Annotated in this window: 105 protein-coding genes, 2 tRNA genes and 2 pseudogenes (2 of these 109 running past the window's edge); 56 read left to right on the top strand and 53 right to left on the bottom strand. The window is 60.4% G+C overall.

The window, feature by feature from the left end; all coding sequences use genetic code 11:
- Positions 1-1,014: the 3' portion of an ATP-binding protein gene (locus MJP36_RS16295; RefSeq protein WP_244383453.1), read on the top strand. Its footprint begins 669 nt before the window's first position; the window shows 1,014 of its 1,683 coding nt (coding positions 670-1,683); the start codon falls outside the window, past its left edge; the stop codon is at positions 1,012-1,014.
- 12 nt (positions 1,015-1,026) lie between these two features.
- Here the strand turns inward: MJP36_RS16295 and MJP36_RS16290 are convergent, their stop codons facing one another.
- From MJP36_RS16290 to MJP36_RS16265, 6 genes are all read right to left on the bottom strand, one after another.
- Positions 1,027-4,983 (bottom strand): hypothetical protein, encoded by a 3,957-nt coding sequence (locus MJP36_RS16290; RefSeq protein WP_244383452.1) that lies wholly within the window; start codon positions 4,981-4,983, stop codon positions 1,027-1,029.
- A gap of 263 nt (positions 4,984-5,246) precedes the next feature.
- Complete coding sequence (locus tag MJP36_RS16285) at positions 5,247-5,624, bottom strand: response regulator (protein ID WP_060752999.1); 378 nt, start codon at positions 5,622-5,624, stop codon at positions 5,247-5,249.
- Positions 5,625-5,702: 78 nt separating this feature from the next.
- Positions 5,703-6,896: a hybrid sensor histidine kinase/response regulator gene (locus MJP36_RS16280; RefSeq protein ID WP_161548026.1), complete on the bottom strand. Its 1,194-nt coding sequence runs from the start codon at positions 6,894-6,896 to the stop codon at positions 5,703-5,705.
- On the bottom strand, positions 6,890-7,489 hold the full coding sequence (locus tag MJP36_RS16275) for a chemotaxis protein CheB (RefSeq protein WP_244383451.1): 600 nt from the start codon (positions 7,487-7,489) through the stop codon (positions 6,890-6,892). The genes MJP36_RS16280 and MJP36_RS16275 overlap by 7 nt, the downstream gene beginning before the upstream one ends.
- The gene (locus MJP36_RS16270) at positions 7,486-8,322 is read right to left on the bottom strand and encodes a CheR family methyltransferase (RefSeq protein WP_090371002.1); all 837 of its coding nucleotides are present in this window, start codon (positions 8,320-8,322) and stop codon (positions 7,486-7,488) included. Before MJP36_RS16270 ends, MJP36_RS16275 begins: the two co-directional genes overlap by 4 nt.
- On the bottom strand, positions 8,323-11,820 hold the full coding sequence (locus MJP36_RS16265) for a response regulator (protein WP_244383450.1): 3,498 nt from the start codon (positions 11,818-11,820) through the stop codon (positions 8,323-8,325).
- A 278-nt stretch (positions 11,821-12,098) separates the two neighbouring features.
- Here MJP36_RS16265 and MJP36_RS16260 point away from each other — a divergent pair, with 278 nt between their 5' ends.
- The 3 genes from MJP36_RS16260 (at position 12,099) to MJP36_RS16250 (ending at position 17,705) form a co-directional block, all read left to right on the top strand.
- Positions 12,099-15,599: a hypothetical protein gene (locus MJP36_RS16260; RefSeq protein ID WP_244383449.1), complete on the top strand. Its 3,501-nt coding sequence runs from the start codon at positions 12,099-12,101 to the stop codon at positions 15,597-15,599.
- Between the two features lie 144 nt (positions 15,600-15,743).
- On the top strand, positions 15,744-16,106 hold the full coding sequence (locus MJP36_RS16255; protein ID WP_060752993.1) for a response regulator: 363 nt from the start codon (positions 15,744-15,746) through the stop codon (positions 16,104-16,106).
- A 198-nt stretch (positions 16,107-16,304) separates the two neighbouring features.
- The gene (locus MJP36_RS16250) at positions 16,305-17,705 is read left to right on the top strand and encodes a DUF1254 domain-containing protein (protein ID WP_198761271.1); all 1,401 of its coding nucleotides are present in this window, start codon (positions 16,305-16,307) and stop codon (positions 17,703-17,705) included.
- 47 nt (positions 17,706-17,752) lie between these two features.
- Here the strand turns inward: MJP36_RS16250 and MJP36_RS16245 are convergent, their stop codons facing one another.
- On the bottom strand, positions 17,753-18,421 hold the full coding sequence (locus MJP36_RS16245; RefSeq protein WP_104993842.1) for a DUF3313 domain-containing protein: 669 nt from the start codon (positions 18,419-18,421) through the stop codon (positions 17,753-17,755).
- Positions 18,422-18,640: 219 nt separating this feature from the next.
- On the opposite strand from MJP36_RS16245, the gene MJP36_RS16240 reads away from it, so the two are divergent.
- The gene (locus tag MJP36_RS16240) at positions 18,641-19,333 is read left to right on the top strand and encodes an aspartate/glutamate racemase family protein (RefSeq protein ID WP_244383448.1); all 693 of its coding nucleotides are present in this window, start codon (positions 18,641-18,643) and stop codon (positions 19,331-19,333) included.
- A 191-nt stretch (positions 19,334-19,524) separates the two neighbouring features.
- Here the strand turns inward: MJP36_RS16240 and MJP36_RS16235 are convergent, their stop codons facing one another.
- The 4 genes from MJP36_RS16235 to MJP36_RS16220 all read right to left on the bottom strand — a co-directional run bounded on the left by MJP36_RS16235 (position 19,525) and on the right by MJP36_RS16220 (position 23,569).
- Positions 19,525-20,046, bottom strand: a complete 522-nt coding sequence (locus tag MJP36_RS16235) for a GNAT family N-acetyltransferase (RefSeq protein WP_060752989.1) — start codon at positions 20,044-20,046, stop codon at positions 19,525-19,527.
- A gap of 61 nt (positions 20,047-20,107) precedes the next feature.
- Positions 20,108-21,178 carry a DUF1176 domain-containing protein gene (locus MJP36_RS16230; protein ID WP_104993844.1) on the bottom strand — a complete coding sequence of 357 codons (1,071 nt, stop codon included), beginning with the start codon at positions 21,176-21,178 and terminating at the stop codon, positions 20,108-20,110.
- Positions 21,179-21,231: 53 nt separating this feature from the next.
- Positions 21,232-22,371: a glycerate kinase gene (locus MJP36_RS16225; protein ID WP_244383447.1), complete on the bottom strand. Its 1,140-nt coding sequence runs from the start codon at positions 22,369-22,371 to the stop codon at positions 21,232-21,234.
- A 91-nt stretch (positions 22,372-22,462) separates the two neighbouring features.
- The gene (locus MJP36_RS16220; protein ID WP_161548021.1) at positions 22,463-23,569 is read right to left on the bottom strand and encodes a sugar diacid recognition domain-containing protein; all 1,107 of its coding nucleotides are present in this window, start codon (positions 23,567-23,569) and stop codon (positions 22,463-22,465) included.
- 158 nt (positions 23,570-23,727) lie between these two features.
- Here MJP36_RS16220 and MJP36_RS16215 point away from each other — a divergent pair, with 158 nt between their 5' ends.
- Positions 23,728-25,038 (top strand): MFS transporter, encoded by a 1,311-nt coding sequence (locus tag MJP36_RS16215; RefSeq protein WP_244383446.1) that lies wholly within the window; start codon positions 23,728-23,730, stop codon positions 25,036-25,038.
- A gap of 44 nt (positions 25,039-25,082) precedes the next feature.
- On the opposite strand, the gene MJP36_RS16210 is transcribed toward MJP36_RS16215, so the two are convergent.
- Positions 25,083-25,256 carry a hypothetical protein gene (locus MJP36_RS16210; protein ID WP_244383445.1) on the bottom strand — a complete coding sequence of 58 codons (174 nt, stop codon included), beginning with the start codon at positions 25,254-25,256 and terminating at the stop codon, positions 25,083-25,085.
- A 101-nt stretch (positions 25,257-25,357) separates the two neighbouring features.
- The gene (locus MJP36_RS16205; RefSeq protein WP_161548019.1) at positions 25,358-26,062 is read right to left on the bottom strand and encodes an SDR family oxidoreductase; all 705 of its coding nucleotides are present in this window, start codon (positions 26,060-26,062) and stop codon (positions 25,358-25,360) included.
- A gap of 101 nt (positions 26,063-26,163) precedes the next feature.
- Here MJP36_RS16205 and MJP36_RS16200 point away from each other — a divergent pair, with 101 nt between their 5' ends.
- The 3 genes from MJP36_RS16200 to rarD all read left to right on the top strand — a co-directional run bounded on the left by MJP36_RS16200 (position 26,164) and on the right by rarD (position 29,201).
- The gene (locus MJP36_RS16200) at positions 26,164-27,066 is read left to right on the top strand and encodes a LysR family transcriptional regulator (RefSeq protein WP_244383444.1); all 903 of its coding nucleotides are present in this window, start codon (positions 26,164-26,166) and stop codon (positions 27,064-27,066) included.
- Positions 27,067-27,147: 81 nt separating this feature from the next.
- Entirely contained in the window at positions 27,148-28,158 is a 1,011-nt protein-coding gene (locus MJP36_RS16195; protein ID WP_244383443.1) for an aldo/keto reductase, read from the top strand.
- A gap of 161 nt (positions 28,159-28,319) precedes the next feature.
- A complete protein-coding gene (gene rarD, locus MJP36_RS16190; protein ID WP_205343891.1) occupies positions 28,320-29,201 on the top strand; it encodes an EamA family transporter RarD in 882 nt (293 codons plus the stop codon).
- A 29-nt stretch (positions 29,202-29,230) separates the two neighbouring features.
- Here the strand turns inward: rarD and MJP36_RS16185 are convergent, their stop codons facing one another.
- The 3 genes from MJP36_RS16185 to MJP36_RS16175 all read right to left on the bottom strand — a co-directional run bounded on the left by MJP36_RS16185 (position 29,231) and on the right by MJP36_RS16175 (position 32,856).
- Positions 29,231-30,430 (bottom strand): dermonecrotic toxin domain-containing protein, encoded by a 1,200-nt coding sequence (locus MJP36_RS16185; protein ID WP_244383442.1) that lies wholly within the window; start codon positions 30,428-30,430, stop codon positions 29,231-29,233.
- Between the two features lie 197 nt (positions 30,431-30,627).
- Complete coding sequence (gene hppD, locus MJP36_RS16180) at positions 30,628-31,704, bottom strand: 4-hydroxyphenylpyruvate dioxygenase (RefSeq protein ID WP_060752980.1); 1,077 nt, start codon at positions 31,702-31,704, stop codon at positions 30,628-30,630.
- 255 nt (positions 31,705-31,959) lie between these two features.
- Positions 31,960-32,856 (bottom strand): DMT family transporter, encoded by an 897-nt coding sequence (locus tag MJP36_RS16175; protein WP_244383441.1) that lies wholly within the window; start codon positions 32,854-32,856, stop codon positions 31,960-31,962.
- 79 nt (positions 32,857-32,935) lie between these two features.
- On the opposite strand from MJP36_RS16175, the gene MJP36_RS16170 reads away from it, so the two are divergent.
- The 3 genes from MJP36_RS16170 (at position 32,936) to MJP36_RS16160 (ending at position 36,000) form a co-directional block, all read left to right on the top strand.
- Positions 32,936-33,802 (top strand): LysR family transcriptional regulator, encoded by an 867-nt coding sequence (locus MJP36_RS16170; protein ID WP_244383440.1) that lies wholly within the window; start codon positions 32,936-32,938, stop codon positions 33,800-33,802.
- Between the two features lie 96 nt (positions 33,803-33,898).
- Positions 33,899-35,440 (top strand): EAL domain-containing protein, encoded by a 1,542-nt coding sequence (locus MJP36_RS16165; protein WP_244383439.1) that lies wholly within the window; start codon positions 33,899-33,901, stop codon positions 35,438-35,440.
- 194 nt (positions 35,441-35,634) lie between these two features.
- On the top strand, positions 35,635-36,000 hold the full coding sequence (locus tag MJP36_RS16160) for a histone-like nucleoid-structuring protein, MvaT/MvaU family (RefSeq protein WP_104993851.1): 366 nt from the start codon (positions 35,635-35,637) through the stop codon (positions 35,998-36,000).
- Between the two features lie 111 nt (positions 36,001-36,111).
- Here MJP36_RS16160 and MJP36_RS16155 read toward each other — a convergent pair whose 3' ends face one another.
- Positions 36,112-36,648, bottom strand: a complete 537-nt coding sequence (locus MJP36_RS16155) for a DUF4946 domain-containing protein (protein ID WP_198761381.1) — start codon at positions 36,646-36,648, stop codon at positions 36,112-36,114.
- Positions 36,649-36,857: 209 nt separating this feature from the next.
- Here MJP36_RS16155 and gloA point away from each other — a divergent pair, with 209 nt between their 5' ends.
- The gene (gene gloA / locus MJP36_RS16150; protein WP_161548012.1) at positions 36,858-37,379 is read left to right on the top strand and encodes a lactoylglutathione lyase; all 522 of its coding nucleotides are present in this window, start codon (positions 36,858-36,860) and stop codon (positions 37,377-37,379) included.
- Positions 37,380-37,440: 61 nt separating this feature from the next.
- Here gloA and ahpF read toward each other — a convergent pair whose 3' ends face one another.
- From ahpF to MJP36_RS16135, 3 genes are all read right to left on the bottom strand, one after another.
- Positions 37,441-39,006, bottom strand: a complete 1,566-nt coding sequence (gene ahpF, locus MJP36_RS16145) for an alkyl hydroperoxide reductase subunit F (RefSeq protein ID WP_060752974.1) — start codon at positions 39,004-39,006, stop codon at positions 37,441-37,443.
- Between the two features lie 131 nt (positions 39,007-39,137).
- On the bottom strand, positions 39,138-39,701 hold the full coding sequence (gene ahpC / locus MJP36_RS16140; RefSeq protein ID WP_003191303.1) for an alkyl hydroperoxide reductase subunit C: 564 nt from the start codon (positions 39,699-39,701) through the stop codon (positions 39,138-39,140).
- Positions 39,702-39,834: 133 nt separating this feature from the next.
- A complete protein-coding gene (locus MJP36_RS16135; RefSeq protein WP_244383438.1) occupies positions 39,835-40,767 on the bottom strand; it encodes a site-specific integrase in 933 nt (310 codons plus the stop codon).
- A gap of 181 nt (positions 40,768-40,948) precedes the next feature.
- On the opposite strand from MJP36_RS16135, the gene MJP36_RS16130 reads away from it, so the two are divergent.
- Entirely contained in the window at positions 40,949-41,956 is a 1,008-nt protein-coding gene (locus tag MJP36_RS16130; RefSeq protein ID WP_244383437.1) for a DNA-binding protein, read from the top strand.
- On the opposite strand, the gene gorA is transcribed toward MJP36_RS16130, so the two are convergent.
- Together gorA and galU are read right to left on the bottom strand one after the other, a co-directional pair.
- Entirely contained in the window at positions 41,957-43,315 is a 1,359-nt protein-coding gene (gene gorA / locus MJP36_RS16125) for a glutathione-disulfide reductase (protein ID WP_244383436.1), read from the bottom strand.
- 105 nt (positions 43,316-43,420) lie between these two features.
- Positions 43,421-44,260, bottom strand: a complete 840-nt coding sequence (gene galU / locus MJP36_RS16120; protein WP_060752970.1) for a UTP--glucose-1-phosphate uridylyltransferase GalU — start codon at positions 44,258-44,260, stop codon at positions 43,421-43,423.
- A 306-nt stretch (positions 44,261-44,566) separates the two neighbouring features.
- On the opposite strand from galU, the gene MJP36_RS16115 reads away from it, so the two are divergent.
- Together MJP36_RS16115 and MJP36_RS16110 are read left to right on the top strand one after the other, a co-directional pair.
- Positions 44,567-44,752 carry a hypothetical protein gene (locus MJP36_RS16115; protein ID WP_060752969.1) on the top strand — a complete coding sequence of 62 codons (186 nt, stop codon included), beginning with the start codon at positions 44,567-44,569 and terminating at the stop codon, positions 44,750-44,752.
- 144 nt (positions 44,753-44,896) lie between these two features.
- On the top strand, positions 44,897-45,178 hold the full coding sequence (locus tag MJP36_RS16110; RefSeq protein ID WP_060752968.1) for a hypothetical protein: 282 nt from the start codon (positions 44,897-44,899) through the stop codon (positions 45,176-45,178).
- Positions 45,179-45,187: 9 nt separating this feature from the next.
- Here the strand turns inward: MJP36_RS16110 and MJP36_RS16105 are convergent, their stop codons facing one another.
- The 4 genes from MJP36_RS16105 to MJP36_RS16090 form a co-directional block, all read right to left on the bottom strand.
- Complete coding sequence (locus MJP36_RS16105) at positions 45,188-45,418, bottom strand: hypothetical protein (protein WP_060752967.1); 231 nt, start codon at positions 45,416-45,418, stop codon at positions 45,188-45,190.
- 140 nt (positions 45,419-45,558) lie between these two features.
- Entirely contained in the window at positions 45,559-46,965 is a 1,407-nt protein-coding gene (locus tag MJP36_RS16100; protein WP_244383435.1) for an alginate export family protein, read from the bottom strand.
- Positions 46,966-46,968: 3 nt separating this feature from the next.
- Entirely contained in the window at positions 46,969-47,859 is an 891-nt protein-coding gene (locus tag MJP36_RS16095; protein WP_060752965.1) for a hypothetical protein, read from the bottom strand.
- Positions 47,860-48,041: 182 nt separating this feature from the next.
- Positions 48,042-48,392, bottom strand: coding sequence for a hypothetical protein (locus tag MJP36_RS16090; RefSeq protein WP_060752964.1), 351 nt, complete (start codon positions 48,390-48,392; stop codon positions 48,042-48,044).
- A 212-nt stretch (positions 48,393-48,604) separates the two neighbouring features.
- Between MJP36_RS16090 and MJP36_RS16085 the strand changes: the two genes are divergently transcribed.
- The 11 genes from MJP36_RS16085 (at position 48,605) to MJP36_RS16035 (ending at position 58,359) form a co-directional block, all read left to right on the top strand.
- The gene (locus MJP36_RS16085; protein ID WP_003191319.1) at positions 48,605-48,907 is read left to right on the top strand and encodes a DUF1883 domain-containing protein; all 303 of its coding nucleotides are present in this window, start codon (positions 48,605-48,607) and stop codon (positions 48,905-48,907) included.
- 25 nt (positions 48,908-48,932) lie between these two features.
- Positions 48,933-49,100, top strand: coding sequence for a hypothetical protein (locus MJP36_RS16080; RefSeq protein ID WP_199777914.1), 168 nt, complete (start codon positions 48,933-48,935; stop codon positions 49,098-49,100).
- A 3-nt stretch (positions 49,101-49,103) separates the two neighbouring features.
- On the top strand, positions 49,104-49,760 hold the full coding sequence (gene alkB, locus MJP36_RS16075) for a DNA oxidative demethylase AlkB (RefSeq protein ID WP_244383434.1): 657 nt from the start codon (positions 49,104-49,106) through the stop codon (positions 49,758-49,760).
- A gap of 75 nt (positions 49,761-49,835) precedes the next feature.
- A complete protein-coding gene (ada, locus tag MJP36_RS16070) occupies positions 49,836-50,918 on the top strand; it encodes a bifunctional DNA-binding transcriptional regulator/O6-methylguanine-DNA methyltransferase Ada (protein ID WP_244383433.1) in 1,083 nt (360 codons plus the stop codon).
- A gap of 71 nt (positions 50,919-50,989) precedes the next feature.
- On the top strand, positions 50,990-52,054 hold the full coding sequence (locus MJP36_RS16065) for an NAD(P)H-dependent flavin oxidoreductase (protein WP_244383432.1): 1,065 nt from the start codon (positions 50,990-50,992) through the stop codon (positions 52,052-52,054).
- Between the two features lie 111 nt (positions 52,055-52,165).
- The gene (gene modA / locus MJP36_RS16060) at positions 52,166-52,918 is read left to right on the top strand and encodes a molybdate ABC transporter substrate-binding protein (RefSeq protein ID WP_060752960.1); all 753 of its coding nucleotides are present in this window, start codon (positions 52,166-52,168) and stop codon (positions 52,916-52,918) included.
- Positions 52,919-52,922: 4 nt separating this feature from the next.
- Entirely contained in the window at positions 52,923-53,603 is a 681-nt protein-coding gene (gene modB / locus MJP36_RS16055) for a molybdate ABC transporter permease subunit (RefSeq protein WP_244383431.1), read from the top strand.
- Between the two features lie 5 nt (positions 53,604-53,608).
- Complete coding sequence (gene modC / locus MJP36_RS16050; protein ID WP_244383430.1) at positions 53,609-54,688, top strand: molybdenum ABC transporter ATP-binding protein; 1,080 nt, start codon at positions 53,609-53,611, stop codon at positions 54,686-54,688.
- A gap of 89 nt (positions 54,689-54,777) precedes the next feature.
- A complete protein-coding gene (locus tag MJP36_RS16045; protein ID WP_060752957.1) occupies positions 54,778-55,827 on the top strand; it encodes a DNA topoisomerase IB in 1,050 nt (349 codons plus the stop codon).
- Positions 55,828-55,951: 124 nt separating this feature from the next.
- Complete coding sequence (locus tag MJP36_RS16040; RefSeq protein ID WP_244383429.1) at positions 55,952-57,586, top strand: ABC-F family ATP-binding cassette domain-containing protein; 1,635 nt, start codon at positions 55,952-55,954, stop codon at positions 57,584-57,586.
- Positions 57,587-57,654: 68 nt separating this feature from the next.
- Positions 57,655-58,359: a YoaK family protein gene (locus tag MJP36_RS16035; protein ID WP_090370944.1), complete on the top strand. Its 705-nt coding sequence runs from the start codon at positions 57,655-57,657 to the stop codon at positions 58,357-58,359.
- A gap of 143 nt (positions 58,360-58,502) precedes the next feature.
- Here the strand turns inward: MJP36_RS16035 and MJP36_RS16030 are convergent, their stop codons facing one another.
- From MJP36_RS16030 to MJP36_RS16015, 4 genes are all read right to left on the bottom strand, one after another.
- The gene (locus tag MJP36_RS16030) at positions 58,503-58,856 is read right to left on the bottom strand and encodes a hypothetical protein (RefSeq protein ID WP_090370941.1); all 354 of its coding nucleotides are present in this window, start codon (positions 58,854-58,856) and stop codon (positions 58,503-58,505) included.
- A 172-nt stretch (positions 58,857-59,028) separates the two neighbouring features.
- Positions 59,029-59,340, bottom strand: a complete 312-nt coding sequence (locus MJP36_RS16025; RefSeq protein WP_060752953.1) for an AzlD domain-containing protein — start codon at positions 59,338-59,340, stop codon at positions 59,029-59,031.
- Entirely contained in the window at positions 59,337-60,032 is a 696-nt protein-coding gene (locus MJP36_RS16020; protein WP_060752952.1) for an AzlC family ABC transporter permease, read from the bottom strand. Before MJP36_RS16020 ends, MJP36_RS16025 begins: the two co-directional genes overlap by 4 nt.
- Before the next feature lie 71 nt (positions 60,033-60,103).
- Positions 60,104-60,319 carry a hypothetical protein gene (locus tag MJP36_RS16015; protein ID WP_060752951.1) on the bottom strand — a complete coding sequence of 72 codons (216 nt, stop codon included), beginning with the start codon at positions 60,317-60,319 and terminating at the stop codon, positions 60,104-60,106.
- A 309-nt stretch (positions 60,320-60,628) separates the two neighbouring features.
- Here MJP36_RS16015 and MJP36_RS16010 point away from each other — a divergent pair, with 309 nt between their 5' ends.
- The 6 genes from MJP36_RS16010 (at position 60,629) to MJP36_RS15985 (ending at position 67,504) form a co-directional block, all read left to right on the top strand.
- The gene (locus MJP36_RS16010) at positions 60,629-61,912 is read left to right on the top strand and encodes an arsenic transporter (RefSeq protein ID WP_161547999.1); all 1,284 of its coding nucleotides are present in this window, start codon (positions 60,629-60,631) and stop codon (positions 61,910-61,912) included.
- Positions 61,913-62,077: 165 nt separating this feature from the next.
- Positions 62,078-62,689, top strand: a complete 612-nt coding sequence (locus MJP36_RS16005; RefSeq protein ID WP_060752949.1) for a LysE family transporter — start codon at positions 62,078-62,080, stop codon at positions 62,687-62,689.
- 319 nt (positions 62,690-63,008) lie between these two features.
- Positions 63,009-63,302, top strand: coding sequence for a hypothetical protein (locus tag MJP36_RS16000; protein ID WP_244383428.1), 294 nt, complete (start codon positions 63,009-63,011; stop codon positions 63,300-63,302).
- Between the two features lie 235 nt (positions 63,303-63,537).
- Positions 63,538-66,252, top strand: coding sequence for a magnesium-translocating P-type ATPase (gene mgtA / locus MJP36_RS15995; protein WP_244383427.1), 2,715 nt, complete (start codon positions 63,538-63,540; stop codon positions 66,250-66,252).
- A gap of 64 nt (positions 66,253-66,316) precedes the next feature.
- Positions 66,317-66,664, top strand: a complete 348-nt coding sequence (locus tag MJP36_RS15990; RefSeq protein ID WP_060752947.1) for a DUF2493 domain-containing protein — start codon at positions 66,317-66,319, stop codon at positions 66,662-66,664.
- Between the two features lie 18 nt (positions 66,665-66,682).
- Positions 66,683-67,504, top strand: coding sequence for a hypothetical protein (locus MJP36_RS15985; RefSeq protein ID WP_205343909.1), 822 nt, complete (start codon positions 66,683-66,685; stop codon positions 67,502-67,504).
- On the opposite strand, the gene MJP36_RS15980 is transcribed toward MJP36_RS15985, so the two are convergent.
- Positions 67,501-68,199 carry a tellurite resistance TerB family protein gene (locus tag MJP36_RS15980; protein ID WP_244383426.1) on the bottom strand — a complete coding sequence of 233 codons (699 nt, stop codon included), beginning with the start codon at positions 68,197-68,199 and terminating at the stop codon, positions 67,501-67,503. The two genes, MJP36_RS15985 and MJP36_RS15980, sit on opposite strands and share 4 nt — an antisense overlap.
- Before the next feature lie 125 nt (positions 68,200-68,324).
- On the opposite strand from MJP36_RS15980, the gene MJP36_RS15975 reads away from it, so the two are divergent.
- On the top strand, positions 68,325-68,852 hold the full coding sequence (locus tag MJP36_RS15975; protein WP_090370922.1) for a DinB family protein: 528 nt from the start codon (positions 68,325-68,327) through the stop codon (positions 68,850-68,852).
- Here the strand turns inward: MJP36_RS15975 and MJP36_RS15970 are convergent.
- Together MJP36_RS15970 and MJP36_RS15965 are read right to left on the bottom strand one after the other, a co-directional pair.
- Positions 68,832-69,302 carry a GFA family protein gene (locus tag MJP36_RS15970; RefSeq protein ID WP_104993870.1) on the bottom strand — a complete coding sequence of 157 codons (471 nt, stop codon included), beginning with the start codon at positions 69,300-69,302 and terminating at the stop codon, positions 68,832-68,834. The genes MJP36_RS15975 and MJP36_RS15970 overlap by 21 nt on opposite strands.
- Positions 69,303-69,431: 129 nt before the next feature.
- Positions 69,432-70,004, bottom strand: coding sequence for a hypothetical protein (locus MJP36_RS15965; protein WP_244385633.1), 573 nt, complete (start codon positions 70,002-70,004; stop codon positions 69,432-69,434).
- Between the two features lie 211 nt (positions 70,005-70,215).
- On the opposite strand from MJP36_RS15965, the gene MJP36_RS15960 reads away from it, so the two are divergent.
- Both MJP36_RS15960 and MJP36_RS15955 read left to right on the top strand, forming a co-directional pair.
- Positions 70,216-70,302: transfer RNA gene (locus MJP36_RS15960), tRNA-Leu, on the top strand.
- Positions 70,303-70,533: 231 nt separating this feature from the next.
- Positions 70,534-70,911, top strand: coding sequence for a hypothetical protein (locus tag MJP36_RS15955; protein ID WP_244383425.1), 378 nt, complete (start codon positions 70,534-70,536; stop codon positions 70,909-70,911).
- Between the two features lie 343 nt (positions 70,912-71,254).
- Here MJP36_RS15955 and MJP36_RS15950 read toward each other — a convergent pair whose 3' ends face one another.
- Both MJP36_RS15950 and MJP36_RS15945 read right to left on the bottom strand, forming a co-directional pair.
- Positions 71,255-72,850: a histidine kinase famiy protein gene (locus tag MJP36_RS15950; RefSeq protein WP_104993873.1), complete on the bottom strand. Its 1,596-nt coding sequence runs from the start codon at positions 72,848-72,850 to the stop codon at positions 71,255-71,257.
- Between the two features lie 116 nt (positions 72,851-72,966).
- On the bottom strand, positions 72,967-74,685 hold the full coding sequence (locus MJP36_RS15945) for a hydrogenase maturation protein (protein WP_244383424.1): 1,719 nt from the start codon (positions 74,683-74,685) through the stop codon (positions 72,967-72,969).
- 266 nt (positions 74,686-74,951) lie between these two features.
- Between MJP36_RS15945 and MJP36_RS15940 the strand changes: the two genes are divergently transcribed.
- Positions 74,952-75,863 carry a LysR family transcriptional regulator gene (locus tag MJP36_RS15940; protein ID WP_244383423.1) on the top strand — a complete coding sequence of 304 codons (912 nt, stop codon included), beginning with the start codon at positions 74,952-74,954 and terminating at the stop codon, positions 75,861-75,863.
- Positions 75,864-75,865: 2 nt separating this feature from the next.
- On the opposite strand, the gene MJP36_RS15935 is transcribed toward MJP36_RS15940, so the two are convergent.
- A complete protein-coding gene (locus MJP36_RS15935; protein ID WP_244383422.1) occupies positions 75,866-76,516 on the bottom strand; it encodes a GNAT family N-acetyltransferase in 651 nt (216 codons plus the stop codon).
- Positions 76,517-76,584: 68 nt separating this feature from the next.
- Between MJP36_RS15935 and MJP36_RS15930 the strand changes: the two genes are divergently transcribed.
- The 3 genes from MJP36_RS15930 to MJP36_RS15920 are packed head-to-tail and all read left to right on the top strand — an operon-like array spanning position 76,585 to position 78,173.
- The gene (locus tag MJP36_RS15930; protein WP_244383421.1) at positions 76,585-77,181 is read left to right on the top strand and encodes a 2OG-Fe(II) oxygenase; all 597 of its coding nucleotides are present in this window, start codon (positions 76,585-76,587) and stop codon (positions 77,179-77,181) included.
- Entirely contained in the window at positions 77,174-77,446 is a 273-nt protein-coding gene (locus MJP36_RS15925; protein WP_198761228.1) for an Ada metal-binding domain-containing protein, read from the top strand. Before MJP36_RS15930 ends, MJP36_RS15925 begins: the two co-directional genes overlap by 8 nt.
- Entirely contained in the window at positions 77,430-78,173 is a 744-nt protein-coding gene (locus MJP36_RS15920; RefSeq protein ID WP_244383420.1) for a 2OG-Fe(II) oxygenase, read from the top strand. Before MJP36_RS15925 ends, MJP36_RS15920 begins: the two co-directional genes overlap by 17 nt.
- A 6-nt stretch (positions 78,174-78,179) precedes the next feature.
- Here the strand turns inward: MJP36_RS15920 and MJP36_RS15915 are convergent, their stop codons facing one another.
- Entirely contained in the window at positions 78,180-79,049 is an 870-nt protein-coding gene (locus tag MJP36_RS15915; protein WP_060752750.1) for an alpha/beta hydrolase family protein, read from the bottom strand.
- A 141-nt stretch (positions 79,050-79,190) separates the two neighbouring features.
- Here MJP36_RS15915 and MJP36_RS15910 point away from each other — a divergent pair, with 141 nt between their 5' ends.
- Positions 79,191-79,805, top strand: a complete 615-nt coding sequence (locus MJP36_RS15910; protein WP_060752749.1) for a cysteine hydrolase family protein — start codon at positions 79,191-79,193, stop codon at positions 79,803-79,805.
- Here the strand turns inward: MJP36_RS15910 and treS are convergent.
- A complete protein-coding gene (treS, locus tag MJP36_RS15905) occupies positions 79,783-81,849 on the bottom strand; it encodes a maltose alpha-D-glucosyltransferase (protein WP_244383419.1) in 2,067 nt (688 codons plus the stop codon). The genes MJP36_RS15910 and treS overlap by 23 nt on opposite strands.
- A gap of 84 nt (positions 81,850-81,933) precedes the next feature.
- Entirely contained in the window at positions 81,934-82,692 is a 759-nt protein-coding gene (locus MJP36_RS15900; protein ID WP_244383418.1) for a helix-turn-helix transcriptional regulator, read from the bottom strand.
- A gap of 187 nt (positions 82,693-82,879) precedes the next feature.
- Between MJP36_RS15900 and MJP36_RS15895 the strand changes: the two genes are divergently transcribed.
- Genes MJP36_RS15895 through MJP36_RS15875 form a run of 5 tightly spaced genes read left to right on the top strand, consistent with a single transcriptional unit; the run spans position 82,880 to position 89,318 of the window.
- Positions 82,880-84,505 (top strand): APC family permease, encoded by a 1,626-nt coding sequence (locus tag MJP36_RS15895; protein ID WP_060752746.1) that lies wholly within the window; start codon positions 82,880-82,882, stop codon positions 84,503-84,505.
- Positions 84,506-84,516: 11 nt separating this feature from the next.
- Positions 84,517-85,443, top strand: coding sequence for a 4-hydroxyproline epimerase (locus tag MJP36_RS15890; protein ID WP_161547910.1), 927 nt, complete (start codon positions 84,517-84,519; stop codon positions 85,441-85,443).
- Between the two features lie 35 nt (positions 85,444-85,478).
- A complete protein-coding gene (locus MJP36_RS15885) occupies positions 85,479-86,426 on the top strand; it encodes a dihydrodipicolinate synthase family protein (protein ID WP_244383417.1) in 948 nt (315 codons plus the stop codon).
- A gap of 58 nt (positions 86,427-86,484) precedes the next feature.
- On the top strand, positions 86,485-88,056 hold the full coding sequence (locus tag MJP36_RS15880; RefSeq protein ID WP_161547909.1) for an aldehyde dehydrogenase (NADP(+)): 1,572 nt from the start codon (positions 86,485-86,487) through the stop codon (positions 88,054-88,056).
- 2 nt (positions 88,057-88,058) lie between these two features.
- Positions 88,059-89,318, top strand: a complete 1,260-nt coding sequence (locus tag MJP36_RS15875; RefSeq protein WP_161547908.1) for an NAD(P)/FAD-dependent oxidoreductase — start codon at positions 88,059-88,061, stop codon at positions 89,316-89,318.
- Between the two features lie 122 nt (positions 89,319-89,440).
- On the opposite strand, the gene MJP36_RS15870 is transcribed toward MJP36_RS15875, so the two are convergent.
- From MJP36_RS15870 to MJP36_RS15860, 3 genes and pseudogenes are all read right to left on the bottom strand, one after another.
- Complete coding sequence (locus tag MJP36_RS15870) at positions 89,441-90,424, bottom strand: GlxA family transcriptional regulator (RefSeq protein WP_060752741.1); 984 nt, start codon at positions 90,422-90,424, stop codon at positions 89,441-89,443.
- A 395-nt stretch (positions 90,425-90,819) separates the two neighbouring features.
- Positions 90,820-91,417, bottom strand: a pseudogene (locus MJP36_RS15865) (LysE family translocator).
- A gap of 164 nt (positions 91,418-91,581) precedes the next feature.
- A complete protein-coding gene (locus MJP36_RS15860) occupies positions 91,582-92,301 on the bottom strand; it encodes a CerR family C-terminal domain-containing protein (RefSeq protein WP_244383416.1) in 720 nt (239 codons plus the stop codon).
- A gap of 99 nt (positions 92,302-92,400) precedes the next feature.
- Between MJP36_RS15860 and MJP36_RS15855 the strand changes: the two genes are divergently transcribed.
- From MJP36_RS15855 to MJP36_RS15840, 4 genes are read left to right on the top strand one after another with little or no spacing between them, the layout of a single operon-like run.
- Positions 92,401-93,510 (top strand): HlyD family secretion protein, encoded by a 1,110-nt coding sequence (locus MJP36_RS15855; RefSeq protein WP_244383415.1) that lies wholly within the window; start codon positions 92,401-92,403, stop codon positions 93,508-93,510.
- Positions 93,503-95,071 carry a DHA2 family efflux MFS transporter permease subunit gene (locus tag MJP36_RS15850; RefSeq protein WP_244383414.1) on the top strand — a complete coding sequence of 523 codons (1,569 nt, stop codon included), beginning with the start codon at positions 93,503-93,505 and terminating at the stop codon, positions 95,069-95,071. The genes MJP36_RS15855 and MJP36_RS15850 overlap by 8 nt, the downstream gene beginning before the upstream one ends.
- Positions 95,068-96,489, top strand: a complete 1,422-nt coding sequence (locus tag MJP36_RS15845; protein WP_244383413.1) for an efflux transporter outer membrane subunit — start codon at positions 95,068-95,070, stop codon at positions 96,487-96,489. The genes MJP36_RS15850 and MJP36_RS15845 overlap by 4 nt, the downstream gene beginning before the upstream one ends.
- Positions 96,477-96,719 carry a hypothetical protein gene (locus tag MJP36_RS15840; protein ID WP_244385673.1) on the top strand — a complete coding sequence of 81 codons (243 nt, stop codon included), beginning with the start codon at positions 96,477-96,479 and terminating at the stop codon, positions 96,717-96,719. Before MJP36_RS15845 ends, MJP36_RS15840 begins: the two co-directional genes overlap by 13 nt.
- 1 nt (position 96,720) lies before the next feature.
- On the opposite strand, the gene MJP36_RS15835 is transcribed toward MJP36_RS15840, so the two are convergent.
- A complete protein-coding gene (locus MJP36_RS15835; protein ID WP_060752735.1) occupies positions 96,721-97,179 on the bottom strand; it encodes an Hsp20 family protein in 459 nt (152 codons plus the stop codon).
- Between the two features lie 407 nt (positions 97,180-97,586).
- Between MJP36_RS15835 and MJP36_RS15830 the strand changes: the two genes are divergently transcribed.
- Entirely contained in the window at positions 97,587-98,606 is a 1,020-nt protein-coding gene (locus MJP36_RS15830) for an acyltransferase family protein (RefSeq protein ID WP_161547905.1), read from the top strand.
- Positions 98,607-98,872: 266 nt separating this feature from the next.
- Here MJP36_RS15830 and MJP36_RS15825 read toward each other — a convergent pair whose 3' ends face one another.
- The 3 genes from MJP36_RS15825 to pvdQ all read right to left on the bottom strand — a co-directional run bounded on the left by MJP36_RS15825 (position 98,873) and on the right by pvdQ (position 101,836).
- Positions 98,873-99,034 (bottom strand): hypothetical protein, encoded by a 162-nt coding sequence (locus tag MJP36_RS15825; protein WP_162843529.1) that lies wholly within the window; start codon positions 99,032-99,034, stop codon positions 98,873-98,875.
- A 236-nt stretch (positions 99,035-99,270) separates the two neighbouring features.
- Positions 99,271-99,344: transfer RNA gene (locus MJP36_RS15820), tRNA-Cys, on the bottom strand.
- A gap of 212 nt (positions 99,345-99,556) precedes the next feature.
- Positions 99,557-101,836: a bifunctional acylase PvdQ gene (gene pvdQ, locus MJP36_RS15815; RefSeq protein WP_244383412.1), complete on the bottom strand. Its 2,280-nt coding sequence runs from the start codon at positions 101,834-101,836 to the stop codon at positions 99,557-99,559.
- A gap of 234 nt (positions 101,837-102,070) precedes the next feature.
- Between pvdQ and MJP36_RS15810 the strand changes: the two genes are divergently transcribed.
- Positions 102,071-102,451, top strand: a complete 381-nt coding sequence (locus MJP36_RS15810) for a fe2+ zn2+ uptake regulation protein (RefSeq protein WP_161547903.1) — start codon at positions 102,071-102,073, stop codon at positions 102,449-102,451.
- 14 nt (positions 102,452-102,465) lie between these two features.
- Here the strand turns inward: MJP36_RS15810 and MJP36_RS15805 are convergent, their stop codons facing one another.
- Entirely contained in the window at positions 102,466-102,660 is a 195-nt protein-coding gene (locus MJP36_RS15805; RefSeq protein ID WP_161547902.1) for a hypothetical protein, read from the bottom strand.
- Positions 102,661-103,034: 374 nt separating this feature from the next.
- Between MJP36_RS15805 and MJP36_RS15800 the strand changes: the two genes are divergently transcribed.
- The gene (locus tag MJP36_RS15800) at positions 103,035-106,076 is read left to right on the top strand and encodes a membrane-targeted effector domain-containing toxin (protein WP_244383411.1); all 3,042 of its coding nucleotides are present in this window, start codon (positions 103,035-103,037) and stop codon (positions 106,074-106,076) included.
- 147 nt (positions 106,077-106,223) lie between these two features.
- Here the strand turns inward: MJP36_RS15800 and MJP36_RS15795 are convergent, their stop codons facing one another.
- From MJP36_RS15795 to MJP36_RS15775, 5 genes are read right to left on the bottom strand one after another with little or no spacing between them, the layout of a single operon-like run.
- Positions 106,224-106,946: an ABC transporter permease gene (locus MJP36_RS15795; protein WP_244385632.1), complete on the bottom strand. Its 723-nt coding sequence runs from the start codon at positions 106,944-106,946 to the stop codon at positions 106,224-106,226.
- A gap of 35 nt (positions 106,947-106,981) precedes the next feature.
- On the bottom strand, positions 106,982-108,181 hold the full coding sequence (locus MJP36_RS15790; protein WP_060752728.1) for an ABC transporter substrate-binding protein: 1,200 nt from the start codon (positions 108,179-108,181) through the stop codon (positions 106,982-106,984).
- Entirely contained in the window at positions 108,168-108,971 is an 804-nt protein-coding gene (locus tag MJP36_RS15785) for an ABC transporter ATP-binding protein (protein WP_244383410.1), read from the bottom strand. Before MJP36_RS15785 ends, MJP36_RS15790 begins: the two co-directional genes overlap by 14 nt.
- Complete coding sequence (locus MJP36_RS15780) at positions 108,968-110,029, bottom strand: acyl-CoA dehydrogenase family protein (protein ID WP_090370831.1); 1,062 nt, start codon at positions 110,027-110,029, stop codon at positions 108,968-108,970. The genes MJP36_RS15785 and MJP36_RS15780 overlap by 4 nt, the downstream gene beginning before the upstream one ends.
- A 40-nt stretch (positions 110,030-110,069) precedes the next feature.
- Complete coding sequence (locus MJP36_RS15775; protein ID WP_244383409.1) at positions 110,070-110,630, bottom strand: carboxymuconolactone decarboxylase family protein; 561 nt, start codon at positions 110,628-110,630, stop codon at positions 110,070-110,072.
- Positions 110,631-110,732: 102 nt separating this feature from the next.
- On the opposite strand from MJP36_RS15775, the gene MJP36_RS15770 reads away from it, so the two are divergent.
- On the top strand, positions 110,733-111,638 hold the full coding sequence (locus MJP36_RS15770; protein WP_244383408.1) for an AraC family transcriptional regulator: 906 nt from the start codon (positions 110,733-110,735) through the stop codon (positions 111,636-111,638).
- On the opposite strand, the gene MJP36_RS15765 is transcribed toward MJP36_RS15770, so the two are convergent.
- Complete coding sequence (locus MJP36_RS15765) at positions 111,635-112,546, bottom strand: LysR family transcriptional regulator (protein ID WP_090370825.1); 912 nt, start codon at positions 112,544-112,546, stop codon at positions 111,635-111,637. The genes MJP36_RS15770 and MJP36_RS15765 overlap by 4 nt on opposite strands.
- Before the next feature lie 117 nt (positions 112,547-112,663).
- Between MJP36_RS15765 and MJP36_RS15760 the strand changes: the two genes are divergently transcribed.
- Positions 112,664-113,659, top strand: a complete 996-nt coding sequence (locus tag MJP36_RS15760) for an aldo/keto reductase (RefSeq protein WP_244383407.1) — start codon at positions 112,664-112,666, stop codon at positions 113,657-113,659.
- A 142-nt stretch (positions 113,660-113,801) separates the two neighbouring features.
- Positions 113,802-113,992, top strand: a pseudogene (locus MJP36_RS28125) (cache domain-containing protein) (its annotated part continues 895 nt past the right edge of the window); the annotation flags it as partial.

Raw genomic sequence — 113,992 nt, 5'->3', positions numbered from 1 at the left:
GACAGCCTGATCGACCTGGGCGTCACCTCGGCCAACCGCGCAGCCAGCCTTACGCACCGCTTGCTGGCGTTTTCCCGTCGCCAGTCCCTGGACGCCAAACCGGTGCAAATCAATCAATTGGTGAGTTCCATGGGGGAGTTACTCAAGCGCAGCGTTAACGAAAGCATCTCCCTGGACATGCACCTGGCCGATGATTTGTGGACCGCCGAAGCTGACCCCAACCAATTGGAAAGTGCCCTGCTCAACCTGGTGATCAATGCGCGGGATGCCATGCCGGGGGGCGGCAGGCTGGTGGTGGAAACCAGCAATCGGCATCTCGACAGCGTGTTCACCGCCGCCTATGGCACGTTGGAGCCAGGCGACTATGTGGAGTTGAGCGTCAGCGACACGGGGTGTGGTATTCCAGAAGGTCTGATGAGCCGGGTGTTTGACCCGTTTTTCACGACCAAGCCCATCGGCCAGGGCACCGGCCTTGGGTTGTCGATGATTTACGGGTTTGCGCGTCAATCCCACGGCCATGTGACGATTCACAGTGAGGTCGATAAAGGCACGACCGTCAGCTTGTTCCTGCCACGCTTCCACGGTGAAATCACTCAGGTCGAGGCCTCCGACCCCGCACTGCTGCCGTTCGCCGGTGCCGAAGAGACCGTGTTGATTGTCGAAGATGACCCGGCGGTCCGCGTGTTGGTCAGTACGGTGCTCAAGGAACTGGGCTACGCCTATGTCGAAGCCGGGGACGCCCCTTCGGCGTTGCCGATCATTGAGTCGGAGCAACGCATCGACTTGATGATCAGCGATGTCGGCTTGCCAGGCATGAACGGCCGGCAGTTGGCCGAGATCGGGCGGCAGATAAGGCCCGAGCTCAAGGTACTGTTCATTACCGGGTATGCCGAGCATGCGGCGGTGCGCGGTGGGTTTCTTGACCCCGGGATGCAGTTGATCACCAAGCCGTTCACCTTCGATATGCTGACGGCGAAGGTACGCGAGATGATCAACGCGCGTTCCCAGGGGTAAGCCGCGCCGGGTCTAGAGTGGGGTCATAAACAGACTGGCTACGGTGTCGGAGTCGACACCTACTTTGCTCAGCGCGTCGCTGCGGTATTCACTGACATTGAGGTGCAGCACTTTGGACGTGGGGTCGGTGTTGGCATAGGGACGGGGAAATTTTTTGTTGGTGAATACGTCATTCATTGCTTTGCGCAAGCTGCCCAGCGTCGGAAAATCAGCCAAACCGTAATTGGGCTCGAAGAAGAAGTAAGTACGCTGCCCCCCTTCAACCTTGACCCCCACGACCATGGCGTGGCCTTTATCACTGACCAGGATGTATTTGGTCTGGGGAGCCGTGACCAGCTCATCAGCTATCACGTTGAAGGGTTTAGAGGGCACATTGGATATGCCATGGAATGCAGTCGGCTGGGCGAACCGGCTTTGCATGCCCGTGACCGTCTGGATAAAGCGCTTGGAAGCGGCGCTGTTCGGATTGGCCGCCGCTTTAAAGAGGTTGTCGATGAACTGCTGCCCCCTGTTCCGCTTCATCGCTTCGATCATCACATGGGACATCGCCGCACACTGGCCTTGGGATAACGGCTGTACCTGACTCAGATAGAACAATTGCGTCATCGGCGTGACCCGGCCACCCGCGCTGCGCACGGTATTATTGAACACATCTACGCCTTTCAAACCGCTCTGAACCGCTACCCGTTCCTGCTGCCGCGCCAATATTCCGAGGTTTTTGGGCGTGTGTTTTTGGCTCACAGCCAGCTTCTTGATTTGGGCCGACTTCATGCCCGCTGAATAACCGGGCACATCGGCCGGGTTGCCATTCAAGTAGCCTTCGCGAAACGCGGCGGCGTGGGCGCCGTTTTCCGCCTTGCGGGTGACGTTCTGCCATTGGGTGTCCAGGTGGGTGGTTGTCGTGGGCTTGAAATCCGCCAAGGGCCTGCCAAAGGACTTGTTGGTGGCCGGGTTGTAAGCAAACCACCTGCCGGAGCCTGCATCGAACTTGGCAATGGTCGGGTAATACCCTCCAGCGCCGGCGGCTTTAGCCGTGCCCTCGAACAGATCACTACGCTGGGACACCACATTGGCCTGCTGCGGGGTCAGGCGTACGCCTGAGTGCGTGGTTTTGCCGGAAAAACCTGTGCGTACACGCCGAACGGCGTCAGTGAGCAATTTTGAGCCCACCTTGGCGCCCGTTTTCGCACCATCGGCGAACCCCATCAGCAATGATTGCCCGAACAACTTGCGTACAGGCGTGATGGAGCTTTTGGCGGCTGCCTGGACTGTATCCTTGGCGACGCCTTTGAGGGCCCCACCTCCCGCGCGGCCAATGCCCGCAGTGGTGGCTGTCATTACGACATCGAAGATGATATCCCCTGCCGCCGCAACGTAATCACCGTTCACCAAGTTCCTGATCATCGAAACGCCAGGAAAAAACCCGATGATGCGTTGGAAGTCGGCATGCGCCTGCGCCTTTTCTTCGTCGAATGTCGTCACCGCCAGGGTGCTCTCCCGGACGTCATCAAGGTGATAGCCCTCAATGATCTCGTCCGCCAACTTCTTGCCGAGGTACTGGCTGCGGCTGCTGGAAAAAGCGTTGGCAGACGTTTTGCCGTCAGGCCGGGCTTGTTGCTGACGGGCCTCCTCTTCAGACTCGGGCACAACTCGTGTGATTTCGCGCGCGTCCTCCGTCTTCTCGTCAAATGCCTCGCCAACCACTGTGTAGGGCTCTTGCAGCCCTTCCTTGAAGGTCTCTTGCCAGTCGTCGTGGCGTTGCACCCGATTATGGCGCGGGTCGAACTCGTAATAAGTCGCCTTGCCCTCATGCTCGGTTTTTATAATCAGCTTGCCCCGCTCTTCGAGTGGCTCGGGCTGGTAGTGCCTCCATTCCTTTGTTCTCTCTCGCTCCACGATGCGCCTCGAGACACCGGGTCGATAAATCGTCAACGTCCCGCTTTCGATATTCTTCCGATCTTGCGGAGCGAGATTGGCAATCATCGTGCGGGTCACGGTACTCCAGGCTTTACTCAGCCTGGCCCGATATTCATCGAACGCGGCTTTGTGTTCCTGGCCCGGGTCGGGCAGCTCGCGCAGGCGCTTGAACACATCCGCGTCGATCCTCGGATTAGTCGAAACCCAGCCATAACTCCTGTTTTTTTTAGCCAGGTAGAAATCCAGTAGCGAGTAGCTCCCTTTGGGCTCCACGCTCAGTGCCGGCGACAGCGTATGCGCCCCCGAGGCCACACTGCTGCTGCGGATAGTCTTCTCTTCGTAGTCGATGCCCTCGCCAAATTCCTGCTTGAGGCGGGCCAGTGCGACTGAACGCTGGGTCGGGGCCGGCGTGGCCAGGACCTCGATCGCCTCGACCAGCTCATTCTGCTGGTCGCTGATAGCCTGGCGGGTCGCGCTGATCTGCTGCTCGGTGTAGGGTCCTTGGGGGCCGAGCAGGCCATGCCCCCTGCCCCATTGGATAATCGCCGGTAGCTGGGTCTGGTCCTGAATCAGTTGATCCTCTTCGCGAACCGGGTCGATCGCGTCAAACTCGACCACCTCGGTGAAGGTCATCTGCGCGCTGGCGCCCGGGCTGGTGGCTTCAATACGCGCCACGGCAGACTTGAGGCTGAGCGAGGCGAACGAGTTGAAGGTCACATACGGTGGAACACCCTTGACCTGCAGTTCCGGGGCTTTGCGGCTGAGCAGCAACATCGCGGCAATCGGTGCCGCCTCGGGCGTGGTTTTATTGGTATCCACCAGATGTTTGATCAGCTGCTGCTTGATCACCGAAACCGGCTGGCGGTAGAACTGCGGGGCCGCCAAGTCGAATCCCGCCACATATTGCTCTGCGGGCTCCTTGGGGTCTGACAGGCTGGCAGCGTCGAGCGTTACGCCCAGGGCCGTCAGCAAGACTTCTTCGGGGCTCATGTTCGCGGCCACTTCGCCCAGGCGTGCTTTAAGCTGCGCGCCTAACTGCCTGCCGACACTCGAGTTCAGGATCCACTGCATCACGGCATGGGGGTCGCCGGTATTGAGCACACTGCGCGGCACGTTTTTTACCAGGGCGCCCAGCACATCGGTGGTGCCCAATGCCGAATCCGGGTCCAGCCCCGGCAACGGCGGCTTGTTCTCGGCAATGATCCGGAAGAGCTCAGCCTGGTCTTCAATGGACAGCGGCTGTGGCCATGCCAACGCCCCGCCATAGTTACCGTAGGGGGGAGCGGGCAATGCCGGGGCGGCCAGGGCGCGGATCAGGTTGTACATCTGCTGCGGATTTTGCGGAACCTGCCAGCCGCCGGCAGCCAGCACGTCCGCCAGGGTCGCTTCCGGCTGGTCGGAAGACTGCCCATACGTTGAATCGGGATGAATCGGCATAAAGCCGTTCAACAGATAGTTGACGTTCTCGCCCCGGTAGCGCTGCAAGTGTTTGAGCAAATTGAACTGATTAATGCTGTCGCCCAGGTCGTTCTTCTGCTGTTGCAGCAACTGCGGGGATTGATATTCAAGCCTCACATATGTCTCGCCGGGCTTGAGGGTATCGAACGCCTGGTTGTGCTCGAGCTGCGTGGCCCGATCGAGTGTCTGGACACTGTAGTGAGGCAGCAGCACCTCGCCATGAAAGCGCGCAACGATAATCAGCGGCGCCGATGTGGGGCTGGTCGGAAGGTCCACGGCCGAGGGGTAGAAGGCTTTCATCGCCGCCATCACCGGCGCCAGCGCAGCCTGCCACTGCGGTGCCTGATCCTTGAGTTGAAGCCGTGTACTTTCGCCGTTGATGACCACGGTCAGGGTCTCGCCATCAACGGTGATCGGCTGAGCGGTATCAATGTTGAGCGCCTTGGCCCAGGCGAGGAACATCGGGCTGTGGGAGGCGTTGTACAACGCCTCCCACCACCCGCCGAACGCCGTCTCCTGGGGAATATCGTGAAGCATTCCGGCGCTGGACTTTTTTTCAACGGCCTGCCGGACGCCGCTGATGTACAGCTGCAACAGACGCGGTTCACCGGCCGCTACGGGCGCCGGTTCAGGCAACGATGTCGGTTCGCCCGTGGCCGCTACGGAAGTCACAGGCGTCGGAATGGCAAAGCGCTGATTCGACGAAACGGAAGACGCAAACATGGGGAGCCCTCTGACAGAAAATAAGCATCGCCCGTGACGAAGTAACGCTCATCAAGGGCATCGCTTATTGGGCACTGGCTGTCAGACGGTTCCTGTTTGGGGATCAGAAGGATGTAACGGGACGTGCCCTTTTATCAGGCCAGCAAGTGCTGGATGTGCTCCTGCAGGGTATCGAGGTCAAACGGCTTGGCCAGGATCGGTGCATTCCGCGTGATCGGGCTGTTGCAGTCGAGGATTTCCTGCGGGTAACCACTGATGAAGATCACTTTCAGTTCAGGCCGCAGCTTGATGGCGGGCTCGGCGATCTGTACCCCGGAAATCCCGCCCGGCAGGCGGTAATCGGTCACCATCAGATCCAGGTGCGGCTTGGTCGCGAGGATCTCGAAAGCCTGCTCGCCATCGCTCGCCTTCAAGACCCGATAGCCCAGGCCCGCCAGGTATTCACCCAGCACGAACATAATGGATTCGTCGTCCTCGACGATCAGAACGACATCTTGCGCATCTTCACTCATGGGAAGCCTTTGTCCGGTCAATTGCTGCTGTTACGACCATGGGGTCACGCAGAGGTTGCGTCGAAGTGACGATTGATTTCATGCCGACGCCGCCAGGGGCAGGCAGACGCGAAACAAGGCGCCCTCGCCTATCCGGCTTTCCACTTCGATAGTACCGCCGTGGGCCGTAACGATCTGCTCGGAAATAAACAGCCCCAGGCCAAGACCGGCGGCTACCTGGCTGGCCGAGACGCGTTCGAACTGCTGGAAAATACGTTTCTGGTTTTCTTCGCTGATACCAATGCCATGGTCGCGCACCTCTACCCGCGCCTCGCCATGCTCGGTGTACACGCGCACCTCAACGGGGCTCTTGGCCCCGTAGCGCAGGGCGTTGGTCAGTAGATTGGTGATCACCTGCTCGATGCGGAACTCATCCCAGTGGCCCTCGACGGGCCCTTCGCTCTCCCATCGCAGCGTCGAACCGGCGGCCGCCACTTGCGGCGCGAAGTTTTCCACCAGGTTGCCGACCAGTCGGGCCAGGTCGAAACGCGCCGGGCGGATCGAGAGCTTGCCGGTGCGGATACGCGACACGTCGAGCATGTCTTCGATCAGGCGGATCAGGCTGCGGATCTGCCGCTCGTCGCGGTCGACCATGGCGTGCATCTTGTCCAGGGTGAACGCCTCGGCATTGTCGCGAGCCAGGTGCATCTTGCGCAGCTGGGTTTCCAGGATCAGCCCATTGAGGGGCGTACGGACTTCGTGGGCGACGATCGACATGAAGTCATCGCGCATGCGCACCGCCTGCTCCAACTCCGCCTGGGTCGCTTGCAGACGCGCCAGCAGCAGCTCCTGTTCGCGTCGGCTGCGCTCCAGCTCTTCGACTTGCAGCTTCATCGCCTTGCTCTGGCGGTACAGGTCGACAAACACATTGACCTTGCTCTTCACCGCGTGGATATCCAGCGGCTTGTGCAGGAAGTCGACGGCGCCGCTTTCATAACCCGTGAAGGCGTAGTTGAGCTCACGGCCGGCGGCACTGACGAACACAATCGGGATGTTCTTGGTCTTTTCGGTGCCGCGCATCAATTCAGCCAGCTCGAAACCGTTCATACCGGGCATCTGTACGTCGAGAATCGCCATGGCGAACTCATGTTCCAGCAACAGGGACAAGGCTTCGTCGGCGCTCAAGGCCTTGAAGACCTGACGGTCCTCGCGCTTGATCAATGCTTCAAGGGCCAGCAGGTTCTCCGGCAGATCGTCAACGATCAGCAGTTTGGCCTGGATAGTACTTAACATGAGGAATTTTCCAGGGTAGCCAGCAATGAGCTTATTTGGCTCAAGGTCAGAATATGGTCAGGTGTATGCAGTGCCAGGGCCGCCAGGGGCATCACGGCAATCCGCGCGTCCCTGGGGTCCTGGACCACGGTGGTGCCGCCCGATTGCTTGACGTAGGCCAGCCCGCTTGCGCCGTCCTGGTTGGCGCCGGTCAACAAAATCGCCAGTAGCCCTTTGCCATAGGCATCGGCGGCCGAAGAAAACAGAAAGTCGATCGAAGGTCGGGAGTAGAACACGCGGTCTTCCTGGCTCAGCGACAGGCTGCGGTCCTGCTCCACCGACAGGTGATAGCCGGGACCTGCGAAATACAAAGTGCCCGCCTGCAGCGTTTCTTTGTCCCGCCCTTCGCGCACCGGGATGCGCAGGCGCCGTGCGAACACTTCGGCCAACTGGCTGCGCCGCTCATCCGGCAGGTGCAATACCGCAATGATCGGCAGGCTGAAATCCTGGGGCAACGGCTCAAAAATATGCAGCAACGCCTCCACACCGCCGGCGGAGGCGCCGACGACGATGGCTTCAATCCCGTGAGCCGGGTTTGCGGCAGCGTCGTTCATGATTTTCGGTAGATCCGCTCTTGCTTGACCAACGGCTCGAATTGTTTGCTGTAGGCGGAAAAATCCAGGGTTTCCTTGCTGCCCAGCACCAGGAAGCCGCGATGACACAGCGACTCATGGAACAACCCAAACGCCCGATCCTGTAGTTTTTTATTGAAGTAAATCAGTACGTTGCGACATGAAATTAATTGTGTTTCTGAGAATACACTATCAGTCGCCAAACTGTGATCTGCAAAGGTCACATTCTCGCGCAGGGTTTTGTCGAAGATCGCGTAATCGTAGGCCGCGGTGTAGTAGTCGGCAAATGACCGCTGCCCACCGGCCTGCTGGTAGTTCGCCGTATAGGCGCGCACGTTCTCCAGGGAGAAAATGCCCTGCTTGGCTTTATCCAGCGAGGCGGGGTTGATATCGGTGGCATAAATGATCGTGCGCTCCAGCAGCCCCTCCTCACGCAGCAGGATCGCCATGGAGTACACCTCTTCGCCCGTGCTGCACCCAGCGATCCAGATCTTGATCGAAGGGTAGGTCTTGAGCAGCGGCACCACTTCCTGGCGGATGGCCAGGAAGTGCGACGGGTCGCGAAACATCTCGCTCACCGGAATCGTCAGGAACTGCAGCAATTGCATGAACGCCGCAGGGTCGTGCAGCACCCGCTCCTGCAATGCCGAAATGGTCGCGCAGTCGAGCTGGTGCAAAGCGTGGGCTACGCGCCGTTTGATCGATGCCCCCGAGTAATCGCGAAAGTCGTAGCTGTACTTGAGGTAAATCGCCTCGATCAGCAGGCGCAGCTCAATATCGCTATCGCTGCTTTTGTCCAAAAAACATTGCTCCACTTAAATGCGTTCCATCTTCGGTAGCCACACGCGAATCAAGGAAAACAGGCGATCCAGGTCAATCGGCTTGGCCAGGTAATCGTTGGACCCGGCTGCGAGACAGCGTTCCTGGTCGTCCTTCATCGCCTTGGCCGTGACGGCAATGATCGGCAGTTTCTTCCAGCGCGGGTCCTGGCGGATCAGGGCAGTGGCCTCATAGCCGTCCATTTCCGGCATCATCACGTCCATCAGCACCAGGTCGATATCCTCGACTTCATTGAGCTTGTCGATGGCCTCATGGCCGTTACGCCCGATCACCACCACCGCGCCCTTGTGTTCCAGCGCACTGGTCAGGGCGAAGATGTTGCGCACATCATCGTCCACCAGCAGGATTTTGCGCCCCTCGAACACCTTGTCGCGGCTACGCGCCGTCTTGAGCATCTTCTGGCGGTCATGGGACAACTGCGATTCGACTTTGTGCAGAAAGAGTGTGACTTCATCCAGCAGGCGTTCAGGGGAGCGTGCGCCCTTGATGATGATCGAGCGCGAGTATTTGCGCAGTTCAGCTTCTTCATCGCGGGTCAGGTTGCGCCCGGTGTAGACGATCACCGGCGGGAACGAGCAGATGTCCTCGGTGGCCATGCGCTTGAGCAACTCGTTGCCATGCATGTCCGGCAGCTTCAGGTCGATGATCATGCAGTCGTAGATATTGGTGCGCAGCAGGTCGAGTGCCGCCTGGGCGTAGCCGACGTCGGTGATCTCGATGTCATCGTCGCCGATCAGGCGGGCAATGCTGTCGCGCTGCAGATCATCGTCTTCCACCAGCAGCACCCGCTTGACCTTCTGGGTCAGCTTGGCTTCCAGGCGCGCAAACACGTCCTTGAGCTCCTCGCGAGTCGTAGGCTTGACGGCATAACCGATGGCGCCCATATGCATGGCGGCCTCGACGCGGTCTTCCACGGAAATCACATGCACCGGGATGTGGCGGGTGTTGGCGTGTTCCTTGAGGCGCTGCAGCACCGTCAGCCCGGAATGGTCCGGCAGGCGCATGTCCAGCAGGATCGCATCCGGAATGTATTCCTCGGCCAGGCTGTAGCCTTCGTCCGCGCCGTGTGCCACCAGGCAGTGGTAGCCCAGCTCGTGGGCCAGGTCGAACAGGATACGAGCGAAGTTCGGCTCATCCTCCACCACCAGAATACAACGCGTGGCAAAGGGGGCTTTGTCGCGGTCATCGGCAAAGCGCGGAATCTGCTCGGTGTCGGCCACCGGCAGCGGGGAAATCCTGACCGGGGCCGGCGCAGGTGCTACCACGACCTGGCGCGGCGCTTCGATCGGCGGGCTGTCTTGCGTACGTTCCACGTATTGCTGCGGCAACACCAGGGTGAACACACTGCCCTTGCCGGGCTCACTGGTCACGGTGATATAGCCGCCCAGCAAGGTAGCCAGGTCGCGGGAAATCGAAAGGCCCAGGCCCGTACCGCCGTAACGACGGTTGGTGGTGCCGTCGGCCTGGCGGAAGGCTTCGAAAATGCTTTCCTGCTGGTCCGGGGCGATACCGATGCCGGAATCGCGCACGGTAAAGGCAATGCTCTCCCCCGGCGCCTGGGAAACCGACAGACTCACCTCGCCCTGCTCGGTGAACTTGATCGCGTTGGACAGCAGGTTCTTGAGGATTTGCTCCAAACGCTGGCGGTCGGTGAACAGCAGCGCCGGCGCACCTTCGAGTATCTGCGCCTGAAAGCCCAGCTTTCGATCCGCCGCCAAGGGTTCGAACATGGCACGCAGGCCATCGACCAGGCGCGGGACGCTGGAACTCTCGGGACGCACTTCCAACTTGCCGGCTTCCACCTTGGAAATGTCCAGGATGTCGTTGATCAGGTTGAGCAGGTCATTGCCGGCCGAATAGATCGACTCGGCAAACTTGACCTGTTCGGCGCTGAGGTTTTCCTGGGGGTTCTCGGCCAGCAGCTTGGCCAGGATCAGCGAACTGTTCAGCGGAGTGCGCAGTTCGTGAGACATGTTGGCGAGGAATTCGGACTTGTATCGGCTGGAGCGCTGCAACTCGTCGGCGCGGTCCTCCAGTGCCGCCTGCGCCTGGTTGAGCTCGATGTTCTTGCGGTCCATGGCGTCGCGCTGGTCGGCCAGGGTCTGGGTCTGTGCGGCCAACTGCTCGTTGGTCTGCTCCAGCTCAGCCTGCTGGGTTTCCAGGTGGGCCTGGGATTCCTTGAGAATCCGCGACTGCTCTTCCAGCTCTTCGTTGGCGGTCTTGAGTTCTTCCTGCTGCACTTGCAGTTCTTCATTGAGCTGCTGGGTTTCGGCCAACACCTCCTGCAAGCGCTGGCGGTAGCGGGCAGCTTCGATGGAGGTGCCGATATTGTCGGCGATCAGCTCCAGCAACTCGATGTCGCGCTCTTGCAATGGGCGCAGGAAACCCAGCTCGATCACCCCGTTGACGCGTTCGTCATTGCTGGTCGGCGCTACCAGCACGCTTCGGGTGGGGCCATCGCCCAGACCCGAGCTGACCTTGAAGTAGTCCACCGGCACATCATCCAGGCGAATCAGGCGATCCTGCTGGGCCGCCTGCCCCACGATGCCTTCGTCGCTGTAGATCGATTGTTCCTGCTGTTCCTGTTCACGCGAAAAGCCATAGGTGGCCACACGCTTGAGGCCACCGTGTTCTTCGCGCACGTACAGCGCGGCAACCACCGAGCCCATGTACTGGGCAAAGAACTGCAGGATATTGCGCCCCAGCATATTCAGGGTCAGTTGGCCGAGTACCTGTTCTGCCAGTTCGGTCTGGCCGTTGCGCAGCCAGGCTTGCTGTTCCAGGCGCCGCGCAATCTTCTGTTGCGACGCGAGGTTTGCGTTGTAACTGTTTGATAAAGCGACAAGATTTTTGCGACCGATATACGCCAGAAAACCGCTCAGGCCAAGTACGAAGATCAGGTACAGCGTGACACTGGTCACGGTCGTACGGGTGACCTCTTCATTGCGCGCGATACGGAACTGCTGCTCCATCGCCACCGCGTTGTCGTATTCCTGACGGATTTCATCGGTCAGGCGTTTACCCCGGCCCGCCTTCACTGCGCTTCGGTAATCACCGCTGGCGCGCTGCATTTCAATCATCGACTGGGCGTATTGGTTCCACTCAATCTGCAGGGCTTCCAGGCGCTTGAGGCGGTCCACCTGTTGCGGGTTGTCCGACACCAGTTCCTGGAGGTTGCGCAGGTCGGCAATGATCCGGGGCTTGGCCACCTCATAGGGGTCGAGGAAGTGCTCGTCGCCGGTGATCAGGAAGCCGCGCATGCCGGTTTCCAGGTCAACGGTCAGCTTGGACGTCTCGTTGAGGTTGTTGATGACCCGGTCGGTGTGCTCCACCCATTGAATGACGGACAACAAATAGGTGATCAGACACACGAAGAACACCGCGCTGAGCACGCCCACGCCCAAGGGCAGCGCGACGTTTCGGCTCAATAGGTGACGAAAGCTCTTTTCATCGACGGACGATGCAGGAGTCATGGGCATGCCTTTGCCAAATGCGGAAAAAAACGGAGTTTGCCCCAAAGTTGCCCGGGAACGCCATTTTTCTACCGCATAACGACGAAAAGGATGACAGAGCGGGTTAAAACCTCCGACCTGCCAACCAAGAGCGGGAGTCGATCGCCTTACTTCTTTTCACACTTCCCTGCGCCGGGCACGGGAACGTCGGTGCTCAGGCACTCCACCTAGAGATGCGCCTGTGAACAGGGAGGCTCCACCGCAAAGGCGCCACTTCATTCCCATAAAGGTGCTCCCAGATGACAAGCTCTGTTCACCACCTGCCACGCGTAACCCCGACGCTTCCCACACCAGTACCCGCCCCTACGCCTGCGCCTACACCCGGCAACGCGGTTGCCAACCCCAAGCCCAACCTTAAAACCGCCCTGGCCGATAAACGAAACCTCATCATCCTGGGCGAAGCGCTCAGCCAACTGGCCAGGCAACTGGGCGCGGACGCCACCGCACCGGTGATATTGGCAGCGCTGAAAAGCACATCGATGCTGCTTGATCCTGACTCACATCCTCCTCAGGATGCCGGCCGGCACGTCACCCTTGAGGCTTTCATCCACCGTCTCGGCTTGCCTTTACCTGACCGCCATTTCGCGCTCGACGGCCTCTCGGACGCCGTTATCGGCCGTGGCCAAGTGCATCCGTTGGGCAACCTGGGCGGCGCGCTGTCGTGGCCTGTGCCGCTGAGCGCCGATCAACAGCAACGCGTCCGGCGCATCGCCATGAGCCATGTCGACCCCCATGGCCAACAACCGCAAGTGATGCAGACCCAGGGCCTGTTGCTGGAGTTCTTGCGACTTCGCACGCCGCTCCCCGCAGGGCTGCTGAATGATCCGGCCAAAGCGCTGGAGGCCTTGATCAGTTCACCCGAAGGGCAATTACTCGGCGAAACACTGCGCGAAACCCTGCAGGGCGTTGCCACCGACAGCAGCACGATGGACTACCTGCTCGCTGCCGTGATCTTGCAACTGGACTCGGAATCCATCACCACACCGCATCGCAACGTTGTCGCAGGCTTCGATCTGGCCCATGACAAGCACCGGGGCAAGCCGCTGTCCACGCTGGTCGATGGTCTTGAACAGCATCTGGTCACGCAGGCAAAGACCAGCGCGGCCATGGCCGGCGTCGCCGCGCATCTGTTGTTGGCCAATCGCGCACCGGCGTTGCTGATCAAGGACATTCCGGCCAGCGTCACCTATGGCAGCCTGGCCTGGGTCAACCTGTCGATAGCCGCCGCCACCATTGAAGCGCAAACGCCCGGCAAGGTCGCGAATATGACCTTTACCGAAGTCATGCTGGCGGCTCGCAGCGCCAGTGCAGCCGACCCGGCCGTGACCCTGCGCGTGCAACGGGAAGTCCTGGTGGATTGGGGCGTGGCCAACGGGGTGCTGGCCAGGAAAGATGATCAACGCTATAGCGCTGATGAGCTCACCGCCCTGCTCGGTGAATTCAATGCACGCAGAGCGCTGACCAGCGCCGCCACGCAAGCCTTGGATGCGCAGATTCCGTCGCGTCGAGAGATGGCGCTGGCCGAGCTGAAAAAACGCTTCCCCGAGCAACAGGCCCTGTTCGAGGAAAAACGGCTCCACATCAGCCGCCAGGAAACCACAGCCGATGGCGGCGTCGGCTATCGGACGTTCGAGGTCGGGCCCCACTCGATGCTGGACATCGCCATGATGGACTTGCCGGACGCTGACTGCGTCTTCACCTCTGACGACACGCGCATGCCGCTGGCGGCCTTGAATGCCAACCCTCGGTTTGGCGTGGCCGACGCCTTCGAGGCGCAGTTCGCCGACGCGGTCCAGCAAAAAAAGGCCGCCATCAATACTTACGTCAGGCACTTGATCAGCCAGGCGCCCCTGGCGGTGCGCGAAGATCTCGAATACGGCAAGATCAGCTTCTTCCAGGAGCATTCACACAGCTTGGGCACGGGGTTTACCGGGACCACGCCACACCCCAGAAATGAGGAACTGCTGGTCGCAGTCGAGCGCGACGGGGTGACCAGGGCCTACGCGATCAGCTTTAACAAAGGTGCGATTACACCGATCCGGCCGTCGCGGGCAAGCGCCCAGAGCCGTCGGGACGCCAGTGTCGTGCACGAAACACAAGCCTTTGTCCCCAAGGGTGACGACGCTGCCCGTCGAGAGGCGCAACAGCGCCCGAATCAATCGCCACCCGACAGCTTCAATTCCGAGCGCACGGGCCTGATCGCTGACGCCTTCGTGCAGCATGTCGACCTGGATAACGAGGCGATCAAACAACAGGCCCGCGGCCTCACCACCGCCGATAACAATCGCAGGCGCGGCGAAGCGGTCAGTGAGGCCATACTGGACCTGATCCCCTTTCGCGCGGCGTTCAATCACTTTCGCAAAGGGCATATCGGCGAAGGTTTGTTAGACCTGGGCATGGACCTGTTCGGCGTCTTGACCGCCGGCGTGGGCACCGCCGGCAAGGTTATCAAGATCGCCGGCACTGCCGCCGCAACCGCCACCAAGGTGGCGCGTACGGTCAAGGTCATCGGGATGGCCACCTTCAGTTCACTCAATCCTTTGAGTGGCCTGGGCGATGCGGCGGTGGGTACCACCCGCTTGATCGGCAGCGGGTTCTCCAAGAGCGTCGAATGGCTCAATCACCTGAGAGGCGCGAGCGGTGGCTATGACTTATTGAAGGCTGCCAGCAAGGAGCATGGGCCGACCTTGATCGGCACATACAAGGTGGGAGGGATCGAGACCGAAGGCGTCGCCGTCCTGAAAAATGATCACTGGTACCCCTATGATCCCGTCGCCAATAAACCCTATGGCCTGCCCATCGACGGTTTTTCCCCCCGCGGGGCACCTGAGCTGCATGCCTTGAATGGGGTGGCCAACGAACCTGCGTATTTAAGACTGCACAACAACATCCTTAACGCACGGACAGCGGAAAACAGACTGGCCTTCAATCAGGGTTATTTGGCCGGACACTTGCACGAACTGCCGGGTTATCGCGATGGAATGGGCAGTTCACAACTCAGGAAACTGGCTGAAGCGCAGGGGCGACTGCCACGTGAGCTGGGCATCCTGAGCCGGGAGCTGAAACTTGCCTATATCCGGGACGGTGAGTACACCAGCGCGTTACTGCGCCATGATGCGACGGGGCCAGGGGTATCGGTGCTGCCCTTTTCACAGGCCCGTTATAACGCACACGTTGACTTGCCCTCCGTCGGCGAGTGCGCCGGCATATCCTATGCCATGGCGCTGGCGCTGCATCTGGGCAGCGAAGAGCAGTTTGTGAAGAACCTGCTCAAGGTGAGCGACAACCCTTCAACGGCCGCCCACACACGATTCGCCACGCATTTGCGCGACCTGCAAGATGCGGTGAAAAAACCCAGTGCCTTCCATTTCGGCGGGCAGGTGGAAGTCGGGTACGACGAGATCATCGAGAAAATGCTCACGTCTGGAAAGTCGATGACTATCAGGATCGGTACTGTGGATCACGCGATGCTGGCTGGGGTGCGGATCAAAAACGGTAAGCCTGAGTGGTTCTTTTTCGACCCCAACGCCGGCCTGGTCAAATTCACAAACTTGCAGTCGATGGAAAAAGGCATGGAGGAATTGCTCAACAGCGGCCAATCCGCAGCATTACACAACACGCGTCGCACGCTGACGGGTAAACGCGCCTACAGCATTAGTACATTTGATCCCGGCCATGTGAATAATCGACCCGGCATCAACCCGGATGCGGTCAGAGAACTTTCCAGCGTTACGTTGTAAACCATCAAGCGCCGAGGCATCCTGCCTGCCTAAAGTCACAGTGCCATTAAGTTTTTCGGAACTTGCTGGCATTGTGACTACTCATTAGTTGAGTTGCCTCAGCCCTACTTGGCCTCTGCACCTTTACTTTCAGGAATGTTCACTATGCCGTCCCCTGCCTCCACCATCCTTGTAGTCGAAGACGACGCCATCGTGCGCATGTTGATTGTCGATGTGCTTGAAGAGTTGGAGTTCTGTGTACTGGAGGCCGCTGATGCCGGCGAAGCGCTGGCCGTGGTCAACACCGACAAAGCCATCCACCTGATGATGACCGATGTCGGCCTGCCCGACATGGACGGCAAGGAATTGGCGACCCAAGTGCGTCAATTGCGCCCCACCCTGCCGATTCTGTTTGCCAGTGGTTATGCCGAAAACATCGACGTTCCCGAAGGGATGCAAGTCATCGGCAAACCGTTCTCGATCGATCAACTGCGCGACAAAGTCAAATCGATGTTGCCCGCCGCGTAGCCCTCCTTCCCCAGGACAAACAGCACGGCCCCTCTGAACCTGGAGCCGTCTGCTAACCTGCACACCTGCGCCACGCCGTTATCACACTGACAGTTCAACTTGTTTGCAGGGATTAACGTGACGTCCGGCGAATAAAACTGGAAACTCGGCGTTTTAATCCCACGCCCTTGAAAAAGCACTCAGGAAGGACGCAACTACATGATTGGAAAACCGACGCGCCTGCTGTTGGCGAGCCTCTCGATATTCATGAGCACCGGTGCCTGGGCCGACTTCACGGCGACCCCGACCGAAGCCCGGGCCATCGCCAAGGAGGCCTACTTGTACGGCTACCCGGTGGTGGAGATGTACAAGACGCTCTACACCCAGGCCGTTGATAAAGGCGGCACCAATTTCAAGGCCCCGTTCAACCACATCGGCAACAGCGCCCAGCTGTTCACACCCAAGGACACTGCGTTCACGACCCCGAACTCGGACACGCCCTACTCCTTCGTCTGGATGGACCTGCGCAAAGAACCCCTGGTGCTGACCCTGCCCAAGATCGAAGACAACCGCTACTACTCGGTACAGTTGATCGACCTCTACACGCAGAACATCGCCTACCTGGGCACCCGCAGCACCGGCAACAATGGCGGGCACTTCATGATCGCCGGGCCTGACTGGAAAGGTCAGCAACCGGTCGACATCGATCGCGTGATCTACAGCGAAAGCAACATCGCCTACGCCCTGTACCGCACGCAGTTGTTCGATGAAAAAGACCTGGCCAAGGTCAAGCAGATCCAGAACGGTTATAAAGTGCAGCCGCTGAGCAGCTACGTGAAGCAGCCCGCTCCGGCCAAAGTGGCCAAGATCGAATGGCCCAAGCCGATGGCAACCATGACCGATAGCCCGCAGCTGTTCCGTTACCTGAACTTCATGCTCAGCTTCGCCGCGCCCCAGGACAGCGAAAAAGACCTGTTGGCGCGTTTTGCCAAGATCGGCATTGCGCCGGGCGCACCGTTCAAGGTCAACCAGCTCAGCGCTGAACAGCGCAAGGCCCTTGAAGAAGGGATCGCCGATGCCAAGGCAGAGTTCGCAGCGTTCAAGAAAGACAAGCTCGACACCCAGCAAGTCTCCAGCAGCGACCTGTTCGGCAGCCGTGATCGCCTGAAAAACAACTATTTGTACCGCTATGCCGGGGCCAACCTGGAGATTTTCGGTAACTCAAGCGACGAAGCCACCTACCTGACCTACTACGTCGACAGCGAAGGCAAACCCGCCAACGGCGCACGCCACAGCTACACCGTGCATTTTGCCAAGGACCAACTGCCGCCGGCCGATGCGTTCTGGTCGCTGACCATGTACGACGCCAAAACCAAGTTGCTGGTGCCCAACCACAAGAAGCGCTACCTGATCAATTCGCAGATGTTGCCCAACCTCAAGCTCGACGCCGATGGCGGCCTGACCCTGGCGCTGCAACACCACGAGCCGCCGAAGGCCGAACAGAGCAATTGGCTGCCGGCGCCACCCGGTCCGTTTTATGCGGTGCTGCGCATTTACCTGCCCAAACCTGAGGTGGGTAACGGTCAATGGAAACTTCCCCCCTTGACGCCTCTCAAGTAACGGGTTGTACAGGAGCGAGCCTGCTCGCTCCTGCTTGCACGCAATAATCAGTGTTTGAACTTGGCATAGGATTGATGCAGATCCGAAGCCCAGGCATCGATCACACTTTTCACATCATCGGCCTTCATGACCTGGGAATCATTGGATAGGGGCTTGCCGGTGCCTTTGCGTACCACTTGGGCGAGCACTTTGCCATTGCCACCGTCGAGGAACTGCGCTTCGGTGCCCAGGGTGGTTTCCTGATCGCGGATGCCGGCGCCGGTACTCACGGCCGCCGCCACCAGGGCCACAGGGATGTACTCATAAGGCTTGAGGCTTTCGGTCTTGCTGCTTACGGCGGTGATGGCGGCACGCACCACAATCACCCCCGGCCCCGGCGCACTCGCCAGCGGCAACGACTTGGCCAACTCACGCTTGAGCGCCTGGTTGTAATAGGCATTGATACCGTCCAGGGTGCCTTGCGGGATTTTAGTGGTTGCCTGGGGCTTGGGATAAAACTGGGTCGGCTCGACAAATACCGCCGTGTAGTTGCGCAGGTTCAGATTGGGGTCGACCCAGCGCATCACTTCAGCGCCCGAAGGCGACTTGGCTTCCTTGAGCTGACTGTAGTCCGATAGAAACCCCGAATACTCGTCGGGTTGGGTGAGCTTGCTTGCGCAGCCTGCCATTGCGAGCGAGGCGATGCACAGCGTGCTGATCATTAGCCTTGACTTCATCATTGAACTCCCTGTCGGTCATCACCGGAATATTGAGCTGTAGGTATAGCCAACTTTGCGCAAACAAGGGTTTCTGCCGGCAAGTTTTGCCGCAGTGCTAGATGCGCGCTCTGTTGCGCTCGAGAGGTCAACTGCACCGGTCATTTCGCAGGCAACTGCGTATGACTAATCCACGAGCGGTGGGTAAGGTAACGCGACATTCCTCGTCAGGAGCATCGCATGCGCACCATTGGCCTTATCGGCGGCATGAGCTGGGAATCCAGCGCCGAGTATTACCGCATCATCAACCAGAGCGTGCGCGACCAGCTCGGCCCACTGCGCTCGGCGCAGTTGTTGATGTACAGCGTGGACTTCGGCCCGGTGGAACAAGCCCAGCATGCCGGGCACTGGGATGACACCGCAGTGATTCTGCAAGACGCGGCGCGCCGCCTGCAGGCCGGCGGCGCCGATTGCGTGGTGCTGTGTACCAATACCATGCATTTGGTGGCGCCGCGCATCGAGGCCGCGGTGTCGATTCCGTTCCTGCATATCGCCGATGCCACCGCGGCCGCAGCCCTTGCGGCGGGCACCCTGACCGTGGGCCTGCTGGGTACGGCGTTCACCATGGAGCAGGATTTTCTCAAATCACGCCTGGCCGCCCAGGGGTTGAGCGTGCTGGTGCCTGATGCAGACGAACGCCAGGCCGTGCACCGGATCATCTACGAAGAGTTGTGCGTGGGGGTGATCAGCGAAGCTTCCCGCCAGGTCTACCAACGGGTGATCGACAGCCTCGCCGCGCGAGGTTCCCAGGCCATCATCCTGGGGTGCACCGAGATCTGCCTGCTGATCCAACCCGAACACAGCAACCTGCCACTGCTGGACAGCACTGAGCTGCATGCGCGGGCGGCGGTGGCGTTTGCTTTACAGGACTAAGCCAAGGCCATCGACAGTAATCCAAGCCATCTGAAGTCAACTGCGGGAGGGGGCGAGCTCAATTAAGGATGAACATTGTCCCTGTGGCGAGGGAGCTTGCTCCCGCTGGGTCGCAAAGCGGCCCCAGCTTTTGGTTTGAAACGACTGGGCCTGCTACGCAGTCCAGCGGGAGCAAGCTCCCTCGCCACAGGTTACCCGTTGTCCGCTCCTTTGCGCAGGCGCGCCATGCTCAGCGCGTCGACAAACACCCCATCGCGCACACCGTAATCGCGCAGGCAGCCCTCGACCTCGAAGCCGAACTTGCGATAGAGCGCGTGAGCAGCTTCGTTGTCGGCATACACCGTCAATTCGACGCGTCGCAGGTTCATCCAGTTGTCAGCCACTTCCAACGCAGCGCTCAATAGCTTCGAACCCACACCTTTGCCTTGCCAGGCGGTAGCGACTCCCATGCCCAAGCCGGCGATGTGGCTTTGGCGAACGCGGGCATTCTGCTCCATGCCGAGGTTGCCGATGACCTCACCGCCATGCACCGCCACCAGTTGCAGCCGCCTTTCGTTGTCCATCACCAGGCGCTTGCGCCAGGCCTCCACGGATTGAAAAGGCATTTGCAGCACCTGACGGCACACGGCCGGGTCGTTATACAGCGCAGTGACGCCTTCCAGATGGGCTTCGGTAAAGCGCTGGATCACGATGTGGGGTTCAGGTGCGTGCATTGTGTTTCATCCTTTGAAAGACACGTGGCCAGCCAGTGTAGAGGCCCAACCCGCCGGCTGGCTAGCGCGCTGGAGCGCTCGACCAGAGCGACGGCCAATCGCCATAACCCACGCCGGTACAGCGCGGCATCATCTTGAATTCGCTGAGCTGGAAGCCCTTGCCGTCATACACCCAGACGCCTCCAGCACCGCAATCACCAATCCCACGCTGTTTATAGAAATAGCTCAACGTGCCAGTGGCTTCGTCATACCCGACCGAGCCTTGCAGCGCCGCGCCGTCCAACGGCAAGGGTTGCAGGGTCAGTGGGGTTTCGCCGTAAGGCGCCTGGCGCTGGCGGCTGGTGACATCGAACTCGCAGTTGTAGGCGGCGCAGTCATAGCGCACCACGCTCATGGCTTGAGCCGCACTCAGCGCGCCGACTTCAGCCTGCGGCGCCATCTCGGTATCGGTCTGCGTGATGGCTTTCACGGCGGCGGCCGCCAAGCCGGTCTGTTCCTGTGCAGTCAGCGGTGGCGCAGCCGGGAACTTGCGCAATAGCGGTAGCGGCAAACGCGCCGGTACTTCACTCGCCGCCCCTTTGCCCGGCCGCGCCAGTGCGGTGACGGTATCCAGGCGACCTTGCACTGCATCCATCAACAGCAGCGAAGCGCTCAGCCCGCTGAGCGATACATGCGCGCTTTCATCTCCCGGCACCTGCAAACGCTGACCGTTGCGCAACCGCTGCAACCAGAGGCGAGCCGGTGCTTCATCGATCACGCCGTAGGACTGAACCTGGGGGTCTTCGCCCTCATCGTCCAGCTCCACGTGCAATGCCTGCGTCAACTCCAGGCCCAGAGGCTGACCATCCAACAGCAATGTAGAAAGGTCCACCGCCTCACCACGATGATCAAAACGCAAACGTGGATACCCCTGCGGGCCGGCCTGATGCCAGATGTGCAAGGTCAGGGAGCTGTAGTCCTCTTCGTCGACGCCGCTGGGCGCACTGAGGGCATGGCAATTGCGCAGGTTGTCGCAGCCGGTCACCCATTGCTTGATTTCCCGCAGCAGGGGCACGGTTTCGGCGGGCGGTTGGGCGAAGGCTGGAAAGGTGGCGCCGGCCAGCGACAAGGCCAGTAATGCGGGGCGTAGCATGGGGACTCTCCGTGTCTGAAAGGCGCGGATTGTCCCATGTTCAGTGCATGGCGTCAGCGGCCGGAAGCGGTTCGCCACACCCGCGCAACATCTGCCGCTCGCTCGCGCAACAAACGCGGTGCCTCGGTGCAGGCTTGCTCCAGGCTCATCGGGCCGTTCGGCAAGGCGAACGCCGCCGCCACGCCATGGGCGTACATCTGTTCATAGCCATCGCCCAGGGTGCCGGCGATCACGATCACAGGCACCTGGTGCCGCTGGGCGATACGGGCCACGCCAAAGGGGGTTTTACCGCGCAGGGTCTGGGCGTCGAAGCGGCCTTCGCCGGTGATCACCAGGTCGGCGCCGCGTACGGCAGCGTCCAGGCCCACCAGTTCGGCCACCACTTCAACGCCGGCCCGAAACTGTGCGCCGAGAAACGCCTTGGCAGCAAAGCCCAGGCCACCGGCGGCGCCGCTGCCGGGCTCGTCGCGCACATCCTTGGGCAGCACCCTGGCGCAGTGGTCGGCGAAGTGGCCGAGGGCTGCATCCAGCTGTTGGACCTGCGCGGGATCGGCACCCTTTTGCGGGCCGAAAATAGCCGAGGCGCCCTGGGGGCCACACAGTGGGTTGTTCACATCCGCCGCGATTTCAAATTGCACCTGCGCCAGGCGCGGGTCCAACCGCTCCAGGTTGAGATGCGCCAGGCGCGCCAACGCCAGGCCGCCGTCAGGCAGCGGTTGTTGTCGGTCATCGAGCAGTTGCACGCCGAGGGCCTGCATGGCGCCGGCACCCGCGTCATTGGTGGCGCTGCCGCCAATCGCCAGGATGATACGGCGGGCCCCCAGGTCCAAGGCGGCACGGATCAGCTCGCCGGTGCCGTAGGTGGTGCTGGAGCATGCGTCGCGCTGCCCTGGCGGTACCCGTTGCAGGCCGCTCGCTTCGGCCATTTCGATCATCGCGGTGTGGCTGGCTGCCAACCAGCCCCAACGTGCCTCGACTGTGCCGCCCAGCGGGCCACGCACCCATTGGCGGCGCAGTTCGCCGTTGCAGGCGGCGAGTACCGCATCCACCGTCCCTTCACCGCCATCCGCCATCGGACACTGGATGCATTGCGCATCCGGCCAGACCTCGGCCAGCCCTTCGGCAATGGCCTGGGAAACGCCTTCAGCACTCAGGCTGTCCTTGAACGAGTCGGGGGCGATGATGATTTTCATGGGCTTTCTCCGGTTTTTATAACGCCCATGCTGCCAGTTGTCTGCGGGGATGACGCCGGTCCGATGCACAAGTGTGGATGAGCTTTGTTGTTCATTCCGACAAAGCCTGGGGTAACAGCTGTACGCCCAGGTAGAGGGCGAGCATGCCGTCCAGTGTCAGGGGGTCGGCCCCGCTGAGTTCGGCGATACGCTCCATGCGATAACGCAAACTGTTGCGATGGATGCCCAGGGCATCGGCGCACGCCTGGCTTTGGCCATCGTGTTCGCACCAACTGCGCAAGGTGGCGAGCAGTTGGCCGTTGCTGTCCTTGGCCAGGACTTTGCGCAGCGGGTTGAGCAATTCGTCCAGGGCATCATCGTTGCGATGACGCCAGAGCATCACCGGCAGGCGGTAACGGTTGAGGGTCAGCAGGCGTGACTGAGGCAGTACATCCCGGCCGTAGGCCAGCAGATCGCTGACACGTCGGTAGCAACGACGCAACCCGGCCAAGCCATCGGCCTGCCCGCCCACGGCTACACGCAGGATGTTCCAGCCCTGGCCATCGAGTTTTTCCAACAGGCGCGGGTTGTCTACCGGCACGGTTGCCGGCCGACACCACAACAGCGAGAACTGCGCCGAGCTGACACACCAACTGTCCGGGTAGCGACTGCCCAGCCAGGCACTCAAGGCTTCGGCCGATTGCCCAGGCCCCAGCTCGAACAGGTACGGCGTACGGGGCATCTGCGGCTTGAGCCCCAACTGTTGGGCTTCGTCCACCAGCCGTGGTGAGTCGCCACTGTCGGCCAGCAACAAGGCGAGCAGATCATCGCAGCGCTGTCGGCGCCATTGCTGTTCGGCTTGCTGGTGGCGGTGGCTCACCAACATTTCAGCGGTCATGCGCACCAACTCGGCGTAGGTGCGCAGCCCTTCGGGTTCGCCGGTAATCCCCAGCACACCGATCAGGCGCTGGTCATGCAGCAATGGCAGGTTGATGCCCGGCTGCACCCCCTTGAGGTGCTTGGCGGTCTGGCCGTCAATTTCCACCACGCGACCATTGGCCAGCACCAGCTGCGCCCCTTCGTGGCGGGTATTGATGCGCTCGGGCTCGCCACTACCCAGGATCAGGCCCTGGCTGTCCATGACATTGACGTTGTAAGGCAGGATTGCCATGGTGCGATCGACAATATCCTGCGCCAAGTCATGATCCAACTCGAACATGGGGCTATTTTCCTGGAAAGCGGTTGTTCAGCGGCACAGCGCAAAGGGCGCTCGACTGTGCGCGAGCACAAAGACAGTACCCCATCACGTCACCGAGACTGTTTGGGCGATCAACGTTACCCTCGCATCGCGAAAAATCATAATAAAGAGAGAACCCCATGTCACAGAGCGCCGCTGCCACACTGGCCACCGATGACGATAAAAACGCCATCTATCAGCGCATTACCCTGCGCCTGATCCCCTTCATCTTTATCTGCTATCTGTTCAATTACCTCGACCGGGTAAACGTTGGCTTTGCCAAACTGCAGATGCTCGATGCGTTGAAATTCAGCGAAACCGTGTACGGCCTCGGTGCCGGTATCTTCTTTATCGGCTACGTGCTGTGCGGCGTACCGAGCAACCTGGCGCTGACCCGGTTCGGCCCACGGCGCTGGATTGCGCTGATGATGATCGTGTGGGGCACGCTGTCTACCTGCCTGCTGTTCGTCACCACACCGACGCATTTCTACACCCTGCGCCTGTTGACCGGTGCCGCCGAGGCCGGTTTCTTCCCGGGTGTGGTGCTGTACCTTTCGCAGTGGTTCCCGACCTTTCGCCGTGGGCGCATCATGGCGTTGTTCATGTCGGCGATCCCGGTTTCCGGCCTGCTCGGCAGCCCGTTCTCCGGCTGGATCCTCAACCACTTCGCCGCCGGCCAAGGCGGCCTGGCGGGCTGGCAGTGGATGTTCCTGTTGCAGGGCATCCCCACCGTGATCCTCGGCGCCCTCGCCTACTTCCTGCTCAGCGATAACTTCGCCAACGCCAAGTGGCTCAAACCCCACGAACGTGAGGTATTGGAAGCCGACCAGGCGACCGATTTGGCGAACAAACCGAAAACCACCAGCGACTCATTGGCCGAAGTCTTCAGGAATCCGGCGATCTGGGCGTTCGGCCTGATCTACTTCTGCATCCAGAGCGGCGTCTACGCGATCAACTTCTGGCTGCCGTCGATCATCAAGAACCTGGGTTTCAGCGATAACCTGGTGATCGGCTGGCTCAGCGCCATCCCGTATTTGCTGGCGGCGGTGTTCATGCTGCTGGTGGGGCGCTCGGCCGATTTGCGTAAAGAGCGGCGCTGGCATTTGGTCGTACCGATGTTGATGGGCGCAATCGGCCTGATGATTGCGGTGAATTTCGCCACCACGCCGGCCCTGGCGATTCTGGGCCTGACGATCGCCACCATGGGCGCCCTGACCGGCCTGCCGATGTTCTGGCCGGTGCCCACGGCAATGCTCAGCGCCGGTGCGGCGGCAGGCGGCCTGGCGCTGATCAACTCCATGGGCCAGATGGCGGGCTTTCTGAGCCCGTATATCGTCGGTTTTGTGAAAGATGCCACCGGCTCCACGGACATGGCGCTGTACCTGCTGGCGGCCGTGATTGTCGCCGGTAGCCTGTTGGCACTGCGCATGACGCGTAGCCTCAGGACCTGAGCCGCTCGTGGCCTCCACGCACACAGGTGCGTGGAGGCCACTGATCAGTAAGTCACTTGAGCGGGTTGCGGCTGAATCGGCAGCCCGTTCAAGACTCGCTGCTGATCCTCGCTGAGCGGACGGTTTTCAACCGGCGGCTTGTTTTGCAGCGTGGCGATAATCGACTCGATCAGATGGTTGGCGCCTGGGAACGCCGTCGGCTGGTTTACTGAGGACATGGTTTTCTCCTTGGGATCATTGGATGAACACTGCCAGGCATCGGCAGTTACAACCTCTGTGGTCTCACCAGCGATTGCGTTCCCATCGACCTTGTCCGTGCCTACAACAGGCCGCCACCGTCAATGTCGATCACGGCGCCGGTCATAAAGCCATTTTCCATGGCCAGCACATACCCCGCCGCCACTTCTTCAGCCTGCCCCACACGACCCACTGGCAGGCCTTCGCCGGCCTTGGCGAACATCGCCAGGCGCTGTTCCTCGGCCAACCCGGCATACGCCGGTGTGTCAATCACCCCCGGGCTGACCACATTGACCCGACGCGGCGCCAACTCTTTGGCCAGTTGCTTGCCCAGCGCCTCGGTCGCCGCGTTGATGCCGGTCTTGATGAACTGGCCGGGCGCCAACTTGCGCCCCAGTTGCCCCGAGGTCAGGCTGATGCTGCCGTGCTCATGCAAATACGGCAGCGCCTGCTGGATGGCGCGCAACGCGCCCCAGAGTTTCACGTTGAAATTGTCCTGGGCCTCGAGCAAATCGGTCTCGACCAGCGTCTTGGCGCGTACCGACGGGCCGGACGTATACACCAAGTGATCAAAGCGCCCCACCGTCGCGAACAGACGCTGCAAGGACGCGGCGTCGGTGACGTCGACCGGTTCGCTGCGCAGACCGTTGTCTACGCCGGATGTCAGCCGACGCCCGGCCAGTACCACCTGTGCGCCACGCGCAGCGGCGGCCTTGGCAACTGCCGCACCGATCCCGCTGCTGCCACCGATCACGATGACGGTTTTACCGTTGAGGGAAGCGTTCATAGAGAAACATCCAAGGTCAGAAAGTGAGCGTTCATCTTCCTCGCTTGGCAATCCGCGAAAAATCCCGGTAAAACGACAAGATCTTTAAAGGAATTTTACAGATGAGCTCGACCCTGGACCTTGAAGTCTTTGTGCGCACCGCCGATAGCGGCAGCTTGTCGGCCGCAGCACGTGGGCTGGGCCTGACGCCGGCCGCCGCGAGCATCGCCCTCAAGCGCCTGGAAACCCGCCTCGGTGTGCGCCTGCTCGCGCGTTCCACCCGCAGCATGCGCTTGACCGAGGAAGGCCGGCGTTATCTGGACAGCGTACGGGTGGCACTGGAAGCCCTGGCGGAAGGCGAACAGGCCATCAAGCAACAGGGCCAGAGCCTGAGCGGCTTGTTGCAACTGGCGGCACCTTCGGATTTTGGGCGCAACGTGCTGCTGGGCTGGCTGGATGAGTTCAAGGTCGAACACCCGAACATCCGCTTGCAACTGCTGCTCAATGACAGCAACGCCGACCTGTTTCGCGACACCGTCGACATTGCCCTGCGCTTTGGCGTCCCCCGAGACTCAAGCCTGGTGGCGCTGCCGGTGGTACCGGGCCATCGGCGCATTGCCTGCGCCAGCCCTGACTACCTCGCGCGTCATGGCACACCGAGCCAGCCGGCGGATTTGGCGCACCACAGTGCATTGCGTTATATGCGCCGTGGGCAGGCCAATAACACCTGGTATTTTCGCCAGGGCACGCACCTGCAGGAAGTCGAGGTCACAGGCGACTACCTGAGTGACGATGGTGAAATCGTTCGACGCTGGGCCCTGGCCGGCCATGGCATCGCCTATAAAGCCGCCCTGGACATCGCCCGCGATATCCAAGCGGGGCGGCTGGTGCCGCTGCTGACCGATTGGCAAGGCGAGCCGACGCCGTTCAACCTGATGTGCCCCCATCGCCTGCAAGTGTCGGAACGCGTGAAAGTGCTGCATCGTTTTCTTCAGCTACGCTGCCAGGCGTTGCTGAGTGCATGAAGAAACCTGGGCAGGGCTTGTTCCAGAGCGGCCCGATCTGGTATTGCAGGCGCTACGTTTCAACGCCACGAGGAGCTTTCCATGATTTACCGCACACTGGGCCAGTCCGGCTTGAAGGTCAGCGCACTGACACTCGGCACCATGATGTTTGGTGAACAGACCAGCACTGAAGACTCGCTGCGCATCATCGACAAAGCCTGGGACCAAGGCATCAACTTTATCGACACGGCTGACGTGTATACCGGAGGGCGCTCCGAAGAGATCGTGGGTGAGGCCATTGCGCGTAACCGCCAGGATTGGGTGGTGGCGTCGAAAGTCGGCATCGGCCCGGCAGAAGGTTTGCCCAACCGCAGCGGGTTGAGCCGCAAGCGTATGTTCAATGCGCTGGAGGCCAGCCTGGCACGCCTGGACACCGATTACCTGGATATCTATTACCTGCACCGTGAAGACCACGACACCCCCTTGGAGGCTACGGTGTCAGCCATCGGCGATCTGATCCGCCAGGGCAAGATCCGCTACTGGGGCCTGTCCAATTATCGTGGCTGGCGCATTGCCGAGGTGATCCGGGTCGCCGAGCATCTGGGCGTGGACAAGCCGATCATCAGCCAGCCGCTGTATAACATCGTCAACCGTCAGGCCGAGGTCGAGCAACTCACGGCGGCCGCCGCCTATGGCTTGGGCGTGGTGCCTTACAGCCCGCTGGCCCGCGGCGTGCTCAGCGGCAAGTACGCGCCTGATGCAACCCCCGAAGCCGGCAGCCGCGCGGCACGCCAGGACAAGCGCATTCTGGAAACCGAATGGCGCGTCGAGTCGTTGCGCATAGCCCAACAGATTCAGCAGTACACCCAAGGCCGTGGCGTGGGGATAGTCGAGTTTGCGATTGCCTGGGTGCTGAACCATTCGGCGGTGAGTTCGGCCATTGTCGGACCGCGTACCGAGGCGCAGTGGGATGCCTACACGGGAGCGCTGGACGTGAAGATCACGGCGCAGGATGAGGCGTTTATCGACGCGCTGGTGACGCCTGGGCATTCGTCCACACCGGGCTTCAATGATGTGGGCCATTTCGTCTCAGGGCGCATCGCCCGCTCCTGATGATCAACCCCTGACGGCGCGCGCGGGTTTGCCGCCACCCGCCCGTGCCGCAGGCAGTGCGCAAAAAAATTCCATCAAACGCTCCAAAACAGCGCACAGCCTGCCGCCAAAAGCACCATAATCGCCTGCTCTTTGTATCTAACAGTTTTCGCGAGGACGGCGTGTCTAAAGGTGTTGCGTTATCGGTCTTGGCCTCGGTGCTGTTTGCCGTGATGTATTACTTCACATCCCTGCTGACGCCCTTGAGTGGCCTGGAGATTTTCGGCTGGCGCATGTTGCTGACCGCGCCCTGCATGACGGTGTTCATGATCGTCAGCGGCGAATGGCGCCGCGTGTGGGACGTGCTGCGGATGTTGGCGGCCAAACCACGCTTGATCGTCGGTGTGCTGCTGTCGTCGGCACTGCTGGGCGCGCAGTTGTGGCTGTTCATGTGGGCGCCGCTGAATGGGCGCAGCCTGGACGTGTCGGTGGGGTATTTCCTGCTGCCGCTGAGCATGGTGCTGACCGGGCGCCTGGTGTATGGCGAACATCTGTCGCGCCTGCAACAGATTGCCGTGGTGTTCGCCGCTATCGGCGTGCTGAACGAGTTGTATCGGGCTGGCGGGTTTTCCTGGGCGACGCTGGTGGTGGTCATCGGCTACCCGGTGTATTTCGTGGTGCGCAAGTACCTGACCACCGACCACCTGGGCGGCCTGTGGCTGGATATGGCGCTGATGCTGCCGGTGGCCTGGTGGTTCGTGCAAAGTGGCGACCAGGGTTTCGCGGTGCTCGACGCCCAGCCGAGACTGTATGCGTTGATTCCCATCCTGGGCTTGATCAGTGCCTCGGCACTGGTGAGCTACATCATCGCCAGCCGTTTGTTGGCATTCAGCCTGTTCGGGCTGCTCAGTTACGTGGAACCGGTATTGCTGCTGGGTGTAGCGTTACTGCTGGGCGAAGGGATCAAGGACGGGCAATGGTTGACCTATATTCCGATCTGGTTGGCGGTGATGGTCCTGGTGTACGAAGGGTTCAAGCACCTGGTGCGTCAGCGTAGAGCCTGAAAGCGGGCGCAGGCGGTCTGGCTGCCGGCTCAGCCGGTTCTCACCGTGGTGCTTGCAGGGCGCACCGGCGCGATCTGCTCAAGACCATCAGCCAACCCTGTCAGTACTGTTCGGGTAGTACCGTAATACGGGATCTCGCCTTGGGCTTGCTCACCGAGGTTTTCCAGTTGCGCGTCCATCGTTTTCTGGTCCACGCCGAACAACTTGCCGATCCGGTTATCCCTGTTCAACTCAACCAATGTGCCGCTCCCGGGATTGGTCAATTGGGTCTCAAGGGAATGTGCCACATCCTCGGGAACCCCCAATGCTGTCAGCGCCTTGCCAAGGCCATGGCCTGGGTTTCTGAGTTGCTTGAGGAGTTCTTCGTAGAGTCCGTTCAAGTCGTTGGCGCCAACGTTGTCGAGCGCAACGCTCGTCACCGTCTGGCGGTATTGATCGAATGAAAGCAGTTGCAGCGGCTGATCATCGTTCAAAGCGTTTTTCACGAAGTAGAAACCGTCACGGGCTGCGCCATGCAGGTTTCCATAGGCGTCGTACTTATAGATAACCTCCTTGCCGTCGGTGCGCTTCCCTATGTAAGTCGCGCTGCCATCGGGCGCAAGATTGTAAAGCCGAGTACCGGTCAAACCCTTGACGGGAGCCGGTGGCACGCTGCCTGTTCCGCTCAGATACGTGAAGACATCGCCTTTGACCCGAGCGAAACTGCCCACCACTGCATTGATATCGTTATCGGCAAAGTCAACCAGCCTCTGCCTGACCCGTTCGACCTGCTGGGGCGCCCTATCGTTGGAAAAGTGCCGCGCAAAACTATCCAGCTCCTTTGGGTCGAGGGCCATCGTTTTAACCCAGTCGGTCAGTTCCTCGCGGTCTTTGAACTCATAGAATGCATACTGGCCCTCCTCCGGTACGTACAGCAGGAAATTGGGGCCCTCAGCCGTGACAGGCACGCGCTTGATCATCAGAATGTCATTGGCTTGAACCCCATCGACCGCGAACGTAGACACCTGCACCCCGGGTGCCCCACGCGTGCCTGGATACACGACCGCATCCACCAGCTTCTTGCCTTCGACACTCAGGACATCATCGCGAAATGCCTCATCGGCTTCATCAATGAACCGACGGCGGGCCTGGTCACTGCGCTGCAACGTCTGCGCTGCGGGAGCTGGATCAGGCGGTTTGGATGTGACGGTGGGCGCCGGTGGGTGCCCAGGCAAAGATGCAATATTCATCAGAAAACCTCTTTAATCAGATGAAGATTTCCCTACATCGGACGCGACCGGCTACCTGCGTCACTGTCCTCTTTGTGGAGGGTCTCGCCCAACCGGTTCCGTTGTCCTGCCGGCCATGGTCAACCTATACAGCGCATACAAAAAAGCCCGGCAGGGAAGACTCCCGGCCGGGCTTTCAAGTATTGCGAACGAGTCGATCAGTCCGCCGTCAACACGCCCCGGCGCACCTGGTCACGCTCGATCGATTCGAACAGTGCCTTGAAGTTGCCCTCACCAAAGCCGTCATCGCCTTTGCGCTGGATGAATTCGAAGAACACCGGGCCCATCAGGGTTTCCGAGAAAATCTGCAGCAGCAGGCGTTTGTCGCCCTCGATCGACGAACCATCGAGCAGGATGCCGCGTGCTTGCAACTGATCCACCGGCTCGCCGTGGTTCGGCAGGCGGCCTTCGAGCATTTCGTAGTAGGTGTCCGGTGGCGCGGTCATGAAGCGCATGCCGATCTTCTTCAGTGCGTCCCAGGTCTTGACCAGGTCGTCGGTCAGGAACGCCACGTGCTGGATGCCTTCGCCGTTGAACTGCATCAGGAACTCTTCGATCTGGCCCGCGCCCTTGGATGACTCCTCGTTCAGCGGGATGCGGATCATGCCGTCCGGAGCGCTCATGGCCTTGGACGTCAGGCCGGTGTATTCGCCCTTGATATCGAAGTAGCGCGCTTCACGGAAATTGAACAGTTTCTCGTAGAAGTTGGCCCAGTAGACCATGCGCCCGCGATAGACGTTGTGGGTCAGGTGGTCGATGACTTTCAAGCCCGCGCCCTGGGGGTTGCGGTCCACGCCTTCGAGGTACACGAAGTCGATGTCATAGATCGAGCTGCCTTCGCCGAAACGGTCGATCAGGTACAACGGTGCACCGCCGATGCCCTTGATGGCAGGCAGGTTCAGCTCCATCGGGCCGGTTTCGATATGGATCGGCTGGGCGCCCAGCTCCAGTGCGCGGTTGTAGGCTTTTTGCGAGTCCTTGACGCGAAACGCCATGCCGCAGACCGACGGGCCGTGTTCGGCCGCGAAATACGATGCAAGGCTTTCAGGTTCGTTGTTGAGGATCAGGTTGATTTCGCCCTGACGGTACAGATGGACGTTCTTGGAGCGGTGGGTCGCGACTTTGCTGAAGCCCATGATCTCGAAGATCGGCTCCAGGGTGCCAGGGGTCGGCGACGCGAATTCGATAAATTCAAAGCCCATCAGGCCCATCGGGTTTTCGTATAGATCTGCCATGATTTGGCGCCTCATCATTCTTGTGGTTAAGCGGATTTCAATTGCCGGCAAGGATGAGGTGCAACGGTGGCGCGCAGGAGAGTCCTCGCACGCTGCGGGCGAGGAAGTCACCGAAAATGAGGGGGGAGCCGAGTAGCTTCATGGTTACATCAGTCTCTGACAGCCGAGGCCTGCGTGAGCGCAAGTCCATATTCTTGTATGCGTAAATCGATTCTACACAGCGTAACCTGATTTGTCCTATTCCTTATCAAATCCCTATGCCTTGGCGGTTGCAAGAGGTTTATTGCACCGGTAGATGCCCAGCAGAATCAACACGGCGCCGACATACATCACAGGCGTCAGTCGCTCGTCGAGCAGCAGCGCACTGCTGATCACGGCGGTCAGCGGGTTAAGCGCGATAAAGGCGCCGGACCGCGTCGCGCCAATCCGACGAATACCGTCGTAATAGCCGATATAGGCCAAGGCCGAGCCCAACACACCGAGGTAAACCAGGCTAAGCCATTGAACAGGCTGGATCGCCGCCAGCCGCTGCAGCGTGAAAGCACCCATCAGCGCACTCGTCACCGTCAGCATCAAGGTGCCCAGCAGGATTGACCAAGTGACGGTCTGCAAGGGGCCCAGGCTCTGGTTGAGGCTGCGCGAGAACAACGAATAGACGCCCCACCCCACCACGCAGCCAAAGATCAACCCATCCCCCAGCCAGGCGTGGGCCGCGCCCTGCAGCAAGTTCGGGTTGCGGCTGACGATCACCAGCCCCGCACCGCCCAGGCACAGCAGAATGCCCGCAGCACTCCCGCGTTCCTTGAACAACAGCCAGGCCGCCAGGCCAATCACGGCCGGATTCAAGGCGACGATCAATGAGGCACGCGAAGCATTGGTGTAATGCAAGCCATAGAAAAAGCAGAGGTTATAGAAATAGATGCCGAAAAAGCCCAACACCGCCAGCTGTAGCAATTGCCAGCGGCTGGGGCGTGCCAGGGGAACCCGCGCCACGGCCAAAAACGCCAGCAACGCCAGGCTCGCCAACAGAAAACGCACACTTGCGGCCAGTAAAGGGTCGACGTCAGGCGCCAGGTAGCGTCCTGCGACAAAAGTGCCGCCCCAAATGACAGTCACGGCGACCAGTTTCAGGTAGGTCAGATGATCATTCATACGCGTTCAAGCTCCTCAAGGGCTGGGATGCGCGTATTCTTCGGCTAATGATCCGTCATCGTAAAATGAGTAAACGTTCATGACCCTTACCCAGCTTGAGATATTCTCTCTGGTCGCCGAGCTCCAGGGCTTCACCAGCGCAGCCCATCGTCTCGGGATCAGCCAGTCGGCCGTGTCCCATGCGATTCGGTCCCTGGAGCAGGAACTGGGCGTCGAGCTGTTGCATCGTCATCAGGCCCAAGTGGAGCTCAGCGACATCGGCCGGCAACTGCTGGCGCGAGCAAGGGCGATGCTGGGGCTGGCCAACACCCTGCGTCAGGAGGCCGCCGATGCCCGGGGCATGCGCACCGGCACCCTGCGGATCGGCTCATTCGGGCCTACCTCATCGATGCAATTGCTGCCCAAGATCCTGCAGGGTTATCGCGCCGCTCATCCGGGGATCGAGGTGCATATCCACGAAGGCCCGGATCGACAAGTGATCCAGTGGCTGGACAATCGGCGTATCGATGTCGGGTTCGTGGTGCTGCCCCTGGAGCGCTTTGATACCGTCCCACTGATGCAGGATCAGATGGTGGCATTGCTGCCTGCCGGACATCCCCTGGCCCAGGCCCAGGCCGTCAGCCTGGAACAACTGTGCAGCGAGCCCTTTATCCTCACCGAAGCCGGCTCGTCCGAACTGGTTTCACACCTGTTCAGCAGCGCAAGGCTGAGCCCGAATGTGCGCTTTCACTGCTCGCAGTTGATCAGCACGCTGGATACCGTGGGTCGTGGAGACGGCGTGACCGTCGTCGCCGAGGCGTCTTTGCCCCCGGCAACCGACAGCCGCTACGTGACGCGCCCTCTCCTGCCCCGCGTCCCGCGCGAAATCGGCCTGGCGGTACTGGACCGGCGCGAGTCATCCCCGGCGACGCTGGCGTTTATCGAATGGGCGCGCAAGGTGTTATAGCGCTGCAGATTTTATTCAGGCCCTGCAAGCATCCCTCTGAGTTGCCATCTATCCTCGGCAATGCATGCCTTTTCACTCTGTTACCGGCCATCCTCTATGCCCCTGACCGCCAAAGGTCCACGAAGCCCAACCACTCGCTACCTGATCAGTGGCCTCAGCGCATTGCTCCCCATTTTACTGGGGGTGCCGATTCTGCATTGGCAGGCCGAACGCACCCTGCAGAAAAGCACCGAACGGACCGCCCAGGAGGCCGTGCGCCAATTCGACCTGATGCTCGATAACACCGACCTGGCCGCGCGGGCCTTGCTGCCCTTGGCCGGCCAGCCCTGTGATAACGCGGTGCAATTGGCACTGCGTGAACAAGTCACCCGCCGGCCGTTCGTACGGGCGACCACCTTGTCTTTCCAGCGCAATATTTATTGCAGCTCGTTGTTTGGGAGCAATTACGAGTCACCGGTCAACCCCGAGGATTACGTTGCAGGACGGCTTTGGTTGATGAATGGCAACCCGGTCACACCGGACACCGCCCTGCTGGTGTACCGCCTTACAGACGGCGACAAAGGGGCCTTTGCCTCCATCGACGGCTACCACCTGACCAATGCCTTGCGCCTGATCAGTCGTTACGCGGGGCTGATTCTGCAGGTCGGCCCTCACTGGCTGGCAGCCGATGGCAGCGTTCACACCACGCCACCTCCGACCTTTGCCGTGGCCCATCAACATCTTGTTTCCCAGCGTTATCTCTACAGCGTGGAAGCCGGCATGCCTGACGGCGAAATCCTGCGCTACATGCAGGAACGTTACCCGGCGGTGTTCAGCCTGGTGGTGTTTTTCGGTGTGCTGGCCGGCGTCCTTGCGCACTGGTTGCAAAAGCGCTCATCGGCTCCCACCCAAGAGCTGCAACGCGCGCTGGGCGCCCATGAGTTCATAGCCTATTACCAGCCCGTCGTGCGTGGCGATACCCGGGAGTGGGCCGGCTGCGAAGTGCTGATGCGTTGGCAGCATCCTAAAGAGGGGCTGGTGCGGCCCGACTTGTTTATTCCGTTGGCCGAGCATTCCGGCCTGATTGTGCCGATGACCCGCGCGCTGATGCGCCAGGTCGCTGCGCAACTGGCGCCGCATGCCGCTCGCTTCGCGCCAGGCTTTCATATTGGGGTGAATATCACGGCCCGTCATTGTGAGGACCTGGCATTGGTGGAGGACTGCCGCACGTTCCTCGCCGCGTTCCCACCAGGCCAGGTCATACTCGTGCTGGAATTGACCGAGCGTGAGTTGATCCAGCCTACCGATATCACACGCCGCTTGTTCGAGGCGTTGCATGAACTGGGGGTGATGATTGCCATTGATGACTTCGGCACTGGCCATTCCAGCCTGGGTTATTTGCGCAACTTCAATGTCGACTACTTGAAGATAGACCAGAGTTTCGTCGCGATGATTGGCCAGGATGCACTTTCACGGCACATTCTGGACAGCATCATCGAACTGTCCGGCAAGCTCGACCTGGGCATTGTGGCCGAAGGGGTGGAGACGACCGAGCAATGTGAGTACCTGACGGCACAAGGTGTGGATTTTCTGCAAGGCTATCTGTTCGGCAGACCACTACCGGGTGAAGAGTTCATTAAATCCATGCGCAGCCATTGATTAGCCATCTAATCCGGAATGAAAGAATGTTATTTAGGCAAAAGACATGATTTACTCGTGATGCATTAACTACTACAATTTTTCCTGCCTGTGTTGAACTCGCAGGAAGGCTTGTTTCTTGAGTCGCCAACACTCTTGGCTTATAGCGTTATCTTCAGTCGATATCAGCCAAATACACTATTGGAGTACAGATTTTGTCCAGACTCGCCGAATTTCGCGCAGCAGAAAAAGCCCTTCAAGAGCAGCTCGCCCAGCTGGAATCCCTGAAGAACGATGCTGGCCTGAAGAAAGAAATCGAATTCGAAGAAAAGCTACAAGGGCTGATGAAGACTTACGGCAAAGGCCTGCGCGATATCATTGCCATCCTTGATCCGAACTTTGGCAAAGGCACTGCAACTACTGCGGCCGCACCAAAACAGCGCCGCGCACGCGTGGTCAAGGTCTACCACAACCCGCACACCGGCGAGCTGATCGAAACCAAAGGCGGCAACCACCGCGGCCTTAAAGCCTGGAAAGAACAGTACGGCGCCGCCACTGTAGATTCCTGGCTGCGCGGCTGATCAAAGCGCACTAACAAAGAGCCCCGCTTATGCGGGGCTTTTTTTGCTTAATCGTTCGAAAGCGAACTTAACAAAGGTTTCACTGTGTTCAAAGTCGCGCGTGCAGCGCGCTTAAAGTTTCAGGCTACCGCGTACTGAATTGACTTCATCCTTGCTTGCCTCGTACACCTGAGCCTGGCCGGCGAATGAAAAAACATACGCCTTATCGGTATCAACAGCGCCGACTAAGGTTTGCGACAGTACGTGCCGTCCATTCTCGGTAATCACGCAAGTAGTCTCCAGTGCGTCCAGGCGACTCAGTGTTGTAGGGTGCATTTTGCTGCACACGCTTTGATAGCCGCCCTGGGCAAAATCTTTCTGGATGGATTTACGCATCTCCAGCAGCACACCTTGAAGATTAACTTTATGGCCCGCCTCTATCGGCGTAGCGGTCAACTCCATCACCATCAAGGTCGAGCCATTTTCATCATTCTTGATCGCCCGCTGCCGGGTCACGGCCTGGGGAGTGACAGGCGCGTCGCTATCGGGTGCGACCTCCTCGATCTGCCAGCCGCTGGGCCAATGAACCTGTGGATCAGCCGCCAGCACCCACGGGCTGCCCAACAGAAAACCCACAGCACCTAACAGCGGTTTACGAAATGCGATCATTGCAAGGAACATCCAGAATTCAAGCGTTGAAGTTTGAGCCTGAGACCCGCAGGTCGCAAGGCCCGCGCGGGCTTTTTCATTTGGCGCACCAAGCATGGCTTGCGTATCATGACGCAGCTGCAGGGATGCTTGCCGCAAGCCAAGGAACCGCTCGGCCCCGCTGACCTCAAACGGGTGTCGAGTTTGCCCCATTTTTTTCTGGAGGGCCCATGAGCCTGCACGATCTGAACACTTTCCCAGGCGTCACCGCCCAACCTGACACCGCCACGTCCAACTTCGTGTTCAACCACACGATGCTGCGGGTCAAAGACATCACCAAATCGCTGGATTTCTACACCCGCGTCCTGGGCTTCTCCCTGGTTGAAAAACGCGACTTCCCGGAAGCCGAATTCAGCCTGTACTTCCTGGCCCTGGTGGACAAGGCCCAGATCCCGGCAGACGCCGCTGAGCGCACCCAGTGGATGAAGTCTATTCCCGGCATCCTGGAACTGACCCATAACCACGGCACCGAAAACGACGCCGATTTTGCGTACCACAACGGCAACACCGACCCACGTGGCTTTGGCCATATCTGCATCTCGGTGCCGGATATCGTCGCCGCCTGCGAACGCTTCGAAGCCTTGGGCTGTGATTTCCAGAAGCGCCTGAGCGACGGCCGCATGAAGAGCCTGGCCTTCATCAAGGACCCGGATGCCTACTGGGTCGAGATCATCCAACCCGCGCCGCTGTAAAGCTTTCACGCATAAAAAACCCCATGAGCAATCATGGGGTTTTTCGTTAATGCGCCAGGGTTCAGGCCGGAGCGGAGGTACGGATCAGGTGATCGAACGCGCTCAGTGAAGCCTTGGCGCCCTCGCCGACCGCAATCACGATCTGCTTGTACGGCACAGTGGTCACGTCGCCGGCGGCGAACACGCCCGGCAGTGAGGTTTCGCCACGGGCATCGACGATGATCTCGCCACGCGGTGTCAGTTCCACGGTGCCTTTGAGCCAGTCGGTGTTCGGCAGCAAGCCGATCTGCACAAAGATACCTTCCAGGTCGATGGTCTTGAACTCACCGCTGTCGCGATCCTTGTACGCAAGGCCGGTCACTTTCTGGCCATCACCCTTGACTTCGCTGGTCAGCGCGCTGGTGATCACGTCAACGTTCGGCAGGCTGTAAAGCTTGCGTTGCAATACGGCGTCGGCGCGCAGCTTGCTGTCGAACTCAAGCAAGGTGACATGGCTGACGATGCCGGCCAGGTCGATGGCCGCTTCAACGCCGGAGTTACCGCCGCCGATCACCGCCACGCGCTTGCCTTTGAACAACGGGCCATCGCAGTGCGGGCAGAAACACACGCCTTTAGCCTTGTATTCCTGCTCGCCTGGTACGCCCATTTCACGCCAGCGGGCACCGGTGGCCAGAATCACGGTCTTGGACTTGAGGACCGCACCGCTTTCAAAACGGATTTCGTGCAGGTCACCGGCAGTTTTCGCCGGGATCAAGCTGCTGGCGCGCTGCAGGTTCATGATGTCCACGTCGTACTGACGCACGTGGGCTTCCAGGGCGCTTGCCAGTTTCGGCCCTTCGGTTTCCTGCACTGAGATGAAGTTCTCGATGGACATGGTATCCAGTACCTGCCCGCCGAAACGTTCAGCGGCCACACCCGTACGGATGCCTTTACGGGCAGCGTAGATGGCGGCGGATGAACCGGCTGGGCCACCACCGACGACCAGCACATCAAACGCGTCTTTGGCGCTGATTTTCTCGGCGGCTTTTTCGGCGCCGCTGGTGTCGAGCTTGGCCAGGATCTCTTCCAGGCCCATACGCCCTTGGCCAAAATTCACCCCATTGAGGTAGACACTGGGCACCGCCATGATCTGGCGTTCATCGACCTCAGCCTGGAACAGCGCACCGTCAATAGCGACGTGACGGATGTTCGGGTTGAGCACGGCCATCAGGTTCAGCGCCTGGACCACGTCCGGGCAGTTCTGGCAGGACAGCGAGAAGTAAGTCTCGAAGCTGAACTCGCCTTTGAGGGCGCGGATCTGTTCAATCACTTCGACACTGGCCTTCGACGGGTGGCCACCGACTTGCAGCAGGGCCAGCACCAACGAAGTGAATTCATGGCCCATCGGGATACCGGCGAAACGCAGGCTGATGTCGGCACCCGGGCGGTTGATGGAGAACGACGGCTTGCGCGCATCATTGCCATCGGTTTTCAGGGTAATCAGCGTCGTGAGGCTGGTTACGTCCTGCAAAAGAGCAAGCATTTCCTGGGATTTCGCGCCGTCGTCGAGGGAGGCGACGATCTCGATCGGCTGGGTGACCCGTTCCAGGTATGACTTCAACTGAGCTTTAAGATTGGCGTCCAACATACGGGCGATTTCCTATTAATTCGGTTTATTGCAGACAAAAAAACGCCCGAGCGAATCTCGCCCGGGCGTTTTGAGGGGCGGTTGCAGCTTACTGAGTCGGTGCGGAAACCCGCCCTTGATACTTCACAGACTTAGATCTTGCCGACCAGGTCCAGGGACGGAGCCAGGGTGGCCTCGCCTTCTTTCCACTTGGCTGGGCACACTTCGCCTGGGTGGGCAGCAACGTACTGTGCAGCTTTGATTTTGCGCAGCAGCTCGGAAGCGTCACGGCCAACACCGCCGTCGTTCAGTTCAACGATCTTGATCTGACCTTCCGGGTTGATCACGAAAGTACCGCGGTCCGCCAGGCCGGCTTCTTCGATCAGTACATCGAAGTTGCGCGAGATGGTCAGGGTTGGGTCGCCGATCATGGTGTACTGGATTTTGCCGATGGCTGGCGAAGTGTTGTGCCAGGCAGCGTGAGCAAAGTGGGTGTCGGTGGAAACGCTGTAGATTTCAACGCCCAGTTTCTGGAATTCAGCGTAGTTGTCGGCCAGGTCTTCCAGTTCGGTTGGGCAAACGAAGGTGAAGTCGGCTGGGTAGAAGAACACTACCGACCATTTGCCTTTCAGGTCAGCGTCGGTCACATCTACGAAGCTGCCGTTTTTGAATGCGGTGGCTTTGAACGGTTTTACTTGGCTGTTGATGATAGGCATCGGTGACTCTCCGTCAGGGGTTAAGAAGTTGATGAAGTGAATCCTACCCACTCTCTCGTTCGATGGCTCATTGGCAAACCTCATGCTGACGATTGCTTTTGCCTATCAGGCGGCCATATCAATAGAAGAAATCTCAAAGCAACGCTGACGTCGCCAAGGTCATGCCGAGAAAGGGCGTCGACTCAACATAGCGCATGGCCGATTTCATGTCGCTCCAGCCGACGTAACTCATCAATGACTTCAAGTCCCAACCGCTGCGATGCGCCCAGGTCGCGAAACCCCGGCGCAGGGAGTGACTGGTATAGGCGTCAGCAGCAATGCCTGCACGTTCCAGGGCCTGGCGCAGTAGCGGGATGACACTGTTAGGGTGCAACCCCTCCTCACCCAGGTTGCCCCAGCGGTCTATGCCCCGAAACACCGGGCCGGCCACCAAGGCCGAGGCGCTCAGCCATTCACTGTAGGCCTGCACCGGGCACAGGCGTAGCAACGCCGGCGTCTGGTAGGTCTTGCCAAGGTTTTCCCGGTCGCTCTTGCTGCGCGGCAGATACAGGCTGATGCCCGCTCCCGGCACCGCGTGCACGTACTGGATTTGCAGGCGACACAATTCATCGCTGCGAAACCCGCGCCAGAACCCGAGCAGGATCAGCGCCGTGTCGCGCTTGGCGCGCAGTAAACGTGGCAGGTCCTGAGCCTCGCTCGCCCGCTTCGCCTCGGCCTCAAGGGCGGCAATCACCTGCTCAAGCTGCTTGAGCTGCAACGGTTCGGCCTGTTTTTCCCGCGCGGGATGCACGGCGCGAATACCTTTGAGCACCTTGCGCACGACCGGCGCCTTGGTGGGGTCGGCAAAACCCTGGCTGGTATGCCACCGCGCCAACGCCGAGAGACGTAGCTTCAAGGTGTTGACCGCCAGCACTCCGGCATGGGCCACCAGGTAACGGGCGACGCTGTCGCTGGTCGCCGGCAGGAACCCGCCCCAGCTGACTTCGAAGTGCTCGATGGCGGCACGATAACTGCGCCGCGTGTTATCGCGGGTGGCGGCGTTGAGATAACGGTCCAGATCGCTCATGAGTTGCCTATTTGACGGCTGCTTGTACTGCTGCGGCGCGTTTCAGGGATAAAAACGGCGTTCACACGGGATAATACGCCAATATCCCATCTGTTGAATCGTGAATTTAAACAACGTTTTGTTCGTGATATAGTACGTAAATACATACCATGTACCACATTATCAAATCGACGGAGACCCTATGGCTCGCGGCGGCATAAACAAAGCAGTTGTGCAGACGGCACGCCTGGCCATCCTGGCCCGCGGCGAAAACCCCAGCATTGATGCGGTACGTATCGAGATGGGCAATACCGGCTCGAAAACCACGATTCATCGCTATCTGAAAGAGCTGGATGAAAGCGAAAACCGCCTGACCATTACCCAAGCCCCTCTGGATGATGAACTGAGCGAACTGGTCGCACGCCTGGCGCAACGCCTTAAAGAGAAAGCCCAGGAGCCCATCGACCTGGCCCAGGCGCAATTCGAACAGCACAAAGCCGCCCTGCTCACCCAACTGGAAACCCTTGAGCAAGCGCACAGCCAGCTTCAACAACAATTCGATATCCAGGGTGCCGCCCTGGCCGAAGAAAGCGCCGCCCTGCAAACCGCCAGCACCAGCCTGCAGACCGAACAAACCCGCAATGCGGGCCTCAGCCAGGCGTGCAGCGACTACGAGTTGAGGCTCAACGACAAGGACGAGCAGATTCGCTCATTGGAAGATAAGCACCTGCATGCCCGGGATGCCCTTGAGCACTACCGCAACGCGGTCAAGGAACAGCGTGAGCAGGAACAGCGGCGCCATGAAGGCCAACTGCAACAACTCCAGGCAGAACTGCGTCAGGCCCAGCAAAGCGCCCTGGTGCGCCAGGATGAAATCACTCAACTGCATCGCGACAATGAACGGCTACTGATCGAGCACAGGGTCACGATGAAGGAGCTGGCCGCCCAGCAGGAGCAAAACCGCCAGGAGCAGGCCCAGCAACTCAAGCTGAGCGAACAGCTCAGCCTGATCGAAAGCGAACGCACCCTGCTGCAAGAACGCTTGCGGGTTGCGTTGCTGGAAAGCCAGTCACGCCAGCAGGCGCTCAGTGAATGTCAGCACGCGCAAAAAAACCTGGAACTGGACCTGCTCAAGGCCCAGGCCAGCATTGAGGCGTTGCAGTTGGCGGCCACCCTTGCGGCGGCACCCGAAGCAACGCCCGACGCCTGATCAATCCGCCACAGGCGTGCGCATGGTGACGAACTCTTCCGCCGCCGTGGGGTGCACGCCGATGGTCTCGTCGAAATGCCGTTTGGTCGCGCCCGCCTTGAGCGCAATCGCCAGGCCCTGGACGATCTCGCCGGCGTCCGGCCCCACCATGTGGCAGCCCAGGACTTTGTCGGTATCGGCGTCGACGACCAGCTTCATCAGGGTTTTCTCCTGGCAATCGGTCAGCGTCAATTTCATTGGCCGGAAGCGGCTTTCGAAGACCTGCACCTTGTGGCCGTTCTTCTTCGCCTCTTCTTCGGTCAGGCCGACGGTGCCGATATTCGGCAGGCTGAACACCGCGGTCGGGATCATCGCGTAATCCACCGCACGGTACTGCTCCGGCTTGAACAGTCGACGTGCCACTGCCATGCCTTCGGCCAAGGCAACCGGAGTCAATTGCACGCGACCAATCACATCGCCGATTGCCAGGATCGAAGGCTCGGCGGTCTGGTACAGCTCGTCCACCTCGACGAAACCCCGCTCATCCAAGCGGACGCCGGTATTTTCCAACCCCAGGTTGTCCAGCATCGGCCGGCGGCCGGTGGCGTAGAACACGCAATCGGCTTCCAACACGCGACCATCTTTCAGCGTGGCCTTGAGGCTGCCATCGGCTTGCTTGTCGATGCGCTCGATATCGGCATTGAATTGCAGGTCCAGGCCGCGCTTGGTCAGTTCTTCCTGCAGGTGCTTGCGCACCGCGCCATCAAACCCACGCAAGAACAGGTCGCCGCGATAAAGCAGCGTGGTCTGCGCGCCCAGGCCATGGAAAATGCCCGCGAATTCAACGGCGATATAGCCCCCGCCTACCACCAGCACGCGCTTGGGCAGCTCCTTGAGGAAAAAGGCTTCATTGGAGCCGATGGCGTGCTCGCGTCCGGGAATATCCGGAATCTGCGGCCAGCCGCCCGTGGCGATCAGAATATGTTTGGCGGTGAAACGCTCACCATTGATCTCAACCTGATGCGGGTCCACCAGGCGCGCATGCCCTTCATGCAAGGTCACGCCGCTGTTGACCAGCAGGTTGCGATAGATGCCATTGAGGCGGTTGATCTCACGATCCTTGTTGGCGATCAAGGTCGCCCAGTCAAAATTCGCTTCACCCAGCGACCAGCCGAAACCACTGGCCTGCTCAAAGTCTTCGGCGAAATGCGCGCCGTATACCAGCAGCTTTTTCGGCACACAGCCGACATTCACGCAGGTACCGCCCAGGTAGCGACTTTCCGCGACGGCCACCTTGGCGCCAAAACCCGCAGCAAAACGTGCTGCGCGGACGCCACCGGAACCGGCGCCAATTACATACAGGTCAAAATCGTAGGCCATTTCACTCTCCTCGGCAGGACATCAGCATACCGACTTACATGGGGCTGAAAAACGAAAAAGCCACCCGAAGGTGGCTTTCTCTTTAAACGGGCGGGCTTGCGTGAATCAGTAAGCCTTGCCGGTTTTGTAGAAGTGCTCGTAGCAGAAGTTGGTTGCTTCGATATAACCCTCGGCACCACCGCAGTCAAAACGCTGGCCTTTGAATTTGTAGGCGATGACGCAACCGTCTTTGGCTTGCTTCAACAGGGCGTCGGTGATCTGGATCTCACCACCCTTGCCCGGCTCGGTTTCTTCGATCAGCTTGAAGATATCCGGAGTCAGGATATAACGACCAATAATCGCCAGGTTCGACGGAGCATCTTCCGGTGCTGGTTTTTCAACCATGTCACGTACGCGGATCAGGCCATCACCGATGTCGTCGCCGGCGATGACGCCGTACTTGTTGGTTTGATCCGGATCCACTTCCATGACCGCAACGATGGTGCAACGGTACTTCTGGTAAAGCTTGACCATCTGGGTCAGTACGCCGTCGCCTTCCAGGTTCACACACAGGTCATCCGCCAATACCACGGCGAAAGGTTCGTCACCAATCAGTGGGCGACCGGTCAGGATGGCGTGACCCAAGCCTTTCATCTGGGTCTGACGGGTGTAGGAGAACGAGCACTCGTCGAGCAGTTTACGGATACCAACCAGGTATTTTTCCTTGTCGGTGCCCTTGATCTGGTTTTCCAGCTCGTAGCTGATGTCGAAGTGGTCTTCCAGCGCGCGCTTGCCACGGCCGGTCACGATGGAGATTTCGTTCAGGCCGGCATCCAGTGCTTCTTCCACGCCGTACTGAATCAGTGGCTTGTTCACCACCGGCAGCATCTCTTTGGGCATGGCTTTGGTCGCTGGCAGGAAGCGAGTGCCGTAACCGGCTGCTGGGAACAAGCATTTCTTGATCATATGAGTCCTTACAAAGGGCTATGCGTACGGAATTCGGCGCAGTCTAATCAGGCCGCAGCCACCTTACAATGGGTCCTGCTGGCGTTGCGATGTCATCTAAGAGAAAAAATGTCGACGTAAGTTCCGCTAATCCTACGAAGAGCCTCACCAACAGCACACTAAAACAGCCAACGCGCCCACTTTTCGAGGCGCTGCAACCTTTTTAGCACGCTTTTCGACACTGGGCACTGACCTGCAACAACTTGCGCTGGACGGCAGCATTTGGCGCTATGATGGCGCCCTTGAACCCGAATACGAGAGACATAGATGTCAGAACCAAAAGGCGTTAACGGCTATCTGATCACCCAGCGAGCAGACGGCTGGCACCTGATCAACTTCCATGGCGACAGCGTCGCCGGTACATTTGCGACCGAGCGCGAAGCGATCCAGGTTGCCGAAGTGTTTGTGGATGAGGCCGGTCACGCGTCGAGCAAAAAGCCGAAGGGCAAGTAAGCCTCGCCTACTTGCACACAAAGCCCCGTTGAACGGGGCTTTTTTTGTGTTTGTCTGTACCTAGGTGGCAGTTAGCTATAATCTGCTGCCAACGCCCCACGACAGTGTCAGCGCTCCTCCAACACCCTCGACGACGACCCCACTATGAACAAATTCCTGGCACTGATTGCGGTACTGGCGCTGGCCGGCTGTACGACCACCTCCGATACCTACCTGAAAAACGGCGAACAAGGCTTGACCATCGATTGTTCGGGCGAGGCCAACTCCTGGGCCAGTTGCTACGAGAAAGCGGACGCCTCCTGCGCAGGCACCGGTTACCGCATCGTCGGCACCGAAGGCACGCCTTCCTTGAACGAAAGCGACAAGACCCTGGGCAAAGACGTGGGCAACTTCAAAAGCCGCAGCGTCGTGGTCGTGTGCAAATAAGCGGCGCGACTACAGGTGAACTTCGGCGAACTTGATGCCCAAACCGCGCAATATCTCGATCAGGTCATCCAGTCGCGGGAATGACTCGACTTCATCCTGTTCGTCGACCAGGAAGTAACTGCGCCCCCCGCTTTTCTTGAAGAACACAATCCACTCACCCAGGTCGGCAGGGTTCTGGATGACGTGGGTAGCCGAAATCTGGCCCTCGGCGTAGCGGGCCTTGACGTGTTCACGCTTCATGACAGGCTTTCCAAAAAAGACAAATGCCGCGCAGGCCCAAGGGCTTGAGCGGCATTCTTGCGTTGATTGCCCGCCAGTTTAACGGATGCCCTGCCCGATCAGCACGCCTGCCGCGTTCGACACTGCCGGAAAGTGTGTGGCTACCACATGAATTTGAGCTCCACGCCCAAGTAGTTGCTGTCGTCACCTCCCGCATTGCGCAACGTATCGCCCACTACATAATGAACCGCCTCAACTGCACCCGACAGGTTGCGATTGAATGCATAGTCCATACGCACTTGGTCGTAGTAACCCGTCCAGCGCCCACCGCGCCCCGCCGTTCCAGCTACCGGCAGATTCGGTTGGGTGTACACCGCATCCTCAGTCGTTTGGCGCCAGAGCATGCCCACAGCCGTCTGGATAGACAGGTCGGAAATCGGCCGTATCGTTACAGACGGCTTGACGTGGATAAGGTTGCTATAACCGGTGTAACCGGCCAGCGAGAAGTAGTAGCCATTCGGGAACAGAGGATTGAACGTGCCGAGGGTGCCATCGCCGGCGTGACGGTCACCGGAAGCGGCATCGAACTGCAGCCCGAGCCGTGGCGTCCAGGGCACAGACTGCAAGGTATACCCGAAACGGCTACCGCCGCCCCAGGCACGGATGTCCTTGGAACCGACCGTACCCGTTTGAACCATCGCTTCCACGTCCCAGTCGTACGCCCCTTCGGTACCGGCGGTGCGGGCATCGAACAGGTGCCGGGTCTCGTCACCTTGCGCGTCGAGATAACTTGCCTGGCGTTGTTCGTACAACCCGTAGTAGGCCGAAAGCTCATTCTTGTTGTCGAGCTGGCGCTCAACCCGGAGCATATGAAACGCCACATCGGCGTTGGACTTGTCATCGAAGTGGCGGCCATCCAGGTACTGGACGGGGTGGCTGGCCAGGCCAATGAAGCGCCAGTCGCTTGTCTCCCAGTCGGCCCATACGGCATCAAACGACTGCCGGACGTTCGGACCGTCACGCGAAGAAATAAAGCGCTGCAAGTCAAAGGCAAAATCCTGCCGCCCCACCCGCGCCTTGAAGGTGTGATCAGGCGTCTTGTCAACGTACTCGACAAAGGCCAAGCGCATATCCAGACGGTTCTGGTCTGCCCCGCCGATGGTTGTCTTATCGAAGGCGCGGGCATCTTCCAACTCGGTAAACACACGCCAATGTTCGTTCAAATGCAAATCGGCATGCACCTGCAGTCGCTGAATCAACCACGAGTCACGCTTGCGGTTACCGATACCAAAGCCATTGGCGTCATTGAGTTCAAACCGCTCCCGCAGCGTCAAGCCGAACGATAAATAACGCTGCGGGTCCGTATCCGACAGCGACAGGTATTTGAGGCCGTCTAACGGCTCAGTTCTCAACGCAGGGTTTTGAAGGACCGACCAGTCCTCCTGCCAACGGTTGGTTTTAAGCACAGGACGTTCAGGCGGCTCGGCGCCGTAGCCGCTGGAAACCCCCAGCGGCCACAGCACGGCCAGAACCCAGGCATACACGCTATGCGAAGGACGGCTGTTCATACGTTACTTCTTCGCGAGCGACTGGTGTATTTCAGCAACGTAACCACCGGGGAACTCCACCACGGCGGATTGGCGATCAGGCTCCGCCTTGGGTTCTATCAACAGTTGGGCACCGGAGTCCTTGGCCTTCGCGAGCGTGGCCGCCAGATCCTTCACCTCATAACCGGTCGTTTCACGGCCGTACGGGTAAGGCAGGTGCCCGTCGGTGACGAACATCACCATCTTGCCGAAATCGGATTCAAGCTTTACGCGGCGGATCGTCTTGCCGGGCTCCCCGACCACCGCACCGTCGAGATGTTTTTCATCCGCCACGACTTTGCCATGAGAGAAACCCGTGAAACTTTTGATAAAGGCATCGGCGCGTTGCTCGGAGAGATATACCCGGTTTTCAGGAATGCTCTGAAACGCAGCGTAATTGGGTGCCTTGCTATGCCAGTAAAGCTGCATCGTCACGCCACCGGGCCATTGCACCACGGCGTCGCGACCGATCGGATCGGGAAAGTCGTGCACGATCACGTCCGCGCCGTGTTTCTTTGCTTCGGCGAGAGCGACATCCATATCCTTGACGAGATAGCCGTTACGCTCGGCGCCAAAGGGGTAAGGAACCGGCGTGGTGAAACCAAACAGCGACACGGTGCCGACGGGTGTCTGCACCAGTTGTGAAGTCGTACTGCTGGGGACGGGCAGCACGTTTACCACGACCTGGGGGGTGCTTTGGCCGCCGAAGGTGGCCACAAAGCTTTTCACAAAACGATCCACATCGCCCGGCGCTACATAGACATGGCTGGTGTCGTACTGGGCTCCGACCGCAGGGCCGGTGGAAGCCTGAGCGGAAAGGGATACCGCCATCCCGAGGACGACCGGCAGAAGAAGTTGCTTGAATGAAGGAGTCATAAAGATGCCCTTGACGATTTAGGAGGTTCAGCGCCAGCAAGCGTAAGAAGCGACCGCAATCGTCGATAGGACGTATGTGCGCAGTAGTATGAAAATTTATTCATCTGCAAAAAAAAGCCTGGTGCAGCAACAGCAGCACCAGGCTTTTCTTATCGGGTTCAAGTGTTTGAGCAAGCGGCGGCTCAGCCGGAAATGCAATCCTCCCCGGCTTTCTTGATATCGCCTGGGCGGATCGGCACATTGGACATGCTTTCATAAAGCTTGATGCTGCTGCCGCTGGAACGCTCTTCAATCTCGAAGATCGCCGAAGGATCCGAGGAGAATTTCTGCGGCACAATGACCTGCACGCCATCCTTGTGCGGTTCAATCTGCGGCGGCCGGCGGGTGGCTGCGAGTTTACGCACGACACAGGCAGCATATTCCGGTGGTTTTTTCCCTGAGATGACGACCAAGGTGGGCGGGGTCTGCTTGATATCCGCAACCGAAGCACACCCACCCAGCGCCAGGGCCAAAACCAACACACTCCATTTCATACTTAAACCTCCGATAAAGACCCTACTGACAGCGGATATAGGAATTTTCTCCCACCAAAGTAGGATTTATCCCTAAAAACTCGGTAAATAACTGTTTTAAATTGTCGAAGTCGTCGACGACGGCCCGATAATAAACGCGCTGGGGCTGATAAACTCTATCTTAACCTACGTATCATTCTGATTTTTCAGAAAAAGCCCTTCTGGAGACCCCCATGAAATTCATTCATCAGCGCGAGCACCTCAACGAGGGAGACATTGTCGTCATCGAATGCTCGCAGACTTGCAATATCCGCCTGATGAGCGACGCCAATTTTCGCAGCTTCAAGAATGGCGGCCGCCACACCTACCACGGCGGTGCGTTTGACAAATTCCCGGCGAAAATCACCGCGCCCAGCACCGGCTTCTGGAACATCACCCTGGATGTGGTCACGCGCCGCGCCATCAGCGTGACCCGTAAACCCGCGCTGTCCCACAAGATTCGCATCGTTCGTCGTACCAGCTCCAAACTGAGCTGATCCGGATAACCGACAGGAAAAAGCTGTGACCACCACGACCAAATACGTCATCAAGTACAAGCTCAACGGCGAACGTCGCTTCGAGTTCGCGCAACTGCACAGCAACAACGTGGAAGAAGCCAAGCAAGCCCTGGCGAAAATCCATGATGCCGGCGATGTCATCACCGACATCACGGTGAGCAAGGCGCTGTAAGCCATGACTGCCGACTTGTTCGCCGATGACGCCCTGCAACAACCCAGGGGACGCGAACAAATTGGCGCAGAATCCTATGTGCTCAGGGGCTACGCCCTACCCTGGGTTGAGCGTCTGCTGCCTGAGCTGCGTCGGATATTGGCGCAGTCGCCGTTTCGTAAAATGGTAACGCCCGGCGGCTTTACCATGTCGGCGGCCTTGAGCAGTTGTGGTGAGCTGGGCTGGACCACCGACAGCAGCGGCTACCGCTACAGCCCCGTCGACCCGCGCAGCCAAACCCCGTGGCCGGCGATGCCGGATGCCTTGCGCGAACTGGCCACCCTGGCAGCAACGGAGGCCGGCTTCCCCGACTTCGCACCCGACGCGTGCCTGATCAACCGATATGTGCCCGGAGCCAAGATGTCCTTGCACCAGGACAAGAACGAGCGTCGTTACAACGCCCCCGTCGTTTCAGTGTCCCTGGGGCTGCCGGCGATTTTTCTGTTCGGCGGCCATGAACGCGGCGACAAGCACCAAAAAGTCTCGCTGTTCCACGGTGATGTGGTGGTCTGGGGCGGCGTCGATCGCTTGCGCTTTCATGGGGTGATGCCGATCAAAGAAGGCGTGCACTCGGTGATGGGCCCGCAGCGGATCAACCTGACCTTTCGCACCGCCGGCTGATTTGACCGCAAGTTTGAGAGTGTCGAGCTCGATCTACGCCGCTAAGCTGCCCGTGAATCGTCAAGAGTGCAGGTCATGAACAACGAACAAGACCCCCGCTGGGCGGCCATTGTTGCCCGCGACGCCAAGGCCGACACGCTGTTTGTCTACGGCGTGAAAACCACCGGGGTGTACTGCCGCCCCAGCAGTGCTTCGCGCCTGCCGCGCCCGGAAAATATCGAATTCTTCGACAGCCCTGCCCTCGCCGAAGCCGCCGGCTACCGCCCCAGCAAACGCGCCTGCGCTGACCAGACCCAATTGGCCGCCCACCATGGGCAACTCGTCGCCGCCGCATGCCGGCAAATCGAACAGGCCGAAACACCCCCCAGCCTGGAAGCGCTCGCCAGCCAGGCCGGGTTGAGTTCATTCCATTTTCATCGCGTCTTCAAGGCGGCCACCGGCCTGACGCCCAAGGGCTACGCCAGCGCGTTGCGCTCGCGCAAGGTTCGCGACGGTTTGAAAGGCCAGCACTCGGTGACCGATGCCTTGTACGACGCCGGCTTCAACTCCAGCAGCCGCTTCTATGAGGCGGCCGACCAACTGCTTGGCATGACCCCGCGCGACTTCAAAGCCGGAGGCACCAACAGCACCATCCATTTTGCCGTTGGCCAATGTGCACTCGGAGCCGTGCTGGTAGCGCAGAGCCAGCGAGGGGTGTGCGCCATTTTATTGGGTGACGATCCGGACAAGCTGGTGCGTGATCTGCAGGACCAGTTCCCCAAGGCCGAACTCGTCGGCGCGGATCGTGAGTTTGAGCAATTGATCGCCCAAGTCGTGGGCTTCATCGAAGCGCCGGCCGTGGGCCTGGATCTGCCGCTGGACCTGCGCGGCACTGCGTTCCAGGAGCGGGTATGGCAGGCGCTGCGCGAAATTCCGGTGGGCGCCACCGCCAGCTACACGCAGATTGCCGAACGCATCGGCGCGCCCAAGTCTTTTCGTGCGGTGGCCCAGGCCTGCGGCGCCAACAGCCTCGCGGTGGCAATCCCTTGCCATCGCGTGGTCCGCAGCAACGGCGAGCTGTCGGGCTACCGTTGGGGCGTGGAGCGCAAGCGGCAGTTGCTGGAGCGGGAAACCGCTGCGCGTCCCCTTCATGAAATACCCCTGACGTCCAGTGAATAAAACAGACTGGCCGAGTGCCAAGGGCCCTGCTAAAACAGCGCAACGTCTTACTCACGCTGGAGACACGTCCCATGAGCACCTGGCCAGACACGCGCATTCTCGACCTGCTGGGCATCGACGTGCCCATCATTCAAGCCCCGATGGCCGTGGGTACCACCACCGCAATGGTGATCGCCGCCAGCCAGGCCGGCGCGTTGGGCTCGATGCCTGCTGCGGCGTTGAGTCTGGAACAACTGCGCGAAGCCTTGACCACGCTTCGTCAAGCCGGCGTACGACCCATCAATGTCAATTTCTTCTGCCATCAACCACCCGCGGCCGATGAGGCGCGTGACCGCCGCTGGAAGGCGTTGCTGGAGCCTTATTACCGTGAGCTGGGCGCCGACTTCGATGCCCCCACCCCGGAGTCCAATCGCTCCCCTTTCAATGAGGCTGCCTGCGAAGTGGTCGAAGAGTTCCGCCCGGAAGTAGTCAGCTTCCACTTCGGCCTGCCGGAAAAGCGCTTGCTTGACCGCGTAAAAGCTACCGGTGCCAAGGTACTTTCTTCGGCCACCACGGTAGAGGAAGCCATATGGCTGGAACAACATGGTTGCGATGCGATCATTGCCATGGGTGTGGAAGCCGGTGGGCACCGCGGTTTGTTTCTCAGTGACGACCTCAATACCCAGATCGGCCTGATGGCCCTGGTCCCGCAAATCGTCGACGCCGTGAAGGTGCCCGTGATTGCCGCCGGTGGCATTGGTGATGCGCGCGGTATCGTGGCGGCGTTCGCGCTTGGCGCTGCGGCGGTGCAGATTGGCACCGCATACCTGTTCACCCCCGAAGCCAACGTCAGCGCCTCCCATCACCATGCACTGCGCAATGCCCAAGCCAGTGAAACGGCGCTGACCAACCTGTTCACCGGCCGCCCGGCGCGCGGCATCGTCAACCGGGTGATGCGCGAGCTGGGGGCGATCAACCCGGCGGCTCCGGCATTCCCCAGGGCCGGCGGCGCCTTGATGCCGCTCAAGGCCAAGGATGAAGCGGGTTTCAGCAACCTGTGGTCCGGCCAGGCATTGCGCCTGGGCAAAGAGATGTCCAGTTATACGCTGACGCGCGAATTGGCCGAGCAGGCGCTGGCCAGACTCCAGAGGAACTGACCCCCGAGGCGACTTTGCACTGTACCGGCGATGGCTAACCGCTATATATTCCCCTACATAACGGTAACGCCTTCTACCTGAGACTCGCCGTACTACCCAAGGAGCTGCTTCATGATGATCCGCGCCTCTCGCCTGGCCCCCCTTGTCGCCGCCATGGCGTTCAGCACCGCTCACGCTGACGAAGTGCAAGTGGCGGTGGCCGCCAACTTCACTGCACCGATCCAGGCGATCGCCGCCGACTTCGAGAAAGACACCGGCCACAAACTGGTCGCCGCCTATGGCGCCACCGGCCAGTTCTACACGCAGATCAAGAACGGCGCGCCGTTCGAGGTGTTCCTGAGCGCCGACGATACCACCCCGCAAAAACTCGAAACCGAAGGCGACACCGTCAAGGGTTCACGCTTCACCTACGCCGTCGGCACCCTGGCCCTGTGGTCGGCCAAAGCTGGCTACGTGGACGCCAACGGCGATGTGCTGAAGCAGAACGCGTTCAAGCACCTGTCCATCGCCAACCCGAAAACCGCTCCCTACGGCCTGGCCGCCACCCAAGTGCTGGCCAAGGAAGGCTTGACCGACAAGGTCAAGGACAAACTCGTCGAAGGCCAGAACATCACCCAGGCCTACCAGTTCGTGTCGACCGGCAATGCCGAACTGGGCTTTGTCGCGCTGTCGCAGATCTACAAAGACGGCAAAGTCACCAGCGGTTCGGCGTGGATCGTTCCGGCCTCCCTGCATGACCCGATCAAACAAGATGCGGTGATTCTCAACAAAGGCAAAGACAGCGCCGCTGCCAAAGCCCTGGTCGAATACCTCAAAGGCGCGAAAGCGGCTGCGGTGATCAAGTCCTACGGTTACGAGCTCTAACTGCATGCCTCTGTCGAGTGCCGATTTTTCCGCTATCGGGTTGACCCTCAAACTGGCGTCGCTGACCACGGTGATCCTGCTGATTATCGGCACTCCGATCGCTCTATGGCTGTCGCGCACCCAATCCTGGTGGCGCGGCCCCATTGGTGCGGTTGTGGCGCTGCCGTTGGTGCTGCCGCCGACAGTGATCGGTTTTTACCTGCTGCTGGCCCTGGGTCCGAACGGCTATGTGGGCCAGTTCACCGAATGGCTGGGCCTGGGCGCCCTGACCTTCAGCTTCGCCGGGCTGGTGCTCGGCTCAGTGATCTACTCCATGCCATTCGTGGTGCAGCCGTTGCAAAACGCGTTCTCCGCCATTGGCACTCGCCCACTCGAGGTCGCCGCGACCTTGCGGGCCAACCCTTGGGACACCTTCTTCACGGTGATCCTGCCGCTGGCGCGCCCAGGGTTTATCACCGCCTCGATCCTCGGTTTTGCGCACACCGTCGGTGAGTTTGGCGTGGTGTTGATGATCGGCGGCAATATCCCCGATAAAACCCGCGTGGTTTCGGTCCAGATCTACGACCACGTCGAAGCGATGGAATACGCCCAGGCCCATTGGCTGGCCGGCGCCATGGTGGTCTTCGCATTCCTGGTATTGCTGGCGCTCTACTCCAGCCGTAAAACCAAGATGGGCTGGAGCTGATCGCGATGATGGAGGTACGCCTGCAACTGGCTTATTCGGCTTTTGCCCTGGATGTGGACCTGCATCTGCCTGGCCGTGGCGTCACGGCGTTGTACGGGCACTCCGGTTCCGGCAAGACTACCTGTTTGCGCTGCATTGCCGGGCTGGAGCGGGCCGCAGACGGGTTTATCCGAATCAACGATGAGGTCTGGCAAGACAGCCGCAAGGGCGTGTTTGTGCCACCGCATAAACGCGCCATCGGCTATGTGTTCCAGGAGGCCAGCCTGTTCCCGCATTTGTCGGTGCGCGCCAACCTGGAGTTCGGCCTCAAGCGCATCCCACGCGCGCTGCGCCGGGTGGATATGGCTCACGCCACCGAACTGCTGGGTATCGGCCATCTGCTCGACCGTCACCCGCAGCACTTGTCCGGCGGCGAGCGCCAGCGCATCGGCATCGCCCGTGCGTTGCTGACCAGCCCGCAATTGTTATTGATGGATGAGCCGCTGGCAGCCCTGGACAGCCAGCGCAAAAATGAAATCCTGCCGTACCTCGAACGCCTGCACGATGAGTTGGAGATTCCGCTGCTCTATGTCAGCCACGCCCAGGATGAAGTCGCGCGGTTGGCTGACCACCTGGTGCTGCTCAGCGACGGCAAGGCGCTGGCCAGCGGCCCTATAGGTGAAACCCTGGCACGACTCGATTTGCCCATGGCCCTGGGCGATGACGCCGGTGTGGTCATCAATGGCGCCGTCAGCGCGTATGACGCGCACTACCAGTTGCTCACCCTGCAACTGCCCGACAGCGCGCTGTCGATGCGCGTCGCCCATGCACCGCTGGCACCGGGCAAACAGCTGCGTATCAAGGTGCAGGCGCGGGACGTGAGCCTCAGCCTGCAAGCCGAAGAACACAGCAGTATCCTCAACCGCTTGCCCGTGACGGTCACCCAGACGATTGGGGCGGATAACAGCGCCCATGTGCTGGTGCGCCTGGACGCCGGGGGTACGCCCTTGCTGGCGCGCATCACGCGATTCTCCCGCGACCAGCTGCAACTGCACCCTGGCCAGGCACTGTGGGCACAGATCAAGGCGGTGGCGGTATTGGCCTGAGCGGCCTCTGCACAACTTTTTGGCACCACCGCACAGGGCCGCGGTCAATCAGACATACCGGCCTGATCCGTTGCCAAGGAACCTGCACCATGCCCGACTCTGCGCTGCCCGCCGATCTACCCCGCGACCTGCATTACGTTGACGACAGCCAGCCCGGCATCCGCCGTAAAACGCTGCGGGGCAAGTTCCAGTATTTCGATGTGCAGGGCAAGCGCATCACCGATGCCGATGAAATCAAGCGCCTGAACGCCCTCGCCGTACCGCCCGCCTATACCGATGTGTGGATCTGCGCCGATCCGCGTGGTCACTTGCAGGCAACCGGGCGGGATGCCCGTGGCCGCAAGCAATACCGGTATCACCCCCGCTGGCGCGAAGTGCGCGACAGTGACAAATACGCTCGGCTGCAAGAGTTCGGCAAGGCCCTGCCCAAGCTGCGCAAACAGTTGGAGGCACAGATCGCCGAACCCGGTTTCACCCGCGAAAAAGTCCTGGCCACCGTGGTCATGCTGCTGGACGCCACGCTGATCCGCGTGGGCAATACGCAGTATGCGCGGGACAACAAGTCCTACGGGCTGACTACCCTGCGTAACCGTCATGTGGACATCAAGGGCAGCGAAATCCAGTTCCAGTTCCGGGGCAAAAGCGGTGTCGAGCATCAAGTCAGTGTCAGGGACAAGCGCCTGGCCACAGTGGTCAAGCGTTGCATGGAGCTGCCGGGGCAAAACCTGTTTCAGTATCTGGATGCAGACGGTGAGCGCCATACCGTCAGTTCCCACGACGTCAACGCCTACCTGCACAGCCTCACCGGCGCCGACTTTACCGCCAAGGACTATCGCACCTGGGCCGGCACCGCCCTTGCGTTGGCGGTGCTGCGTGACCTGGAATGGCAGCCGGAATCCGACGCCAAGCGGCATGTGGTGGCCATGGTCAAGAGTGTGGCCAAGCAGTTGGGCAACACGCCGGCGGTGTGCCGCAAGTGCTACATCCACCCGGCGGTACTGGAGCATTTCAGCCTGGGCGAACTGTCCAAACTGCCCAAGCCACGGGTGCGCCAGGGCCTGAAAGCGGAAGAGGTCGCCCTGGCGATGTTTCTAGAGCAATTGGCCGCCGACTTGCCTAAGAACGCCAAGGCAGGTTAGCCTTTGCCCCCCTTCTGATTTACGGGATGACCGCCGACGTGAACCACTAAGCCTTCCAAAATGTATCTGCAACGAGCTGCCTGGCGCGCTTGTTGGCCTGTTCGACATTTTTTTGGAGGTGCTGATGACTGACGTCAACCGGCTGCCCGTACTCGTTTCCCTGCAACACGTGTCTTTCCAGTTCGCCAATGGCGATACCTTGCTGGAAGCTATCAACCTGTCCATCGATCACACGCCGACCGGGATTGTCGGGCGTAATGGCCGTGGCAAAAGTGTCCTCGCCAAGCTGATCGCCGGTGTGCTCCAGCCCTCCTCCGGCACACTCGACGGCAATGCCCGTGTGGCCTATGTCGCGCAGAGCCTGAGCGTCCAACCCGGTGAAAGCATCGCCCAGGTCACCCGCACCGCCGAAGGCTTGGCCGCGCTTGAGCGTATGGCATCGGGTGAGGCCCGCGCCGATGACTTCGAGCGGATTGATGAGCGCTGGGACCTGGCCGAACGCCTGCGCGCGGCGCTGGATGGGGCGGGCTTGCAAGCGCTGGGCTTCGATACGCCGGCCGCTCAACTGAGTGGCGGCCAACTGGCCCGCGTCGCAGTGATCGGCGCGCTGTTGGCCGCTCCGGATTTGCTGGTATTGGATGAGCCCACCAACCACCTCGACAGCCTGGGCCGCGACTGGCTGCTGCGCATCCTGGGCCAGTGGCGTGGTGGCCTGGTCGTCGTCAGCCATGATCGACAGTTGCTCAACACCTTGGGGCGCATCGTCGAGCTTTCCCCGCTGGGCATGCGCGTCTATGGCGGCAACTACGATGCTTACCGCCAGCAACGCGACACTGAACAACACGCAGCGGTTGCAGCCCTGGAGCACGCCAGGCTTGAACGTAGCCGCGAACGCAAGCGCCTGCAAACGGATCACGACAGCCTGCAGCGCAATGCCGCCCGCGCGCGCAAACACGCAGAAACCGCCAACGTTGACCGGTTCACCAAGGCCCGCTGGAAAGGCGCCGCCACGGAAATCGTCAGTACCGTACGCAGCGCCCACCACGCGCATAAACACCAACTCGACCAGCAGGTGCGCCAAGCCTACGAACGCGTCGTGGACGAGACGCCCACTCTGCTCGCCCTGCCCGGTTCAAGGCTGCCCAATGGTCGACACGTGGTGACGCTCGAACAGGCCCAATTGCCGTGGCTCGATGCGCAGCAGTCTTCTACCTACGTCACGTTGAACCTGATGGGGCCTGTGCGCGTGGCGGTACGCGGGCCGAACGGTTGCGGCAAATCCACCCTGCTCAAACTGCTTGCGGGGCACTGGCGGGCGGTCGGCGGCGAATGTGCCGTGCACGTCACCCACGCGTATATCGACCAGCATCTGGCGCTACTGGACGACCGACGCTCCATCGTCGAACAGCTGAACCTGCTCGACACGCCGCTGGCCGAAGCCGAACTGCGCACACGCCTGGCCTTGCTGCAACTGGATGCGCAGCGCGTCACCCAGCCTACCGGCCAGTTAAGTGGCGGCGAGCGGTTGAAAGCTGCAATGGCGATTGCCTTGTGGCGCGAAATCCCGGCGCAACTGTTGTTGCTGGACGAGCCCACCAACCATCTGGACCTGGAATCGGTGCTCGCTTTTGAGCAGGCGCTGCGCGGCTTTACCGGGGCCATGTGGGTGGTGTCGCATGACGAGGCGTTTGTACAGGCGCTCAGGCCGACCCATCGGTTGGACTGGCATCCGGCGGGCTGGCGACTGGAATCTGTCTGAGGTCATTGCGCCATCCCGCAAAGCCTCTTACGGTAGTGGCCGAATAATCTCATCGAGGAGCCCGCTCCATGCTGCCTTCGTCCCGCACGCCCTACGCCAATGCCGCGCTGGCCCATCGCCAACGCTGGCGTGGCCGGGTCGGCTTGTTGCTGGTGGCCAGCCTTTCGGTGCTGGCCGGCATGACCGATGCCATCGGCTTCATGGCCAGCGGGGACTTCGTGTCGTTCATGAGCGGCAACACCACCCGCCTGGCCGTGGCGATGGGCGCCGGTGATCTGGGCCTGATCGGGCGCCTGCTGTTGTTGATCGCCACGTTCGTCATCGGCAACGCCTTGGGTGTCGTGGTCAGCCGCCTGGGCCGTCGGCATGCCCTGCCCTTGCTGTTGTGTATCGCCGTGCTGTTGAGCGGCGCCGGCTTATGGCCTTTCGCCGATACCTTGCCTGCCTTGCTGGCGGCGATCACCGCCATGGGCATGCTCAATGCAGCCGTGGAAGAGGTCAATGGCCTGCCCGTGGGGCTGACCTATGTGACGGGGGCACTGTCACGCTTTGGTCGTGGGCTGGGCCGCTGGATGCTGGGCGAACGACGCAACGGGTGGCGAGTACAGTTGATCCCGTGGGCCGGGATGTTTGTGGGGGCGGTGATCGGCGCGGTGCTGGAGCACCAATGGGGGCTGAAGGCGCTGCTGGTCAGCGGTGCATTGGCCATATTACTGGGCCTGGTATCGCTGAGGATTCCCCGGCGCTGGCACTTGGGCTACATGCCGCGATAACGAGCAAAGAGGCCCGCCCGACGTTTAGGCCTCGACATCCGTGTACCGGTAAAGAGCCATCACGTCGAGCGAGCGGATGAATAATAAGCCAATGCTCGGCGCCTGTCGCGCCAGGCATTTCTGAATAATTCTAAAGCAACGGACTACAGGCAGGTCGCGAGGGCGGCCTGGCGACGCTTGGCAGGCATCGTGTCTTCGGCTGCGTAATACTTGACGGTAGAGCCGGCACCCGCGGCGCGCACGTCTACAAAGTAGGCACCGTCAGTGGTGTACACCGTGAAACCATCTGACTCCAACGGCTCCTTGAAGCCTCCAGCGTCCACGCCGAACACCGCCTCGTCCTGCCAGCCGAACTGCACGCATTGGGCAACTACCAGCGGGGCCTTGTCCGAAGCCAGGGTTTTATAGGGCTGGCCTGCACGCGCCTCTTTCATCTTCGTGCCGGCGCAACCGGACAGCGCCGCCACCATCATGACGCCCATTACTACCTTACGCATGCCATCGCCTCCATGGAAAAACCGCGACTGTACCACCGCCGCAGGCTTAACTGACGCGCACATGAACTTTGTTTCACGGTAAAAGCACAATGCGCCGTCTATAGTTGCCTGGCTCATTTTTAAGAAGTCTTCCTTCTGCCCGCCCTCCCGCGGGCATTTTTTCGCCTGCGCTTCAGAAGTACCAACGAAACAGATAGAACAGCGCCATGCTCAGCAACACCGTGATCAACACGCTGCGCGTCCAGAACATCAGCGCCACCGCGCAGATACCCGCGAGCAGATAAGGGTTGGTCGGGCTCAGGTTGAGCCGGTGGTCGGCGAGAAAAATGATCGGCCCGCAAATCGCCGTGAGCATGCCCGGCACCGCAAACCCGAGGAACTCTCGGGCGCCGCGATTAAGGCGCACCGGCAGACGCGGCTCGATAAACAGGTAACGGTTGAAAAAGACCACCAGGCCCATGGCGACTATCATCAAGTAGATCATGCCTGCCCTACCCCCAGCCGCTTGCACGCATAGCCTGCACTCATGCCCAGCAAGCCCGAGACCACCACCGCCGACTCCCAGCGCAAAAAGCTCAACCCTACCGAGCACAACAGCGAGATCGCCACGCAGACCACCGTCGGTACGTCGCGCACCACTGGGGTGATCAAGGCAATGAAGGTCGCCGCGATGGAAAACTCCAACCCCAGTTGATCAAGCCCGGGGATGCTTTTGCCGAGCACGATGCCGGCCAGGGTAAACAGGTTCCAGGCGATGTAAAACGTCAGGCCGACGCCCAAGGCATACCAGCGGTTGAACGTTTCACGGTCATAGTGGTTGACCAAGGCGAAGAACTCGTCGGTCAACAGAAACCCCAGGCTGATGCGCCAGCGTGTATTGAGCGCCGAGAGTGTCGGGCGCATGTGCATGCCATACAGCAAATGCTGGGACGTCAGCAGCAGCGTGGTCAGGACGATGGAAATCAGGCTCGCGCCACTCTTGACCATGCCGATCGCCACCAGTTGCGCCGCACCGGCAAAGACAATCGCGGACAAGCCCTGGGCTTGCAGCGGCGTGAACTGCGCGTCGATCGCCATGGAGCCGGCGAGCAGCCCCCAGGGCGCACAGGCCAGGGATAACGGAATAACCGCGATTGCACCGCGAGCGAAGGCGTAATGAGGTAAGGCGGCAGGCATGGAAACGGCTCATCGACAGAGGGTCGACAAGCATGCCAGTGTCACACAGGGGCTGTCTTGAACGATCTTGCTCAGGCGAGTTTTACCGATACCTGTTCGACCGAGTCTCGCGCTTCGCGCAGCTCGTAGGCGTCCTGGTTGAGCCGGTGAATGGTATTGAGCAGGCGTTGGCGCAGCACTTCATCGCCGACTTTTTCGACGGCACGCATCAAGTCAAACGCCGCGGTTTCGTTATTGTCCGCGACGGAATCAAGGGTCTTGCGCAGGTTGCGAGTGGCACGGGTCACGCGGGATCTTCCTTCATCAGCAATGGGCAGGCACTTTAGGACATTCATGTTTCATTTTAATTTCAGTCACTTGTGTGTCGATTGCGGCAGATTTGATCCACGTCAATGGTTTCAGGGTTTGACCTCGCAACGCGCCTACCCGTCGGCGTAATTGTTCCCACACAAAGACGAACTTTGCTCACGCGAACTGATCCATGCCTTGGATGACAAAGTGCCATGGTTGGCGCAGCGACGCGTAGCGTCTGGATACAATAGGCCCAACACCATAACCGGCCGGCACCTGTTGCCGAGCCATCGGAGCGTTCATTCATGCTTGTCGCCGTTGCGATTTTTCTCTTCACCATCATCCTGGTCATCTGGCAGCCCAAAGGGCTGGGCGTCGGCTGGAGCGCCACCTTGGGGGCAATCCTGGCCCTGGCCTGCGGAGTCATCAGCCTGTCGGACATCCCGGCGGTGTGGCACATCATCTGGAACGCCACCGGTACGTTTGTGGCGCTGATCATCATCAGCCTGTTGCTCGACGAGGCCGGCTTCTTTGCCTGGACCGCGCTGCACGTGGCGCGCTGGGGCCAAGGGCGTGGGCGGCGGTTGTTTGCCTATATGGTATTGCTCGGCGCGCTGGTGTCGGCACTGTTCGCCAATGACGGCGCGGCACTGATCCTCACGCCCATTGTGATGTCGATGCTGCTGGCGTTGCGTTTCTCTCCGGCAGCGACCCTCGCCTTCGTCATGGGCGCCGGGTTTATCGCGGACACCGCCAGCCTGCCGCTGGTGGTGTCGAACCTGGTGAACATCGTCTCGGCGGATTACTTCAAGATCGGTTTCAACCAATACGCCGCCGTCATGGTGCCGGTGAACCTGGTCAGCGTCGCGGCCACCCTGGCGGTGCTGCTGTGGTTCTTCCGCCGCGACATTCCACAGGCCTACAACCCAGACGACCTGGAAGACCCGGCCAGGGCCGTTCACGACCGTGCGACCTTTCGCGCCGGTTGGTGGGTACTCGGTATTTTGCTGATCGGTTGCTTTGCCCTGGAGCCGCTGGGTATTCCCATCAGTGCGATTTCTGCGGTGTGCGCGGTGCTGCTGTTGGTCATCGCGGCCAAAGGCCACAAGATCTCCACGCGCAAGGTGCTCAAGGAAGCCCCCTGGCAGATCGTGATCTTTTCCCTGGGCATGTACCTGGTGGTCTACGGGCTGCGCAACGCCGGCCTGACGACCTACCTGGCCACCTGGCTGGACACCTTCGCCACCTACGGGGTGTGGGGCGCGGCGATGGGCACCGGCGTGCTCACTGCGTTGCTGTCATCGGTCATGAACAACCTGCCGACGGTGCTGATCGGTGCCCTGTCCATCGAGTCCAGCCATGCGGTGGGCGTGATCAAGGACGCGATGATCTACGCCAACGTGATCGGCAGCGACCTGGGCCCGAAAATCACGCCTATCGGCAGCCTGGCCACCTTGTTATGGCTGCATATCCTGGCGCGCAAAGGCATCACCATTACCTGGGGCTACTACTTCAGGGTCGGGATCGTACTGACCCTGCCGGTGCTGTTGATCACCCTGGCCGCGCTCGCGCTGCGCCTGAGTGTCTGAACACTTTCGCCGCCTGGGTCAGCTACGTATGCTAAGGCGCAACCCACTGCCGAGCTGACCCGATGAACGCGATGCAACACGCCTGGCTGGGCCTGCTGCGCAGCCCATCGGGAGCAAGCCCCCTCCCACAGGTCCGCTCTATCGCTTAACTGACAGGCATCAGGCATGTTGACGATCTTTTTTTACGCACTGGTATTCGGTTTTGTGTTTTGCCTCTCACCCGGTGCGGTGCTGGCGGAGACGTTGCGCCGGGGTTTGCTTCAGGGGTTCACCCCGGCCTTGCTCGTGCAGGTCGGCTCTCTGGTGGGCGATGCCGTGTGGGCGGTTATCGGCCTGACCGGTATCGCCCTGCTGATCCAGCATGACGCCGTGCGCATACCGCTGACGGTGGTCTGCGCGCTGTACCTGGCCTGGCTGGGCGTGCGCGGCTTGATCGACGCCTGGCACTTGCCGCAAGCGCAAACTGTGCCTGCACGTTCAGGGCAGAATGCGCTGGCGGTAGGCGCAGCCATCTCCCTGGCCAACCCGAAGAACATTGTGTATTGGGGCGCCCTCGGCAGTGCATTGTCGGGCATCGTCGGCACTACGCCCAGTCATGCGCAGACCCTGATGTTTTTTGCCGGTTTCATGCTGGCGTCAGTGTTGTCGTGCTTTGTGGTGGCTACGCTGGTCAACCTGTTGCGCAAGAACGCATCGGCGCGCTGGCAGCGGGTCAGTTATGGCACCTGCGGATTGGTACTGTTGTATCTCGCCTATCTCGCGGCATTGGGCGTATGAAGTTATATATATCGCAACTTTCCCGTGCCTCTTGTCTGAATGAACTCTGAACGCCGGATCATTTAATTAATCATGCGTTGACATTTTGTAACTGGCTGAGTAGATTGCCCCTGCCCGCAATTGGGGGCCTTTTTTAAACCTCACAAAAGAAGCCAATGGACACAGTATCTAGTCGCTGTCCGAGCACCGCCTCTGCGGGCATCGGGCGCCAAACCCAGAATATGACAGGACTCGCCTCCCCGGTCCGGTAAGCTGCGCTAGAGCTTGATGCTCCACCGTAACTGCCTCGCCGGTCGCTTGTCCGGTCCCGAGGTGTGTTATGACCCTTCAACCCTTTGTTTTGCCTGATATCCGCTCGCTGGCCTCGGCCCTGCGAGCCAAGCTATGCCGCATGCCCGTGGGCTTTTCGCCTACCCGCTCGCCCTTTGCCGCAACCTCTCCCCAAGTACGCCCGGCTCCAATGCTGGCGCACTGGCGTGTCTGCCCCACCACTGGCCAACTGGTTCAGCACTGGGATCACGCCGCCCCTCAAGACCCGCAGAGACGGAACGTTTCCAGCCTCGTTCAAGCGAGCCTGATGCTTAGCCTCTATGTGAGCGCTCGCACAGCCTGAGCCTGCTGGAAACCACAACTTTCCCGATTAACCTTCTGGAGTTCTTTATGAACAAGTCCAGTAGTAGCCCGCTGCGCGCTAATTAACTAACGCGCACTAAGCGGGCCTTGTAGAAGTTATTAAGCACTTTATTTAAACCGATCGCGAAGTCCGCGGCTCGGCATGCTTTCGCTCGCCTGCAATCAGGTAAGTACCGGGTATGTTTTGTCGAGAATTGGCGACAGGAGTACAGACAATGAGCGCCGTAAAAAACACGCCTCTGCACAAGAAAAATGGCACTGCAAGCGACACCAAACTGTCGATGCGTGCCGCCCGCGAAGCCCAGAACGGCCTGTCGGCCACCCTCGCCAATGTACGGGCGACCCAGGACGGCCTGACCGAACTGGATGCCTCGGCACGTCTACAGCGCGAAGGCTATAACGAGGTGGCCCATGACAAGCCGCCTCACGCCATCGTCCAGTTCCTGCAGGCACTGAACAATCCTTTTATCTATGTCCTGCTGACCCTAGGCGGCATCAGCTTTGTTACCGACTGCTGGCTGCCGATGCGGGACGGCGAAGAGGCCGACCCGACCAAGGTCATCATCATCATGACCATGGTGTTGCTCAGCAGCCTGTTGCGCTTCTGGCAGGAACACCGCTCGGCCAAATCCGCCGAAGCGCTCAAGGCGATGGTCCGCACCACCGCCACCGTGCTGCGCCGCGAGCAAGTGGGCGCCCAGCCCAGCCTGCGCGAAGTGCCGATGCGTGAACTGGTGGCCGGCGATATCGTGCAGTTGTCGGCCGGCGATATGATCCCGGCGGATATCCGCCTGATCGAATCCCGTGACCTGTTTATCAGCCAGGCGGTGCTGACCGGCGAAGCCTTGCCGGTCGAGAAGTACGACACCCTGGGTGATGTGACGCAGAAGTCGGCGTCCTCGTTGGCGGCCGACCAGGGCAACCTGCTGGACCTGCCGAACATCTGCTTCATGGGCACCAACGTGGTCAGCGGCCGGGCCAAGGCCGTGGTGGTAGCCACCGGGCCGCGCACCTACTTCGGTTCCCTGGCCAAAGCGATCGTCGGCTCCCGTGTGCAAACCGCCTTCGACCGTGGGGTGAACAGCGTCAGCTGGCTGCTGATCCGCTTCATGCTGGTGATGGTGCCGATCGTGTTCCTGCTCAACGGTTTCTCCAAAGGTGATTGGGGCGATGCGTTCCTGTTCGCCCTGGCGGTTGCTGTGGGCCTCACCCCGGAAATGCTGCCGATGATCGTCAGCGCCAACCTGGCCAAGGGCGCCACCGCCATGGCCAAACGCAAAGTGGTGGTCAAGCGCCTGAATGCGATCCAGAACTTCGGTTCGATGGATGTGCTGTGCACCGACAAGACCGGCACCCTGACCCAGGACAAAATCATCCTCGAACACCACGTCAATGCCTTTGGCCAACGTGACGATGCGGTGCTGTCGCTAGCCTGGCTCAACAGCTTCCACCAGAGCGGCATGAAGAACCTGATGGACCAGGCCGTGGTGCAGTTCTCGGAGCAGAACCCCAAGTTCCAGGTGCCATTTGCCTACAGCAAAGTGGATGAATTGCCGTTCGACTTTGTACGCCGCCGTCTGTCGATCGTCGTCAAGGATGCTGCCGGCGATCAGCTGCTGGTGTGCAAGGGCGCCGTGGAAGAGATGCTGAGCATTTCCACCCACGTGATGGAAGGCAGCGATGCCGTGCCGCTGGATGAGCGCCGCCGTGAAGAGTTGCTGGCGCTGGCCAACGACTACAACGAGGATGGTTTCCGTGTACTGGTGGTCGCAACGCGCAACATTCCCCAATCCCTGGCGCGCCAACAGTACACCCCTGCCGATGAGCGCAACCTGGTGATCCAGGGCTTCCTGACCTTCCTCGATCCGCCAAAGGAAACCGCGGGCCCGGCCATTGCCGCACTGCAGGAAATTGGTGTTGCCGTCAAAGTGCTCACCGGCGACAACGCGGTAGTCACCGCCAAGATCTGCCGCCAGGTTGGCCTCGAACCCGGCCAGCCGCTGCTGGGCGTGGATATCGAAGCCATGGACGACGCCACCCTGCTGCGCCGCGTGGAAGAACGCACGGTGTTTGCCAAGCTGACACCGCTGCAGAAATCCAGGGTGCTCAAGGCCCTGCAAGCCAACGGCCATACCGTGGGTTTCCTGGGCGACGGTATCAACGATGCGCCGGCGCTGCGCGATGCCGACGTGGGTATTTCGGTCGACACCGCCACGGATATCGCCAAGGAATCGGCGGACATCATCCTGCTGGAAAAGAGCCTGATGGTGCTGGAAGAAGGCGTGCTCAAGGGCCGCGAAACCTTCGGCAATATCATGAAGTACCTGAACATGACCGCCAGCTCCAACTTCGGCAACGTGTTCTCGGTGCTGGTGGCCAGTGCGTTCATTCCGTTCATGCCGATGCTGGCGATCCACCTGCTGCTGCAAAACTTGATGTACGACATCTCCCAGCTGGCCTTGCCGTGGGACAAGATGGACAAGGAATACCTGGCCAAACCACGTAAGTGGGATGCGCAAAACATCGGCCGCTTCATGATCTGGATCGGGCCGACCTCGTCGATCTTCGACATCACCACCTTTGCCCTGATGTGGTACGTGTTCAGCGCTAACAGTGTGGAAATGCAGACCCTGTTCCAGTCCGGCTGGTTCATCGAAGGGCTGCTCTCGCAAACCCTGGTGGTGCATATGCTGCGCACCCGCAAGATCCCGTTCTTCCAGAGCACGGCGGCCTGGCCGGTGCTGATGATGACCTGCCTGGTGATCGCTCTGGGGATCTACGTGCCGTTCTCGCCGCTGGGCACCCTGGTGGGCCTGCAACCGCTGCCGCTGGCGTACTTCCCATGGCTGGTCGGTACCCTGCTCGCCTACTGCTGCGTGGCCCAACTGATGAAAACGATCTACATCCGCCGCTTCAAGCAGTGGTACTGATCGCTCCCGCCGTTTAAACGGTGGCGACCGCAGGGTCGCCACCGCGCATCACAAGGATTCGAACATGCGCGTCTTGATCTGTGCAGGTCGTCATTACGCCGACACCCAGAAGTCCCGCCAAGTGCTGGACGCTTACCACCGCCTGCGCCCGATGCAGGTATTGATTCACGGCGGCAACCAATTCCTCGGCAGCAACATCGAGGAGTGGGCGCGGGAAATGGGCATCGATGTGGTGCGTTACCCGTGCAATTGGCAACGCCATGGCAAACAGGCGGAACGCCAACGCAATCATTTCATGCTGACCGACAGCCGACCCGACGTGATCATCGCCCTGCCAGGCGGTGACGACACCTCGGAGCTGGTCAGCCAGGCCAAAGCCAGCGGCATTTCGGTGCTGACCGTAGAAAGCTGAATTCAAGCGAGGTGCATCATGCACAAAAAACACACCCCTCATCGCCCGGATGGGTTTGCCAAATATCGCGCACGTCACTATCGGGGGGCTCGCCATACGCTGTTGCTGTTACCGCCGGCCAAGCGCCGCGCGCTGCAACGCAACCTGATCTTCATTGGCGCGAGCCTGGGCCTTGTTCTGCTCATCGCGATGTGCTCCAAGGCCCAGGCAGCCGGTGGCGCCTACGTGGTCGACGACGGCGCGGTCAATGATCCGGGCACCTGCAACGTCGACGCCTGGTACAGCGTCAACCGGCACCAAGGCAACGTCCATAACGAAACGCTGAACCCGGCCTGCACGTTCAGCGCGCTGCCGGCGGTGCAATGGAGTGCGGCGCTGTCGCGTGCCAGCAATGCGGGGGATGCCGAGACGCAGGTCAGCCCGCAAGTCAAAGCCCAGGTGTGGTCACGGCAAGATCTGGGATTGCAACTGGCGGTGTCCGCCACCAGCCACTTCGCCTTGGACCGTGCGCATGCCTTTGACGGCGCCGACTTCAACGTGCCTCTGACCTGGCAACCCGTTGAAGCACTGCGCTTGAACTTCAATGGCGGTTGGACCCACGCCTATAACGGTGGCGAACAGCAGCACCGGCTGACGTGGGGCACAGGTTTCGAGTACCAGCTAGCCGATGCACTCACACTGATCGGTGAGCGCTATGGTCAGGAAGGCGGCGACCAGGCCTGGCAGGCCGGGCCGCGCTTTCACGTGGGTCAGCTGATCGACATCGACCTGCTGGTTGGGCAAAGCCTCAACGAGGATCACAACCAGTGGTTGACCACGGGTGCCACCCTGCGTTTTTAAGCTTTCGCCTGCTGCTCCAGGTGCAGTTGCAACTGCGGGTCGATTTGCAACTGCCCGGCCAGCTCATCCAGGTAAGCGCGTTCCGCCTCCTGTTGATCGTTGACCAACATCACGCTGGCCAGGTAGATCTCCGACGCCAGTGCCGGGTCATCGGCATACTCGGCAAAATCCCCGGCATTCAGTGGCTTGGCGACTTCGGCGTCGAGCCATTGTTGCAACTGGGGGTCATCGGTATGCCGGCCAATCTCGGCTGAGATCATCTGCCGCTCTTGCTCATCGATCTTGCCATCGGCCTTGGCTGCCGCGATCAATGCGCGCAGCACGGCATGGCTATGGGCTTCGGCATCGGCCCCGTCGAGTTGGTCGACCGTCTGGATTGCCTGCTGCGGCGCACTGGCCTGCTGGCGCTGCCACGCCTGGTACGCCTGGAAAGCCGCCATCCCCAACGACGCCAGCGCCGCGTAATTCATCCCACCGGAGCGCTGCTGCGTGGCACCGCCCGCAGGCGCACCGCCCAATAAACCGCCGAGACCACCCAGCAATCCGCCCAAACCGCCCCCGGCCGAAGCACTATTGCCCGTACTGTTGAGTAACCCTCCGAGCAACCCGCCCAAGCCGCCCAGGCCACCGCCTGAAGCACCGCCGTTTTGCTGGCCCGCGCGCAGCAGTTGTTCCAATAGATCGCTGGTGTTCATGGTGTCGCCCTCCCAGGGCGCAATATGGGCGTTCAACAACCATAGCCTGCCCCTGTCGGAATACCAAGACCGCCGAGCAGGCACGCCTTATGATGGCGCCATTACACCGTTGAAGGAGCACACAGGTGAACCGTATCGAGCACGTTGCGTTGATGGCGAGCTACAACCAGTGGATGAACCAGAAGGTCTATGCTGCTGCCGGCCAATTGCCGGACGCCGCGTTGAGCGCAGACCGGCAGGCGTTCTTCGGCTCGATCCTCGGCACCCTGAACCACCTTGCACTGGGCGATACGGTCTGGCTCAAACGCTTCGCCCAACACCCGGCAGGCTTTGCGGCGCTGGCACCCTTGAGTTCGATCGCAACACCCACCGACCTCAAGCAACTGGCGTTCGCCGATATTCGTGAGCTTTCTGCCCGACGCGCCTGGCTGGATCAGTTGATACTCGATTGGGTCAACACCTTGCGCGAGCCTGACCTGGATCATCGCCTGCAGTACTCCAACATGCGCGGCGTGGGGGCCAGCAAGCCGTTCTTTGGCTTGCTGGTGCACTTTTTCAATCACCAGACCCATCACCGGGGCCAGGCCACCACGCTGCTGAGCCAGGCAGGCGTGGACGTAGGTGTTACGGATCTATTGGCGTTGATTGACTGAGACAAACTCGGCGTAAGCCTGCAACAGGCGCGGGAAGTCCTGGGGTTCAGGCAATTGTGCAAAGCTTTCGACGGCGGGGGTAGAGGCCCAGGGCAGTTTTTCGCGGGTCCAGGTTTCCATGAAAGGTACATAGTCGCGGGCGTTATCGAGCAACGTGGCGCGCACATTGACGAACTCGTCGATGCCGTGGGGCCGGGTAAACAGCCAACTCATGCAATGCGGGCAGCAATAGTGGCGGTCCACACCCTGCAGCCCGCCGATGACCGGGCAGCCTTGGGTGATGGTAAACCCAGCGGCGGGAATCAAGGCGCTGAGGGAAAACGCGCTGGAGGTCATTTTCTGGCAACCACGGCAATGGCAGGCCATGGTGATCACCTCGGGCAAACTGACACTGAAGCGCACCCGGTTACAGCGGCAACTGCCCTCCAGCGGCTGGTGTACGACGCTCATCATTCATTCCTTTTCATGATTGTGGACGCCACAGGGTAGCGTGAACCGAACGCTGAGAACACCGCAAGCCATGTCGCCAGCAATGCCGATACGCACATTGCCAGCGACTGAAGCAAGCGCCGGCAGGCGTCACTTCACCTTGCTGGCCAGGCTGTCGATCGTGTGTTTCAGATCATCAAGGCTGCGCTTCTGGTCTTCAAGGCTACGTTTCTGATCCTGGGCATCGTCCTTGAGCCGCGACAGCTCGCTGGAACTGGAACTCGAACTGGAGCTGGAATTGCGCTTCAGGTCCTCCACTTCGCTTTTGAGCTTGTCGATGGTGTTCTTCTGATCCGCGACCGTGTGCTTCAAATCAGCCAACTGGCTGTCACTGGCGCTGGAGCTTGAGCCATCCTTACGCTTGAACTCCTCGAAATAGCGCGCCTGTTCGTCCAGTTTGCTTTTCAAACGCTGAAGCTCTTCCTCGTGGCTTTTCTGATTACTCTGCAAGCGCTCAATATCGTTCACCGTAAAATTGCTCGCCGCCAATACTTGCTGCTGACCGGCCCCTGCGGAACTGGTCGCAAGCCTGTCACCCGGCGAGGAACTGAATCCGCTCCATTCAAACTCATCCCCCGCCTGCGCTGTGCCTACGCTACCCACCGCCAACAACCCGATTACACTGACCGCAATCATCCAAGAAGGCTTACGCGCACTGAACATCAACTGATTCCTTTCCAGAATGCCGGGATGGCATATCGCTATGACTGCGCTTTCAGAATCTTGTTCCCGTCCCAGGGGAAACTCGAAAAGGGTCTGCTCGGGTGTTGTAGACTACTGATCTCACAAGCTTTTTTAACCCGGCTTTTAGGCAAGAACCTTGCACCAACGAGCCAGGCTCTATATATTCCCAACCCTGTTACACCGCGCTACCGCCCGAATGGCGAAACTGGTAGACGCATGGGACTTAAAATCCCCCGCTCGTAAGGGCGTCCCGGTTCGATTCCGGGTTCGGGCACCATATTTATCAAGGGCTTGCGTGATCTGTATCGCGCAGGCCCTTGTTGTTTCCGGTCCGCAAAACGATTTTGGTCCGCAATTGGATATTTACACCCCTCCCCGGCGTTCTGCCGACTAAGTCCCAAACCAACAACCGTTAACCCGATTAGACTCCGAGCCTGCCCATACTTGCTACGGCTGTGGGGGAATGTTGGACGGTATGCCTGCATAATGACGCACTTGATGATCGGTTATGATGCGTCCGCCTATCGAAGAGAAAATGGAAATGCGCTTCAAATTGCTGGCCTTCGGCGCCGCTCTTCTCGTGGCGGTGGCCGATTACTTTCTACTACCTTCCGTTCTGATTGGACTGAGGTCAAACCCTCAAATACAGAGCTATAAGGCGAATCCCGACCTAACATTTCAGGTCGTCAGCCAGTGTAAGCAGACCGTTGGGGATACGGATGCTTGCTACCAGGCGTACAGCGCGGCAGTTCAGCTTTCGAACCTCAAGGGCTGCAGCAGTGATGTGATAGCAATAAAGCGGAGATTCAAGAGATTGGTTGAGCACAATCTCCCTGAGGCTATCGAGAGCGAGCTCGTCACAGAATGTGCCACGATTAAAAATTAAGAATCTATAGTGACTTGGCAATAGAAAACAAGGAGCGTTGAATGTCTTGGTGGAGACGTATCTTCTCTCGGAGCGCAAGCTCGACAATTGAGCCCAGTTTCGCCGCCGGCTTGCACGCTGAGGAGCTGGATGACGACCAAGGTTTACAGCCTGTGATAGCACCGTCAGAAACTGCCTACCACCCCCATGGTGGCCGACCGGAAAAACACACGCGCCATGAAAGGCACTCATGTTCAGGCAGACCTGCCACCACAAATTTCAGAAAAGGCCCAATTCTCTACCGGCGCAGCAGGCGAGTGAGAATGATCAGTCGTTGCCACGTACGCCTACCTGAAGCGAAAAACTAAAGCCCCCCCGGAGAATCAAGGATCTGCCTGACCTTACGCGCAAGGTCATGTGGCAGATACGGCTTGGAGATCACCTCGAACTCTGATCCGCCAGCGTCCGTACGCTCGATGGAGTTCTCTGCATAGCCGGTGGTCAGTAGCACCTTGGTGCTTGGGATGCGTCTTCTGACCTCTCTCGCCAACATGACCCCATTCATGCTTCCGGGCATGATCAGATCGGTGAAGAGCAGGTCATACTGTTCACCCGCTTCGTATCGTTTCAGCGCTTCGCGCGCATTGAGCGATATTTCAGTGATGTAGCCGTAGTCCTCAAGCACCATCTTGGCGAGCTCTGCGACGTCCGGGCGGTCCTCGACGATCAGGACCCTTTCGGTGCCATCCTGGTTATCGGATTTCAGCCTGAGCTCATCGGGAGATACCGACGCACTGTCCACTGGAAAGTACAGGCGCAGCGTCGTACCAATGCCCTCCTCCGAGTAGATCCGGGCGGCCCCGCCGGACTGTTTGGCAAATCCATATACCATCGACAGGCCCAGGCCCGAGCCCTTGCCCTCATCCTTGGTGGTAAAGAATGGGTCCATCACGCGATCACGGATGGCTGCGGACATGCCTACGCCGTTGTCGGTAACGGAGATGCTCACGTAGGCGCCTGGCAGCAAGCCGTCATAGGACGTCGCCAAGTCCTTGATCAGGACATTGCGCGTCTCAATGAACACTTTCGGTTCATGTCGCCCGATCAACGCATCCCGGGCATTGATGAAAATGTTGAGCAGTGCCATCTCGGCCTGAGTAGGATCAATCCGGCAGTTTTTCAACGAGCCATCAAGGTCGGATTCCACTTTCACTGCGTTGCCGAATGTCCGCTCTATTAAAGGCTCGACCAAGTGAACGAGCGTATTTAAGTTCAGGACGCGGCCCTGTAGTTTCTGCTTTCGGGAAAACGCCAACAGTTGCTTTGTCAGCGTGCTGGCTTTTTCCACCGCGGACTTGGCATGGAAGGCGCTTCTCTTGATTCTTTCCAGGCTCGGCTCAGGTTTGTCGACGGCGCTGCCGATCAAGTCGACGTAGCCACCGATCACCTGCAACAGATTGTTGAAGTCATGCGCAATGCCGCCCGTCAACTGACCCAGCGCCTCCATCTTCTGAGCCTGCCTCAAACCTTCCTCAGCGTCACGGCGACGGCTTATATCTAACTGCGATGCAAAAAAATAAATCACATCGCCTTTTTCATTTTGAATAGGCGAGATGAAAAGCGCATTCCAGAAACTGCTTCCATCTTTCTTATAGTTAAGAACTTCGGTCGAAAACTCCTGCTTGTTTTTTACCGCGTCCCTGATGGAATTCACCACTTCTCTATCGGTCTCGACGCCTTGGAGAAAGCGGCAATTTTTCCCGACAATCTCATCATGCGCGTAACCGGTCATTTCCAGAAACGCCTGGTTGGCGAAGATGATCGGGTTGTCCGGCGCATTGGGGTCGGTGACGATCATCGGCATACGAGTCGTTTCGACTGCAGCAAAAAAGATGTCTTTTGGATGATCAGAAATATCTGCAGAAACGTTATCGTCTACCCGAAGGTTCTTGTGTGGCATCGCGCGCCTCCAAGCAACATTTGAAATCGTAGGACCGTACCGTCCCACCCAAATTCCCTTTTTCAGAGTGCTTGAGCCTACGACCTCGCGACACGATGCCGAGCACAACGGCGCCGTCAGGCGACCAACACGCTCTCACGCGACACCGCCCATGCTGCAATCAAACGCTGCGGTGTCTGGCAGCTCTTGCGCTTGAACACAAAGTTGCGGCACTTCTCGGCAAACTGCTGGCGGTTGTGCACCATGTCCAACTTCATCTGGGCAAGTTCGTGGTCACGGCAGAGCTCAATCTGTGCGAGATCCATACTGGCTTTGCGTGCGCGATGCGCTGCGTACTTTCCATCAGTCAACGTACGTTGCGCTTCTTGCGCCAACCAGCGGCCGAACTCCTGCGGGCAACGTGGGCCGATGTCCTGGACCATCCCCCACTGCCGTGCCTGCACGGCGCTGATCGGCAGGCACTCTTCGGTAAGTTTGTAGGCAAGCTCACTGCCGACGGCGCGAGGCAGGCTGTAGGTCCAGTACTCGGAGCCGTAGAGGCCCATGGTCTTGTAATGCGGGTTCAACACGACACCTGCACGGGCGAACACGATGTCGGCCGCCAGCGCCAGCATCACGCCGCCCGCCCCTGCGCTGCCGGTCAGGCCACTGACCACCAGCTGCCGGGCCGTCAGCAACTCCTGGCACACATCGTCGATCGCCTGGATATTGGCCCAGGCCTCCAGCCCCGGCACGGGCGCGGCCTGGATGACGTTGAGGTGTACACCGTTGGAAAAGCTCCCGCGCCCGCCCTTGATCAACAGCACCTGGGTGTCCCGCGCCTTGGCCCAACGCAGCGCAGCCACCAGCCGCACGCATTGTTCGGTGCTCATGGCGCCGTTGTAGAACTCGAAGGTCAGTTCGCCAACGTGGCCGAACTCGCGATAACGAATCGGTTGATAGGCCGACTCATCAGCTCCTTGGCTGGCGATTGAACCGTCCAGCACCGGAACATCCCTCAACAGGCCGGCCAACACCTGGCGTGCCGGCAGCTTGAAGGTCTCCTCCCCTGGCTGGGCCTTGCGTTTGAGCGAACCGATCCACACGCTCCGATCACCGGCGGCCACCAGCACCGCGTCGTCCTGAACCGCCAGGATCTCTCCCGGCAGGCCGCAACGCGCATCCAGGTGCGCGTCGTACAGGTAATACTGCCCACCCGCGAGACTCGCCAACACACCCGGCTGCCCGTCGGCGGCATCGATGCTGCGCTTGATGAACCGTGCGCAGTCATGCCAGCTGAAGGCACGGTCGATCTGCTTCATATTCGGCTGCAAACGCCCGACGACGCTGGGTTGCGTGTAATCGAGCGGCGTGGGGACGAAACCGCCGGCGAATTTTTCCACCACGTCGCGAATGCAATAGATTGCCGCGTCACTCACCGCACCGTTGTACAACTCGGATTTGCGCACATCGGCGGGCATGTCGAATTCAAACGTCGACCAGACCGGCCCCGCATCCATTTCTTCGACCGCCTGCAGCGCCGTAACGCCCCAACGGCCGACCTGCTGGGTGATGGCCCAGTCCAGCGCGCTGGCGCCACGGTCACCGACGATGCCCGGATGAATGATCACAATCGGGCGATCCGGGTTGCTCCACAGTTGCTCCGGTACGCGGTCCTTGAGAAACGGACAGATCACCAGATCGGCCGCCGATGCCTCGATTTGCCGGCACACCGTGGCCTCATCCGTAAACAACACCACGCTGGGGTCGTAACCTGATTGGCGCAGGTCCAACCAGGCGCGCTGGGTCAAACCGTTGAACGCCGATGACAACAAGATGATCTTCATTGATCGCATGACGGACTCTTCCTTGAGAATGCGCGGCCAGTGGCATTCATTCAGCCTTCCCTGGCCTTTGATGGAGACGCCAGAGTAGAGGGAGAACCGGGGCGGTCACCTGATCGAGATCAAGCTTGAGCCGGTTGACGGAAGATAGAGATGCACGAAAGGTCTGAAGTCTGTCGAATTATGACCTGGACGGTCTTTATAACAGCAGCATAGGATGGCGGCGTTCGAGGTTCATAACCCCAGGTAAAAAGGTAAGGCAATTACCAGGAGCTACCATGCAAGATCTACGTCAGCTGCGCTACTTCGTCGCCGTCGCGGAATGCGAAAACGTCGGCCGCGCAGCGGAACAACTGCACATTTCCCAATCGCCCCTGAGCCGGCAGATCGCCCAGCTTGAAGATCATCTGGGCCTGGCCTTGTTCGAACGGCGTAACCAGCGGCTGTTCCTCACCGCTGACGGGCGCACCTTCCTGTCCGAGGCCCGCGGCCTGCTCAAGCACGCCGAGCGCCTGGAGTCCCTGGGCAAGCGCCTGGGGCGTGGCGAGGAAGGCGGCCTGTGCATCGGCTACGTCAACCACGCCATCCATGCCGGCGTGTTGCCAGGCGCGGTGCGGGCGATCCGCGCCGAGCGCCCGCAGATCCATATTGCCCTCTACAACATGACCCCACGCGAGCAGTTCGAAGGTCTGCGCCAACGCAGCCTGGACATTGCGCTGGTCTGCGAGCCCCCGCCGGACAACGACCCCGACCTGCTCGCCCGCCCTGTGCTGAACGACCCCATGCTGCTGGCGATCCCAAACGAACACCCGCTGGCGGCCAAGCTCGAACTCAGCCCCGCCGACCTGCATGAACAGGAGTGGATCATCACCGGCAGCCAACCCGACTCGATCAATAAACGCGACGACTTCATCGCCCGGTGTGCCGATGCCGGCTTCGTCCCACGGCTGTCGCTGGAGGCGACCGACCCCTTGAGCGTGCTCGGGCTGGTGTCCGCCGGACTTGGCCTGGCCATGGTGCAAAGCAGCCTGGCCACCAGCGCAGGCCCGACGGTGGTGCTGCGCGAGCTGGACTGGTTCAGACCCTGCGTCAGGCTCTGGGCCGCCTGGCACAAGGTGGACCTGCGCCCGATCGTCAGCGTTTTCCGCGGGCAGGTACTGACGCTGGCTGAGCAGACAAACCCGGCCTGAGTTCAGGTATCGCTCACCGAGTGCCGACGCGCAAACGTGGCGCGTTCGACCTTGTAAAAGAAGTTTTCCTGCGTACCGACGGCCAGCTGTTTGATCGACGAGTGGGAGAACTTCCCGCCGATTTTCTCCATGGCCCGTTGCGAACGGATATTTTGCGCCGCGATGTGAAACCAGACCGTGTCGACCCACTGGAAGGCATGCTCGAGCATCAGGCGCTTGAGTTCTGCGTTCGCCCCGCCGCCCCACTTTTCTCGGGCCAGAAAGGTGTAGCCGATAGCAACCTCGCGGGTCTTCTCGCTGAATTCGTAATAGCGCGAACTGCCGACGACCTTGCCGCTTGAACGGTCGATCACCACCAACACGCTGTTCGACGTCAGGGCTTCCTTGAACCATTCTCGAAAGACCGTTTCCTGATAACGCGTAGGGCTGGGGTGCTGCGCCCAGATCAAAGGGTCGGATGCGACGTTATACAGCGCGTCAAAATCCCCGGGCGCCAGTGGACGCAGCTCAAGTGAATCCCCAACGATTGACGCAGCGACAGGCAGCGATTGCATCCATGCTCTCCCGGAATCTGAAAGTGCCCACGTGGGGCACAGGTGCGCTTGATTAAACAGCGCTTGAAGTTCCACCGCAAGAACCGGAGTTTCAGCCATTCAACGGGTCCCTACTGTGTGTTTACGGCCGCGGCACCGGTAATGGCCGTCGAACGAAGGAAGCCCGCATGAACCGAATCGACACCCTGGATTGGCAAAGTATCCGCGTGGAGCTCGACCAGCAAGGCTTCGCCGTGCTGCCGGGTTTCCTGGGCCCACCTAACAGGGCGCGGGAACAGCTCCCGGCACTGCTGAACAGCCTCAGGCAGAAGTTTTATGCGCCGCTGGCACAGATCGCAAACCAATGGAACCTGATCGCCGGACGGCCCTACGGCTTCCCGCTCCAACGCTCAACCGATCAGCGGCAACCCTCCTCGCCGCTGATGTGCTTGCGTGAAGGCGAGTCTCTGGCGCTTGGGCAGGCCATCGATGACGAAAGGGGGTTTGCGTTTCAGTTGACCGCCCTGCTGTCCTCTCCAGGCCAGGACTTCACCGGCGGCGAGTTGGTGCTGATCGAACAGCGGCCGAGGATGCAGTCACGCCCGATGGTGGTGCCCCTGCGGCTGGGTGATCTCGCAATCATCACCACGGCGCACCGGCCCTTCAAAGGCCGCAAGGGCTACTACCGCGTCACGATGAAACGCGCTATCAGCCGGGTTCGAAGCGGCGAACGGGTTGGGTTTTTCCTGAACTTTCACGGCACATCGGAGCGAGTCCATGGATAACGAGCGTGTCTGGATGCTATTGAGCCGAGCAGGCCAACCCTGCCCCAGCACTCAACCGGGCACGCTGGGCGGCCACCGAACGGGCAAACGTTACGGCACGCTCGATTGCCGAGCGGCGCTGCAAGCGATCGCGCGCGGGGGCTATGTGAAAAACCGCGTATTTTTCCTCGACGAGTCCGGCGCAATCGCCGCCGGCTATCGCCCTTGCGCCATCTGCATGCCCGCCGAATATCAGCGATGGAAACATAATGAATCGTCAAAATGAGCTGATGTTCGATAGCCCGGGTGCCCCTGGGGCCAGCCTGGAAGAGCTGGATTGGCGGATAATCGAAGCCGCACTGATGACCCACGGGTTTGCGCGACTGCCACCCTTGCTCACTCGCCAGACCTGTCTGGAGCTGGCGGCGCTGTACTCGAACAGCGAGCACTTTCGCAGCCGCGTCGTCATGGAGCGTCATGCCTTCGGGCGAGGTGAATACCAGTACTTTCGTTATCCCCTGCCCCCCATCGTCGAAGACCTGCGAACTCGGCTGTACAGCCACCTGGCGCCCATCGCCAACCGCTGGCACGCGGCATTGAACGTCGGTCAACGGTTTCCCGAAACCCACAGCGCCTTCAAAGCCGTTTGTCATCAGGCGGGTCAATGCAGGCCTACGCCGCTGATGCTGCGCTATCGGGCAAATGACTACACCTGCCTGCACCAGGACCTGTATGGCGAGCAGGTGTTTCCTTTTCAGGTCGTATTTCTGCTGGATCAACCGAGGCTGGATTTCGACGGGGGCGAGTTCGTCCTCACCCAGACCCGCGCCAACCAGCCCGGCCAGGCCGAGGTCATCGCGCTTGAACAGGGCCAGGCGCTGATTTTCGCAGTGAACAGCCGACCGGCGCGCTCAACCCGAGGGTTTTGCCGCGTGAATGTCCGCCACGGGGTCAGCCGCCTGCATGGCGGCGAGCGCAGAACCCTCGGGATTATTTTCCACGATGCCAAATGAATGCGCTCAATGTGAAGCCTTCATGCCCTTGAGCCATTGCAGCGCATCGTCGACCGATGGGCCTGCGCCACCCGGCGATACGTTGTGACCCAACTCGGGATACAGTCGATATTCGAACGGTTTGCCCTTGGCCTTCATTGCGTCCAACCGTTCCACCGCTAAAAAAGCCGGGGTTTGCAGATCCTTGCCGCCCAGCAACCAGAGGCCCGGAATCGCAACCTTGGCCAGCGAATTACGAGGATCAGTGTCGGCAAACTGATAGCGGTCAGGGTCTTGCGCAATATGTTTGCGCACCTGCGCTTCACTGTACTGGGTCCAGAAATCCGCCTTGCCCTGGGTCAGAAACTGAAAGCGCAACTGCTCACGCGTTGTCAGCAGCGGCCCGCTGAACAGCACCATGAAGCTCACGGCGCGGTTGTGTTCGGTAGCGATGGGGATGATCCAGCCGGCCTGGCTGAACCCCACCAGCCCAATCGGCAGCGCAGTGGCGGCAACCTGGGTTGATAAGGCCGCGACCGCTGCATTCGCATCACCAGCCAAGGTTTGCAGGTTGGCCGCATCGAGATTATTAGTGCCCACCTCCGGCCCGACATACACACCTTCCGATTGCCCGACGCCGCGCTTGTCATAGGTCAGTACCGCAATGCCATGACCCGCCAGTAGTGTCGCGAAATTCATCATGCGCTTTTCCTGACCGGAACCGTGCACCAGCACCACGCCGACAGCCGGATGCTCGGGCAGTAAAGCCGTGCCGGAGAGCGTAATACCGGCGTTGGAAAATTGGACTGCGTGGGTAGTGAAGCTGACGGCATCAGCGAGGACGAGCGTGGGCAACAACACAAACAGGCCCAATAACAGGCTGAGGGAATCGCGCATGATTCAATCCTGGAAAAAGCACATCCGAGTGCCGATGCGGCACTTTGACAGTCCCCTGTTGCCATCTCGTGACGCAGCAGTGACGACGCCTATCGCCTACGATTAAGCGCACCCACCTATTCCAGCACCAGGAGAAACACCATGCAGGCCCACAAAACAGCAATCGTCTTGATCGAATTCCAGAACGACTTCACCACGCCCGGTGGCGTGTTCCACGATGCAGTGAAAGACGTGATGCAAACCTCCAACATGCTGGCCAACACCGCCACCACCATTGAGCAGGCGCGCAAGCTCGGCGTGACCATCATCCATATGCCGATCCAGTTTGCCGTCGGCTACCCTGAGCTGACCCTGCGCGCCTACGGGATTCTCAAAGGTGTCGTCGATGCCGGCGCCTTTCGCGCCGGGAGTTGGGGCGCCGAGATCAGCGACGCCCTGAGCCGCGACCCTGCCGACATCCTGGTCGAGGGCAAGCGTGGGCTGGACGCGTTCGCCAGCACCGGCCTGGACCTGGTGCTGCGTAATAACGGCATCCAGAACCTGGTGGTCGCGGGGTTCCTGACCAATTGCTGCGTCGAAGGCACGGTTCGATCGGGTTACGAAAAAGGCTACGACGTGATCACCCTGACCGACTGCACGGCCACATTCAGTGATGAACAACAGCACGCGGCCGAGCACTTCACGCTGCCGATGTTTTCCCAAGCCCTGAAACACACCGCGTTTCTGACGGCACTCAAAGCATCGGAGAATGGCTGACCACCCGCAGCGCCAGGCCTTCGTAGGCATCCAGCGTAAGAGTGAATTCCCCCTCGGCGGTCAGGTCGCCCTCGACCCGTTCGTTGATGATGTCGACCACCGGCCCCGGCGCGATATCCGGCAGGTGCAGGGTTTCGGTAATCGGCGTGGCGCCGAAGTTGAGCGCTGTGATTTGGGTGCCCTTGCCCGCCGGCAATTCGTGAACCATGACCAGCAAGCCCGGATGCTCGACGTCCGGCACCAGGATCTGGCGGCTGGCCGCAATGTCATAGGCGCGGCGCACCGCGAGGATCTTTTGCAGTTGCGAGGCAAACGATTCGGGGTCCTGCAACTGTTCATTGAGATTGCCGTACAAGGTTCGCGCGCGCGGCATTTGCCCCGCCGACAGCTCGGCCTGCGGGTTCAGGTCCACCAGGTCGTAGGCCCCGCGATGAATCCAGCGTGTATCGCCATCGGCCATCAGGTGCGCCACGTCCTGCGCCGCCAACGGCAACGCGCCCACCAGGTCCCAGCCGGACAAGGCGAACACCCCAGGTTGCATCGCGTTGTACATCGCCAGCAGCAGATGTATCTGGCGGATCTGCCGGATATCGGCAGCGGTGATCGCCTCCAGATCACGAATACCCAGGGCGGCCGTGATGATGCTCGCCGTGGTGCAGGACACCCCGTTGGTCACGAACTTGAGGTTATACGGCGCCTGTTCGCCGGCCAGGCGTTCGTACATCTGCTCGCGGATGTGTTCGCGCAGGATATTGCCGGGGAAGGTCTGGCCTTGATAGAGATAAGTGTCATGGGCGTGCAGGGTCCAGAAATGCACCAGCTCCAGGGTCAGTTCATCGTGGTTCTGTAGCGCGTGGATCAACGAACCGGGGTCGATGCCCTGGCTGTGCATCTCGCGCAGCATCAAGCGCAAAAACTCCGTGTCGCCCACCAGCAAGGCATGCTGGTAGGCCGGCCGGGTGATGAAGTCATAGGAAAGGTCCGCACCGCCGTGGGACATGGCGGCGATATCGTCCACGGTCAGGTTCAGCTCCTGGAAGCTGAAGCCGCCCGCCTTGCGAATCGCCCCGCCCAGCAACTGATTGCCGGTAACGGCCAGCGGATGGCTTTCCGACCAGGCCGTGCCATCAAGCTTGCGCTCCACACCCAGGAAGCCATTGGCGTCCAGGCGCAGGATCTTGGAGCCCATCACATCGATGGCATGCAAGGCGTCACCGATGATCATTTGTTGCGCGGCGAACGAAGGGTCCAGCCAGTTGAGCGAGGGCTGCCCCTCCTTGAAGTAATGCAGGTACACCCAGCGCCGCGGCTTGCCGTCCACGCCTTGCACTACGGGCGTTGCGCTCCAGTCGGTTTCCTTGACTCCCGGTTCGAAGAAGATCACCCGTTGCAGCTGGCCGACGATGTAATGCTTGTCGCGCAAGGCGTCGACCTGGGTCGGGCTGAGGTTCTGCGCATCGCGGCCCGGGGCGACGTCCGGCAGCAACGGCCAGTCTTCCTCGCGGATTTCCACCATGTGGTAAAGGCCGGGATAGTCTTCGTAGGCCATCTCGGCCAGGCGAAAATCCGCGCCTTTGCCGGTGTGCGAGGGGATGACGTCATCGATGACCACCGCGTTGTGCGCTGCGGCCATGCGCGTCAACGCTTGCAACTGCGCGTCGGTGCCCAACTCCGGGTCGATTTCAAAGCTGATGCGGTCGAAATTGCCGTCGATGGTCGGCGTATGCCGGGTACCGGAAAGCCCGCCGGATTTTTTCAGCGGGCCGTTGTGAATCCCCTGAATACCGATCTTGGACAGCGCGTGCCACAGGCTTTCATCCCCCAACGCCTCCAGCACCGTGCCGCCTTCACGGGTCACGATAGACGCCGGGTACGCGGTAAACCACACAGACGACAACGCTGACGCATCACGGGGCCGGGTCTGCGCGTAGGGCTGCTGCCACAACCGCCCCTGCCCGGAATACAGCTTGGCCCGCTGGCGTGCCGCGTGCAGCATCGATTGCTCAACCAGCCAGTTCACATGATCGTTGTCTACCGCCGTCATAAGCCTGATACCTGTGTGGTGAAAGGGTATTGGTAAGCATAGGAGGGTCAACGGCGGTCATTCGTTGCATTGCGTTGGCGCTAACTATTCCAACTGCCGATATTGGCGCGGGGTGAACCCGGTCGACGCCTTGAACTGCCGGGTAAACGCACTGTGGTCGGTATAGCCGCACTGCAATGCCACATCGGTGATCGGCAGTTCGGTATGCAGCAGCCGATGGGCGTTCTCCAAGCGCACCTTCTGGATCATCTGGCGCGGCGTGAGGTGGAAGACACGCTTGCAATAACGCTCCAGCTGCGCCACGGAAATGCCGGCAATGCGCGTCAACTCACCGAGGGTGACACGTCGATTGAAGTTGTGCCGGATATACTCGTCCACAGCGGCCAGGCGCTGATAGGCCGGATGTTTTTCGCTGGCCGACTGCAGGTCAACCGAAATGCCCGCCAAGCCGATGATCTGGTTTTTGTGGTTATACAAGGGCCATTTATGGGTCAGGCACCAGCCCGGCTCGCGAGTGCCATACAGGTGCAGTTCAAGCTGATCCTCCAGCACATACCCTTGCTCCAGCACGCGCCGATCCTGCTCGGTGTAACCCGGCCCCAACTGCGCCGGAAACACTTCGGCGCTGGTCTTGCCCAACAGCGGCTGCAGCTGTTTGAGGCCGCAACGTTGCACCAGCGTGTGGTTGGCGAGTAGGTAACGGGCGTCGACATCCTTGATGAAAATCGCGGCATTGGGGATCACGTCCAGCATCGGCAACAGCTGCGCCATACCCGCCAGTAGCTGCTCGATGCTGTGTGGGCGTGCCCCCTGGAGAAGGGCCGTAAACGCGCTCTGCATCATGATTTCAACCGCTCGTTTGGGCTTTGACGCCGAGCAGATTGCGCCATGTTCGCACGTCTGTCGAGCGCGGCAAATTGTGCCGAATTCGTCATTCACATCCGCGTAAAACATCAATCGCCGCCCCCCTTGATGCGTTCAGGATAGCGCCACTGCATGCCTATCCAATAACTCACAAGAAGGCGCCGCCATGTCTGCTCAAGGCAAGTTCAAGAAACAACTTTCACTGATGGACCTCACCTTTATCGGGCTGGGCGCCATCTTCGGTTCGGGCTGGTTGTTTGCGGCCAGCCACGTGTCTGCAATCGCCGGCCCCGCAGGGATTTTCTCCTGGTTGCTGGGTGGCTTCGCGGTGCTGCTGTTGGGCATTGTGTACTGCGAACTCGGCGCCGCTCTGCCCCGAGCCGGGGGTGTGGTGCGTTACCCGGTGTATTCCCACGGCCCACTGCTCGGCTACTTGATGGGTTTTATCACGCTGATCGCGTTTTCCAGCCTGGTGGCGATTGAAGTGGTTGCCTCGCGCCAATATGCGGCGGCCTGGTTTCCCGAGCTGACCCAAGCCGGGTCCAGCGACCCGACCACCCTCGGTTGGCTGGTGCAGTTTGCCCTGCTGTGCCTGTTTTTCATCCTCAACTACCGCAGCGTGAAAACCTTCGCCATCGCCAATAACCTGGTGAGCGTGTTCAAGTTCATCGTGCCGCTGCTGGTGATCGGCGTGCTGTTCACCTTTTTCAAGCCGGAGAATTTCCAGGTGCATGGCTTCGCGCCCTTTGGTCTTTCGGGGATTGAAATGGCCGTGTCAGCCGGCGGTGTGATTTTTGCGTACCTGGGCCTGACACCGATCATCTCGGTGGCCAGTGAAGTGAAGAACCCGCAACGCACGATTCCGATTGCACTGATCCTTTCGGTGTTGCTGTCCACCGCGATCTACGTGTTGCTGCAAACCGCCTTCCTCGGAGGTGTGCCGACGCAAATGCTCGCCGACGGCTGGGCCGGGATCAGCAAGGAACTCGCCCTGCCGTATCGCGACATCGCCCTGGCGCTGGGTGTGGGTTGGCTGGCGTACCTGGTGGTGGCCGACGCGGTGATCTCCCCCAGCGGCTGCGGCAATATCTACATGAATGCCACGCCGCGTGTGGTGTACGGCTGGGCGCAGACCGGCACCTTCTTCAAGGTCTTCACCCGCATCGATGAAAAGTCCGGCATCCCGCGCCCGGCGCTTTGGCTGACCTTTGGCTTGTCGGTGTTCTGGACCCTGCCGTTCCCCTCCTGGGAAGCGCTGATCAATGTGGTCTCCGCCGCCCTGATCCTCAGTTACGCGGTAGCCCCGGTGACCGTCGCCGCGCTGCGCCGCAATGCGCCGCACATGCTGCGCCCGTTCCGCGTCAAGGGCATGGCGGTGCTCGGCCCGCTGTCGTTCATCATTGCCGCACTGATCGTGTACTGGTCCGGCTGGAGCACCGTGTCCTGGCTGCTCGGCCTGCAAATCCTGATGTTTGCGGTGTACCTGCTGTGTGCCCGGTGGGTGCCGACCGCGCACCTGAACCTGCAGCAGCAAGTGCGCTCGTCGGCCTGGCTGATCGGTTTCTACGCGGTGACCATCCTGCTCTCCAAGCTCGGCAGTTTCGGTGGTATCGGCGTGCTCAGTCATCCATTCGACACGCTGGTCGTCGCGGCCTGTGCCCTGGGGATTTATTACTGGGGCGCCGCCACCGGCGTGCCTGCGCACCTCGTGCGCCTGGAAAACGAAGACGACGAAAGCGAAGCCGTGAGCGCCACGCACTACAGCGCCCCCCTGTCCCCGGCTACCCCTTGATGGAGCGTTTTATGAAACGGTTGCACGTTATCGACTCCCACACCGGCGGCGAACCCACACGCCTGGTCATGGACGGCTTTCCTGAACTGGTCGGCGATACCCTCGCCGAAAAACTCGACTATCTGCGCACCCATCACGACCAATGGCGCCGCGCCTGCCTGCTCGAACCGCGTGGCAATGATGTGCTGGTCGGCGCGCTGTACTGCGCGCCGATCACACCCGGCGCGACCTGCGGGGTGATCTTCTTCAATAACGCCGGCTACCTCGGCATGTGCGGCCACGGCACCATCGGCCTGGTGGCCTCGCTGTACCACCTGGGTGATATCGCACCCGGCGTCCACCACATCGACACGCCAGTCGGCCCGGTCGCCGCCACGCTGCACGCCGACGGTGCCGTGACCCTGCGCAACGTGCCGGCCTATCGTTATCGCCAAGCCGTGTCGGTGCAGGTGCCTGGGCATGGCGTGGTGCAGGGCGATATCGCCTGGGGCGGCAACTGGTTTTTCCTGGTGTCGGACCACGGCCAGACGTTGCAGATGGATAACGTCGACGTCCTGAGTGACTACACCCGGACGCTGCTCAAGGCGCTGCGCACCCAGGGCATTTCTGGCGCAGACGGTGCCGTGATCGACCATATCGAGCTGTTCGCCGATGACGCCCAGGCCGACAGCCGCAACTTCGTCATGTGCCCCGGCGGCGCTTACGACCGCTCGCCTTGCGGCACCGGCACCAGCGCCAAACTCGCGTGCCTGGCCGCTGATGGAAAACTCGCCGAGGGTGAAACCTGGGTGCAAGCCAGCATCACCGGCAGCCAATTCGAAGGCCGCTATGAGTGGGACGGCGAACACGTACGCCCCTTCATTACCGGCCGCGCCTATATGACCGCCGACAGCACCTTGCTGATCGACGCACAGGACCCTTTTGCCTGGGGCATCTGAGCCCCCCGCCTCTTCAACTGAACGGAGCTAAAACAATGAGCGACAATATCTTCACCGGTTGCATCCCCGCCCTGATGACCCCGTGCACCCCAGAACGCAAACCGGACTTCGATGCGCTGGTTGCCAAAGGCCGCGAACTGGTCGATATCGGCATGAGCGCCGTGGTGTATTGCGGCTCGATGGGCGACTGGCCGTTGCTCACCGAAGCCGAACGCCAGGAAGGTGTGGCACGCCTGGTATCGGCCGGGGTACCGACGATTGTCGGCACCGGCGCAGTGAACAGCCGTGAAGCGGTGGCCCACGCAGCCCATGCGGCCAAGGTCGGCGCCCACGGTTTGATGGTGATTCCCCGGGTGCTGTCGCGTGGTGCCAGTGCCGCTGCGCAAAAGGCCCACTTTGCGGCGATCCTCAAGGCGGCGCCGAACCTGCCGGCGGTGATCTACAACAGCCCTTACTACGGTTTCGCCACCCGCGCCGACCTGTTCTTCGAACTGCGCCGCGAACACCCGAACCTGATCGGCTTCAAGGAATTCGGCGGTGGCGCGGACCTGCGTTATGCGGCGGAAAACATCACCTCCAAAGACGATGACGTGACCCTGATGGTGGGTGTCGACACCCAAGTGGTCCACGGTTTCGTCAACTGCAACGCCACCGGCGCCATCACCGGCATCGGCAACGCGCTGCCTCGGGAAGTGCTGCAACTGGTCGCACTGAGCAAACAAGCCGCCAAGGGCGACGCCAAGGCTCGACGCCTGGCCCGTGAGCTGGAAGCGGCGCTGGGCGTGTTGTCGTCGTTCGATGAAGGCTGTGACCTGGTGCTGTATTACAAGCACCTGATGGTCCTCAACGGCGAGCGGCAATACGCCCTGCACTTCAATGAAACCGACGTACTCAGTGACGCTCAACGCCGTTATGCCGAAAACCAGTACGCCCTGTTCCGCCAGTGGTACGCCAACTGGTCGGCTGAACAGAACGTCGCCTGAGCCTTTCGCGCCGCCGTGACGGTCACGGCGGCCCCTTCCTTTTTTGCAGGACGACTCCATGACTCTGACGGGTAGTATGCTGATCGGACAGCACGCCGTTTACGGCAATCGCGAAGCGATCCGGGCCATCAACCCCGCCACCAACAGGCCGCTGGAGCCCGCCTATCACGGCGGCAGTGGCGAGCACGTCGAACGCGCCTGTGCCCTGGCCTGGGCGGCGTTCGACACCTTTCGTGAAACCTCACTGGAGGTTCGCGCGAGTTTTCTCGAAAGCATTGCCGAGCACATCGAGGCGCTCGGCGATGAACTGATCGAACGCGCCGTGGCCGAAACCGGCCTGCCGCCCCAGCGCATCCAGGGTGAGCGCGGCCGTACCTGCGGGCAATTGCGCACCTTCGCGCGCACCGTGCGTGCGGGTGAATGGCTGGACGTACGCGTGGATACCGCTGAGCCTGCGCGACAACCGCTGCCGCGTGCGGACCTGCGCCAACGCCAGGTGCCGCTCGGACCGGTAGCGGTCTTCGGTGCGAGTAATTTCCCGCTGGCCTTTTCCGTGGCCGGCGGTGACACCGCGTCGGCGCTGGCGGCGGGATGCCCGGTGATCGTCAAGGCCCACGGCGCGCACCCAGGCACCAGCGAGCTGGTCGGGCGCGCAGTGGCCCGGGCGGTGAGTGCCTGCGGTCTGCCGCCGGGCGTGTTCTCCCTGCTGTACGGTTCGGGCCGTGAAGTGGGAATCGCGCTGGTGACCGACGCACGGATCAAGGCCGTCGGGTTTACCGGCTCGCGCAGCGGCGGTCTGGCCTTGACCCAGGCGGCGCAGGCGCGGCCCGAACCCATCCCGGTGTATGCCGAGATGAGCTCGATCAACCCGGTGTTGTTGTTCCCCGCAGCGCTGCAAGCCCGCGCATCCGCGTTGGCTGAGGGCTTTGTGGCGTCGTTGACCCAGGGGGCCGGGCAGTTTTGTACCAACCCCGGTCTGTTGATTGCCCGCGCAGGCGAGGCGCTGGATCGCTTCATCGGTGCCGCGAGCGAGCGACTGCAAGGCTGCACGGCGCAGACCATGCTCACGCCCGGCATTTTCAATGCCTATGCCACCGGTGTGAGTGCACTGGCGGAACATGCACAGGTCGTCGCCCAGGGGTTGCCGGCCACCGGTCCGAACCAGGGCCAGGCGCATCTGTTCATCACCCAGGCCGACGCGTTGCTCGCCAACCAGCACCTGCAAGCGGAGATCTTCGGGGCCAGCGCCCTGCTGGTGGTGTGTGCCGACGATGTGCAAGTGCGCCAGGTGTGCGAGCATCTGGAAGGCCAGCTCACCGCCACCCTGCATCTGGAGGCAGCCGACCTGGCCAGCGCCAGCGCCTTGCTGCCGGTGCTTGAACGCAAAGCCGGGCGCCTGCTGGTCAACGGCTGGCCGACCGGCGTGGAAGTCTGCGACGCCATGGTCCACGGTGGCCCGTTCCCGGCGACCTCCGACGCCCGCAGTACCTCGGTGGGGACGGCGGCGATCCTGCGTTTCCTGCGCCCGGTGTGTTATCAGGACTTCCCGGACAGCCTGCTGCCCCACGCACTTGAGCAGGCCAATCCGCTGCAGCTGCGGCGCTTGCTCAACGGCCGGAGAGAGGTGTAGCCATGGGCGCTTCCAACACGGCCGATATCGCGGTCGTCGGCGCCGGCATTATCGGCGTCGCCTGTGCCCTGCAATTGGCGCGTCAGGGCCACCGCGTGGTAGTCGTCGACCCGCAGGCCCCGGGCATGGGCGCCTCCTATGGCAATGCCGGGCACCTGGCGACCGAGCAGGTGTTCCCGATTGCCGATAGTTCTATCCTCAAACGCCTGCCGGCCATGCTGATGGACCCCATGGGCCCCTTGCGCCTGGACTGGAAATACCTGCCGCGCGCCCTGCCCTGGTTTGCGCGCCTGCTGCTGAACCTGCGCCCGGCCCGCTACCGGCAAACGGTGGCGGGCATCCGTGCGCTCAATGAGGCCAGCCTCGGGGCCTGGCAGCGCTTGCTGCAGTCGATTGAACAAGCGCAACTGCTGCGTGCAGACGGCTCGTTGCTGGTGTATGAACGCGCCGAGTCGCATGCGGCCATTGAGGCGTTGCGCGAGCGCATGCAGCAGCAAAACGTGGCGGTGGCGGTCTGGTCAGGCGATGCGGTGCGCCAGGCGGCGCCGCAATTGAGCGATAGCATCCAGGGTGCGCTGTTTTTTCCAGGCACCGGCCACTTTCTCGACCCTTTTCACGTGGTCGGCGAACTGGTCAAGGCCGCCAAGGCCCAGGGTGTGCAATTTCTCAAGCAGAGCGTCGTGGATGGGCGTGTCGAGGCCGATGGCGTCTCGTTGATGACGGACCAGGGCGCGCTGACGGCGCGCCAGGTACTGATTGCCTGCGGTGCGCATTCGGCCCGGCTCACCGCTGCGCTGACCGGTAAAAAAGTCCCGCTGGACACCGAGCGCGGCTATCACCTGATGCTGCCTCATGAACAAGACCGCCTGCCGTTCGCCGTCACCTCCTTTGAGCGCAAGTTCATCATGACGCCCATGCTCGGCGGCTTGCGCCTGGCAGGCACGGTGGAATTCGCCGGGCTGCTGCGCCCGCCGAATATGCAGCGCGCCTGGCAATTGCATCGCTTGAGCCAGGGCTTGTTTCGCCAGGACCTGAGTACGCAAGACGCCACGCCCTGGATGGGCTTTCGGCCGTCTTTGCCCGACTCTTTGCCGATCATTGATCGCGTCGCTGATGGCAAGGTGCTGCTTGCGTTCGGCCATCAGCATCTGGGGCTGACGCAGGCGGCCGTTACGGCGGAAATGGTCGTGCAACTGCTCAAACCTGAACCACTGAACCCTGGGTTACCGGCTCAGGGAGCCTATCGGTTGGAGCGTTTCTAAAAGTCGAGCTTCAGCGAGGCTGCTAAGGCGGTGTGTCAGGTGACGTCTCTATCGATTGTGCCGCCCCTATCGAAGCCTCGCTAAAGCTCGACATCTCCCACACTGAGCGGCGTTGGCGCGGGTTACTTGACCAGTCGCTTCTCTTTCGACGGCCGATAGCCGAAGTAGGCGCTGTAGCACTTGCTGAAATGGCTCGGCGACACAAACCCGCACGCAACCAGCACATCGACTTGGGACAACTCGGTGTGCTGCAGCAACCGCCGCGCCTCGGTCACGCGCAATTCCATGTAATAGCGTTGCGGCGTGGTGCCCAACTGCTCCTTGAACAAACGCTCCAGCTGACGCCGCGAACGGCCGGCGTACACGGCCAGTTGGTCGAGTTCGAGGGGTTCTTCCAGGTTGGCGTCCATCAGTTTCACCACCTCGCGCAACGGCGCGCTGACGCAGACGTTCTCGGTGGGTTTGATCCGGCGATAACGCGACTCTTCAAAGGCCAGGATGTCTTCGATCCCTTCGACCAGCGCCTTGCCATGCAGCTCCTTGATCCAGTCGAGCGCCATATGGAAGGCTCCCGATGGGCTGGAAGCCGTCAGGCGGTCGCGGTCGATCACGTAGGGCTCGCTGGTGACCTGGGCGGCCTTGGACACCTCCGCCAGTGCCGGGCGATGTTCCGGGTGAATGGCGCAGCGGTACCCGTCCAGCAGGCCGGCCCGCCCGAGGAACCAGGCGCCATTCCACAGGCCGGCGAGGCCGATACCGAGTTCGTCGGCGGTACGCAGCAGTTGTATCAACTCATCGCCCGCCTTGAGTTCGGTGCGAAAACCACCACACACCACCAATAGATCCAGCTCCTGCAATACCGCCGCGTGCAGGGGCGCATCGGGGCGGATCACCAGGCCCAGGTCGCTGATCACCTCGGCATCGCTGAAGCCGAAAGTACGCGTCGTAAACAGCTCGGGCCGCAACAGGTTGGCGGTGATCAGCGTATCGAGGGCCTGGGTGAATGCGGGCAGGGAGAAATGTTCAAGCAACAAAAAGCCGACGCGCTTGAGCGACGACGGCTGTTGGGGAGAGTCATTGAGGTAGCGCAGGTTCTTGCCTTTCATACCACCGCTGAACTGGCGTCTTTCCATCGAGGGTCGGCCCACTGTTATTGTTGAGTGCTGTGGGCGACATCTTAGAGGATTGGTGCGTCAAAGCGGCGAAAACGTGGAATGCAGGGCTGATCTTTATAAACACGGCCCCTTTGCAAGCCCGCGCCGCTGCACACCCAGAGTGATCTGATACGGTTTTTTCTTTCGCATCTGCCGCTGTATCGAAATCGGCCCCGAGCGGACAATAGCCTCACTCCCGACACCCTTGTCGAGCATGGCAGGCAGGTTCCTGCCATCCCCTTCCCTTCGGAGGCGTTATGACCAAGATGGCACTTTTCCTGTTCGGCTTTCTGGTGCTGACCATCGGTATCGGCATGCTGGCGACCATATCCCCGGTTTAAAGCCGATCAACTGCCCGCGAGCATCGGATACAACGACACCACCAGCAGCGCAGCCATCAACCCGTAACCATCGCGGCTCGCGCAACACATTGCGCAAGCCGCTGCCACAGCCCACCCAGACACACACGCTGGGCAAGTTGACCACGGCAAACACCAGGGCGATCACCAGCACGTTGGTGATATAACCCTCGGCCGGCGTATAGGTGGTGATCGCGCCCAACGCCATGATCCATGCCTTGGGGTTGACCCATTGAAACGCCGCTGCCGCCAGGAACGTCATGGGCTTGCCCTGCTCATCACTGCTGTCGGACATCCCCGCGGAAGTCGCAATCTTCCACGCCAGATACAGCAAGTAGGTCGCGCCCATATAGCGCAACACCGTGTAGGCCCACGGAAACAGCTTGAACACCTCGCCCAGGCCCAGCCCGACCGAAATCACCAGCACCATGAAGCCGATGCTGATCCCCAAGGCATGGGGCATCGAACGGCGAAACCCGAAGTTCACCCCCGACGCCAGCAACATGGTGTTGTTGGGGCCCGGGGTGATTGAGGACACGAAAGCGAACAGCACGAAGGCAGACAGCAGGCTGGTAGACATGAACATGGCGCGGCATCCTGGCGGTTGTTATGCCTGCGACAGTAGAGGGTTCTCGAACGGAACGCCCCGTACAGCTAAGAACGGAGCGAGGAATACACTTAGGTTCTCTCGAGAGAATCAGGTTTTTCGGTACCATACGGCCACACCGAAAAAGATCACCGGCCTCAACGCTATTGAACGGAACTGGATGAGAAATCACGCTGCCTGACCAACCCCTCCAACGTAAACCGCGCCTGCATCAACACCACATCCCGCACCAGTTCCATCTCCTTCTGATTCACTTGCGTCCACTTCAGCGCCTCGAGCAGCTTGGGTTTCTGTACCCGAAATGCCAGCCCTTGGGTGAACAGCGCCATGGAGTGAATCACCGTGCGTTCATCTTCCACGGGAAAACCGGCCAGGCGCGCGATCAGTTGGCGGATGACCCGGCCAATACGCGCCTTGAAGCGATCTTCAAACGCCATGGTCGCGCTTTCAGGGCATAGACCCGCCTGATGCCGATCGAGAAAGGCGCGCCAGGCCGTGGCCTGGGGGCTGTCCTGGATCGTCGAGACCACGGTCGCCAGGATGCCCAGCGACACTTCGATCAGGGTGCTGTCTTGAGCCTTCGCATCGCCCAGCGCGCATTCAGCGGCGTCCACGCAGGGGCCCATTTTGCCCCAGAGCAACGTAATCAAATGCTCGACGCACTCCAGGTACACCCCCTCCTTGCCATCGAAATAGTACTGGATCGCCGGGGCGTTGACGCCGGCTGCCGTGGCGATGTCGCGGGTGGAGGCGCGGTCGTAGCCACGCTCGCCAAACACCACGATCGCCGCCTCGATGATACGTGCGCGAGTTTCTTCACCACGCTGATAGCCACCCTCAGCGGCGGGTTTATGTCGTGCCATGTGCCGTTCCTTTTCTCTACCGGAGCAAAATATACCAGTTGACAAAAATTCGCGAAGAATAGAATTTATTCCAGCTGATATAAATCTGGAGTGACCTCAATGTCTGCCGCACCTCCCTCTCCTCAGGTCATTCCTGATGACACCGTCAATGGCCAGCGTGGCAAGGCCCGACGCATCCTCCTGAGCATCGCGACCCTCGCGTTGCTGGTCGGCCTGGGCTGGGCCGCGTGGTGGTGGCTTTCCGGGCGATTTATCGAGACCACCGACGATGCTTATTTGCAGGCCGACAGTATCAGCGTAGCCCCTAAGATCAGCGGCTATGTCGCGCAAGTCCTGGTGAGTGACAACCAGGACATCAAGCGCGGCGACGTGCTGGTCCGCCTGGACGCACGCAAGTATCAGGCGGTCAGCGACGAAGCCACGGCCACCATTGCCGCGCGTCAGGCCGACTTCGCCAAGGCCCAGGCCGACCTGGTGCAGCAGGACTCGACCATCGCCGAAGCCCGCGCCCAGTTGCAAGGTGCCCAGGCCGACGCCCGCCACGCGCAGACTGAAGTAGCGCGCTACGCCCCGTTGGCCCGCTCCGGCGCCGAGCCGCAGGAGCGTCTGGCCCAACTCAATAACCAACTGGCGCAGGCGCGCAGCACCGTGGCCGCCAAACAGGCCGCATTGCGCTCCAGCGAAACGCGTTACGGCACCCTGCAAGCCCAACTCAAACAGGCCCAGGCACAACTTGGCGTGGCCAAGGCCAGCGAGGCGCAGAGCCAGTTGGATGTGGATGACGCGGTGATCCGCAGCCCTCTGGATGGCCGGGTGGCCGATCGTGGCGTGCGCGTCGGCCAGTACGTACAACCCGGCACCCGTTTGCTGACAGTGGTGCCCATCAGTGCGATCTACCTCACCGCCAACTACAAGGAAACCCAAATCGGCGACATGCGCCCAGGCCAAAGCGTCAGCGTGCACGTGGATGCACTGCCGGGTCGTAAGCTGGAGGGGCATATCGACAGTCTCTCGCCTGGCACCGGCGCACAATTTGCGTTGTTACCGCCGTCGAATGCCACCGGCAACTTCACCAAAATCGTACAGCGTGTGCCGGTGCGTATCGCCCTGGATATACCGGAAGAGGTGCGCATCGCACTGATGCCCGGCCTGTCGGCAACAGTGGAAGTAGACACCCGCACCCACGGCGCGGACGCCAATCATGGCTGACGCCCTGATCGCCGAGGTAGCCACCGAGAAACCGCGCAACGCCTCGCTGACCGACTGGATCGCCGTCGCCGCTGGCGCGTTGGGCGCCTTGCTGGCGACGCTGGACGTATCGATCACCAACTCGGCATTACCGCAGATTCAGGGACAGATCGGGGCCACCGGCACCGAAGGTACCTGGATCGCTACCGGTTACCTGATGTCGGAAATCGTCATGATCCCCCTCGCCGCCTGGCTGACACGAGTATTCGGCCTGCGCCGGTTCCTGATCGGCACCGCTTTGACGTTCACCGCGTTTTCAATGTTCTGCGGCCTGTCGGCGAGCCTCGGCGCGATGATCGCCGGGCGCATCGGCCAGGGCTTCGCCGGTGGTGCGATGATTCCCACCGCGCAGAGCATCGTGCGCACGCGGCTACCGCCGCACCAATTGGCAATCGGCACCACGATGTTCGGCATGACCGTGATCCTCGGCCCCTTGCTCGGCCCGGTGATCGGCGGCTGGCTCACGGAAAACATCAACTGGCGCTGGTGCTTCTTTCTCAACCTGCCCATCAGCATCGCGTTGATCACCCTGCTGATCACCGGCCTGCCGACCGAGCGCATGAACCTGCAACACTTCATCAGCGCCGACTGGCTGGGCATCCTGGGCCTGGCCATGGGCCTCAGTTCACTCACCGTGGTGCTTGAGGAGGGCCAGCGCGAGCATTGGTTCGACTCGTTGTTGATCACCTGGCTGAGCATCGCTACGGCGGTGGGTTTCTTCCTGATTGCGATCGGGCAGTTCAGGTCGCGTACACCGATCCTGCGCCTGCAACTGGTGCTTAACAAAAGCTTCGGCAGCGTGCTGTTGATCGCCACCGCCGTGGGGGCCGGGCTCTATGGCACGGCGTATCTGGTGCCGCAGTTCCTTGGCGTTCTGTCCGGCTACAACGCCCAGCAGTCGGGCGCAATCATGCTGCTGTCAGGGATTCCGGCATTTATGCTGATGCCGATCCTGCCGCGCATGCTCGGTCGCTACGACTTGCGCTGGATGGTCGGCGCCGGTCTGTTGCTGTATTGGGCCAGTTGTTTTGTGGACACCACGCTCACCGCTGACAGCGTCGGCCACGATTTTGTCTGGTCACAGCTGTTACGCGGTTTTGGGCAGATTCTAGTGATGATGCCCCTCAGCCAACTGTCGATGCGCTCGGTCGACACACGCGACGCCGGCGATGCCGCCGGGCTCTACAACATGTCGCGCAACTTGGGCGGCACCCTCGGGCTGGCCCTGCTCGGCGTGCTGATGGACCGACGCAGTCATTTTCATGACGACATGCTGCGTGAGGGCATCCAAGCCAACAGTCAATTGGCCCAGGCCGACATGGCAAATCATACCGCCAGCTACCTGGAGCAAACCGGCGATCCATCCAGCGCACCGCTGCAGGCACTGGCCCAGTTGGCCAATGATATTGCCCGGCAGGCTTCGGTGATGGCCTACAACGATTCATTCTATGTACTGGGACTCGCGATGCTGGCGTGCCTGCCCCTGATATTCATCCTGAAAAAGCGCACGGTACCCCGATGATTGCTCGCTGCTTTCCCCTTCTTCTCACCGTCGGCCTGCTGTCTGCCTGCACCGTCGGCCCGGACTATCCAGGTGCCCCCACCGTTGCGCCAAAAACCCTGGCGGCCGGGCGTCTGCCCCATGCCGGCAACCATGCTTCAAACGCACCTGCCGTCGCCCAATGGTGGCGGACATTGGGCGATTCGCAACTCAACGGGTTGATCGAACAAGCCCTGCAAAACAGCCCCGACATCGCCACCGCCCAAGCCCGCGTGAAACAGGCCCGCGCCAGCCTCAGCGGCGCCCGCGCCGACACAATGCCCAAGGTCACCGGCGACGCGGCAATGCTCAGATTGCGCTCTCCCGATACCTCGGCGCTCGGCGGCACCGGTGGCGGCGGTCGCGCCCCATTGAGCCTATACCTTGCAGGCTTCGATGCCAGTTGGGAGGCCGACCTGTTCGGTGGCACCCGTCGCGCCGTCGAAGCCGCACAGGCAGAGGCTGACTCGGCGCAGGCGCAGTTGGCCGATGCCCAGGTACAACTCGCGGCCGAGATCGTCCAGGCCTATACCGACCTGCGCGACCAGCAGGCACGCCTGGCGCTGGTAGACGCGAGTGTCGAGATCGAAAACCAGGCCTTGAACCTCACTCAGCAACGCCGCGACCGCGGCGTGGCCTCTCAATTGCAGCTTGAGCAAGTATTGACCCAAGCCGAAAACACTCAAGCTCAGCGCCTGCCACTGCAAGCGTCCATCGCCGAATCCCTCGACCAACTCGGCCTGCTCTGCGGCCTGGAGCCTGGCGAACTCGACAGCCAACTCAGCACCACCCGCGCCCTGCCCGCCCTCCCTGCCGCCGTCCCCATCGCCGACCCGGCCACCCTGTTGAAGGCCCGCCCCGACATTCGCGTGGCCGAACGCAAACTGGCGTCGAGCTACGCCCAAATCGGCGAGAAAACCGCAGACTGGTTCCCCAAACTGAGCCTGATGGGCGACTTGTCTTTCTCCGCCGGCGATCCGGGGCACTTGGTGCGCAAAGACAACGGGAGTTGGCTGATACTGCCGCGCATCACCTGGAACGCTCTGGATTTCGGCCGCGTCAGCGCCAGCGTCAAAGGTGCCGAAGCCGGGCGTGACGAAGCGCTCGCGCAGTACAAGAGCGTGGTATTGAGCGCGCTGCGCGATGCGGATGTGGCCTTGGCGCGGTATGGGCATCAACGCCAGAACGTGCTGCTGTTGCGTAATGTGGAGTCTTCGGCAGTGCGTGCGGCCGATCTGACTCGTCAGCGTTATCGGGCGGGAACTGCGAGCACGCTGGACTGGCTGGATGCAGAGCGCACGCGGTATCAGGCCCAGGAGAGCCGGATCTCGGGGGATGCGCAGTTGTTGAAGGACTTTGCTTCATTGCACAAGGCGTTGGGGCTGGGGTGGACGCTTTGATCAAGTGCTCCGGATGGGCTACAACAACAGCTGAGCCCGCGCACGTTTCGCTGATCAGGCAAGCAATTCATTACGCTGCATTGTCTGTCAGCGTATTTGCGATCGGCATCTCCCTCTCGCAATTGCTGATCGGCCCGCTGTCTGACGCACTCGGTCGCAAGAATCTGTTGCTCACCGTTACGCCGGAGCAAAAAAAGGCGCTCCTGAGAGCGCCTTTTTATTACCACTGACTTACTGCAAGCTTACCTGACGTAGTTCGGGTTCTTTCCCGCCACCGATCGTGATGCGTTTAGGCTTGGCCTCTTCAGGCACCACACGCAGCAAGTCGATGCTTAACAGCCCGTTGTTCATCGAAGCGCCACGCACCTCAATGTGATCTGCCAGGCGGAACGACAACCGGAATGCCCGTTGCGCGATGCCCTGGTGCAGATAGGTGACTTCTTTGTCGGTTTCACGCTTGTCACCCACGACTGTCAAGACGCCCTTCTCGACCTGGATATCCAGATCCGCTTCAGTGAGTCCGGCTACGGCAATGACAATGCGATATTCGTCGTCACCGTGCTTTTCCACGTTGTGAGGCGGATAGGTGTTCGGAGCCTCGCTGCGCAGCGCCGACTCAAACAGGTCATTGAAGCGATCGAAGCCCACGGATTGACGGAACAAAGGGGCCAGCGAAAGGGTAGTAGCCATCTCGAAATCTCCTGATTAAATCCAAGTGATTAAGTGCGCGACCCGCATTCGGCGTCGCGTGCTGAAAATTTATGTGCGCCGAAAAAAATTTCAAGAGGGGTGAAAAAAATTTTTACATTCGCGTAATCGGGTTGCTTTGGGCGATTGATGCCTATCGACGTCGGTTGCTGAAGGCTGAAGACGGCTCAGGCGGTATAGCGGTTTTGATGATCACTGCGGACAACGAGGAAGGCGTCACAGGCATACGAGCGCGCTCATCAACCGATCTGTCGAGCATTAATGAAAGAGAGCCGGCATTAGTGCGCGGTGATCTCACATAAAACAGGTCCATACTGTGTATCCAGCGCGGCGAGCCTTGAAAGATTTTTCGGGTATACTGCGTTCTTTTTGCGCAGATGATCCAACGAATGCTCAATTCAATACAGACACTCAGAGCTTTGGCTGCATGGCTTGTTGTCCTTCATCACTACATGCAAATCGCGCACAACTTCAAACTTACCGATACTGTTTCAGTTGCGTTATTCAAGTACGGCGCTATCGGCGTTGATTTATTTTTCGTGATTAGCGGCTTTGTCATTTATCTGTCCGCTTCAGGAAAAAATCAGACACCCATGGTGTTTGCCCTTCACAGAATCGTAAGGATCGCACCCGCCTATTGGCTATTCACGCTTATCACGGCTGCCTTGCTGATGTTTGCACCAGGCATTGTGCCTCTGACCTTGTACGACCCTATATTCTTGATTAAAAGCTTGTTCTTTATTCCAGCGCAGAATCCGTCCGGGATTGGGCTATTCCCAATCATTACGGTCGGCTGGACTTTAAATTACGAAATGGCATTTTATGCAATCTTCTTTTTTACACTCTTCGCTCCTGCGAAGTTCAGAATACCCGCCATCGTCCTTGGCGTATTTCTGCTTGGAAAAGCCATACCCGAACTGGGTGGCGACTTTGTTTTTTTTACGAACAAAATCGTCTATGAGTTCTTATTCGGCATCTTCATCGCCTACGCCTATCAGAAAGGAATTATTCAGAAGATACCGACAACACTTGCAGCGCTAATGACAGCTATCGCTCTATGGAAAATAACCGACTACGGGCCAGTCAACCATGACCCATTCCGATCTGGCCTGCCCTGCGCCGTCATTTTAATCGCTGCCGTATCTCAAGAGCGACACTTCTCGCGCATTGGTTTCCTTCGGCAGCTAGGCGACTGGTCCTATTCCACCTATCTGTGCCATGTGCTTGTAATGTGCCTGCTGATTCAATTTCAGTTAGCCTTTAACCTGAGTGACTGGATGACGTTTGCACTGATTGTATTGGGGATCGGTGCGGTTTCTTATGCAAGTTTCACTTTCATTGAACGTCCTCTTTCAAGGCTCACAAAGCACAAAATGAAAGGCGCACTTCCTGCTTCCACCTCTGCGTGAAGCAGGAACAGAAGACACGCCTGCCGCATAAAACGCAGGCGCTCACGGCCGTAACCAGCCGCCAACAGGGTCTGTACATTCAGCTACAGACATTCCTCTTGCCCTATACGATTTACCTACAGCGCAAGCACGGTGATATAGAAAAGGCGAGATTCGAATAGTCGCACGCAAGCGTCCCAGCCCTCCCTGGGGCTGTCCTGACTACAGGTAAATTCGAGGCAATTAAAAACCCGGCGCGGTGGCCGGGCTCGACGCATTACACATTTTCAGTTGTCGGGATGCTCGCTCGCCACTGAATCAGCAGCGTCTACATCCGACATGTCCTCTTCAAGAGGCGCGTCATCGTCTGGAGGCAATGGAATACCATCCTCATCGCGCTTCGAATCGTGCCCTGTCTGATTGTCCGGGGCGTTCTCGTTGATTTCCATGCTGGCTCTCCGTTCTAACGCACAGGATATCCGCGCTTAAAGATGGGAGTCGGCAGGTTGTAGCGAGTGCCGGGCACTGGACGAACGGCGCAAAGCAAAGGGCCTCGTGCAATGGCGAGGCTCGAAGTAGGTGTGGGGCCAGAACCGCGCAGATAATTGTCCCAATTGCCTGGCCTAGCAAAATTGGCAGGCACAAAAAAAGCCCCGCAGCCTAATGGCTGCGGGGCTTTCGAGAGTGGAGGCCGAGGTCGGAATCGAACCGGCGTAGGCGGATTTGCAATCCGCTGCATAACCATTTTGCTACTCGGCCTCAAACGATCAATGCCCTTACCACTGGCATTCACCGCATATAAACTTGAGTGGGCTATAAAACCCTGCCTCTACTCTAACTCATTGAATACATTGAGGTTTTTAATGCCTCGTTGCGTTCGATGGGCGCCATTATGTACTCATTTGCTTTTGCCTGCAACCCCTTGATTTCAAAAATATTTCGTATTGGCATCAAGGGGTTGCGGGGCTGTCTTACTCCTGGATGCGTTGCTCCTGGTACTGCGGGTCGGCCTTGATCTGGGCGTCGGTGAATGGCAGTGGGCGCAGTTTTTTATCGGAGAAGGCTTGGGTCTGGTCCTTGGCATGTGGCGAGGTGGGGTTGCTGGATTCGGAGAACGCCAGCAGGCCGAGGGCTTGGGGGCCTTTGTCGTCGAAGGTGACGATTTGCAGGTAGCTGGTGCCGCTGATGACTTCGCGTTTGCCGTCGGCGCGGGGCACGGTTTGCATGGCGTTATAGATGCCCAGGTGTTGCGGGCCGCCGTGCATCGGGATTTGGCCGCTGACTTGGATGTCGCCCCAGCGGCTCAGGCCAAGTTTGCTCACGGCTGCCGCCGACGCGAGCATGGCTTCGCGCAAGACCTTGGCCACGGGGGCTCGGTCGATGGCCAGGCCACGCGGCGTGGTCAGCGGCTGGGCTGGGTCGAAGGCCACGCGCCAGGCATCGGGAATTTGCTGCAGGTGGTCCACCAAGTTGATGAAGTGCACCAGGCCCAGGCCGCTGTCGAGGCTGGCGTGCTGGTCCCAGTTTTTCAGGCTGGCGCACAGTGGCTGCAAGGCCGTGGCGTCGGCGCCGAGGTGTTTGGCGCAGAATTCGAGCAGGTCGGGCATCACTTGGCTGGCGAGGTACACCTCGTTGTCCATGACCATATTTTGCAGGTCATTCACGCTGATCGGCTGTTTTTCCAGGGATTGCAGGCGCTGCACAGCGAAACGCGCACGCGGGCCGAGGCCGATGTTGTCCTGGCTGATCACCGGTGAGAACCCGGTCAATGGCGACTTGGGATTGACCAGCCACGCCGAGTCATTGGAATGCTGCACGTAGTCACTGCGTTGCAATTGCGGCAATTGGTCGGCGGGGAAGATGCCGGGCTGGGCCGCGCGCGGGTCGATGTCCCAGGCGCAGGCGCTATGGGCGCCATCGAGCAGGATCATTTGCAGGCCGGCCCGTGGGTCGCTGCACTGTGTGAGTTTGGCGGCGCTGACGTTGGGCACCACCGACAGGTTCATGTACAGGCTCTGGCCCTGGTCGTCGGCGGCCAGGGTGTTGACCCACGGAATACCTTGCAGGCTATGCACCGAGGTCTGCAGTTCCTGGAGGCTGGCGGCGCGGTTCATCGCGTACCACTGCTGCAACACGCGGTCATTGCCCAGGTTGGCGTCGCGCAAGCTGAACGCGTAGCGGCTGTCCCAGTCCAGCTTGCCGGGCCATTGCACCACGGGGCCGAACTGCGAGCTATAGACCGTATGCGTCTGCGCCTTGAGGCCACCGCCGGGTTGCTTGACTTGCACCGTCAGCGTGGTTTTATCCAAGGGGATGGATTTGCCGTCGAGCAGGTAACGCGTGGAGTCCTTGGGGTCGAGCGTCAGGCGATACAGGGTGAAATGCTTGGAGGTGTCGACCGTATGCGTCCACGCCACATGCTGGTTGAAGCCGATATTGATCACCGGCAAGCCTGGCAGCGCCGCCCCCATCACATCCAGTTGGCCTGGAATGGTCAGGTGCATCTCATAAAAGCGCATGCCACCCACCCAAGGGAAATGCGGGTTGGCCAATAGCATCCCACGGCCATTGAACGAACGGTCGCGGCCAACCGCCACCGCATTGCTGCCCCGTTCAAGGTTGAAGCGCTGTTGATGGGCCGCGGCCAGCTCAAAGGTTTTTGTGCCAGGTTGCACACGCGCCGTGGCTTGAGGCGGCGCGGCGCCGACCAGGGCTTCGGCGAACTGGCCGACGCCGCCTTCCACCAGCAGCCGGCGTGTCAGCTTGACCAGATCCTCCACCACCAGCGGACGAACCCAGTCAGCCTGGCACTGAGCGGGTGCGCCCTGCTCTTTCAGATAGCGGTTGTAGCCCGCGACATAACCTTCCATGCGCTGGCGCATCTGCGGGCTCTGCGCCTTCCAGAAAGCGCCAACCGCATCAGGGGTGTTGAGCCAGGTGAAAAAGATATCGCTGGCAAGGTTGTTACGCTCTTCCAGCGTCGCCTGCTCCGGGCCAAAGAACCTGGCGCGCTCGCCGTTCACGGTGACCACTTCGTTGGCCAACAGACACAGGTTGTCCTGGGCATAGGCATAGCCGATGCCGTAGCCCAGGCCGCGCTCGTCTTGGGCGCGGATGTGCGGCACGCCGTATGTGGTGCGGCGGATTTCTGCGGATGCCTGCGCCACCGGCTCGCGTGCCGATGCGGCAAGACTCGACCCCAGCAATGCCCCTGCCAGGCACACCCTCACCCACCCGTTGGAAATAATCACGCAAGCTCCACAGTCAAATTGAACAACACGCGGGAAACCTCCCCACCCTAAGGACGCATCCCGCCGGGAACAATTTAGCCACGGCATGGGTGATTTGCAGCGTTTGACCTGTGACAAACGTGATACCGACAAAATTTCTACATCTGCCGCTTCATGATTTACGTCGCTCGTTCGTCTTATTGGCTAAGAGCGCCATCATTTTTCCTGATCAGGCTCTGATAAGGAGTTTTTTGCATGTACAACTCGCAACTGCCCACGGACGGACACTCACCGGCTGCCGATGCCCATTTCAGCGCCGGCCCCCAAGCGCTTGGCAAAGCCACTGAACAGCAAGGCAACCAGCGCATTCGCCATTTGCTCAAATGCTTCGGGCTGCGCACCAGCCTGATCCGGCTGAAAGTCATCGACGCCCTGCTCACTGCCGCAGACAACCAGCGCACCCTCGGAGTACGTGGCGTGCACAGCCATTTGCTCGAGCTGGGCATTCCGCTGTCGTTTCTCAGCGTGCGCGAGGTGCTCAAGCGCCTGTGCAGCGAGGGCGTGCTCACCCTCAATGCCGACAAAAGCTACAGCCTGCATGAAGAGGCTGCCAAAGTGCTCGACGGCCGCGCTTGAATCCCGCCGCGAGATCAGAAGCCAGGCTTGACCTTACGCCGCATGATGCCGTTGATGACCACCACGATCACTGCCACGGCAATGGCGATGTACTGGAAGGTTTTCTCGCTGATAACCCCAGTGTTCTGCAGGTGAGACAGGCCAAGCATGGTCGCCAGTACGATCAGGGAAATCAGAATGGAATATTTCAAACGTTGCTTTTGGGTCATGACGGGTTCCTGAACCTAGAGAGTATGTCCACTTTGTAACGCCGCGATCTATCCGTTAACGGGGATGGATCGGTGAGTCGGCCAGCGCCTATGTTACAGGCGATGTAAACGTTTGGCTCCGTGAGATCGGCTCTTACACTCTCAACCGCCTGGCGCTGGAACCCAAACACCTGTTTTCAACACCTCAGAAGAGTGCCTGACACTAGGGATCGACCTAGGGAAGGTGCATCTTTCCGGTACGAACACAGGTGTTAACGCCAATGCTCATAAGCCCTTCGCCGTTCTCCCCACCTGCATTGCCGCAATCCATTACAGGCCAGACGTCTTTTCCAACGGAGCGTCTTCCGATCGATAGCCGCTCGACCTTGCCGCCCTTGGGCAATCTCGGCGGTGCCTTGTCCTGGGCCGTTCCACCGAGTATCGAACAGCAACGCGCCATTGAAACCCTGGTCACCGACAATACGCCCAACCTGCCCGGCTTCACTCGGCTGGGGCGCGCCGGAGCGCTGGATTACCTGATGAACCTACAGCCGTTGTCCACTGAGGCACTAACCGACCTGGACAAGGCTTTCGAAACTCTGCTCAAGACGCCCCAGGCGCGGATATTGGGCAACGCCATACGGACCCGACTTGACGGCATCGAGACCGATACCAGTGTGGCGGACTATGTGCTGGCGGCGATCCATATTGGTCTCGACCCCGAATCGATCAACACGCCCCATCGCAACAGAGTGGCCAATTTCGACCTTGCAAGCGAGCGCCATTGGGGCAAATCCGCCGCAGAAGTGATCAATGAACTGGCCCACCACCTGGAACAGCAAGGCAGGACCGCAAAAGGCCGGGGCCAGTTGGCGGCCCGCCTGCTATTGGCAACCCGGGCGCCCGAATTTCTGGTCAAGGACATTCCCCCTCAGGTGGTCCGTGGCAGCCAGGCATGGGCCAACTTCTGCATCAATGTGGCCACACAGGAAGCCCAAGCCCCCGGCTCGGTCCGCCACAAAACCTATGCCCAGGTCATGATCGATGCCGACGCCTCGCAGATTCCACCCGCCGACACGACCCTGCTTAACGCGCTGATCGATTGGGCGGTGTGCAATGGTCACCTTCCCAAGCGCTATGACGATCACTACGACAGCGAAGAAATAGCCGGTGCGCAAACTGCCTTCAACGCTCAACAGGACGCCCTGCATATTGCCTCCAGCCGACTGGGTGACGCACTGCCCAGTCGCAAGGCCATGGCCCTGGCCGCGCTAAAGGCGCATTTCCCGGATGTGGCGGATGACGTCTTTGAGAAACGAGTACTGTCGATCAAGCACCGCGAGTTCAACCCGGGTGCACGCTCAATGCTCGACATCATCATGGAGGGACACACACTGCCCCTTGGCGAAGAATGGCAAACCTTTGATAAAGCCGTGCCGCTCAAGCGCTTCAATACGTTCAGCCGGAGCGCAGACGCAAACATCCTGCAGGCATTCAACTTCGCGCTGGACGCGCAAAAGCAACTCCACCAGACACTCGTCAAATACCTGATCGCCAACCTGCCGCTGGAGGATCGGGAAAATCTTGAACAAGGAAAGCTCGAGTTTTACAAGGAAGGGACTTACAAAATCGGCACGGGCTTTCTCGATGCCCCTGAACTGATCGAGCAAAAAAACCGCCTGCTGCTAAAAGTCACGCGCAATAAAGAAACCCATCTTTATGCGCTGGACCCGGAAAAGGGCTTGCTGACAAAGCGGCCCAACCTCAACGACCTCAAAAGTAGCCGAAACGGCAGCACCCTGTTCCAGGCCGAACGGGTGCAGCCGCAAGGCAAAAATGCGCAAACGCTACAGGACGTCAGGATTAGCCCCGGTGTCCCCAAAAGCTTCTCCAGCGAACGCAGCCAGCACATCGCCGAGGTTTACGTCGCGGCCCTCGGCCTCGAGCAACAGGCGCGGGGGCTTACCTCCTATGACGTAGAGCGAGGGCAGCAAGCAGCCGTCGCCGATTTTCTGCTGGACCTTGTGCCGCTCAGGTCAGCCATCGTCAACTTCCGCGCCGGTCACTACGGTGCAGGCGCCTTCGACTTGACGCTGGATATTTTTGCGCTTGTCACGGCCGGCCTCGGGGCTGGCGGCAAGGTACTCAAAGCTTTGAAAAGTACCGGCTCCGCCGTCAGCAAAGTGCTCAAGGTCGGAAAAATCTTCGGCACCGCCACCCTGGGTGAACTCAACCCTCTGAGCGGCACCGGCGATCTCTGGGTGGGGGCTGGAAAACTACTGACTTGCGGGCTGAGCACTGCCGCGCAGGGCATTAAAAAACTGCGCGGCACCGCCACCCGCGTGGATTTGCTGGAAGCCGGCAAACACTTTGAGTCAGCCGCCAACGGGACCTTTAAATTGGGCGAGCACACCGTCGAAGGCAGTGCCGTGTTGCTCAACGGTAAATGGTATGCCTTCGATGCAGACAGGATGCAGCCCTACGGCTCCCCCCTTGAGGACTTCTCGGCCCTGCAGACATTGGCGCCCAGCCCCAACACCCACACCCCAGGCACACACCGCGTTCACCCCTACCATCACAGTGGTCTGCGTCAACGACCCAAAATTACCCGCAAGGCGTTGCCCGAAGGCAGCTACTCGGAAGCCACGAAAGGCAAACTGGAGGTCGGCCATTTCATTCGAGGTGATGGAAAAGATGAAACCTTCAAAAAATTCGTGGATGACATGTTCGAATTTTATGACGAGATGGCGCTCAACCCGGTACCGCGCCCGACGCTGCCATCCGTCGCGGGAGAGGTCGAAATACCCGAGCTGATTGCCCGTTCCTTGCAAGCTGCGGATGGGATCGTGTTTGGGGAGAAGCATGATCAGATGGCCAGTTTCAAACTGCTGGCACAGCAGATTGATACGCTTGTCAGCCAAAAAGTTAAAAAGGTGTATTTCGAAGGCCTGATCGATTTGCCTCCCTACGGCCTGGTGGACGACGGCATCGGCATGCTCGGCAAACAGATGCCGCGCACCAGCCCGACATTCGAGGAGCTTAAAAAACTATTTGAAAGCAAGGGCATCGAGGTCTTGCCTCTGGACCACTATTATTTGACGCGGCACAAGGACGTAAAGGCGCTCTATGGCGCCACAACAACAGGTTCCGGCTCTGTACAACGGCTTCAGGAGTTCAACTACCACGCCTCGGAGGTCATTCAGGCCAACTCGGGCACCGAAAAATGGATTGCCCTGGTGGGAGCCTCTCACATGAACACCGCCGAGGGCGTTCCGGGCCTGGCCGAGCTGACAGGCGCCATCGGTATCGGCGTATTCGACAACCCGGGCATTGCGAAGTCCATCGGCCTCAAAGACACCCGTCAACTGCCCGACCCCATGAAGCCCTTGAAACCAGGGGATGTGCCGGGCGACTTCCAGATTTACATGACGCCCTAAACCTAGCCAACACCTCGTGGCGAGGGAGCTTGCTCCCGTTGGACTGCGTAGCAGGCCCAGTCTTTTCAAACCAAAAGCGGGGGGCCGCTTCGCAGCCCAGCGGGAGCAAGCTCCCTCGCCACGGGTCAAGATACCCAATGAACCTTATCAACGCGCATGCACCCACCGCTGATGCAGCCAGCGCGCCAACGCATCCAGCGCAAAGCCCAGCAGCCCGATCAGCACCACCATGGCCATCAACTCCGAATACGCCAACCGATCGCGGGTGTCGAGAATGTAGTAGCCCAACCCGGCACTGACCCCGAGCATTTCGCACGGCACCAGCACGATCCACAAGATCCCGATGGCCAGGCGCACGCCGGTCAGCACATGCCCTACCACACCGGGAATGATCACCCGGCGCAACGTCTCCCAGCGCGTGGCGCTCAAGCTCTTGCTCAACTGTAGCCAGCGCGGGTCCAACTGGCGCACGCCGGCAGCGGTATTGAGCATGATCGGCCACACGGCGGCAAAGGCCAGCAAGAAGTAGATCGGCTGGTCGCCGACGCCCATCAGCATCACCACGATAGGCATCCAGGACAGCGGTGAAATCATCCGCAGAAACTGAAACGCAGGCGTCGTCGCGGCCTCCAGATTACGCGAACTGCCCACCAGCAACCCCAGCGGCACCCCTGCCAACAACGCCAGGAACAAGCCGACGAAAATACGCTTGAGGCTTACCGCAACGTGCAGGTACAGGTCTCCACGCCCCAGCAGTTCCCACAAGCTGCCGGCAGTGGCCACCAGCGAGAAGCGCGCCGACAAACCATCAGCCTCACCAAACACCTTGACCCCCAGCCACCACAGCCCCAGCAAACCTGCCAAGCCCATCAACCCGAGCAGCCACCCCGGGATTACGCGGTTGTTCAAACGCCGATCTCCTCGTGCCGTTCAAACCCGTCCGGCAAACCGAACGTCTGCATGCCGCCGACCGCCTCGATGGCGTTACGCACGAAGCGGTCATCCACCAGGTCCTTGGCGACAAACGCCGGGTCGAGGTCGGCGAGGAATTTCTTGTCGCCCTCGATCAGGGTGTCCTTCAGGCGGCGCACCAGTTCTTCGGTGTAGCTGGGAAACGGGTAAGGTTGAAAGTCGATACGGTGTTCGTCCCAGTCGGCATGCCGGATTGCACCGTCGGCCAGGTAGGCGGCGCGGTCGCCGGCCAGCGGTGCCAGGACTTTACTCAACACCGGCTCGGCATGGGGCGTATAGCGGTTCGGGCCGTCCTTGGAGAGCAATTTCACCGCTGCTTCGCGATTGTCACGGGTCCACACCTGGGCCTTGACGATAGCGTTCACCACCTTCTGCGACCACTCGGGACGGTTGGCCAGGTCATGCTCGTGCATGAACACCACGCAGCACGCGTGATTGCGCCACACATCGCCGGTAAAACGCTGCACGCGGCCCACCTTGAGGTTTTCGGCCAGGGCATTGAACGGTTCGGCAACGATGTAGCCGTCGATGCGCTTGCTGGCCAGGGCCGGCGGCATGTCTGAAGGGGGCAGCACGATCAGGTTGACCTCGTTGGCCGCGATGGCAGTGCCCGCGGCGCGAGCCACAGGGGTCAGGCCGTTGTCGCGGAACAACTGCTGCACCACCACGTTATGGATCGAATACCAGAAGGGAATCGCCACCGACTTGCCGCCCAATTGCTTCACATCGGTAATCCCGGGGGCCACGGTCAACCCGGAGCCGCCGACGTGGTTCCACGCCACCACCTTGGCAGGCACTTGGCTGCCGTAACGCGCCCAGACGGTCATCGGCGACAACAGATGAATCACGTTGACCTGCCCGGAAATGAACGCCTCGATCACCTGGGCCCAACTGCGCAACAGCACCGGGCGCTCGGCCTTGATGCCTTCGGCTTCGAACAGGCCGTTGTTATGCGCGACCAACAGTGGCGTCGCATCGGTGATCGGCAGGTAGCCGATGCGTACCGGCGCGTCCGGCTCGCTGGCGGCGCGCGCTTGCAGGCTGCTCAGCAGGGGCAAGGCACCGGCGGCACTGAGCACCGCCGAAAGTTTGAGAAAGTCACGGCGCGAGTGGGTCAGGTCATCCAGACACATGGTTAAGCTCCTGTTGATCAAGGGGGTTGGGTTGAGGGCGGCTCGCCTGCCGTAAGGTTTTCAGAATGTCGATACGCAGCGCACCGATGGCCTCCACCTGCTCTTCCCGAGGTTGCGGCAGGTCGATGTGCCATTCGCCCAACGTGCGCGCCGGGCGGTTGCCCAGTAGCAGGATGCGGTCGGACAACAGCAGCGCTTCGTCAATATCGTGGGTGATCAATACCGCCGCCGAGCCTTGCTCGCGGTTGACCTTGAGCAAAAGGTGCTGCATATCGGCGCGGGTCACTTCGTCCAGGGCGCCGAATGGCTCATCCAGCAGTAGCACCTGCGGTTGCCGCGCCAGGCAGCGGGCCAGCGCCGTACGTTGGGCCATACCGCCGGACAGCTGTGCCGGAAACTGCTGGCGCGCGTGTTGCAGGCCGACGGCGGCGATCGCATGGTCGACCCGCTGACGGCGCTGTTCGTGGCTCAAGCGCGGTTGGCGGTCGAAATCCAGGCCAAAGGCGACATTCTTTTCCAGGTTCAGCCAGGGCAACAAGCTGGGGTCTTGAAAGGCGACCGCCACGCGCGGGTGCGGGCCGTTCAACGGTTCGCCCAGCACGGTGACAGTACCGCCCTGGGGCGCCTGCAAACCGGCGAGCACCCGCAGCAGGCTCGACTTGCCGACGCCGCTGGGACCCAGGATCGACACCACTTCACCGGCTTGCAAATGCAAGTCAAAGCCTTGCAGCACCGGGCCGGCGGTGTACCCCAGGCAAATGCCCTGGGCGCTCAGAACCGCCCGGCTCACAGGCTGGCCTGGCGCTGAAGCTCGGTGCGCAGTTGCACCAGGCTTGGAGTCACGATCGGCACAAAGGCCGACTCTCGCCAGCGCCGGGCGAAGCCGCTGCCGTGGGCGGTGAGGTAAGCCTTGCCGCCGCTCGCCTGCAACTCAAGTTGCACGGCACTGCCGGCGGTTTCGGCCAGGGCGATGCGCAGCTTGAACAGCGGCACCGGCTCTGCGGCGAAACGTCCGGCGAGCAAGCCATTCTTGAGCTCGGTGACCAGATGATCCAGGGTTACCCGCAGCGCTTCCAACTCATCGCGCAACACGGTGCGGCTGGCACCCAAATGGTTGGCCACCTCTGCCAGGGAACGACGCGCCAGGCCGATCGACATGCCACATTGCAGTCCCAGGAACGCCGGGCGTACTGCCGGCAGGAACTTGCGCGCATCCTCATGCAACAACCAGTCACGACTCAGCGCGACGCCTTCCAGGCCCAGGGCGGCCGTATTGCTCGATTGCAGGCCCAGCAGGTCCAGGTCGCGGGAGCGCTGCAAACCCGCCACGGAATCCGGGATCGCCAGGATAAACGGCGCTCCACCCTGAGCGTCCTCGATCGCCGCCGCCGCGACAAAACCGTTCTTGCGTAGGTTGGTCACCCAATGCAGGCGACCGTTGAGAGTCCAGCCGTCGGCGGTCGGTTCGGCGCTGATCTGCAACGCCTCTATCCCGGACAAAAACTTCATCGCATTCGACAGCCCCGTGGCCCCGGCCAGCTTGCCGCTGAGCAAGTCCGGCATCAGTTGGTCACGCAGCCGTTCATTCGGACTTTGCAGCAAATATTCGATAAAGGAGCGCTGGCCCCAGCAGACAAACGCCGCCGCCAGGGAGTGGCTGGCGACATTGGCAATCGCTTCCACCGCACCGGCCACATCACCGCCCAGGCCGCCGAGGTGCTTCGGCACGCCGATACGTAATACGTCGGCTTGTGCCAGGCGTGGCAACACTTCCTGCGGATCGCAACTGCCCACATCCAGGGCCTGCGCTTGAACATCGAGCCAACGGCTCAAGATTGGGTCAAGCATTTATGTATCTCCTTTTTACAGCAGGTGGACCATCGCCGATTCAGCTGGCCGGTTGTTCCCAACGGTATTGCGCCAACTCAGGGTTCAGCGGGGTACGCGCAAACACGTTAGCGAAGTTGCACAGGGTTGCCAGGCTGACGCCCAAAATAACCTCCAACGCCTGACCCTGCGTATAACCGGCGGCGAGAAATGCCTCAAAACCGGCGTCGCTGACATCGCCACGGGTGGCGATCACTTCACGGGTAAATGCGGCGAGTGTCTCATAGCGGGCGTTGGGCAGCTCACCGCGCTGGCGCAGCGCGTCGATCACTTCTTCAGGCAACTTGGCTTTGTTGCGCGCCACGGCGGTATGGCCGGCGACGCAAAAATCGCAACCGTGGGTGGTGGCCGCAATCAATTGCACCACTTCACGGTCGGCCAGGCTCAGTTCCGCCTTGGCGTTAAGGCCGGACACCGTGACGTAGGTTTCCAGGGCCGCCGGTGCGTTGGCCAATACAGCAAGCAGATTAGGGATGAACCCCGAAGCTTTCTGTGCATTTTCGAGAAAAGGCTTGGCGGCTTCCGGCGCGGTTTCCGGGGTCAACAAGGGTACACGGGACATGGAGTGGTCTCCTGATGGGTTCGTGTAACCAGTCTGTTGGTTATAAAAAATCGACTCAATAGGCTAAAGTAGCGATTACTTGCTCTTGAGTCTTTCCTTTAGATGAATTCGTCCAGTGCCCTTGTCGATTGGTTATTAGACAGCCTCGAACTCGATACCAGCCTGTTCCATGTCGGCCGCTATTGCGGCGACTGGCATGCCAGTACGCATGGCCTGGCCAACGCCAGTTTCCATCTGATTGTGCAGGGTGAATGCTGGCTGCATATCGAAGACGATCCCGTGCCCCAGCGCTTGAATAATGGCGACGCCGTGTTTCTCTTGCGTGACCTGGCCTATCGGCTCTCGGGTGAAGCCACGGCCGCCGGCGCCCGGGAATGTCCACGGCGCCCGATGCTGCCCCTGGACAGCACGGCCAATGACGGCGTGGGGCTGGTCTGCGGTTTCTTTCATTTCCAGTCCGGCTTGTCGGCCATGATTGTCGATACCCTGCCCGCCTGGATCATTCTGCGCGCCGGTGACCCGTCACTGACCGCCGCACGCAATCTGTTCGAACTGATCCTGCAAGAGTGCCAGCGTATCCCCGCGCCCTCTCCCACCTTACTTGAGCGTCTTTGCCATTTGTTGTTCCTGTATGTGTTGCGCCAGCAAGTCATCGACAACACCGATCTCGGCGGCCTGGCCGCGCTGGGTCGGCAACCGGCGTTTGCGCAGTTGCTGGAACAGTTGATCGCCCGCCCGGCCGATCCCTGGACCCTGGAAAGCATGGCGGCCTGCACCGGGTTGTCGCGCTCGGCGTTCTTCAAGCGTTTCAACGAATTGTGCGGGCAGTCGCCCGGGCAAGTGCTGCTGATGATGCGCATGCGCCATGCCTGCCAGTTGTTCAAGCAGGACCAGACCGTGGCCGACGTGTCGCTGGCGGTGGGTTACCAATCGGTCGCCGCCTTTACCCGGGCCTTCCATAAAGTCACCGGGCAGCAACCGGGCGCCTATCGCCGGGCACAAGCCTAGCGCCGCAAGCCATTGCCCGGTCGAGCGCACAGTTCCACCAGCCAATCGACAAACACCCGCACCCGCAGCGACAACTGGCGGTGCGGTGGGTACAGCGCCGTCAAGGCCATCGGCGGCACCGCCAACTGGGGCAACACTTCCACCAATGTGCCCTGCGCCAGGCGCGCCATTGCATGATAGTGCGGCGCCTGGATCAAGCCGTAACCCGCCTCGCAGGCGGCGAAATAACCGTCAGCGCTGTTGACCGCAACGGTCTTGGCCAGGTTGATCGGACGCAGTGCATCGCCGATCTGGAACTCCAGGCCAAACCGTTTGCCGCTGGCGCTGGAGATGTACTCGACCATCCGATGCCCGGCCAGGTCGTCGATGCACTGCGGGACGCCCATGCGCGCCAGGTAATCCGGGCTGGCCAAGGTCATTTGATCGAGCATCACCAAAGGCCGCGCCACCAACGATTCATCCAGGGCCGGGCCGCCGCGCAGCACGCAATCCACGCCTTCGCGGATCAGGTCCACCGGGCGGTCGTTGAGGCCGATCTCCAGGTCGATCTGCGGGTAACGGGCGGTAAAGCTCGGCAACGCCGGGATCACGATAAAACGCCCGATACCTGACGGCATATCGATGCTCAAGGTCCCGCGCGGGTTCTGGCGGCGCGTGGAAAACACCGCCTCGGTTTCCTCCAGGTCCGCCAGCAATTGCACACAGCGTTGGTAATACGCGGCGCCGTCCAACGTCGGGCTGACCTGGCGCGTGGTGCGCTGCAACAGTTGCACCCCCAAGTGGGCTTCCAACTGCTTGATCAGGATGGTCACCGATGCCCGTGGCAGTTGCAGGCTGTCAGCCGCCTTGGCAAACCCGCCCAGTTCGACAATCCGGGTAAACACGCGCATTGCATTAAAACGGTCCAAGGGACGGTTGCTCCTGGATTATTTAGATTTTACGAATACTGATAGTGCTTTTAGCCGGTTTATCTAAGTTTTGTCGAGGATAACAATGGCGACCTTCCCCACACAGGAGCTGAACCCATGCACACTCGTCAACTCGGCAAAAACGGCCCCACAGTCAGCGCCATCGGCCTCGGCTGCATGGGCATGACCGATTTCTACACGACCGGCACTGACACCCGGGAAGCCATCGCCACCCTGCACCGCGCCCTGGAACTGGGGGTCAACTTCCTCGATACCGCCGACATGTACGGCCCGCATACCAATGAACAACTGATCGGCAACGCCATCGCCGGCAAGCGCGACCAGGTATTTCTGGCCAGCAAGTTCGGCATCGTGCGCGACCCGGCCAACCCGGCACTGCGCGGCGTGAATGGCCGCCCTGACTACATCCGCAACTCCATCGATGGCACGCTGAAGCGGCTGGGCATTGAAACCCTGGACCTGTACTACCAGCACCGAATCGACCCGGACGTGGCCATCGAAGAAACCGTCGGCGCCATGGCCGAGTTGGTCAAACAGGGCAAAGTCCGTTACCTGGGCCTGAGCGAAGCCAGCGCCGCCACCCTGGAGCGCGCTCATAAGGTGCACCCCATCACGGCCCTGCAAAGCGAATATTCGCTGTGGAGCCGAGACCAGGAAGATAACGGCTGCCTCGCCGCCTGCCAGCGGCTGGGCATCGGCTTTGTACCTTACAGCCCGCTCGGGCGCGGTTTCCTCACCGGCGCACTGAAAAGCCCGGACGACTTCGCCGCCGATGACTACCGTCGCTTCAACCCACGTTTCCAAGGCGAGAACTTTGCGAAAAACCTGCGGCTGGTCAAACAGGTGCAAACCCTGGCGGCGGACAAAGGTGTGACCGCCGGGCAACTGGCATTGGCGTGGGTGCTGGCGCAGGGTGATTTCATCGTGCCGATTCCGGGCACCAAGCAACGCAAGTACCTGGAGGAGAACGTCGCGGCGGTTTCGATCGTACTGAACGAGGCTGAGCGGGCCGCGTTGAATGCGATTTTCCCGGCCGATGCAACCGCAGGTTTGCGCTACCCGGAAGAAGTCATGGCCATGCTGGATATCTGACCCGCAGCACTTGGCAGCGCCGCCGGCCGGCGCTGCCACTTTCTTGCACGATAGTACCTAAAGCTCCGTCATCCCAAGCCGATAGCCCTACGAAGCTCCAACAAAGCCGCGTCGACAATAAACGCTTCGTAAGGACGGTCCCATGCCTGCACTGCGCTCCATCCAAGCCCGCTATACCCTGTTTCTGGTGCTGTTCGTCCTGGTGTTATTTGTATTGACCGTCGTGGGTATCGGCCAGTTGGTCGCGCCCAAGCTGCGCCATACCGAAGAACAGGTCGTGCTCAACCGCATCAGTGAAGTCGCCGAACAGATCCAGGGCGAGCTGAACAAGGT

It is taken from the genome of Pseudomonas palleroniana (assembly GCF_022836895.1).
Classification (GTDB): Bacteria; Pseudomonadota; Gammaproteobacteria; order Pseudomonadales; family Pseudomonadaceae; genus Aquipseudomonas; species Aquipseudomonas palleroniana.
The sequence above is the reverse complement of the archived record's forward strand: the minus strand, read 5'-3'. Positions and strand labels throughout refer to the sequence as shown.

Excerpts from the sequence above, each read along its gene's own strand:
- MJP36_RS16285 (WP_060752999.1), bottom strand. The coding sequence starts at position 5,624 with ATGAGTGAAGATGCGCAAGATGTCGTTCTGATCGTCGAGGACGACGAA.
- MJP36_RS16280 (WP_161548026.1), bottom strand. The coding sequence starts at position 6,896 with ATGTTAAGTACTATCCAGGCCAAACTGCTGATCGTTGACGATCTGCCG.
- MJP36_RS16275 (WP_244383451.1), bottom strand. The coding sequence starts at position 7,489 with ATGAACGACGCTGCCGCAAACCCGGCTCACGGGATTGAAGCCATCGTC.
- MJP36_RS16265 (WP_244383450.1), bottom strand. The coding sequence starts at position 11,820 with ATGACTCCTGCATCGTCCGTCGATGAAAAGAGCTTTCGTCACCTATTG.
- MJP36_RS16260 (WP_244383449.1), top strand. The coding sequence starts at position 12,099 with ATGACAAGCTCTGTTCACCACCTGCCACGCGTAACCCCGACGCTTCCC.
- MJP36_RS16255 (WP_060752993.1), top strand. The coding sequence starts at position 15,744 with ATGCCGTCCCCTGCCTCCACCATCCTTGTAGTCGAAGACGACGCCATC.
- MJP36_RS16250 (WP_198761271.1), top strand. The coding sequence starts at position 16,305 with ATGATTGGAAAACCGACGCGCCTGCTGTTGGCGAGCCTCTCGATATTC.
- MJP36_RS16245 (WP_104993842.1), bottom strand. The coding sequence starts at position 18,421 with ATGAAGTCAAGGCTAATGATCAGCACGCTGTGCATCGCCTCGCTCGCA.
- MJP36_RS16240 (WP_244383448.1), top strand. The coding sequence starts at position 18,641 with ATGCGCACCATTGGCCTTATCGGCGGCATGAGCTGGGAATCCAGCGCC.
- MJP36_RS16235 (WP_060752989.1), bottom strand. The coding sequence starts at position 20,046 with ATGCACGCACCTGAACCCCACATCGTGATCCAGCGCTTTACCGAAGCC.
- MJP36_RS16230 (WP_104993844.1), bottom strand. The coding sequence starts at position 21,178 with ATGCTACGCCCCGCATTACTGGCCTTGTCGCTGGCCGGCGCCACCTTT.
- MJP36_RS16225 (WP_244383447.1), bottom strand. The coding sequence starts at position 22,371 with ATGAAAATCATCATCGCCCCCGACTCGTTCAAGGACAGCCTGAGTGCT.
- MJP36_RS16220 (WP_161548021.1), bottom strand. The coding sequence starts at position 23,569 with ATGTTCGAGTTGGATCATGACTTGGCGCAGGATATTGTCGATCGCACC.
- MJP36_RS16215 (WP_244383446.1), top strand. The coding sequence starts at position 23,728 with ATGTCACAGAGCGCCGCTGCCACACTGGCCACCGATGACGATAAAAAC.
- MJP36_RS16210 (WP_244383445.1), bottom strand. The coding sequence starts at position 25,256 with ATGTCCTCAGTAAACCAGCCGACGGCGTTCCCAGGCGCCAACCATCTG.
- MJP36_RS16205 (WP_161548019.1), bottom strand. The coding sequence starts at position 26,062 with ATGAACGCTTCCCTCAACGGTAAAACCGTCATCGTGATCGGTGGCAGC.
- MJP36_RS16200 (WP_244383444.1), top strand. The coding sequence starts at position 26,164 with ATGAGCTCGACCCTGGACCTTGAAGTCTTTGTGCGCACCGCCGATAGC.
- MJP36_RS16195 (WP_244383443.1), top strand. The coding sequence starts at position 27,148 with ATGATTTACCGCACACTGGGCCAGTCCGGCTTGAAGGTCAGCGCACTG.
- MJP36_RS16185 (WP_244383442.1), bottom strand. The coding sequence starts at position 30,430 with ATGAATATTGCATCTTTGCCTGGGCACCCACCGGCGCCCACCGTCACA.
- hppD (WP_060752980.1), bottom strand. The coding sequence starts at position 31,704 with ATGGCAGATCTATACGAAAACCCGATGGGCCTGATGGGCTTTGAATTT.
- MJP36_RS16175 (WP_244383441.1), bottom strand. The coding sequence starts at position 32,856 with ATGAATGATCATCTGACCTACCTGAAACTGGTCGCCGTGACTGTCATT.
- MJP36_RS16170 (WP_244383440.1), top strand. The coding sequence starts at position 32,936 with ATGACCCTTACCCAGCTTGAGATATTCTCTCTGGTCGCCGAGCTCCAG.
- MJP36_RS16165 (WP_244383439.1), top strand. The coding sequence starts at position 33,899 with ATGCCCCTGACCGCCAAAGGTCCACGAAGCCCAACCACTCGCTACCTG.
- MJP36_RS16155 (WP_198761381.1), bottom strand. The coding sequence starts at position 36,648 with ATGATCGCATTTCGTAAACCGCTGTTAGGTGCTGTGGGTTTTCTGTTG.
- gloA (WP_161548012.1), top strand. The coding sequence starts at position 36,858 with ATGAGCCTGCACGATCTGAACACTTTCCCAGGCGTCACCGCCCAACCT.
- ahpF (WP_060752974.1), bottom strand. The coding sequence starts at position 39,006 with ATGTTGGACGCCAATCTTAAAGCTCAGTTGAAGTCATACCTGGAACGG.
- ahpC (WP_003191303.1), bottom strand. The coding sequence starts at position 39,701 with ATGCCTATCATCAACAGCCAAGTAAAACCGTTCAAAGCCACCGCATTC.
- MJP36_RS16135 (WP_244383438.1), bottom strand. The coding sequence starts at position 40,767 with ATGAGCGATCTGGACCGTTATCTCAACGCCGCCACCCGCGATAACACG.
- MJP36_RS16130 (WP_244383437.1), top strand. The coding sequence starts at position 40,949 with ATGGCTCGCGGCGGCATAAACAAAGCAGTTGTGCAGACGGCACGCCTG.
- gorA (WP_244383436.1), bottom strand. The coding sequence starts at position 43,315 with ATGGCCTACGATTTTGACCTGTATGTAATTGGCGCCGGTTCCGGTGGC.
- galU (WP_060752970.1), bottom strand. The coding sequence starts at position 44,260 with ATGATCAAGAAATGCTTGTTCCCAGCAGCCGGTTACGGCACTCGCTTC.
- MJP36_RS16115 (WP_060752969.1), top strand. The coding sequence starts at position 44,567 with ATGTCAGAACCAAAAGGCGTTAACGGCTATCTGATCACCCAGCGAGCA.
- MJP36_RS16110 (WP_060752968.1), top strand. The coding sequence starts at position 44,897 with ATGAACAAATTCCTGGCACTGATTGCGGTACTGGCGCTGGCCGGCTGT.
- MJP36_RS16105 (WP_060752967.1), bottom strand. The coding sequence starts at position 45,418 with ATGAAGCGTGAACACGTCAAGGCCCGCTACGCCGAGGGCCAGATTTCG.
- MJP36_RS16100 (WP_244383435.1), bottom strand. The coding sequence starts at position 46,965 with ATGAACAGCCGTCCTTCGCATAGCGTGTATGCCTGGGTTCTGGCCGTG.
- MJP36_RS16095 (WP_060752965.1), bottom strand. The coding sequence starts at position 47,859 with ATGACTCCTTCATTCAAGCAACTTCTTCTGCCGGTCGTCCTCGGGATG.
- MJP36_RS16090 (WP_060752964.1), bottom strand. The coding sequence starts at position 48,392 with ATGAAATGGAGTGTGTTGGTTTTGGCCCTGGCGCTGGGTGGGTGTGCT.
- MJP36_RS16085 (WP_003191319.1), top strand. The coding sequence starts at position 48,605 with ATGAAATTCATTCATCAGCGCGAGCACCTCAACGAGGGAGACATTGTC.
- alkB (WP_244383434.1), top strand. The coding sequence starts at position 49,104 with ATGACTGCCGACTTGTTCGCCGATGACGCCCTGCAACAACCCAGGGGA.
- ada (WP_244383433.1), top strand. The coding sequence starts at position 49,836 with ATGAACAACGAACAAGACCCCCGCTGGGCGGCCATTGTTGCCCGCGAC.
- MJP36_RS16065 (WP_244383432.1), top strand. The coding sequence starts at position 50,990 with ATGAGCACCTGGCCAGACACGCGCATTCTCGACCTGCTGGGCATCGAC.
- modA (WP_060752960.1), top strand. The coding sequence starts at position 52,166 with ATGATGATCCGCGCCTCTCGCCTGGCCCCCCTTGTCGCCGCCATGGCG.
- modB (WP_244383431.1), top strand. The coding sequence starts at position 52,923 with ATGCCTCTGTCGAGTGCCGATTTTTCCGCTATCGGGTTGACCCTCAAA.
- modC (WP_244383430.1), top strand. The coding sequence starts at position 53,609 with ATGATGGAGGTACGCCTGCAACTGGCTTATTCGGCTTTTGCCCTGGAT.
- MJP36_RS16045 (WP_060752957.1), top strand. The coding sequence starts at position 54,778 with ATGCCCGACTCTGCGCTGCCCGCCGATCTACCCCGCGACCTGCATTAC.
- MJP36_RS16040 (WP_244383429.1), top strand. The coding sequence starts at position 55,952 with ATGACTGACGTCAACCGGCTGCCCGTACTCGTTTCCCTGCAACACGTG.
- MJP36_RS16035 (WP_090370944.1), top strand. The coding sequence starts at position 57,655 with ATGCTGCCTTCGTCCCGCACGCCCTACGCCAATGCCGCGCTGGCCCAT.
- MJP36_RS16030 (WP_090370941.1), bottom strand. The coding sequence starts at position 58,856 with ATGCGTAAGGTAGTAATGGGCGTCATGATGGTGGCGGCGCTGTCCGGT.
- MJP36_RS16025 (WP_060752953.1), bottom strand. The coding sequence starts at position 59,340 with ATGATCTACTTGATGATAGTCGCCATGGGCCTGGTGGTCTTTTTCAAC.
- MJP36_RS16020 (WP_060752952.1), bottom strand. The coding sequence starts at position 60,032 with ATGCCTGCCGCCTTACCTCATTACGCCTTCGCTCGCGGTGCAATCGCG.
- MJP36_RS16010 (WP_161547999.1), top strand. The coding sequence starts at position 60,629 with ATGCTTGTCGCCGTTGCGATTTTTCTCTTCACCATCATCCTGGTCATC.
- MJP36_RS16005 (WP_060752949.1), top strand. The coding sequence starts at position 62,078 with ATGTTGACGATCTTTTTTTACGCACTGGTATTCGGTTTTGTGTTTTGC.
- MJP36_RS16000 (WP_244383428.1), top strand. The coding sequence starts at position 63,009 with ATGACCCTTCAACCCTTTGTTTTGCCTGATATCCGCTCGCTGGCCTCG.
- mgtA (WP_244383427.1), top strand. The coding sequence starts at position 63,538 with ATGAGCGCCGTAAAAAACACGCCTCTGCACAAGAAAAATGGCACTGCA.
- MJP36_RS15990 (WP_060752947.1), top strand. The coding sequence starts at position 66,317 with ATGCGCGTCTTGATCTGTGCAGGTCGTCATTACGCCGACACCCAGAAG.
- MJP36_RS15985 (WP_205343909.1), top strand. The coding sequence starts at position 66,683 with ATGCACAAAAAACACACCCCTCATCGCCCGGATGGGTTTGCCAAATAT.
- MJP36_RS15980 (WP_244383426.1), bottom strand. The coding sequence starts at position 68,199 with ATGAACACCAGCGATCTATTGGAACAACTGCTGCGCGCGGGCCAGCAA.
- MJP36_RS15970 (WP_104993870.1), bottom strand. The coding sequence starts at position 69,302 with ATGAGCGTCGTACACCAGCCGCTGGAGGGCAGTTGCCGCTGTAACCGG.
- MJP36_RS15965 (WP_244385633.1), bottom strand. The coding sequence starts at position 70,004 with ATGTTCAGTGCGCGTAAGCCTTCTTGGATGATTGCGGTCAGTGTAATC.
- MJP36_RS15955 (WP_244383425.1), top strand. The coding sequence starts at position 70,534 with ATGATGCGTCCGCCTATCGAAGAGAAAATGGAAATGCGCTTCAAATTG.
- MJP36_RS15950 (WP_104993873.1), bottom strand. The coding sequence starts at position 72,850 with ATGCCACACAAGAACCTTCGGGTAGACGATAACGTTTCTGCAGATATT.
- MJP36_RS15945 (WP_244383424.1), bottom strand. The coding sequence starts at position 74,685 with ATGCGATCAATGAAGATCATCTTGTTGTCATCGGCGTTCAACGGTTTG.
- MJP36_RS15940 (WP_244383423.1), top strand. The coding sequence starts at position 74,952 with ATGCAAGATCTACGTCAGCTGCGCTACTTCGTCGCCGTCGCGGAATGC.
- MJP36_RS15935 (WP_244383422.1), bottom strand. The coding sequence starts at position 76,516 with ATGGCTGAAACTCCGGTTCTTGCGGTGGAACTTCAAGCGCTGTTTAAT.
- MJP36_RS15930 (WP_244383421.1), top strand. The coding sequence starts at position 76,585 with ATGAACCGAATCGACACCCTGGATTGGCAAAGTATCCGCGTGGAGCTC.
- MJP36_RS15925 (WP_198761228.1), top strand. The coding sequence starts at position 77,174 with ATGGATAACGAGCGTGTCTGGATGCTATTGAGCCGAGCAGGCCAACCC.
- MJP36_RS15920 (WP_244383420.1), top strand. The coding sequence starts at position 77,430 with ATGAATCGTCAAAATGAGCTGATGTTCGATAGCCCGGGTGCCCCTGGG.
- MJP36_RS15915 (WP_060752750.1), bottom strand. The coding sequence starts at position 79,049 with ATGCGCGATTCCCTCAGCCTGTTATTGGGCCTGTTTGTGTTGTTGCCC.
- MJP36_RS15910 (WP_060752749.1), top strand. The coding sequence starts at position 79,191 with ATGCAGGCCCACAAAACAGCAATCGTCTTGATCGAATTCCAGAACGAC.
- treS (WP_244383419.1), bottom strand. The coding sequence starts at position 81,849 with ATGACGGCGGTAGACAACGATCATGTGAACTGGCTGGTTGAGCAATCG.
- MJP36_RS15900 (WP_244383418.1), bottom strand. The coding sequence starts at position 82,692 with ATGATGCAGAGCGCGTTTACGGCCCTTCTCCAGGGGGCACGCCCACAC.
- MJP36_RS15895 (WP_060752746.1), top strand. The coding sequence starts at position 82,880 with ATGTCTGCTCAAGGCAAGTTCAAGAAACAACTTTCACTGATGGACCTC.
- MJP36_RS15890 (WP_161547910.1), top strand. The coding sequence starts at position 84,517 with ATGAAACGGTTGCACGTTATCGACTCCCACACCGGCGGCGAACCCACA.
- MJP36_RS15885 (WP_244383417.1), top strand. The coding sequence starts at position 85,479 with ATGAGCGACAATATCTTCACCGGTTGCATCCCCGCCCTGATGACCCCG.
- MJP36_RS15880 (WP_161547909.1), top strand. The coding sequence starts at position 86,485 with ATGACTCTGACGGGTAGTATGCTGATCGGACAGCACGCCGTTTACGGC.
- MJP36_RS15875 (WP_161547908.1), top strand. The coding sequence starts at position 88,059 with ATGGGCGCTTCCAACACGGCCGATATCGCGGTCGTCGGCGCCGGCATT.
- MJP36_RS15870 (WP_060752741.1), bottom strand. The coding sequence starts at position 90,424 with ATGAAAGGCAAGAACCTGCGCTACCTCAATGACTCTCCCCAACAGCCG.
- MJP36_RS15860 (WP_244383416.1), bottom strand. The coding sequence starts at position 92,301 with ATGGCACGACATAAACCCGCCGCTGAGGGTGGCTATCAGCGTGGTGAA.
- MJP36_RS15855 (WP_244383415.1), top strand. The coding sequence starts at position 92,401 with ATGTCTGCCGCACCTCCCTCTCCTCAGGTCATTCCTGATGACACCGTC.
- MJP36_RS15850 (WP_244383414.1), top strand. The coding sequence starts at position 93,503 with ATGGCTGACGCCCTGATCGCCGAGGTAGCCACCGAGAAACCGCGCAAC.
- MJP36_RS15845 (WP_244383413.1), top strand. The coding sequence starts at position 95,068 with ATGATTGCTCGCTGCTTTCCCCTTCTTCTCACCGTCGGCCTGCTGTCT.
- MJP36_RS15835 (WP_060752735.1), bottom strand. The coding sequence starts at position 97,179 with ATGGCTACTACCCTTTCGCTGGCCCCTTTGTTCCGTCAATCCGTGGGC.
- MJP36_RS15830 (WP_161547905.1), top strand. The coding sequence starts at position 97,587 with ATGCTCAATTCAATACAGACACTCAGAGCTTTGGCTGCATGGCTTGTT.
- MJP36_RS15825 (WP_162843529.1), bottom strand. The coding sequence starts at position 99,034 with ATGGAAATCAACGAGAACGCCCCGGACAATCAGACAGGGCACGATTCG.
- MJP36_RS15810 (WP_161547903.1), top strand. The coding sequence starts at position 102,071 with ATGTACAACTCGCAACTGCCCACGGACGGACACTCACCGGCTGCCGAT.
- MJP36_RS15805 (WP_161547902.1), bottom strand. The coding sequence starts at position 102,660 with ATGACCCAAAAGCAACGTTTGAAATATTCCATTCTGATTTCCCTGATC.
- MJP36_RS15795 (WP_244385632.1), bottom strand. The coding sequence starts at position 106,946 with ATGGGCTTGGCAGGTTTGCTGGGGCTGTGGTGGCTGGGGGTCAAGGTG.
- MJP36_RS15790 (WP_060752728.1), bottom strand. The coding sequence starts at position 108,181 with ATGTGTCTGGATGACCTGACCCACTCGCGCCGTGACTTTCTCAAACTT.
- MJP36_RS15780 (WP_090370831.1), bottom strand. The coding sequence starts at position 110,029 with ATGCTTGACCCAATCTTGAGCCGTTGGCTCGATGTTCAAGCGCAGGCC.
- MJP36_RS15775 (WP_244383409.1), bottom strand. The coding sequence starts at position 110,630 with ATGTCCCGTGTACCCTTGTTGACCCCGGAAACCGCGCCGGAAGCCGCC.
- MJP36_RS15770 (WP_244383408.1), top strand. The coding sequence starts at position 110,733 with ATGAATTCGTCCAGTGCCCTTGTCGATTGGTTATTAGACAGCCTCGAA.
- MJP36_RS15760 (WP_244383407.1), top strand. The coding sequence starts at position 112,664 with ATGCACACTCGTCAACTCGGCAAAAACGGCCCCACAGTCAGCGCCATC.